Below are 109,096 nucleotides of genomic sequence, written 5' to 3'. Positions count from 1 at the left end.
CTGCTGGCCGGACTGGGGTACACGCTGCTGCCGGACGCGCGCCGGCACTGGCAACCGGTGATGAGTGGCTTCATCATCACGGCGGCCTTCTTCCTCTTCTACACACTGACACGCATTGACGCCGAGGGCGGCGAAGGGCTGCGCAGTTGGGTGGGCGTGCTCAATTTCACCTTCCTACAGTTCTACTGTTTCGTGATCCTGGGTGTGCAGTTCCGCTACGCCCTGGCCTCGGGCTTGATCATCCTCCTCGCCTTTGAGTACACGTTGTGGCAACACGCCGGCCTGACGACCCGCGAAGCGGCCTACTGGTCCTACCATGTGCTCACGCTCTTCATCCTGGCCGCTGGCATAGGCTGGTGGCGCGAGTACCTGCTGCGCAAGGAGTTCGTGGCCCGCGCCGCGCTGGACGATTCCCGCGCCGCCGCCGAGCAACGCGCCTTGCGGCTGGCGCATTACGACGAGGTCACCGGTCTGCCCAACCGCCGTTTGTTCGCCGAGTTGGCCATGCCGGTGATCGAGCGGGCGCGGCGAGGTGGCACGGGTTGCACCGTGCTGCACCTCGAGATCGATCGCCTCTCCGGCATCCACCATGTCTACGGCCGTGGCGAGGGTGACGCGGCCCTGGCCGATATCACCCAGCGCATCCGCTTGTGCATCCGCAGCGGTGATCTTCCGGCCGTTGGCCAGGCCGGGGAGAACACGAGAGTGGTGGCCCGGCTCGGCGACAACGCTTTCTCGATCATGTTGACCGATCTGGACAGCCAGGAGCGTGCCTCCCTGGTGGCGCAACGCTTGCTGGTCGCAGTCGCCCAACCCGTACTGGTGGACGCCCAGCCCCTGGTGCTGTCGGCCAGCATCGGCATCGCGCTGTTTCCCGGCGATGCTCGTGACTTCACCGGCCTGATGCGCTGCGCCGAGCAGGCGGCACGCGCCGCTGCGGAGGCTGGCGGCGCGCAGCACATGTTTTTCGATGAGGCCCTCAACGCCCGCGCGCGGGACCGTGTGCTGCTCGAGACCGAGCTGCGGCAAGCCATCCGGGTCGGACAGCTCTGCCTGTACTACCAACCCAAGGTGGACGTGCGCGACGGCCGCATCGTCGGCGCCGAGGCCCTGGTGCGCTGGCAGCACCCGCGCCGCGGTTTGATCCCGCCCGGAAACTTCATTCCCATGGCGGAGGAGAGCGGCCTCATCGTGCCGTTGACCGACTGGGTGCTGCATGCCGCCTGTGGCAGCTTGCGCCGCTGGGCGGACGCGGGCCTGCCGTCGTTGCCGCTGTCGGTCAACCTGCCGGCCTCCAGCCTGTCCGATGCCCGGCTGCTCGACCAGCTGGACGCGCTGATGCAGCGTTACGAGCTGCGCCCTTCCTGCCTGATGCTGGAGCTGACCGAGACCATGCTCATGCGCGATGTCACTTCCGCCATCAGCGTGCTGGAACGCCTGCGCGCCCAGGGCTACGGCCTGGCCCTGGACGACTTTGGCACCGGTTATTCCTCGCTCAATTACCTCAAGCGCCTGCCGGTCAGCGAGTTGAAGATCGACCGCGCCTTTGTGATCGACGTGGCGCGTGGCGGCCGCGACGGCGCGCTGGCCGCAGCCGTCATCACCCTGGGCAAGGAACTGGGTCTGCAAGTCGTGGCCGAGGGCGTGGAGACGCAGGAGCAGTCGGAGTTCCTGAGCGTGCGGGGTTGCGTGTTGCAGCAGGGGTATCTGCATTCCCGGCCCGTGGCCTTGGGCGAATTCGAGGCGATGCTGCGCGCGAAAGCGGCCTGAGGACTCGGAACCCCGCCATCAACCTCTGGTGCTCGAGGCCGTTTGCGTGGCGGGTGGTGCCGGCAGCAGCCGCCCCTGAAGCAGGGCCACCCCGGTACGCAGGGCCAGGCCCAGCACCACCACGTTGGCCACGACGAACAGCAGCGGAGCCAGTGCGCTGAAGATCGGGTCACTGCCCCGCTGCGTGTAGCGCAACACGGCTGTCGCGATGGCCGTGACGCCGAAGGTGTAGGCCCAGTAGCCGGGTGTGAACGGCTGCCGCACCCATGGCAGCAGCCGCAGCGCCAGCAGGCCCTGCACCAGCGCATAACCCAGCAGCATGCGGGCCACCAGGTCCGGCGGGCCGGTGCTGATGATGGCGTAGGCCAGCAAAGCCACAGCCGGTGGCGCGAGCTGGATGCCCAGGGTGGGGCGCAGCGCGGGCGGCAGTTCTTCGGCGGTCAGCAGGCGGCCGATGATGATGGATTCCAGCGCCAGCCAGGCCAGCACGCCGGCGCCGAAAAAGAGTTGTCCAAGTTCCGGCCAGCCCAGGGCGCTGACGGCCATCGCCGAAACCAGGTTCGCAGCCACCGTCGGCAGGTAGAGCACGGGCGTGGTCGCGCTCACGCTGCGGCCGCCGCGCCAGAGGCCGCCATGGCGCCAGACGCCAAAGGCCAGCGCGCCGATGCCACCGGCCGTGCAGAGCACCAGTGCCGCGGCATGCGAGTAAGGCAGCGCGGCGAGGCCGACCAGCATGGTCGTGACCGGGATCAGCGCGACAAAGCAGCACTGGATGGGGTGCGCAATCTCGGCGCGCGCGGCCTCGCGCTGGCGCCACCACTTCAACACGTACAGCACGATCAGGCTCAGCCACACCAGGCTGGCCAGCAGCATCACGGCTTCGCCGATCCACATCGGCAGGCCCCAGTGTGTGGCGGCCACGCGCCAGCCATTGCCCAGGCCGGCCAGGCCCAGGACCATGCTGAAGAAGGAAGCTGGAACGGGGGGCAGGCGGGTGATCAAGTGGCACTCCTTCAAATTGCGTGTCGCGCGGGCTCTTGCGTGTCGGTGGGCAGTGTAGGCGTGTGAGGCTGCTCTTGCGCACTGCAGCACGGTCCAGCGGGACCGCATAAGCGGGCCTGGTCCTGCGCGCCCGCCGGTTTGTACACCACCTCGCCCAGGCCCGGTCGCCCTTCGACGGTGAAGCTCGAATACGCCAGCGTCAGCGCGCCGGCCTGTGGCTGATGACCACGGCAATTACTTCATCGCGATCGTGATGTCCGATCACGTGCGCTTCATGTGCGGGCGATGACTTCAGGCGGCGCGTAGCCAGCCTTCTTCCAGCCAGACCTGCAGCCAGCCAGCCAGGCGCTGCGGGTCGGGCAGGACGGCGGTGCCCGCCAGATCAGCGCAGGTCGCCTCGATCGAACGGCCCTGGGCCAGGGATAGCATGAAGGCGGCCTGGTCAGGCTCCAGGGTCTGGAAATGCGGCAGCAGGCCCTTGCGCCAGACCAGCAAAGTGCCCGGCTCTTCGCGGTGGGCCACCGCGGGGACTTCCAGATCCCGATCGATCGCATGCCAGATCTGGGCCACGTTGGTGCGGATGGAACGCAACTTCAGGCTCGGGTGCAGCGGCTGTGCACGGTTCAGCCACAGTGCGGCCTCCTGCGCGCCGGCGGTCTGCGTGTCCAGCGCCGGAGCATCGGCCTCGTCGAAAGTGGTGCGCAGGTCCCAGTCGAGCTGGGCCAATTCCTGTAGCTCGGGGTTGCCTGGGTAGAGCGCGGCCAGAAAGGCCGCGAAATCCGCGCCGTAGTGCGCCAGATTGCGCACCATCGGCGGATGGCTGACCGCGAATGCCCGGGCGTCCTGCTCGAACCGGTCCGACCCCATGTAGAGCACAGTCCTTGCAAAGCTCTCCGCCAGCACCTCGGCCAGGCGGGCACGGTAGGCGTTGTGGTAGATGCCCAGGCGTTGCCCGGCGTCGACACCCGGTGGCGTGCGGATCCAGTCGGAGACCGGGGCCGAATCTGTTGCGCCATCGCCCAGGATGTAGCTCGCCAGGCCGAGCTGCAACTGCTGGAGCGGCGGCGCTTCTGTGCTGTTGGCGGGCGCCTCCGCCTGGACGCTGAAGCTTGCGCCTGGGGACGTGGGGGTGCCGACCGGGACATCCTCCCGCGCCACGTCGCTGGCAATGTGCCGCGCGATGGCGAGTTCTTCCATCAGGACGCCCAGGTCCGGGATGTCGTCGTCGCGCTCGATCATGGTGGCCACCGAGCCGTACAGGTGGCAGGCTTGCGCGTACAAGTCCCAGACCGGCTGTGCCACCGGGTGGTCGTGGGTGTCAATGATGTAGCCGCCGTTGTCGGAATGACCCGCCAGGTGGATCTGCTGCACACGCTGCGCCGGCAGGGCGCGCAGATACGTCAAGGGATCAAAGCCGTGGTTGACGCTGCTCACGTAGATGTTGTTGACGTCGACCAGCAGCAGGCAATCGGCAGCCTCGGCGATGTGCGCCAGAAACTGCCATTCGCTCGACGCGTTGTGCTTGAAGTCGATGTAGCTGGAGACGTTTTCAAGCACCAGGCGGCGCTGCAGGACGTCCTGCGCACGCCGGATCTGTTCGATCACATGGCGCGCGGCCTCGTCGGTGTAGGGCAGGGGATACAGGTCATGCAGGTGTTGTGACGGTGTGCCCGTCCAGCACAGGTGGTCGGACACCCACAGGGGCTCGATGCGATCAGCCAATGCCTTCACGCGACGCAGATAGGCCAGATCCACACCTGCGGCCGCGCCGATGGACATGGCCACGCCATGCATGGCCAGGGGGTAGTCGCGCCGGATGCGCTCCAGCATCACCAGGGGCTTGCCGCCTTCCACCAGAAAATTGTCGGTGATGATCTCCAGCCAGTCGAGGGGCTGTCGGGTGTTCAGAAAGTCGTTGTAGTGCGGCGTGCGCAGACCCAGGCCAAAGCCCAGGCCAGTGTGGGCCATGGATGAGACGGAAGCTGGGTGAGGTGCTGGCATACGATGCAGATCTGAAAAGCAGAGCGGGCTGGCGGTGGCGCCAACCCGTTCTGCTTTTCAGGACGCCCGAAGGGGGCGTCCTGAAGCGGATGGCTTAGCCTTTCAGGTCGCCGATCACGCCATTGCCCTTCAGGCAGGCGGAAGCGGCCATGGCCTTGAAGCCCTGACCTTTGCAAGCGCTCTGGCCCTTGCAGGCATTGGCGCTGGTCTTGCAGTCGTTCTGACCCTTGCACTCGGTGACGTTGTAGCAATGCACCTTGTCGTTGGCGTCGATGGCCTTGCCCGTGGAGCCAGCCGGGGGCGTTGCCGCGATGGCCGATGCCGACAAGGCCATCAAGGCGGCCGTGAGGGCAAATGAAGTGCTCGTCTTGAGTTGCGTGGAAACCATGGGTGTCGCTCCAATAGAAGTGGATGGATGGGAAATGCTGAGCTGCAGGTCGTCGTGCCAGGGTGTCTATCCCGTGTGGACGACCTGTTGCTTAGTTCGTCCTGGCGGCAGGATGGGTTACAGCAGGTCGCAAAAAAATATCCGTCGCCTGGGACCTCGGGTCTCTGGTATCCCGCGGGCGCGGCAGGAGTGCCCCTAGCAGCACGCAAACCTGAGAGGCAAGACAAGCAGCTGCTTAGAACAAGCTATCTCAAATTCGTTTGAGCAGGATGGTGACGAAAGAGGCGGGAACGGTGGGTGGGCTGCTGATCATGTGGCAAACCCTCAAGGTGTGTGTTGCGTGGGCTCTTGCGCGTCGGTGGGCCATGCAGGCGTGTGAGGCTGCTCTTGCATTGCAGCACGGTCCAGCAGGGCCCGCAGGCGGGCTTGGTCCTGCGCGCCCACCGGGTTGAACACCACCATGCCCAGGTCTGGCCGCCCTTCAACGCTGAAGCTCGAGTACTCCAGCGACAACGTGCCCACTTGCGGGTGGCGCAGGCGCTTGCTGCCCTCGCCCTGGACATGCACATCGTGGGCTTGCCACAGGGCCGCGAAGTCGGCGCTGGCGCCGCACAGCTCGTCCACCAGGGCCTGCACCTCGGCGGCGGCCCAGGTGGCGCGCGCGGCGTCGGCGCGGAAGGCCGCCACCACGTAACGGGCCACGCTATCCCAGTCGAACTGCTTGGCCCGCGTCGCAGGGTCCAGGAAGATGCGGCGCAGGATGTTGCGCTGTCCGGGCGGCAGCGCGCCGTAGTCGAACACGATGTCGGCTGCGCGGTTCCAGGCCACCAGGTCCCAGGTCAGCGTCTTGATGTAGGCCGGGCTCCAGGGCAGGGCGTCCAGCAGGCGCTGCAGCCGGGGCGACACCGCGCTGGCATCCGCCGCGCCCGGCGGCACGGGCCGCGCCGGGGCACGCCCCAGCCCGAGCAGGAAGAGGTGCTCGCGTTCGCCCTCGGTCAGCATCAACGCGCGGGCGATGCGGTCCAGCACCTCGCCCGAAGGCGGGCCGCCGCGCCCCTGTTCCAGGCAGGTGTACCAGGTTTGGCTGATGTGGGCGAGCTGGGCCACTTCCTCGCGGCGCAGGCCGGGCGTGCGGCGGCGCGCGCCGGCGAAACCGAAGGCGGCCGGGTCCAGCCGCGTGCGCCGGTTGCGCAGGTAGTTGCCCAGGGCGTTGTCCTTGCGGTCCGCTCCGGTGTTCGCTTTGATGCCCGCTTGGGTGTCCGTCACGCGCTCGTCCATGGACTCATCCTGCCAGTCTTCATACTACGATAACGTTCCGACTTTACCCCCATCGCCCGAACGCGGACAGTGCGGCCTGTTTTCTTCAACAGGAGCGAAAGATGCGTGTTTTTGTGACGGGTGCGAGCGGGTTCGTTGGTTCGGCCGTGGTGCGGGATTTATTGGGCGCGGGCCACCGCGTGCTGGGCCTGGTGCGGTCCGACGAAGCGGCGGCGGCGTTGAAGGCCCAGGGCGCCGAGGCCCAGCGCGGCACGCTGGAAGACCTGGACAGCCTGCGCGCGGGCGCGGTGGCGGCCGACGGCGTGATCCATACCGCCTTCAACCATGACTTCTCCCGCTTCGCCGACAACTGCGCGCTGGATCGCCGTGCCATCGAGGCCCTGGGCGAAACCCTCAAGGGCTCGGGCCGGCCCCTGGTCGTGACCGCTGGCCTGGCGCATCTGGTTCAGGGGCGGCCGGCCTTGGAGACCGATCAACCGCCCGTGGACCCGCAGGCCTACCCCCGCGTGTCCGAAGCCACGGCCATGGGCTTCCTGAGCCAGGGCGTGCGCGCCATGGCCGTGCGCCTGGCGCCCACCACGCATGGCGTGGGCGACCATGGCTTCGTGCCCGCCCTGATCCGCTTCGCGCGCGAAGCCGGGTTTGCTGCTTATGTGGGCGATGGCCAGAACCGCTGGTCAGCGGTGCATCGCCAGGACGCCGCCGCCCTGTTCCGCCTCGCGGTCGAACGCGGCGCGGCCGGGGCGCGTTACCACGGTGCTGCGGAAGAAGGCCTGCCCTTCAAGCAGATCGCCGAAGCCATCGGCCGGGGCCTGGGGTTGCCGGTGCGCAGCCTCACGCGTGAGGAAGCCGCCGTGCACTTCAAATGGCTGGCCGGCTTCGCGGCCATGGACATGCCGGCGTCGAGTGCGTGGACGCGCGGGCAACTGGGGTGGGCGCCGACGGGGCCGGGGTTGATGGCCGATCTGGCGGGGGCGGGTTACTTCAGGGATTGATGGTTGGCTGGGGCGGCGCGGCATGTATCGCCAAGTGCCTCATGCGCAAGCCGTGCCGATTCGAAGTGGGCTTCACAAGATCGAGGTTAAGCGGTCTGTTCTGCGCTGTCGATGACTTGACCAATGCGCCACAAAACACTGCTGGGATCGTCGATGGTGAAGTCGCGGATTCCCCAGGGCCTGTTCTCTGGGGGATTTACACGAACGCCGTATTTTTTTGCCATTTGCTGAGACTCAACGCGACTCCACCAAGCTTCTACATCTTGTACCAGCATGTGCATCATGAAATTTTCTGCGTGTTCTTTCACATAAAAACGTTGAAGCAAGAAACTGCAAGCACCCGCATGAAGATAGGCCAAGTCGTCCGATAGCGATTCAATTTCGAACCCCAAATCAGCGTAGAAGCGCTTTGATAGGTCGATATCTCTTGCGGGAACGTAAGCCTTGATTTCCACCGTGGCCATGTTTGCCATTACGTTTCTCCTGTGAATCCGAACGGAATCGCCCTAGGCGATACATTATGTGAGCTGGTCACTTCCGACCCATAGCAGACGGTCAAGTATCTATGAATGCCGCCGTTTAACGTTAGGCTTCAGCGGCCGCCGGAGGCGGTCCGCTGCAAGGACGGGTTAGCTGCCTGCCCTAGTAGCACGCGGAACTCGTTTTCTAAAGCCGTCCGCGCTTGCGGAACTTGAATCTTGATTGCATCCCACCCTTCATTCCACGCTTTCTCCTTTTGAGCGCGCGTGTGGTCGTTGAGGGTGACGTCATCAAACTTCACGTACACACCAAAGTTGATCACATGACGCCGAACCTGCATTGCCAGCTCCTGCAGTGACTCGCACAACTCGATTGGAAGATAGATTCGATGTTTGTCAAAGAAGCGAAAGAATTCGGCGAGCTTGTTCATCGCATTGCGATGCTTTTCTTCTTGTGGCGGTTCACCAACCCACTGCATCGGTGAAAGGAAGCTTTCCGCTTCCCACAGCACTTCGGCTAGATGACCGTTTAGCTCAGCAATGACACTTGCTCGCTTTTCATGCAGACGTGAAAAGCGTACTTGGTGCTCAATGGTTCTGAGCTGGAGTTCATTCTTCAGGTGCTCGATCGTGGCATCGGACTTGGCCTTGAGTTCGGACTCAAAACGCTTGGTGTCACGAGTGATCAACTTCTCTAGCAGAGACTTTGCAAGGATGCCAAGCACCGCAAGCAAAGCGGCGTTGCCACCCAAGGCGAGAAGAATGGTTTGCCACGTTTCCATAGGCAGCTAACGTAATGTATAGAGCAAAACCCGCTCTATAAACTGGCGCGTGATCGATATTCTGGCCATCAGATCCTCCTGAAGTTGGCTTGCAACATGGCTTTGCAATCGATTAAATACTGCAGACTGTTGAAGCCCATTGTGCCTACCAGTTCAGCCACGACCTATCCCCAAATTGGGTAATTTGGCGTCCGCTTCTGGGCCGCCAGGCCTATGACCGCTCATGGCCGAGAACAAAAGTTCGAAGGTGGCATATCACCGCGCACGCTCCAACACCATCGCATCCCCATAACTGAAAAACCGATACCGCTGCGCGATCGCATGCCGGTACAGCCCCATGATGTGCCCGAAGCCCGCGAAGGCGCTGACCAGCATCATCAGCGTGGACTTGGGCAGATGGAAGTTGGTGACCAGCAGGTCGGCCACCTTGAATTCAAAGCCCGGGGTGATGAAGATGTCGGTGTCGCCGCTGGCCGCACCAGTTTTCGCCCAGGATTCCAGCGTGCGGATGGTGGTGGTGCCCACGGCGACGATACGACCGCCCTGGGCTTTGGTTTCCCGGATGGCCTGTTGCGTGGCAGCGGGCACCTCGTACCACTCGCGGTGCATGCGGTGTTCGGCCAGGTTCTCGGTCTTGACGGGTGAGAAGGTGCCGGCGCCGACGTGCAGGGTGACGTTGGCGCGCCGCACGCCGCGTGCGTCGAGTGCGGCCAGCACGCTTTCGTCGAAGTGCAGGGCGGCGGTGGGCGCGGCGGCAGCGCCGGGCTTGGCGGCGAAGACGGTCTGGTAACGCGCCACGTCGTCGGCACTGTCGCTGTGTTGGATGTACGGCGGCAGGGGAACGTGGCCGTGCTGTTCCATCAGGGCATGCGGTTCGTCGCTGAAGCGCAGGCGGAACAGTTTCCCGTCTTCATCAGGCCAGCGGCCCAGCAGCGTGGCGGTGTAGCCGCCGGTCATCTCCAGCACGGTGCCCACGGCGGGTTTCTTGCTGACCTTCATGTGGGCCACGACTTCGTGGTTCGTCAGCACGCGCTCAATCAGCAGTTCCAGCTTGCCGCCGATGGGGGAGCTTGCGCCTCGGGTGGGGGCTGGCTTGTTGCCAAACAAACGCGCCTTGACCACCTTGGTGTCGTTGAAGACCAGCAGGTCACCGGCTTGCAGCAGTTGCGGCAGCTCGCGAAAGATGCGGTCCACCGGCTGCGCGCCGGGCCGGCTGTCACGCCCATCGAGCAGGCGCGAGGCGCTGCGTTCGGGCGCGGGGTGCTGGGCGATGAGTTCGGGGGGCAGAGCGAAGTCGAAGTCGCTCAGGGTGTGGACGCGGGCCGACGGTGTGGAAAGGGGCTGCGACGCGCTGGAGGCGGAGGAATGCGGCATGGGCTTGAGGGCCGGACGGGCCCGTTCCAAGGGATCAAGAAAAAAGCGAGAGGCCGTGATTCTCTCATCCGGGCCTCTCGCCTGATCTGTCGCGCGGCCTCCTTGCCGCAGGCGTTCAGGCCGCGCGCGCCAGAGCGGCCGCCGTGCCGACGTTGGCCGCGTCCGCCCGGTTGGTCGTGGCCTCCGCCGCGCCTTGGGTCACGCGCGCCAGCAGGGCCGCCGGGTCCAGCAGCTGGATCAGCAGGTTGCCGCCGTTGGCGCGGATGAAGTGGCTCAGCAGCTTCTGCTCCGAACCGAAGGGCGAGGGCATCAGCTGCTCGTCACCGAATTCGGGCACGGCGTGCAGACCGTCGACCAGCAGCCCGGCCGTGTGCATGCCGTGGCGCACGATGATGATCTGGCTGTTGTCGTCCAGCGTGCCGACGCGCTCGTGCAGCAGCCAGGCCAGGTCAAACACCCAGACGAAGTGGCCGATGCGGTCATTGCCCTGTGGCGCCAGCATGCCGATGCGTCCCTGGTATTTCGGACCTGGCGTGCCCTTGCCGGACGCGCCCGCACCCGTGCCCGGGCCGCCGTTGCCCATGCGGGCCGAGAGCGCGCTGGCGGGCAGGGCTTCGAGCACATGGACGGCCGGCAGGGCCAGCAGGTCCCCCCCGCAGTGGAAGGTGGCGTAGGTCTTGCGCTGGCGGCCATCACCGCCGTAGCCGCTGTCTTCGATGGCCTGGTCGGTCCGCTGCGAACGGCCGTGGCTTTGCACCGCGCCCAGGGGCTGGAAGACCACGGAGAGCACGTCTTCCTCGTAACCGTCACTGACCTTGAACTCCCGGTAGCCCTGGCCGGCCGCGCAGCCCATCACGGCGTAGTGTCCGTCGTGCTCGACGATGCGCGAGACGCTGCTGCCCTTGGGCAGCTCGCGCAGCACGGCGAGCAGGGCTGGGTCGCGCAGTTGCTCGCCCACCGGGTGCGCCGGGTCGGTGCTGGCGATGATGCGGCCAGCGCGGTTGGTGAAATAACCCGTGCCCTGGCGCTGGGCCAGGCCGCTGCGCAGCATGGCCTCGAACTCGGTGGCGGCGTCGAAGACGATGCCGATGCCGCCGACCACGCCACCTCCGGGCGCGCGCACGGCCGCGTGGTAGATGTAGGTGGGCTTGCCGCCGTAGAAGGGCGTGGGCTCGAAGGCGCTGACGTGGTAGGCCTGGTCATCGGCCAAGCCGCGCACGCGCGCCAGCGTGGCCGCGTCCACGCTCTCGTCGCCCGCATTCGCGTGTTCGCCCGAGCGGCGCGAGCGCGCGATCACCTGGCCCTCGCGGTCGTAGACGAAAAGCTGGGTGTAGACCGTGTACAGACCATGGATGTAGGCCAGGATGTCGTGCAGCTTGCGTGCTTCCTCCGGCGCGATCACGGGCTCGGCCAGCGCGGTGCGCAGCTCGGGCGTCAACGCCCACCAGCGGCAGTCGTCCGCGCGTTCGTAAAGGTTGCGGTCCAGCAGGTCCACCAGCAGCTGCGAGAGGAACTCGCCGTCTTGCTGCTTGGTTTCCAGCACGGTTTCGTAGAGGTCGCGGATGGACTGCGAAAACAGCGCGTTGCTGCGCGAGCCGGTTTCGCTGATCTGGTCCAGGATGGTCTTGAGCTTGGCCTTCTGCTCGCCGCCATTGGCGTCGGAGCGGCGCCGCTTCGGCAGTCCGTCGTCCACGAAGATGTCCTGCTGGTCGGCGGTGATGACCTGCCCGTTCCAGACCACACGGCGGATGGTTTCGGTGGCGGTGATGATTTCGTGCAACGGCGGGCTGAAGTTGCGCGCGTGCTGCAGCAGGCCGGCGGCCTGGGTCGGGGCCAACGAGGCCAGGGTGCTGCGCGTGCCGCCCGAGAAGGCCAGATCCACCGGGATCATCAACTGCCCGCGCCAGCCCGTGGGGCCCATGTAGCCCTGGTAACCCTCGGCGTGGAAGGTGCGGATCAGGTACTCGCGGCCTTCGTGGATCTGCAGCTGCGGCGCGCCGTCGAGGTTGACCGGCACGATGGTGCCGGGGGCGATCCAGTGCTCGTCCGCGCTGGCGATCACGCGGGCCTCGCCGTCGAGCAGCAGCATGTTGGAGCGGCCTTCCGGGTCGCGGTGCGAGCGGAAGATGCCGCGCATCTCGTTCTCGAAATCAAAGCAGAGGCAGAGCAGCCCGACCACGGCGCCCGTGTCCGGGTGGTGCATGCGGCGCGAGTAGATCAGTGCCTGGGCCTTGCCGGGGCGCAGGTCGCTGGCGCGGAAGGTCTCGACGAAGCTGTCGCTCTCCAGCGTCTGGCCGATCAGCGCGTCGCTGCTGCCTTCGACGGGCGACTCCGGGTCCAGCTGCACCAGCACATTGCCCTGCAGGTCCAGCAGCATGATCTCGTCGTAGACGGTGTACTTGCTGCGGTAGGCGAAGAGGCGCGCGCGGATGGCGTCGATGGTGTCTTCGTCCGGGCCCTGCGTGGCCTGCTGGGCCGACGCGACGAAGGCGCAGAGTTCGCGATCGGTCGCGAGAAAACCCACGTCGGCGGTGCGTTCATAGAGGTTGCGCACCATGATGTCGATCACGTAATGCGCCTTGGCGCCAATGGCGGCCAGCACATTGGCCACCTTCTCGCCGGCCAGGCTGTCCACCAACTCTTGCTCGAGCCGGCCAAAGCCCGCGCGCGTCGCCGCCATGATGGGCAGGATGGTCTGCGCCTCGCGCGGGCAGTTCATCTTGGCGGAGGATTCGATCATGCGCCACATCTGGTTGAGCTCGCGCAGCGACTGCTCGCAACGCACCACGTCGCGCATGTAGGGCAGGTAAGTATCCGTTTGCAGCTTTGTCTTCTTGTTGTCCATTTTGATTTCTTCACTGGTTCGTTCCCTCCCTGGGGCAGGAAACGCTTCTAGTTGTGGAGTCTGCGCGTGGGGCCAGGCCCCACGCCGGGCACCACGCAAGAGCTGTGCCGGTTACATATCGAGATCTGTAACGATGCCATCGTGCCCCGACCACGCGGCGCCCGGTGGGTCTGCGCCACAATGCCGCCCATGCCCGCCGTACGCGAACATGTCGACAAGGCTCCAACTCGCCAGGACAAGGCCGACAAGCCGCTGAGCGCGCCGCAGAAGGCCATGCGCCGCCTGGGCCTGGACAGCGACATGGACCTGGCCCTGCACCTGCCCCTGCGCTACGAGGACGAGACACGGCTGATGGCCATCGCCGAGTTGCGCGACGGGGACCTGGCTCAGGTCGAGGGTGTGGTGCGCGACAACCGCGTTGAGGTGCGCGCGCGCCGGCAGCTGATCGTGCGCATCGAGGACGAAGCGGGGCACACGCTGTTGCTGCGTTTTCTGAACTTTTACCCTTCACAGCAGAAGCTGTTGGCCGTGGGCCAGCGTGTGCGGGTGCGTGGTGAAGTGCGTGGGGGATTTCTGGGGCGCGAAATGGTGCACCCCGAATGCAAGGCCGTGCAGGCCGGTGCGCCCCTGGCCCAGGCGCTGACGCCCGTGTACCCGACCACGGCGGGGTTGCCGCAGGCCTATTTGCGCAAGGCCGTGGGCCGCGCGCTGGACAAGCTGGTGCTGGACGAGACCCTGCCGCCGCAGGCCCTGCAGTCCTGGCCCGGCGGGCCACAAGTGCTGGCCGACTGGCCTTTGCACGCCGCGCTGGATTACCTGCACCACCCGGGTCCCGAGGTGTCGCTCGCCGCCTTGCAGGACCGCAGCCATCCGGCCTGGTTGCGCTTGAAGGCCGAGGAGTTGCTGGCGCAGCAGCTCTCTCAGCTGCAGGCCAGGCAGGCGCAGGCCCAACGGCGTGCGCCTGCCCTGCGAATTCGACCCGGCCCCGATGACCAGGGCTTGCATGAACGGCTGCTGGCCGTGCTGCCCTTCGCGCTCACGGCGGCGCAGCGCCGTGTGAGCGAGGAAATCGCGCAGGACCTGGCCCGCCCCTCGCCCATGCACCGGCTGCTGCAGGGCGACGTGGGCAGCGGCAAGACCGTGGTGGCCGCGCTGGCTGCGGCGGTGTGCATTGATGCCGGATACCAATGCGTGCTGATGGCCCCCACCGAGATATTGGCCAGTCAGCATGTCAAGAAGCTGGTGGACTGGCTGACGCCGCTGGGCGTGCGCGTGGCCTGGCTCGCGGGCGGGCAAAAGACGAAGGAGCGGCGTGAGACGCTGGAGGCGATCGCGCGCGCGCCCGAGCAGGGCGGGGCCCAGCTCATCGTCGGCACGCACGCGGTGATCCAGGACAAGGTGCACTTCCACAAACTGGGCCTGGCCATCGTGGACGAGCAGCACCGCTTCGGTGTGGCGCAGAGGCTGGCTTTGCGCGAGAAAGTCCGGTCTGACCAGGGCGCCAACAGCGATGGGAGCGGCGGGGAGGATGGCGAGGAACCGCACATGCTGATGATGAGCGCCACGCCCATCCCGCGCACCCTGGCCATGAGCTATTACGCCGACCTCGATGTGTCCACGCTGGACGAGCTACCGCCGGGGCGCAGCCCCATCGTGACCCGCGTGATCTCGGAGCAGCGCCGCCCGGAGCTGATCGAGCGCATCCGCGCCCAGCTGGCCGAGGGGCGGCAGGTCTACTGGGTCTGCCCGCTGATCGAGGAGAGCGAGGCCGTGGATCTGACGAATGCCACGGCCACGCACGCCGAGTTGACCGCTGCCTTGAATCATGGCCAGCCCGCGTCGCCGCGTGGCGGCGAGGGCGGCATCCAGGTCGGCCTGCTGCACTCGCGCCTGCCGCCCCCCGAGAAGCAGGCTGTGATGGCCGAGTTCGTCGCTGGCCGCATGGGCTTGCTGGTCAGCACCACGGTGATTGAGGTGGGTGTGGACGTGCCCAACGCCACGCTGATGGTGATTGAGCATGCGGAACGTTTCGGCCTCTCGCAGTTGCACCAATTGCGCGGGCGGGTGGGGCGCGGGGCCCAGGCTTCGGCCTGCGTGCTGCTCTATTCCACCGGAGACGCGCCGCGCCTGGGCCAGACTGCGCGCGAGCGCCTCAAGGCCATGGCCGAGACCAACGACGGTTTCGAGATCGCGCGGCGCGACCTGGAGATCCGCGGTCCGGGCGAATTCCTGGGTGCGCGCCAGTCCGGCGCAGCCCTGCTGCGTTTCGCCGACCTTGCCACCGATGGGGTCGTGCTGGACTGGGCGCGGCAGACCGCTGCGTTGATGCTGGCGCGGTACCCGGCCCTGGCCGAGCGGCATGTGGCGCGCTGGCTGGGCGGTCGGGTGGATTACCTGAAGGCCTGAGCCCCACGCGCGGGTTGGGGCCGACTTGGCCCGGTTTGCGGCGCTTGCGGCCGGGCTTGGCCATGTGCGCCCCGTTGGGACAAAAATATTCCCGAGCACGACGAGCTGAATTAGACTTGAACAGCGCCACCGTCCCGGCCTGTCTCGCGGACGGCCGCGCACGCCGCCTTGCCCCCTGCCCATGAGCGCCGACCCATTCCATCCCCTCGCCTCGAGTGACACCGCCCTGTTCTACCGTGCCGCCATCGGCGTGCGTGGACAGGACTACCACCTGCCGCGTTTTCTGCGCTTTGACGAAGCCGGGCAGACGAGCCTGAGCTGGAACTGGGCCGCCAGCCTCTTCACCTTCAACTGGCTGATCTATCGCAAGATGTGGGGCTGGGCCTTGGCCTACGTGGGGGCGCTGGCCGCCGCCGGGCTGTTGGTGTTCGGCGTGGGCAAGTTGGTGTTCGATTACTCCGGCGTGCTGACCTGGATGTTGGGCCTGTGGCTGGTGTCGGCCGCTTACATCGTGCCGGGCCTCTACGCCAACGTCTGGCTCTACGGTCACTACAACGACAGGATTTCCGAGGTGCTGCGCAAGAGCTCGGGCGTGGTCGACACCATCGCCCGCCTGACCGCCGTCGCGCCCGGTCCGGGCCGCCTGGGTCGCCAGCTGCTGGCCAATTTGCTGGCCCTGGTGGTGCTGCTCGGGCCGGTGCTGGCCCTGCAGGATTGGCAGGGTCTGGGGGGACGGGCCTGGTCCCAGCTGGCTTCGCTCCTGAACCGGGACGCGCCGAGGCAGGAAGCGGCGGCGCCTTCGTCTGTTTCGCCGCCCCTGCCCACCGCGTCCGGTCGGGTCGAGGGTCTGGGCGCACCGGCCCCTGCAGCCACCGCATCGGGCACCGCAGCCGGTGGCGTGTTGACGCAGGCCGTGGCCGCCACCCTGCCAGCGCCTGCCGCGCCAGCAGCCAGTTCGGCCAGGCCGGTGGACGACGCCGCCGGTCGGCCCGTGGTCGCCTTTGAGCCCGCGTTTGACGCCACCACCCGGTCCGGCCGAGCCGGTGCGGACGTGGTGCCCGTGACTTCCTTCGCGGCCAACCCCGTTGCCCCCACGCCCTTGAATGCGCCCCTGCCAGCGCCGCTGTCGACGTCGGGCTCGGCCTCCGCTTCGGCCCCGCCGCCTGCGGACTTGGTGCCTCTGCAGTCCGTGACCCTGCCGACGTCCCGCCCGCAGGCGCCGCAGTCCGCCAGCGCGCCGCGTGCCCGGCAACTGGCCCAGGCCGACAGCACGACCCCGCCCACGGGCAGTCGCGGCAATATGGCCAGCGGCGTCGTCACCCGCGCCCCCGTGGCGCCCACGACCAGCGCCGCGCCGCCGCCTCCGGTTCAACCCACGCCGCCCCGTGCCGCCGCGCCCGCCGCGTCGGGCGAGGGCGAGAAACCACAAGCCTCGGCGCGCTTGCGCGCGGCTTCCCAGGCGGCGCAAGCCAAGCGTGCGGCGCAGTCGCAGCCCGGGGCCATGACCGCCAGTGCCGCACCGTTGGCGGGCGCCGGTGCCCAGCCTCTGGCGGCCTCATCCCCTGCCACCCTGGCCGCGCCGCCTAAGTCCTCCGGGGCAGCGGGCTGGGTGGTGCAGGCCGGCGTGTTCCGGCAGGCTGACAACGCCCACCGCATGGTGGCGCAGCTGCAGGGCATGGGCATCGAGGCCGCGCTGGAGAACTTTCCGAACAGCCGGGGTGAACCCATGCTGCGAGTCGTGGCCGGGCCATACGCGCAACAGGCGCAGGCCCAGCAGACGGCCCAGCGCATCCAGGCGCGCAGCCTGCCAGCGATGGTGATGCGCGAAGCGCGCTGATTGAACGAGGAAAAGAGGCCAATGATGCGAATCTCCCCGCGAATGATGGCTTCGGCGCTGCTGTCGGGACTGTGCTTGTCCTTGACCTGGCTGGCCGGACCGGCGAATGCGCAGGCGCTGCCCGCGCGCAATGTGCTGTTGGAGCTGCGCCAGATCGACGCGGTGGCCGCCGGTTACAGCGTGAGCACGAAACCTGCCGTGCCCCTGCAGCCGCCGCAGCAGGTGCAGGTGCGCAATGGCGACGTGGCCCGTGTGGGCCAGACCTCGGCCCAGCCGCAGACCTGGATCAAGGAAGTGCAGGCCGAAGGTCAGAACAGCGGCGCCGGGGTCAAGCAGGAGCTGATCTGGTTCCAGAGCGGCCAGACCCTGCAGATGCGCCCGGTCTGGACGGCGGGGCGCCAAGCCGAGGTCGAGGTTCAATGGCTGGGCGAGAACGTGAACCAGCAGCCCGGCAAGGAACTGCCCGCGCAGCAGACCGGCCAGTTGCGCACCACGGTGCTGGCGCCGCTGGGCCAGTGGGTGACCCTGGCCAAGAGCGGCACGGAGCCAGAGCGTGGGGTCTACCGCAGCGACGCGGCCAGCCAGGCCCCGCGCTTGCTCCAACTGCGCGTCACCCTGTTGCCCTGATCATTCAGTGAGCTGTCCGACGTGGCGGCCAGCCGGGCAGCCATGCCGGGTGTCGAGTTTGGTCCGACCATCTTGATAGTATTGGGCTATAGGATGGATGGAATGGCTAGATCATGACCCTGACCGAACTCAAATACATCGTGGCTGTGGCCCGGGAAAAACACTTCGGTCGTGCGGCGGAGGCCTGCTTCGTCTCGCAGCCCACCTTGTCGGTGGCGGTCAAGAAGATCGAGGAAGAGCTGGACGTGAAGCTCTTTGAGCGCAGCGCCAATGAAGTCACGGTCACGCCCCTGGGCGAGGACATCGTGCGCCAGGCTCAATCGGTGCTGGAGCAGGCCGCCGCCATCAAGGAGATCGCCAAGCGCGGCAAGGACCCGTTGGCCGGCCCCCTGCGCATGGGAGTGATCTACACCATTGGCCCCTACCTGTTGCCCGACCTGGTGCGCCAGAACATCCGCCTGTCACCGCAGATGCCCTTGATGCTGCTGGAGAACTTCACGGGCAAGCTGCTGGAAATGCTGCGCACCGGCGAGATCGACTGCGCCATCCTGGCCGAACCCTTCCCGGACACGGGCCTCGCCGTGGCCCCGCTGTACGACGAGCCTTTTCTCGCGGCCGTGCCCGTGAGCCATCCCTTGGCCAAGCGCGCGCACGTGACCACGCAAGAGCTCAAGTCCGAAACCATGCTGCTGCTGGGCACGGGGCATTGTTTCCGCGACCATGTGCTGGAGGTCTGTCCGGAGTTCGCCCGTTTTTCCAGCAACACCGAAGGCATCCAGAAGAGTTTCGAGGGCTCCTCGCTGGAGACCATCAAGCACATGGTGGCCGCCGGCATGGGTGTGACCCTGGTGCCGCGCCTGTCGGTGCCCGAGGGGGCGCTGGACGAAGGCCGGGCCAAGAACCGGATCGGCGCCGACGAAAGCCTGATCCGCTACCTGCCCTTCGAAGGGGATGCGCCCCTGCGCCGCGTGGTGCTGGTCTGGCGCCGCAGCTTCACGCGCTACGAGGCCATCGCCGCCTTGCGCAACGCCATTTACGCCTGCGCGCTGCCGGGCGTCACCCGCCTGTCCGACCTGCGCCAGACCGAGGCCCAGGCGGCTTGAACCTCCACTTGAATCCGCCGCCTGGACCATCACCTGCACAGCCCCGGCTCCCCCGGACTCATTCTTCATCGACCACCAGGAGTTTTTGCATGGCCAAGACCACCGCACCCGCGATCAACATCGGTATCAGCGAACAGGACCGCGCCGCCATCGCCGAGGGCCTGTCGCGCCTGCTGGCCGACACCTACACCCTCTACCTGACCACGCACAACTTTCACTGGAACGTGACGGGGCCGATGTTCAACACCCTGCACACCATGTTCATGCAGCAGTACACCGAGCTGTGGAACGCGGTGGACCCGGTGGCCGAACGCATCCGTTCGCTGGGCCACGCGGCGCCGGGCTCCTACGCGCAGTTTGGCAAGCTGGCCTCGGTGCCCGACGTGCCGGCCACGCCGCCCAAGGCGCTGGAGATGGTGCGCATCCTCGTTCAAGGCCATGAGGCGGTGGCGCGCACGGCGCGTGGCATCTTCCCCCTGGCCGAGAAGGCCGGCGACGAGCCCACGGCCGATCTGCTGACGCAGCGCCTCACCGTGCATGAGCAGTCGGCCTGGATGCTCCGCTCCCTCTTGGAAGACTGACGAATCAGATCACCCCCGTTGCTCCCCCACTTCGTGTGGGTCGGCATCCCCCCTCAAGGGGGCGCTCCCGGTGGCCCGGCAAAGCCGGTTCCACGGGAGCCCTGGCCTTGATGCTTTGCGCATGACCATGTTTTCTTCCCGCTTGGCGCTTTACCTTGACCTCATCCGCTGGAACCGTCCGGCGGGGTGGCTGTTGCTGCTCTGGCCTTCGTTGTCGGCGCTCTGGGTGGCGGCCGGGGGTTGGCCGGGCTGGCATCTGTTGCTGGTGTTCGTGCTGGGCACCATCCTCATGCGCAGCGCGGGCTGTTGCGTGAACGACGTGGCCGACCGTGATTTCGACCGGCACGTCAAGCGCACCGCGCAACGCCCGGTGACGAGCGGTAAGGTGTCGGTGAAGGAAGCCCTGGCCTTGGGCGCGGTGCTGGCCCTGCTGGCCTTCGGCCTGGTGCTGACCACCAATACCGTCACCATCGCCTGGTCCTTCGCGGCGCTGGCCGTGACCTTGATCTATCCCTATGCCAAGCGCTACGTGGCCATGCCCCAGGCCGTGCTGGGCGTCGCTTTCAGCTTCGGCATTCCCATGGCCTTCGCCGCCGTGTCAGGAGGAGGCGATTCGTTCAGTTTTTCCGCCGTGCTGGACGCCGTTCCTTGGCTGGCCTGGGCCATGCTGATCGGCAACCTGTTCTGGGTGCTGGCCTACGACACCGAGTACGCGATGGTAGATCGCGACGACGACCTGAAGATCGGCATGAAGACCTCGGCCATCACGCTGGGGCGTTTCGACGTGGTGGCGATCACGGCCTTCTACGTGCTGCACCTGCTGATCTGGACGGTGCTGCTGATCGATCGGCTCCACCCCTGGGTCTGGGGCGCGACGTTGCTGGTCGCCGCCGTGCAGGTCGGCTGGCACTACCGCCTGATCCGTGACCGTACGCGCGAGGGTTGCTTCCGGGCCTTCCGCATGAACCATTGGCTGGGGTTCACGGTGTTCGCGGGCGTGGTGCTCGGCCACGTCGCCCGCTGAAGCGCCGGCGCGAGCCAGCTTGAGTGACGACAGCCTTGCCTGCTGTCCTCGTGCGGCAAGGCCCGTCGCCGTCAATCCTTGCCGAATTCGGCGCCCAGCTCTGCGGAGCGCCGCGCGGCGGCCTGCAGGGCTGCACTGAACAGAGCCTTGAGTCCGCCGTCTTCCATGACCGTGATGGCCGCGTGCGTGGTGCCGCCCTTGGAGGTGACCCGCTGGCGCAGCACCTCGGGTGGTTCCTCGGAGGCCTTGGCCAGTGCGCCCGCGCCCAGAAAGGTCTCGACCGCGAGTTGATGGGCCTGCTCGGTTGTGAGGCCCAGTTCCACTCCCGTGGCTGTCATGGCTTCCAGCAGGTAGAAGACATAAGCGGGGCCCGAACCTGAAAGCGCTGTCACGGCGTCGAGCAGGTGTTCACGTTCGACCCAGACAAACTCACCCATGACCGAGGCAATGTGCTCGATCTGCTTGCGGTCCTGCGCGCTCACGCCAGCGCGCGCGTACAGACCGGTGACGCCCTTGCCGATCAGGGCCGGGGTGTTGGGCATGCTGCGCACGATGCGCTCGCTGCCGAGCCAGCGCTGCAGGCTGTCGGTGGAGATGCCGGCCGCCACGCTCAGGTGCAACGCGCCGCCGACGAAGGGCGCGGCCTGCAGGGCGGCGTCCTTGAAGGTCTGGGGCTTGATGGCCCAGACCACGACGGGAACATCCTGCAGGAAGGGGCCGGCTTCGGCATGGGCGACGAGGCCGTGGCTGGCGCTCAGGCGTTGCCGGGCCTCAGGGTTGGTGTCCACGACGGTGACGCGGCTGGCCGGCAGGCCTTGCTTCACCAGGCCGCCGATGATGGCGCTGGCCATGTTGCCGCCGCCGATGAATGCGATGGCGCTGCGGGGGTCGAGCATGCGGAGCTTCCTTCTGGGCAGGGCCTCGCGCACCGAGGCCGGTTCAAAAAGAAGATTGTCGCCGCAGCGGCGGGGTGTCAGTCCGCGACCGCCTGGCGCACCGCGTGTTCCCACTGGTCCATGCGGGCGCGGGCTTGCGCGCGACCGAGCGTGGGCAGGAAGGTGCGCTCGGCACGCCAGAGTTGGCTCAGTTCGTCCGTGCCGGCATACAGGCCCGTGCTCAGGCCCGCCAGGTAGGCGGCCCCCAGGGCGGTGGTCTCGATGACCTCGGGCCGCACCACGGGGATGCCCAGCAGGTCCGCCTGGATCTGCATCAGCAGGTCGTTGGCGCAGGCACCGCCGTCCACGCGCAATTCGCTGACGGCGCTGCCGCCCGCGGCCACGGCGTCCCGGCTCATGGCCTCCAGCAGCGCCGTGCTCTGGAAGGCGATGCTTTCCAGCGCGGCGCGCGCGATGTGCGCCAGCGTCGTGCCTCGCGTCAGGCCGGTGATGAGGCCACGCGCCTCGGCCTTCCAGTAGGGTGCGCCCAGGCCGGTGAAGGCCGGGACCAGGATCACGCCGCCAGCGTCGGGCACGCTCTCCGCCAGGCCCTGCACTTCGCCGCTGGCCTTGATGGCGTTCAGCCCGTCGCGCAGCCACTGGACCACCGCGCCGCCGACGAAGACGCTGCCCTCGATGGCGTACTCGGGCAGGCGGCTGGTCTGGGCCGCGCTGGTGGTCAGCAAGCCGTTGCGGGAGGCCTGGAAGGTGTGTCCGGTGTGCATGAGCATGAAACACCCCGTGCCGTAGGTGTTCTTGGCCATGCCCGCGCGAAAGCACGCCTGGCCGAACAAGGCGCTTTGCTGGTCACCGGCCACGCCGCCGATGCGGATCGCATGACCCAGCAGCTCAGCCTGGACCTGGCCATAGTCGGCGCTGGACGGCCGGACTTCGGGCATCAACTGGGAGGGAATGTCGAGCAGGGCCAGCAGCTCGGCGTCCCAGGTGTTGGTGTGTACGTTGAACAGCATGGTGCGCGAGGCATTGCTCACGTCCGTCGCATGGACGGCGCCCCCGGTCAACTGCCACATCAGCCAGCTGTCCACGGTGCCGAACGCGAGTTCACCCGCCAGGGCCTGCTGCCGCGCGCCGGGCACGTGGTCGAGGATCCACTGCAGCTTCATGCCCGAGAAATAGGCGTCGACCAGCAGTCCCGTGCGCGCGTGGATCAGCGGCGCGTGACCCTGCTCGCGCAGCCGCGCGCAGGCCGGTTCCGCGCGTCGGTCTTGCCAGACGATGGCATGGTGGATGGGCAGTCCGGTCTTGCGGTTCCAGACCACCGTGGTCTCCCGCTGGTTGGTGATGCCGATGGCGTGCACCGCCGAGGCGCTGATGCCGGCTTTGCCCAGCACGTCGCGCGCGGTCGCGAGCTGGGTCTGCCAGATCAGCATGGGGTCGTGCTCGACCCAGCCGGGTTGCGGATAGATCTGCGGCAGTTCCTGCTGCGCGAGCGCGACGATTTGTCCCCGTTCGTTGAAGACGATGCTGCGGGAGCTGGAAGTGCCTTGGTCAAGTGCCAGCAGGTAAGTCATGGGCGGCTTGGTTCGTGTCGAGGTTGGGTCAGGTGCAGACTTCCAGGCGGATGTCTGCGTCGTTCAGCAAGGATGGAAAAGGAGCGGGCGGTTCGGCGTCGGTGAACAGCCGGTCGATCTGTGACAGGGTTGCGACCTGGACCATGGCCGGGCGGTTGAATTTGCTGGTGTCGGCGGCCAGCCAGACCTCGCGCGACTGCGCGATGATGGTTTGCGCCACCTTGACTTCCCGGTAATCGTAATCGCGCAACGAACCGTCGGCTTCGATGGCCGAAATACCGATCAGCGCGATGTCGACCTTGAACTGGCGGATGAAATCCACGGCCGCTTCGCCCACGATGCCGCGGTCGCGCGCGCGCACCATGCCGCCGGCCACGATGATTTCGCAGCTCGGGTTGCCGCACAGGATATGGGCCACGTTGAGGTTGTTGGTGATCACGCGCAAGCCCGTGTGCTGCAACAGGGCCTGGGCGATGGCCTCGGTCGTGGTGCCGATGTTCAGGATCAGCGAGCAGTCATTGGGCACCTGCCGCGCGATGGCGCGCGCAATGAGCGCCTTGCCCTGCGCATGCAGCTGCTGGCGCTGCTGGTGGGCGATGTTCTCGGTGGTTGAGCTGGGCACACGGGCGCCACCGTGGAAGCGCGTGAGCGCGCCGGTTTCGGCCAGCCGCTGGATGTCGCGCCGCACGGTCTGCAAGGTCACGCCCAGCTCTTCGGCCAGTTGTTCCACCGTGGCCGAGCCGCGCGTGCGCACGAACTCGATCAGTCGCAGCTGACGGGGGTTGTGGTTCTCCATGCGGGTCGTTCAATGTCCAGCGGGTCACTATAAACGAGCGAAAAGGAATGGCTCCAGGGAAAACCTGTACGGAAAACGAAAACAAAAGAATAACAATCGAAAAATTGCGAAAGTCTTCACGCCCAGCTTTGTTGGGCATCGCGGTGCTGGGACGAACACCATGCAAGAGAGGGGGCGGGATGCGGTTGGTATTGGATGGCGTGGGCAAGACCGTGGGCGCCGAGACCTGGCTCAAGCCGATGAGCCTGGATTTGCGCAGCGGGGCGGTGACGGTGTTGCTGGGCGCGACGCAGGCGGGCAAGACCAGCCTGATGCGCCTGATGGCCGGCCTGGACGCGCCGAGCGCGGGGCGCGTGCTGGTGGATGACCAGGACGTGACCGGCGTGCCGGTGCGCAAGCGGGACGTGTCCATGGTGTACCAGCAGTTCATCAACTACCCGTCCATGACCGTGGCGCGCAACATTGCGTCCCCCATGCTGCTGCGCAAGCAGGCAGGCGTGGACGCGCGGGTGCGTGAACTGGCCGCCAAGCTGCACATCGAACCTTTTCTGGATCGTCTGCCCGCCGAGCTGTCGGGTGGCCAGCAGCAGCGCGTGGCCCTGGCGCGTGCCCTGGCCAAGCAGGCGCCCCTGATGCTGCTGGACGAACCCCTGGTCAATCTGGACTACAAGTTGCGCGAAGAGTTGCGAGAAGAACTGAGCCAGCTCTTTGCCTCCGAGGGTTCGACCGTGGTCTATGCCACCACCGAACCGGCCGAAGCCTTGCTGCTGGGCGGCTACACGGCCGTGCTGGACCAGGGTGAATTGCTCCAGTACGGCCCCACGGTCGACGTCTTTCACCAGCCGCGCTCGCTGCGGGTGGCCCGTGCCTTCAGTGATCCGCCCATGAACCTGCTGGCGGCGGATGTGATGGCTGAAGGTTTGCGCCTGCGTGGCGGACCAGACCTCCCGTTCCCCCTGCCTGCGGACCGGCCGGCAGGAACCGTCACGCTGGGGCTGCGGGCCAGCGCCCTGCGGGTGGTGCCGCGCGAGGGCGACGTGTCCGTGCCGGGGCGGCTGGAGCTGGCCGAGATCTCGGGCTCCGACACCTATGTGCATGTGGCCACCCAGGTTGGTGAGTTGGTGATGCAACTCACCGGCGTGCACTACTTCGAGCTGGGCGCGGCGCTGACCGTGTACTTCAGTGCGGCACAGGCCTATCTTTTTGACGGGGCGGGTGATTTGTGCGTCGCGCCGCAACGGGCCGGGGGGCACTGAGATGGCACGCATCGAACTCGATCTGGCGCATGCCTACCGGCCCAACCCTCGGCAGGACAGTGACTACGCCTTGCTGCCGCTGAACATGGTGTTCGAGGATGGCGGCGCTTATGCCTTGCTTGGCCCCTCCGGTTGCGGCAAGACCACCATGCTCAACATCATGTCCGGGCTGCTCGTGCCTTCGCAGGGCAAGGTCCTCTTCGACGGCCGGGACGTGACCCGGGCCAGCCCGCAGGAACGCAACATCGCCCAGGTGTTCCAGTTCCCGGTGATCTACGACACCATGACCGTGGCCGAGAACCTGGCCTTTCCGCTGCGCAACCGCGGGGTGCCGCGTGCGCAGATCCGCCAGCGCGTCGGCGTGATCGCCGAAATGCTGGACCTGAGCGGCCAGCTCAACCGCCGTGCCGCGGGCCTGTCCGCTGACGCCAAGCAGAAGATATCGCTCGGTCGGGGGCTGGTCCGTCCCGACGTGTCGGCCGTCTTGTTCGACGAACCGCTGACGGTGATCGACCCGCACCTGAAGTGGCAGCTGCGGCGCAAGCTCAAGCAGATCCACCATGAACTCAAGCTGACCCTGATCTACGTCACCCATGACCAGGTGGAGGCCTTGACCTTCGCCGACCAGGTGGTGGTGATGACGCGTGGCAAGGCGGTGCAGGTCGGTCCGGCCGACGCCTTGTTCGAGCGCCCGCAGCACACCTTTGTCGGTCATTTCATCGGCTCCCCGGGCATGAACTTCGTGGTCGCCGAGGTGCGGGATACGGCGCTGCTGCTGGCCGGACAGGCCATGCCTTTGCCGCGCGCGCTGCCGGATGGGCCGCTCAAGGTGGGCATACGACCGGAGTACCTGACGGTGGCCGCGCCCGGCGCGGCGGGCGCCGTGCCGGCCCAGGTGCGCCAGGTGCAGGACGTGGGCACGCACCTGATGCTGACGGCCGAACTGGCCGGGGGCCAGGCGCTCAAGGTGCGGATCGCCATCGAGTCGCCACCCCCGCCCGCACCGGGTGGCACGCTCTGGTTGCAGTTGCTGGGCGAGCACACCTGCTTTTACGTACGGGAGGAACTGCTGCCATGAGCGTCGTGACCAAACCGGTGAACCAGCGGGCCTGGGTCCTCATCCTGCCGGTGATCCTGTGCGTGGCCTTCTCGGCCATCCTGCCGCTGATGACGGTGGTGAACTACTCGGTGCAGGACATCATCTCGCCCGAGCGTCGGGTCTTCGTGGGCACCGAATGGTTCGCCGCCGTGATGCGCGACCCGGAGCTGCACGAAGCGCTGCTGCGCCAACTGGTGTTTTCGCTGGCGGTGCTGGCGGTTGAGCTGCCGCTGGGCATCGCGCTGGCGCTGGCCATGCCGGCCCAGGGCTGGAAATCTTCGGCCGTGCTGGTGGTGATGGCACTGTCGCTGCTGATTCCCTGGAACGTGGTTGGCACCATCTGGCAGATCTACGCCCGCGCGGACATCGGGCTGCTGGGTGCGGCGCTGGACTACCTCGGCTTCGACTACAGCTACACCGGCAACCCCACCCATGCCTGGGTCACGGTGCTGGTCATGGACGTCTGGCACTGGACGCCGCTGGTGGCCCTGTTGTGCTTCGCCGGCCTGCGTTCCATCCCCGATGCCTACTACCAGGCCGCCCGCATCGATGGCGCGAGCAAGTTCGCCGTGTTCCGCTACATCCAGCTGCCCAAGATGCGCGGCGTGCTCATGATCGCGGTGCTGCTGCGTTTCATGGACAGTTTCATGATCTACACCGAGCCCTTTGTGCTCACGGGTGGTGGGCCGGGCAACGCCACCACCTTTCTCTCGCAGTACCTGACGCAGAAGGCCGTGGGCCAGTTCGACCTGGGGCCGGCGGCGGCGTTCTCCCTGATCTATTTCCTGATCATCCTGTTGCTGTGCTTCATCCTCTACAACTGGATGCAGCGCGTGGGAACCTCGGACAAGCAGGAGGCTGGCCATGCATGAACGACGTTTTCAGAAGCGCACGCTTTTCCTGATCGCCTATCTGGTGTTTGCGATCTTGCCCATCTACTGGATGGTCAACATGAGCTTCAAGACCAACCAGGAAATCTTGTCGAGCTTCTCGTTCTTCCCGCAGGACTTCACGCTGGCGAACTACAAGACGATCTTCACCGATCCGTCCTGGTACTCGGGCTACATCAACAGCCTGATCTACGTCCTCATCAACACGGTGATTTCGGTGACCGTGGCCCTGCCTGCGGCCTACGCCTTCTCGCGCTACCAGTTTCTGGGCGACCGGCATGTGTTCTTCTGGTTGCTGACCAACCGCATGACCCCGCCGGCGGTGTTCCTGCTGCCTTTCTTCCAGCTCTACACGACGGTGGGGCTGATGGACACGCACATCGCGGTGGCGCTGGCGCACCTGCTGTTCAACGTGCCCTTGGCGGTCTGGATCCTGGAGGGTTTCATGAGCGGGGTGCCACGCGAGATCGACGAGACGGCCTACATCGATGGCTACAGCTTCCCGCGCTTCTTCCTGACCATCTTCCTGCCCCTGATCAAGGCTGGGGTCGGTGTGGCGGCCTTCTTCTGCTTCATGTTCAGCTGGGTGGAACTGCTGCTGGCGCGCACGTTGACGAGCGTGAACGCCAAACCCATCGTGGCGACGATGACGCGCACGGTGTCCGCCTCGGGCATGGATTGGGCCACGCTGGCGGCGGCGGGCGTGCTGACCATCGTGCCGGGCGCCATCGTGATCTGGTTCGTGCGGCATTACATCGCGAAGGGGTTCGCGATGGGTCGCGTGTGAGCCTAGAGGAAAGACCATGACGCTCTGTCCGCCACTCTCGACCTGCTTTCAACAACCCGTGGGCGCTCACCACGGCCAAGCCCAGCGATCGCCGTGGAACTGGCTTTGCCAGGCCACTGGCGATGTCCCCCTGGGGGGAAGCGCCGCAGGCGCTCAGGGGGGGGCCCATGTTTGACTGGATGGCCTGGACCACGCCCGTGGCGGTTTTTTTCATCACCATCGTCCTGCTGCTGCTGGGCATGACGGCGTGGGAGATCCGATCGCCAACGACGCGACGACGTGGATTTCTTCCGCTGGAGACCACGCGGGGCGATCGCTTGTTCATCGGCCTGCTGCTGGCGGCCTACGTGAACCTGGCTTTTGTAGGGATCAGTGACAAGCTGGCCGTCTGGTTGGGGCTGTCGTCCGAACCGTCCGTCTGGTTCAGTTTCGTGCTGTCCATGCTGTTGCTGCTGCTGGTGATGCGCAAGGGTTGATTGCTGCTTTCGTCCGACGCCAAGCTTCCCCTGCGTCGGACGTGATCGTGAACCTCCAGGGGAAGTGACAACGAGGAGACAGACATGATGAAGACGGGATACACCGCAGTGGCACTGGCCATCGCCCTCCTGGCCGGCCCGGCCATGGCGGGCGAGGCCGAGGCCAGGAAATGGGTGGACACGGAATTCCAGCCCTCGACGCTCAGCAAAGAGCGACAACTGGCCGAAATGAAATGGTTCATCGAGGCGGCCAAGAAGCTGCAGGCCAAGGGGGTCAAGGAAATCTCGGTGGTGTCGGAAACCATCACCACCCACGAGTACGAGTCGAAGACCCTGGCCAAGGCCTTCGAGGAGATCACCGGCATCAAGGTCAAGCACGACCTGATCCAGGAAGGCGACGTGGTCGAGAAGCTGCAGACCTCGATGCAGTCCGGCAAGTCCATCTACGACGGCTGGATCAGCGACTCGGACCTGATCGGCACGCACTACCGCTACGGCAAGGTGATGAACCTCACCGACTACATGGCCGGCGCGGGCAAGGAATACACCAATCCCGGCTTGGACCTCAAGGATTTCATCGGCACCAAGTTCACGACCGCGCCCGATGGCAAGTTGTACCAATTGCCTGACCAGCAGTTCGCCAACTTGTACTGGTTCCGCGCCGACCTGTTCGCGCGCAAGGATCTGCAAGACAAGTTCAAGGCCAAGTACGGCTACGACCTGGGGGTGCCGCTGAACTGGAGCGCCTATGAAGACATTGCCGAGTTTTTCACCAACGACGTGAAGACCATCGACGGCAAGCCCATCTACGGTCACATGGATTACGGCAAGAAGGACCCCAGCCTGGGCTGGCGTTTCACCGACGCCTGGCTGTCCATGGCGGGCACTGCCGACATCGGCGCGCCCAACGGGGTGCCGATCGACGAGTGGGGCATTCGTGTGGCGGCGGACAAGTGCACGCCGGTGGGCGCCTCGGTGTCGCGCGGTGGTGCCACCAACTCCCCCGCCGCCGTCTACGCGCTGACCAAGTACGTGGACTGGATGAAGAAGTACGCGCCCAAGGAGGCCACCGGCATGACCTTCGGCGAGGCCGGCCCGGTGCCCGCGCAAGGCCAGATCGCGCAGCAGATCTTCTGGTACACCGCCTTCACGGCCGACATGACCAAGCCCGGCTTGCCCGTGGTGAACACCGACGGCACGCCCAAGTGGCGCATGGCGCCCGGCCCCAATGGGCCGTACTGGAAGGAAGGCATGCAGAATGGCTACCAGGACGTGGGTTCGTGGACCTTCTTCTCGGCCCATGACCCCAACCGCACCGCGGCGGCCTGGCTCTATGCCCAGTTCGTCACAGCCAAGACCGTCTCGCTCAAGAAGACCATGGTGGGGCTGACGCCGATCCGCGAGAGCGACATTCAGTCCGCGGCCATGACGCAGATGGCGCCCAAGCTCGGGGGGCTGGTCGAGTTCTACCGCAGCCCGGCGCGTGTGGCCTGGTCGCCCACCGGCACCAACGTGCCCGACTATCCGAAGCTGGCGCAGCTCTGGTGGAAGAACGTGGCGCAGGCGGTGACGGGCGAGAAGACGCCGCAGGCCGCCATGGACACGTTGGCCGAGGAAATGGACCAGGTCATGGCGCGCTTGGAGCGCGCGGGCATGGCGCGTTGCGCACCCAAGCTCAACCCGAAGGGCGACCCCGCCAAGTGGCTGAGCAGCAAGGCGGCGCCCTGGGCCAAGCTGGCCAATGAGAAACCCGTTGGCAAGACCATCAATTACGACAGGCTGCTGCAGGCGTGGAAGGATGGCAAGGTGCGTTGAGGCATGGGGTCTGGCGCTTGCACACCGCATGGGGCGCCAGTCCTGGATCAACGAGTCGGGGGACGACGGGCCGAGATTGAGGGATGATCCGGGTTCTCGTTTCCCCGCATTGCTTTAATAATATGAGTGAGTCTGTACTTCTGAATCCCAATTCGCGTCCGCAGTTATTAGGGCGCTTGGCCGAGGCCACCGACTGGGACCTGGCCGTCGTGGGCGGCGGCGCCACCGGCCTGGGGGTGGCGCTCGACGCGGCGGCGCGTGGGTATTCGGTTGTGTTGCTGGAGTCGCACGACTTCGCTGGCGGCACCTCCTCGCGTTCCACAAAGCTCTTGCACGGCGGCGTGCGCTACCTCGCCCAGGGTAATGTGGCCCTGGTGCGCGAGGCTTTGCATGAACGCAGCACAGTGCTGGCCAACGCGCCGCACCTGGCTTCCCGGCTGTCTTTCATCATGCCGTCCTACGCCTGGTGGCAGACCCCGTTTTATGGCATCGGTCTCAAGCTCTATGACCTGCTGGCCGGTCAGGCCGGCCTGGGCCCGACGCGTTTTCTGGACCGGCGCGGTACCTTGGCCGCCTTGCCTCGCCTGCAACCGCAGGGGCTAAGCGGGGGGGTGCAGTACTGGGATGGCCAATTCGACGACGCGCGCCTGGCGCTGGCGCTGGCGCGCACGGCGGTGCGCGAGGGCGCTCTGCTGCTGAACTATTGCCCAGTCACCGAATTGCGGCATGAAAACGGGCGCGTGACGGGTTTGCGCTGCCGTGACGCCATCGGGGGGCAGTCTTACGAGGTGCGCGCGCGCTGCGTGGTCAACGCCACGGGGGTCTGGGTGGATGGTGTGCGCCAGATGGATGGCGACGCCCAGGGCAAGACGGTGACGCCCATGGTGGCGCCTAGCCAAGGCGTGCATGTGGTGGTGGACCGTGATTTCCTGCCGGGCGATCACGCGTTGCTGGTGCCCAAGACGGCCGACGGCCGCGTGCTGTTCGCCGTGCCTTGGCTGGGCAAACTGGTGCTAGGGACCACCGACACGCCGCGCCGCGACCTGCCCCGGGAGCCGCAACCCCTGCGTTCCGAGCTTGACTTCATCCTCGGCGAGGCGGCGCGCTACCTCGTGCGTCCGCCCACGCCAGCCGACGTGCGCAGCATCTGGGTCGGGTTGCGGCCTCTGGTGCGGCCGGTTGGGGATGATTCAGACACCGGCAGCCTGAGCCGCGAGCACACGGTGTTGCAGGCCAGCAGCGGCCTGGTGACCGTGACCGGCGGCAAGTGGACCACCTACCGGGCCATGGCCGAGGATGTGCTGGCGCGCTGCGTGGCCTCGGGCCTGCTGCCGCGCCGTCCCGCCGGGGTGAGTGCGACCTTGCGCCTGGTGGGCGCGCCCGCGCCGCAGGCCCCGGCCGGGCCTGGCCTGGCGGCCCTGCCGGGCCAACATTTGTATGGCGTGGAGGCGGCCACATTGGCTCAGCTACCGGGTGCCGGGGAGGAGTTGGCGCCGGGCATGACCGAGGCCATGGTGCGCTTCGCAGCCAGAAATGAATATGCACTGACGGTCGAAGACGTGCTTGCGCGGCGGTCTCGTTATTTGTTCCTGGATGCGGAGCTGGCGGGCCGGGTGGCGCCACGCGTGGCGCGCATCTTGGAGGAAGAAACCGGAGTGAATCCTCAGCTGGCCGCTTTCCAAGCCTTGGCCCAGAGTTACCGCCTATGGCCGGCCTGAGGCCACAGCGGGTGGGGTGAGCGCCTGGTGGCCCCGTCCAGGCCACCAACCAGCGGCGGATGGGATGGGGTTTGACGCAGCTTCAAATCTGATGCATAATCGCCGGCTCTGCCTGAATTTTCAGGTGGATTTCCCGTCAGACCCTGACGGAGGCTCCGGGTGTGTTATCCGGGTTTCAAAGGGGTCTGGCATCTGCCCAAACAGAGGTGTTGCGCGTGGTGCGCGGCGCTGACGACGGGCCCAAGACTGTCTGGCAAGGGTGAGCGCATTTCGCGCGGCTCGGTGCCGGTGCAAGTTGGGAATATTGAAATGATCCAGACAGAATCTCGGTTGGAAGTTGCCGACAACACCGGCGCGAAGTCCGTTTTGTGCATCAAGGTGCTCGGCGGGTCCAAGCGTCGCTACGCCAGCGTCGGCGACATCATCAAGGTGAGCATCAAGGAAGCTGCTCCGCGTGGCCGCGTCAAGAAGGGCGAGGTCTACAGCGCGGTCGTGGTTCGCACCGCCAAGGGCATCCGCCGTGGTGATGGCTCGCTCGTGAAGTTCGACGGTAATGCCGCCGTGCTGCTCAACAACAAGCTGGAGCCCATCGGCACCCGCATCTTCGGCCCGGTCACGCGCGAGCTGCGCACCGAGCGCTTCATGAAGATCGTGTCCCTGGCGCCCGAAGTTCTCTGAAGGACTCGTCATGAACAAGATTCGCAAAGGCGACGAAGTCATCGTCCTGGCTGGACGTGACAAGGGCAAGCGCGGCAAGGTCGCGCTGCGCAAGGACGACGATCATGTCGTGGTCGAGGGCGTGAACCTGGTGAAGAAGCACACCAAGCCCAACCCCGCCAAGGGTACGACCGGTGGCATCGTCGAGAAGTCCATGCCCATCCATCAATCCAACGTGGCGATCTACAACGCCGCGACGGGCAAGGCTGATCGCGTGGGCGTCAAGCTGCTGGCCGATGGCAAGCGCGTGCGCGTCTACAAGTCCAGCGGCGAAGAAATCAAGGTCGCCTAAAGGTACTCATCATGGCTCGTTTCCAAGAAATCTACCGCGAGAAGGTTGTTCCCGAACTGACCAAGAAGTTCGGCTACAAGTCGCCCATGGAGGTGCCGCGCCTGACCAAGATCACCCTGAACATGGGTGTGTCCGAAGCCGTCGCCGACAAGAAGGTGATGGACAACGCCGTCGGTGATCTGACCAAGATCGCCGGCCAGAAGCCGGTCGTGACCAAGGCCAAGAAGGCCATCGCCGGTTTCAAGATTCGCGAAGGTCAGGCCATCGGCTGCATGGTCACCCTGCGCGGCGTTCAGATGTACGAATTCCTGGATCGTTTCGTCACCGTGGCCCTGCCGCGCGTGCGTGACTTCCGCGGTATCTCCGGTCGCGCTTTCGATGGCCGTGGCAACTACAACATCGGCGTCAAAGAGCAGATCATCTTCCCCGAAATCGAATACGACAAGGTGGATGCCCTGCGTGGTCTGAACATCAGCATCACGACGACGGCCAAGACCGACGAGGAGTGCAAGGCGCTGCTCGCTGGCTTCAAATTCCCCTTCAAGAACTGAGGTGACCCGTGGCTAAAACAGCTTTGATCGAGCGCGAAATCAAGCGCGAAAAACTGGTCGCCAAGTACGCCAAGAAGTACGCGGAACTCAAGGCCATCGCCAATGATGCCAAGAAGAGCGATGACGAGCGCGCCGCTGCGCGCCTGGATCTGCAGAAGCTGCCGCGCAACGCCAATCCGACGCGCCAGCGCAACCGTTGCGAGATCACCGGTCGTCCGCGTGGCACGTTCCGCCAGTTTGGCTTGGCCCGCGCCAAGATCCGTGAAATGGCCTTCGCTGGTGAAATTCCCGGCGTGACCAAGGCGAGCTGGTAAGCAGGAGATTCAAGATGAGCATGAGTGATCCCATCGCCGACCTGCTGACGCGCATCCGCAATGCGCAGATGGTCGCCAAGACCACCGTGTCGGTGCCCTCTTCCAAAGTGAAGGTGGCCATCGCCCAGGTGTTGAAGGACGAGGGCTACATCGACGGCTTCCAGGTGAAGACCGAAGGTGGCAAGTCCGAGTTGGAAATCGCGCTGAAGTACTACGCCGGTCGTCCGGTGATCGAGCGCATCGAGCGCGTGAGCCGTCCCGGCCTGCGCGTCTACAAGGGCCGTGACGCCATCCCCCAGGTTCAGAACGGTCTGGGCGTGGCCATCGTGACGACCCCCAAGGGCGTCATGACGGATCGCAAGGCGCGCGCCACCGGCGTCGGTGGCGAAGTGCTGTGCTACGTGGCCTGATGTCGAGGAGTCACTGAAATGTCGCGTATCGGAAAAATGCCCATCGCCGTCCCGAACGGCGTGGAAGTCTCCATCAAGGCCGACCAGATCAGCGTCAAGGGTTCTGGTGGCACGCTGTCGCTGGCGCCTTCCGCGCTGGTGAAGGTGAGCAACGAAGGTGGGAAGCTGAGCTTCACCCCCGTCGATGAAAGCCGCGAAGCCAATGCCATGAGCGGCACCCTGCGCCAGTTGGTGAACAACATGGTGCTCGGCGTCAGCAAGGGTTTCGAGAAGAAGTTGACCCTGATCGGCGTGGGCTACAAGGCCCAGGCCTCGGGTGCCAAGCTGAACCTGTCGGTGGGCTACTCCCACCCCGTGGACGTCCAGATGCCGCAAGGCATCACGGTGGCGACGCCTGCTCCGACCGAGATCGTCATCAAGGGTGCCGACCGTCAGCGCGTGGGCCAGATCGCTGCCGAGATCCGCGCGATCCGTCCGCCCGAGCCCTACAAGGGCAAGGGCATCCGTTATGCGGATGAGAAGGTCGTGATCAAGGAAACCAAGAAGAAGTAAGGCTCAAAAGGATACTCATCATGATGACCAAGAAAGAGCAGCGTCTTCGTCGGGCGCGTCAGACCCGCATCCGCATTGCCCAGCAAGGCGTGGCGCGTCTGACCGTGAACCGCACCAATTTGCACATCTACGCCAGCGTGGTCTCGGAAGACGGCGCCAAGGTGTTGGCGTCCGCGTCCACGGCCGAAGCCGAGGTGCGCAAGTCCCTGGGTGGCGCGGGCAAGGGTGGCAATGCCGCCGCCGCGCAACTGATCGGCAAGCGCATCGCGGAGAAGGCCAAGAAGGCCGGTGTCGAGAAGGTCGCCTTCGACCGTTCGGGCTTCGCGTACCACGGTCGCGTCAAGGCGCTGGCCGATGCCGCGCGTGAAGCGGGCTTGCAGTTCTAAGCAGATCGGAATCAAACATGGCTAAGGTTCAAGCAAAAATGCAGGGCAAAGGGGCCGAAGGTCCCGAGGACGGTCTGCGCGAGAAGATGATCGCGGTCAACCGCGTGACCAAGGTGGTCAAGGGCGGCCGTATCCTCGGTTTCGCCGCGTTGACCGTGGTGGGCGATGGCGATGGTCGCGTTGGCATGGGCAAGGGCAAGTCCAAGGAAGTGCCCGCCGCCGTGCAGAAGGCCATGGAAGAAGCCCGTCGCAACATGCTCAAGGTGTCGTTGAAGAACGGCACGCTGCACCACAAGGTGATGGGCCAACACGGCGCCGCCAGCGTCATGATGCTGCCTGCTCCCAAGGGCACGGGCATCATCGCAGGCGGTCCGATGCGCGCCATCTTCGAAGTGATGGGCATCACCGACATCGTGGCCAAGAGCCACGGCTCGACCAACCCGTACAACATGGTGCGCGCCACGCTGGATGCGCTGAACAACAGCAGCACGCCCGCCGAAGTGGCGGCCAAGCGCGGCAAGACGGTCGAAGAACTCTTCACCGCCTGATTGCCCTAGGAGTCTGACATGGCAACTCAACAAACCGTCAAGGTTCAATTGGTCCGCAGCCCCATCGGCACCAAGGAATCGCACCGCGCCACCGTGCGTGGCCTGGGCCTGCGCAAGCTGAACAGCGTCAGCGAGCTGCAGGACACGCCCGCAGTGCGCGGCATGATCAACAAGATCAGCTATCTGGTCAAGGTTCTTTAATCGAAATTTCTAGAGGCCGATGATGGAACTCAACAGCATCAAACCCGCAGCTGGCGCCAAGCACGCCAAGCGTCGCGTTGGCCGTGGCATTGGCTCCGGCCTGGGCAAGACCGCCGGTCGTGGCCACAAGGGTCAGAAGTCGCGTTCGGGCGGCTACCACAAGGTCGGCTTCGAAGGCGGTCAGATGCCCATGCATCGTCGCCTGCCCAAGCGCGGCTTCAAGTCGGCCCTGCTGAAGTACAACGCCGAGATCACCCTGTCCGCGCTGGACAAGCTGGGTGTTGACAGCGTGGACCTGCTGGCGCTCAAGCAAGCTGGCCTGGTGGGCGAACTCGCCAAGGTCGTGAAGGTCATCAAGTCCGGCGAGATCAAGAAGGCGGTCAAGCTGAACGGCATCGGCGCGACGGCTGGTGCCAAGGCGGCCATCGAGGCGGCCGGCGGCAGCGTGGCCTGAACGCGCCTGCGCATTCAACGCAACGACGGAAGAAAGTAAGCAACAGTGGCTACGAACGCGGCTCAGTTGGCAAAGACCGGCAAGTTCGGCGACCTGCGTCGCCGGCTGGTCTTCTTGCTGCTCGCTCTGGTGGTGTACCGCATTGGCGCGCACATTCCGGTGCCCGGCATCAATCCCGATCAGCTGGCTCAGCTGTTCCAGGGGCAGCAGGGCGGCATCCTGAGCCTGTTCAACATGTTCTCGGGTGGCGCGCTGTCTCGCTTCACGGTGTTCGCGCTGGGCATCATGCCCTACATCTCCGCGTCCATCATCATGCAGCTGCTGACCTACGTGCTGCCCACCTTCGAGCAGCTCAAGAAGGAAGGCGAGGCCGGTCGTCGCAAGATCACCCAGTACACGCGTTATGCGACGCTGGGCTTGGCGCTGTTCCAATCGCTGGGCATCGCGATCGCGCTGGAGAGCTCTCCTGGCCTGGTGATTGACCCTGGCATGGCTTTCCGTTTCACCGCGGTGGTGACGCTGACCGCTGGCACGATGTTCCTGATGTGGCTGGGTGAGCAGATCACCGAGCGTGGCCTGGGCAACGGCATTTCTATCCTGATCTTCGGCGGCATCGCGGCCGGTCTGCCCGGCGCCATTGGCGGCCTGCTGGAATTGGTGCGCACCGGTGCGATGAGCATCATCGCGTCGCTCTTCATCGTGGCGCTGGTGATCCTGGTGACCTGGTTCGTCGTGTTCGTCGAGCGCGGTCAACGCAAGATCCTCGTGAACTACGCACGTCGTCAGGTGGGTAACAAGGTCTACGGTGGCCAGTCCTCGCACCTGCCGCTGAAGCTGAACATGGCCGGCGTGATTCCGCCCATCTTCGCGTCCAGCATCATCCTGCTGCCCGCCACCGTGGTGAGCTGGTTCAGCAGTGGTGATTCGATGACTTGGCTCAAGGACATCGCGGCCAGCTTGGCTCCGGGCCAGCCGGTCTATGTGATGCTGTACGCCGCCGCGATCATCTTCTTCTGCTTCTTCTACACGGCGCTGGTGTTCAACAGCCGTGAGACGGCGGACAACCTGAAAAAGGGCGGTGCCTTCATTCCGGGCATCCGTCCGGGTGATCAGACCGCCAAGTACATCGACAAGATTCTGCTGCGTTTGACCCTGGCAGGTGCGATCTACATCACCTTCGTCTGTCTGCTGCCCGAATTCCTGATCCTGGAATACAACGTGCCGTTCTACTTCGGTGGCACCTCGTTGTTGATCCTGGTCGTGGTCACGATGGATTTCATGGCGCAGGTTCAGAACTATCTGATGAGCCAGCAGTACGAGTCTCTGTTGAAGAAAGCTAATTTCAAGCCCACGCTGGGTGCATGAGAATGCGACATGGCGAAGGACGATGTAATTCAGATGCAGGGCGAGGTGGTCGAGAACCTGCCGAACGCGACGTTTCGCGTCAAGCTGGAAAATGGCCACATCGTGTTGGGACATATCTCCGGAAAGATGCGGATGCACTACATCCGCATCCTTCCAGGTGACAAGGTAACGGTCGAGTTGACGCCTTACGACTTGACGCGCGCGCGGATCGTGTTCCGCGCCAAATGACGTGATTCGCAAGGCGCAGGCACAGTAGTTTTAGGAGAGCATCATGAGAGTTTCGGCTTCGGTCAAGAAAATTTGCCGCAACTGCAAAATCATCCGCCGCAATGGCGTGGTGCGCGTGATCTGCACGGATCCGCGCCACAAGCAGCGCCAAGGCTGATCGCAAGAGTTTAAGAGGACGAAAATGGCACGTATCGCTGGCATCAACATTCCGCCGCATCAGCATACCGAGATTGGCCTGACCGCCATCTTCGGCATCGGTCGCACCCGCGCCCGCAAGATTTGCGTCGCTTGCGGCATCCCCTTCTCCAAGAAGGTGAAGGACCTGACCGACGCCGATCAGGAAAAAATCCGCGACCAGATTGCCCAGTTCACGATCGAAGGTGACCTGCGCCGCGAGACCACGATGAACATCAAGCGTTTGATGGACATCGGCTGCTACCGTGGCATGCGCCATCGCCGTGGCCTGCCCATGCGCGGTCAGCGCACGCGCACCAACGCCCGTACCCGCAAGGGTCCGCGCAAGGGCGCCGCTGCACTGAAGAAATAAACCGGCACTGAAAGTACACCATGGCTAAAGCTCCCGCCAATACCGCCGCGCAGCGCGTGCGCAAGAAGGTTCGCAAGAACGTGGCTGATGGCATCGCCCACGTGCATGCCTCCTTCAACAACACCATCATCACGATCACCGATCGCCAGGGCAATGCCTTGTCCTGGGCTTCCTCCGGTGGTCAGGGTTTCAAGGGTTCCCGCAAGTCCACGCCGTTCGCCGCGCAGGTGGCGTCCGAAGTGGCTGGTCGCGCGGCCATCGAACAAGGCATCAAGAACCTGGACGTTGAGATCAAGGGCCCCGGCCCCGGTCGTGAGTCCTCGGTGCGCGCGCTTGCCGCCTTGGGCATCCGAATCAACACGATCGCCGACGTGACGCCCATGCCGCACAACGGCTGCCGCCCGCAGAAGCGTCGTCGCATCTGATTCAGGTTTCGCCGATCCCGTTCATCGTTTCTTAACCAAGCCCACCGCCACCCGCACCGCGTGCCTGAGCGCGCGCGGGTGGCTCCCGTAGCTCAAGGCTGCGGCAGTTGAAGAAAAGGACACTCAAGTGGCACGTTACCTCGGCCCCAAGGCCAAACTCTCCCGCCGCGAAGGCACCGACCTGTTCCTGAAGAGCGCACGCCGCTCCATCAGCGACAAGGCCAAGTTCGACTCCAAGCCTGGTCAGCATGGCCGCATTTCTGGCGCCCGCACGTCCGATTACGGCCTGCAACTGCGCGAGAAGCAGAAGGTCAAGCGCATGTACGGCGTGCTGGAGCGTCAGTTCCGCCGCTATTTCGAACAAGCTTCCCAGGGCAAGGGCAATTCCGGCTCCAACCTGCTGAGCCTGCTGGAATCGCGCCTGGACAACGTGGTCTATCGCATGGGCTTCGGCTCCACCCGCGCCGAAGCGCGTCAGTTGGTGTCGCACAAGGCCATCACCGTGAACGGACAAGCCGTGAACATCCCGTCCTACATGGTCAAGGCCGGTGACGTGATCGCCGTGCGTGAGAAGTCCAAGAAGCAGAACCGCGTGGTCGAAGCCCTGCAGCTCGCGCAGCAAGTGGGTTTCCCCGCCTGGGTCGAAGTGAACGTCGACAAGGCCGAGGGCGCCTTCAAGAAGGCCCCCGATCGTGATGAATTTGGGTCCGACATCAACGAATCGCTGATCGTTGAGTTGTATTCGCGTTAATCAGCCGAGCATTGAGCAACGTTCCCGCCGGGCCTCGGCCTCGCGGGTGCTTCACCAGCCTTACCGGTGTAACGAGCCGGGGGTATTGACAGGAAGTTTTCATGCAAACCAGTCTGCTGAAACCCAAAACCATCAACGTCGAGCAACTTGGCCCGAACCGTGCCAAGGTCGCGCTGGAGCCTTTCGAGCGTGGCTACGGCCACACGCTGGGCAATGCCCTGCGCCGCGTTCTGCTGTCGTCGATGCCGGGTTACGCGGCCACCGAAGTCACCATCGCCGGTGTGCTGCACGAGTACTCGTCCATCGACGGCGTGCAGGAGGATGTGGTCAACATCCTGCTGAATCTCAAGGGCGTGGTCTTCAAGCTGCACAACCGTGACGAAGTGACGCTGTCCCTGCGCAAGGACGGCGAAGGCACCGTCACCGCTGGCGACATCCAGACCCCGCACGATGTGGAGATCATCAATCCCGAGCATGTCATCGCCACGCTGTCGGCCGGCGGCAAGCTCGACATGCAGATCAAGGTCGAGAAGGGCCGTGGTTATGTGCCCGGCACCATGCGTCGCCACGCCGACGAGCAGAGCAAGTCCATCGGCCGTATCGTGCTGGATGCTTCCTACTCGCCGGTCAAGCGCGTGAGCTACGCCGTCGAAAGCGCCCGCGTCGAGCAGCGCACCGACCTGGACAAGCTGGTCATCGAGATCGAGACCAACGGCACGATCACGGCGGAAGACGCCGTGCGCGCCTCGGCCAAGATCCTGGTCGAGCAACTGGCCGTGTTTGCCCAGCTCGATGGCAGCGAGAAGATCTTCGACGCCCCCTCGCAGCGCAGCGCGGGTCAGTTCGACCCCATCCTGCTGCGACCGGTCGACGAACTCGAGCTCACGGTGCGTTCGGCCAACTGCCTGAAGGCCGAGAACATCTACTACATCGGCGACCTGATCCAGCGTTCCGAGAACGAGTTGCTCAAGACCCCCAACCTGGGTCGCAAGTCGCTCAACGAAATCAAGGAAGTGCTGGCTTCGCGCGGTCTGACCTTGGGCATGAAGCTCGAGAACTGGCCGCCGGCCGCGCTCGAGAAGCGTTGATTTAGAATGGCGCCCCTCGTCACTTTTGGCGGGAGGCGTACCGAAACTGGCCCCACGGGGCTGGGTGCACCGGGCAGTACCTGACACGGCTGCCCGTTTTATATAAGGAAAGGAAAGCACCATGCGTCACGGACACGGACTCCGCAAACTCAACCGCACGAGCGAGCACCGCCTCGCCATGCTGCGCAACATGATGAACTCGCTCATCGAGCACGAAGTCATCAAGACCACGGTCCCCAAGGCCAAGGAACTGCGCCGCGTCGTCGAACCCATGATCACCCTGGCCAAGGAAGCCACGGTCGCCAATCGCCGTCTGGCTTTCGACCGCCTGCGCAGCCGCGACAGCGTGGTCAAGCTGTTCGACGAACTGGGCCCGCGCTTCAAGGCACGCCCGGGCGGCTATACGCGCATCCTGAAGATGGGCTTCCGCGTGGGCGACAACGCCCCCATGGCCCTGGTGGAATTGGTCGATCGCCCCGCTGATGCCGAAGAAACCAAGTCGGAATAAGCTATAATCTAAGGCTACCGCGCGATGGAGCAGTCTGGTAGCTCGTTGGGCTCATAACCCAAAGGTCGGAGGTTCAAATCCTCCTCGCGCAACCAAGTCATTCGAAAAAGGCCACGGCAAATGCCGTGGCCTTTTTTGTTTTCGGAACAAATTCACGGTTTGTGATTTGCGCGCGCCTTGATTCGATGGGCCATATTCGCTTCAATCGACACTGGGGCAATGCTGGAGGGGCGGCAGGCGCGCAAAAGAACTGACAGGCCGGAGCCTGCGCATCGATCACCCAGCATTGATTGGGAGCGGTGCGGCCAGAATCTGGCGCATGCACTCCGAACCGTCATGGGGACATTCCATGCGTGTATCGGTACTTGTCAGCTTGAGCATGGGTTTGGTGATCGCCGCCAGCGCCATACTGGTCGGGCGCGCCGTGATCCCGCAATGGCGCCAGCATGAGCAGTTGCTCAAGGCCCGCGAGGCCGCGCGCCTCATGGACCTGGCGCTGGCAACGGCCACAAGCATCGCGCAGGAGCGCGCTCCCGGCAATGGCATGCTGGGCAGCGACCGCGGCGTTGCCGCTCCTGGTATTGAGGCCTTGCAGCGCGCGCGCGCCAAGACCGACGTCGCCTTGCTGGCCGCGCAGGCTGCGCTGACCGAGGTGCGTGTCATCCACGAGGACGAGACGGCCAGGCTCACCCAGTCCCTGCGCAACACCCGCGGCATGCTGGCACAGGCGCGGGAAAACGTCGACATTCAACTTGCCCTGCCCCGCAGCGCGCGCACCGACGCCGAGGTATGGCGCGCGGTGAGCAGCGTGATCGATGTTCCGGACAATCTGGAGCCGGGCATCGCCGAGATGGAGATGCTGGTCAGCGTGTCTGACCCGATGCTGTTCCAATGGACTGCCATCGCGCGGCTGGCCCATGCCTTGCACGACTACGCAGGGCAGATGGAAGCGATGTTCACCGCTGCATTCACAGCGCGCCGCCCTCTGCGGCCCGCGGAACTGGCGCGCATTCAATACCTGGGCGGCGCGATCGAGTCCCTGCGGCGTCAATTGGGACTGCTGCGCGATCGCCTGGTGGATGAGCAGGGCGGTGACCTGGCTCCGTTCCAGGCGACCCTGCAGGCGGTGGACGAACTTTTCATGCAGGAGGGCTTGGCCCTGCTTCGCAGGCTCGAAACGATCGGTCGAAGCAGCGGCAACTACGGCACGAGCACGGCCAGTCTGGCGACAGAATATGGGCCTGGTGTGGCTGTCATCGCTGATCTGGGCAGAATCGCCAGCCGTGCCGTCCAGGCCCGCCTGGACGCGCTGGACGCCCGAAATCGAAGGGAATTGCTGCTGACCGCGGTGCTGGCGGCGACCGCCATCCTGCTGGTGCTGGGTCTGTACGTCTTGATGCGCATCCGGCTTTCCCACCCCCTCGTCCAGGTGACCCGCGCCCTGGAGCAGATCGCCCGGGGCGATGACGATGTGCGCCTGCCCCCCGCGCGCTGGCGCGACGAAATTGGGCAGGTCATCGGCGCGCTCGGATCGTTGCGTGAAGCCACGCAGGCCCGCCTGGTGGCGGAACGCGAAATGAAGAACGCCAAGGAGGAGCAGAAAGCCATCTTCGATGCGGCGGAGATCGGCATCGTGTTGCTGAGGGAACAGACCGTGGTCCAGTGCAGTGCGGGCTTTGACCGAATGTTCGGCGTGGGCCATGGCGGTATGCGGGGGCGCTCCGTCGACGAGTGGTGCGCCCAGGAGGAGGATCGCCGCAAGCTGGCGCAAGTCATTGGTGAACAATCGGTCCAGGGTTGGCACGGCCGCAACGAGCTGACCCTGTGCCGTCGCGATGGCAGCCGTTTCGAGGCGATGTTGCGCGGTCGGGCGATCGACCCGAACGACCTCTCGCGCGGCAGCGTCTGGGTGGTGGCCGACATCACCGAGCGCAAGCGCCTGGAAGCCGAGCTGCGCGTCGCGCGGGACCGCGCCCAGGAAGCGGCGCGAGCCAAGAGCGATTTCCTTGCCAATATGTCGCATGAAATCCGCACGCCCATGAACGCCATCATCGGTTTGAGTCACCTGATGCTCAAGACCGAACTCAGCCAGCGTCAGCACGACTACCTGCACAAAATTCAGCAGGCGGGGCAACACCTGCTGGCGGTGATCAACGACATCCTGGACCTGTCGAAGATCGAAGCGGGCAAGCTTGTGATCGAGCGCACGGAATTCCAGCTGGAAAAAGCACTGAGCAACGTGGCCAATCTGATCGCCGAGAAGGCCCATGCCAAAGGGCTGGAGTTGATCTTCGACATAGCGCCTGACGTGCCACAGCGCCTTGTGGGCGATTCTTTGCGCCTGGGTCAAATCCTCATCAACTACGCCAACAACGCCATCAAGTTCACCGAGCAGGGTGAAGTTACCGTGCAGATGCGCGTGCGCGAGCGCACGGACCGGGATCTGCTGCTCTATTGCGCGGTGCATGACACCGGCATCGGCCTCAGCGCGGAGCAGCAGCAACGGCTGTTCCAGAGTTTCCAGCAGGCGGACAACTCAACCACGCGCGAATACGGGGGCACCGGACTGGGGCTGTCGATTTCGCGAGAACTGGCCGAACTCATGGGAGGCTCGGTGGGTGTGAACAGTCGCTTGGGGCAGGGCAGCACGTTTTGGTTCACGGCACGGCTGGGTATCGGGCAGGGCGTGGCGCGTGAACTGCGACCGCGTGGTGACCTGCGTGGGCGTGCCGTTCTGGTGGTGGATGACAACAAGGCGGCTTGCCTGGTGCTCAAGGAAATGTTGGAGAGCATGAGTTTCTCGGTGAAGACCGTGAACAGCGGCATGGCGGCCATCGACGCCATCCGCGAACGCAGCGGGCGCTCCGATGCCTTTCTGCTGGTGCTGCTGGACTGGAAGATGCCAGGCATGGATGGCGCGGAAACCGCGCGGCGCATACGCGCCATGGAACAGGAAGACATTCCCAAGATCGCCATGGTCACTGCCTACGGACGGGAAGAGGTCCTGCACCACATCCAGGACGCGGGGGTGGTGGATGTGCTCATCAAGCCCGTCAATCCCTCGGTGCTCTTCGACACCACCGTGCGCCTGCTCGAAGGCGAGGACCCGAGGTGGCAAGCTGTGCCGGTCCCCGAAGCTCAGCCGAGCGCGCTTGAAGCCAGCTTGGCGCCCCTGCGGGGTGCGCGCCTGTTGGTCGTGGAAGACAACGAAATCAATCAGCAGGTCGCGCAGGAGTTGCTGACCGGCGTCGGCTTCGAAGTGGACATCGCTGACAACGGGCAGATCGCGCTCGAGAAAGTCGCCCAGGCGCAGCCGCCCTACGATTTGGTGCTCATGGACATGCAGATGCCGGTGATGGACGGTGTCACCGCCACTCAGGAGTTGCGCAAGACGCTGTCGCCAGCGCAGTTGCCCGTCGTCGCGATGACCGCGAATGCCATGCAACACGACCGGGAGCGCTGCCAGGCGGCGGGCATGCAGGACTTCGTCGCCAAGCCCATTGAACCCGAGCAGCTGTGGCGCGCCCTGTTGCGCTGGATCCCGGCGCGGACCTCGGCGAGCGACGCGCAGGCGCGGGACAGTGAAACCACACTCACGACGGTGGCCACCGTTGCCACGTCGGCCATGCCGGAGACGACCATCGCAGTGCCCGAGGACATCGAAGGCCTGGACGTGGCGGCTGGCTTGCGCCGGGTGATGCACAAGCCGGATCGCTACGTCGCCCTGCTGCGTAAGTTCATGGAAAGCCAGCGAGATTTGGTGGACACGCTCACGCAGGCCCTGGACACGCAGGACACCCTGGCCGCGATCCGCATCACGCACACCGCCAAGGGCGTGTCCGGCAATGTGGGCGCAGTGCGGCTGCAAGCGGCGGCGGAGGCCCTGGAAATGGCCGTGCGTGAGGGGCAGCCACCTGCCGTGCTGCGCGCGCACCTGGCCGATCTGTCAGCCGCGCTGCATCCGCTGATGGACGGCTTGCGGTCCCGTCTCCCAGAAATCCCGGTCACGCCCCGGCACCCGGGCCCGGTGGAGCCGATCCGGTGGCGCACGGTCGCGGCGCAACTGCGTCGCCTGCTGACGGAAATGGATGCCGAGGCGCTCGATCTCGCCCAACGGGAGGCCGGACTGCTCAGTGCCGCGCTCGGGGCGCATTTCCAGGCCTGGGACACCGCCCTGAAAGCTTGCGACTTCGATGCAGCCCTGCGGCATCTCGATCAGGTCACCCTGAGCCAGGGGGAAGTGACATGACACCAAGTGCACTGAAAGCCATGGAGGGTGGACCCGCGACGGGCGCTGTCTTGGTCAGGCATGCCGACCAGCCCCGGCAAAAAAGGACCATCCTCGTGGTGGACGACACGGCGGACAACCTGGCCCTGCTGGCTGGACTGCTCAAGGACAATTACCGGGTCAAGCTGGCCAACAGCGGTGAGAAAGCGCTGGCCTTGCTGGCCCAGGGGGATGATCTGCCCGATCTGATCCTGCTGGACGTGGTGATGCCCGGCCTGTCCGGCTACGAGGTCTGCCAGCGCCTCAAATCCGACGCGCGCACCCAGGCGATTCCCATCATCTTCCTCACGGGCATGCGCAGCGAGGAAGACGAGAGCAAGGGACTGGCCCTGGGCGCGGCGGACTACATCACCAAGCCCGTCAGTCCACCCATCCTGCTGGCTCGGGTCCAGACGCAACTGCTGGTGCGCGACGCCCTCGGCCTGCTCGAGGCGCAGAACATCCAGCTTGGCGATCAGGTGCGTCGCACCGGTCTGGCCCTGGGCGAGGCAAGGGCCAAGCTGGCCAAGTTGGTGGAAATCGGCATCGCGCTGGGCCGCGACACCGACCGCCAAGCCCTGATGCAGCGCGCCCTGCTGGGCGCGCGTGACATCGCCAACTGTGAGGCGGTCTCCCTGTTCATGCGCACGCCCGAGAACACGTTGCGCATCGCTTTCAGCACGCACGCGGGGTTGGAGGCCGGCAGCGCTGAGTTGCCCCTGGACACCCCACGCGTCGGCGAGGGCGCGGCGGGAGGAGATCGTGTGGCGCAGCGGGTCGCCCGCACTGGCGCAACGGTGGTTGTCAACGACGCGCGCTTGGCGACAGCGAATGGCCTTGATCTGGACCCGCTGCGACGACTGGCCGAATCGGTGGGACTCTCGCCCTTGTCGGTGCTTGGAGTCCCGCTCAAACCTCGTGATGGCAAGGTGATTGGCGTCATCCTGATGATCAATGCCCAGGATTCGCGCAGCGGCGCGATTTGCCCCTTTGACCCGGAGATCATCGGTTTCACCGAGGCCCTGGCCGCCCAGACCGCGGTGGCGCTGGAGAACCACGAGCTGGTGGACGCCCAGAAGAACCTGACGGATTCGATGATCCAAATGCTCGCCGGCGCCATCGACACCAAGAGTCCTTACACCGGCGGACATTGCGCCCGCGTGCCGGAACTGGCCTTCATGCTGGCCGAGGAGGCCGAGCGGGTGCAAGAAGGTCCCTTGGCCGATTTCAGCTTCAAGGGCGAGCAGGAATGGCGGGAGTTCCGCATCGGTGCCTGGTTGCACGACTGCGGCAAGGTCACAACGCCGGAGTACGTGGTGGACAAGGCCACCAAGCTGGAGACCATCGTCAACCGCATCCATGAGATCCGCACGCGTTTCGAAGTTCTGTTGCGCGACGCCAAGGTGCAAGAGCTGGAGACCGTGCTCGCCGGTGGCTCCGCGGCGCAGGCGCGCGGCGAGTTCGAGCGCCGCAAGGCGCAGCTGCTGGACGACTTCGCCTTCGTCGCCGAATGCAATCTGGGGGGCGAGAGCATGGACGAGGCCCATGTGGTCCGCCTGCGCGAGATCGCCCAGGAGACCTGGCTGCGCCACTTCGATGACCGGCTCGGGCTCTCGCACGAGGAGTTGCGACTGCACGAGAAAACACCACGCGCCGACCTGCCAACGCGTGAACCGCTGCTGGCCGATCAGCCTTACCACCTGATCGAACGCCAGCGCATCGAGGAGGGCGGGGATTTCAAGCTGAAGCCGCCGCCTTACCTCTACAACCGGGGCGAGCTCTACAACCTCTGCATCAGGCACGGAACGTTGAACGCCGAGGAGCGTTTCAAGATCAACGAGCACATCATCCAGACCATCCGCATGCTGGAGAGCATGCCCCTGCCGGACGACCTCAAGCGTGTGCCCGAATACGCAGGCACGCACCACGAAACCTTGAGGGGCACGGGCTACCCGCGCGGCCTGGAGGCGGCGCAGCTGTCGATCCCGGCGCGCATCATGGCCATCGCCGACATCTTCGAGGCCTTGACCGCGCGGGACCGCCCTTACCAAAAGGCCAAGTCCTTGTCCAAGGCGGTGGAAATCCTGCACCAATTCAAGCGCAAGGGCCACATCGACCCCGTGCTGTTCGACCTGTTCCTGACCTCCGGCGTCTACATGGCTTACGCGCGTCGCTACATGGACCCGGCGCAGATCGACGCGGTCGACATTCAACCCTACCTGGGTGAGCAGGGGCCGTCGGGCCCGGGCTGAGCCTGGGCTGGTGGGCGTTCAAGCCGCCCGTTCGATGCGCCAGCGCTGCCAGCGCAGTCCCAGCAAGGTGCCCGCGATGATGCCGCCGACGGCGAGGAAGCTGCCCAAGGACAGGGTGGACACGCCGCTGATGCCCTGTCCCACGGTGCAGCCCAGCGCGACCACGCCGCCGACGCCCATCAGCGCGCCGCCGACCAAATGTTGGCCCAGGTCCTCGACGTTGGCAAAACCTTCCCATCTAAATTCGCGCGTGGCCAGCGCGTGGACCAGTGCGCCGGCCGCCACGCCGAACATCGCCACGATGCCCAAGGTGAGCACGCGGGACTTGTCGCTGAAGAACTGCAGCCATTCAAAGGCATAGGCCACGGGCGCCACCATCGAGAGCGACTCCATGCGACGGGAGCTGGTCGCCAGAAATGCAGGTTCCAGCGTGTTCGGATCTTCGGGCACATAACCCAACCGCCCAGACACCCACCACACCGCGACGATCACTGCCCCTATGCCCAGGCCGCCGAGCCAGGTCTCACCCCGGCGTCCCTCCGGCTGGCGCAGCACCCAGACCAGCAGGGCAAAGGCCAGCAGACCACCAATCAGCGCCGCCAGCGTCGTCACCGGCAGGCCGGTCGTCGCGGCCAGCAGTGTAGGCAGGTCCTGGCCGGCCGGCAAGTCGATGCCCACGCGTTCCACCGTCTCCACGCGCAGCACCCCCGTCAGTCCGCGCAGGGTGGCCGATGCGCTGACGGCCAACACCAGCAGCACGATCAGGGACTTCAGGTTGCCGCCGCCCAGACGCACCAGGTTGCGACTGCCGCAACCCGAGGCCAGGCTCATGCCGAAGCCAAACAACGCGCCGCCCACCAGGGCCGACAGCCAGAGTAAGCGGGGGCCGGCGTAAAGGGAATTGCGCGCCTCGACCCAGCCCAGCGCCACCATGATGTTGAAGCCCAGCATCGCGGTCGCGACGGCCAGCGCCCACATCCGGGCGCGTTGCCAATCGTCCATGGCCACAACGTCTGAAATGGCACCCAAGGTGCAGAAACGGGTGCGGCGCGCGATGACGCCGAAGACCAAACCCAGGGCCAGCACCGTCCAGAGCACGCGGGTGGTGAGCGCGGTGATATCCGTGTCGTTCATGGGCGTGATTTTCACGGATACGCCCGCTCAGCACCGCCATTCGACCTCGGGCAATCCCCGAGCGTGCGCGAGGGCGTGGTGACAGCCTTCCGGGGCTGAACTAGACTCGGACTCAGAGGCCCAGATCACCATCACCATGAAACTCATCGACTCCATCGCCGTCCAGGCGGCCGGCATCGCCGGCATCCGGCGTGACATCCATGCCCATCCCGAGCTGAGCTACGAGGAGTTCCGCACCTCGGACCTGGTGGCGGCCAAGCTCACCGAATGGGGCATTCCCGTGCACCGCGGCCTGGGCGGAACGGGCGTTGTGGGTACCGTGCGCAATGGCAATTCAACCAAGGCCATCGGCCTGCGCGCCGACATGGACGCCCTGCCCGTGCAGGAGATCAACACCTTCGCGCACGCCAGCCGGCACGTGGGCAAGATGCACGCCTGCGGCCATGATGGCCACACGGCCATGTTGCTCGCGGCGGCCCAGCACCTGGCCCGGAACCGCAACTTTGATGGCACGGTCCACCTGATCTTCCAGCCCGCGGAAGAGGGAGGCGGTGGCGCCGACCGCATGATCCGCGACGGCCTGTTCGAGCAGTTCCCGGTGGACGCTGTGTACGGCATGCACAACTGGCCGGGCCTGCCCGTGGGCAGCTTCGCGCTCAGTCCAGGCCCGGTCATGGCCTCCACCAATGAATTCAAGATCGTGGTCAAGGGCAAGGGCGGCCATGCGGCCATGGCCTACAACACGGTGGATCCGGTGGTCGTGGCCGCGCAGCTGGTGCAGGCCTTCCAGACCATCATCAGTCGCAACGTCAAGCCCATCGAGGCGGGCGTGATTTCCGTGACCATGATCCACGCCGGTCACGCCAGCAACGTGATCGCCGACAGCTGCGAGCTGCAAGGCACGGTGCGCACTTTCCAGCCCGAGGTGCTGGACTTGATCGAGGCGCGCATGAAGATCTGCGCGGACCATACCTGCGCAGCCTATGGCGCCAGCTGTGATTTCGAGTTCGTGCGCAATTACCCCGCCACCATCAACAGCGAGGCGGAGGTGGCCTTCGCCCGGCGCGTGATGGCCAGCGTCGTGGGCGAAACCCAGGTGCTGCGGCAGGAGCCGACCATGGGCGCGGAAGACTTCGCCTACATGCTGCAGGCCAAGCCCGGGGCCTACGCCTTCATCGGCAACGGCGAGGGCGCGCACCGCGGGCACGGGCATGGCGAAGGGCCTTGCACCCTGCACAACCCGAGCTACGACTTCAACGACGAGCTGATCCCGCTGGGCGCGACCTTTTGGGTGCGCCTGGTCGAGGAATTTCTGAAGAAGACCTGAAAAACTTCTGGAGACGGGAGCCGTCCGCCCCGATCACGCGGCGCGGGCACCGAAGATCAACCTGCCAGCGCCTCAGAGCGCGAAGCGCTGCTGGATCAGCGGCGCGTCGGCCGCCGTCTTCTGGCCCAGGCCGCGGTAGGTCGCGATTTGCAGCAGGCCGTCGAAGATCAGGCTGTCGATCAGCTCGAAGCGCGAGGCCAGGCTGGGTGCCATCTTCCAGCCCGCACCACCCGTCATCACGCACCAGGGGTCCACGCCGCAGTGGGCGCGCACATGCTGCACCATGCGGTCCATCGCGCCTGCAATGGCGAAGGTGCCCCCGCTGGTCAGCGCGTCGCTGGTGTTGGTGGGGAAGGGGCGCACCTCGCCGGTGGGAACATGCAGGCCGGCTGTACCGGACTCCAAGGCGCGCAGCATGATGCCGTGGCCGGGCAGGATGTAACCCCCCAGGAACTTGCCGCTGGCGTCGATGGCTTCCACCGTCACGGCCGTGCCCACCATGGACAGCACGATCGGTCGCGGCTGTTCCGAGGCACCGGGCAGGGCCCGCATGCGGTGCCAGGCGCCGATCAGCGCCACCCAACGGTCTGGGCCGAGGCGCGCCGGGTGGTCGTAACCGTTGACCAAGCCAGCTTCCTGCGCGCTGGCGATCACCCACTGCGGGGACACGTCCCACAGCTCTTCCATCTGGGCCTCGACACGGTGCTTGACGGCGTCGCTGGCGACCACGCAGCCCAGCATGGCCTGGGGTGCGGGCAGTCGGCTCCAGGCGGTTTCGGCCAGCTTGTCGATGTGGTCCAGGAATTCAGCACCCTGGGCCAGGGCGCGCGCGCCGGGTCGTGAGGACTCGAACAAGGCCCATTTGAGCCGGGTGTTGCCTACGTCAATGGCGAGAAAGGACATGGCGGTGCCGGTATGCCAGGGCTCAGTACTGCTTCCAGGGCAGTCCCCGGTAGCGCCAGCCGCCCAGGCGGCCCCGGTGGCCCTGGGCGTCGGCGTCGCCCTCGAAGCCTTCCAGGATGTTGTAGGCGCTCAGGCCCAGCTCGGTGGCGCGTCGCGCTGCGGCGATGGAGCGCACACCGCTACGGCACAGCAACACCAGTTTCTTGTCCGGCGCGGCGGAAGCAGCAGCCTGCAGTCCAGTGTCGAAAGCGGGGTTCAGGGTCATGCCGGGCCATTGTTTCCAGGCCAGGCCAATCGCGCCTGGCACATACCCCACCCACTCGCGCTCGGCGTCGCTGCGCACGTCGATCAGCACGGCTTCGCCGGCCTGCACCCAGGCCCAGGCCTGCTCGGGCGAAACATCACCGGCATAACCTTCGGCGGGGGGACGGGCGGGAGTGTGCGACATGGCGGGCAAGACAAGTCAGTGCGACAAGGCCCGCCAAGGATAAACGCAAATGCCGACTTCCCGTGTCGGTCCGACCAGAAACAGAAACGGTCGGAAGTCCGCGCCTGGCTGCGGTCCGACACGCCACGCGGCGCGCGGTGTTCCGCAGAGGTGCGGTGTATTGGTCAGTGGCCCAGGCCCATCGCGTCGGGGCGGACTTGGCGCACGACGGGTTGTTCGTCATCGAGCACTTCGCGCATCGGGTTGATGCGGGTGCTGGAATAGGGGATCAGCGGCTTGTCCAGGGGACGAAGCTGGTGCCGACGCAGCGAGCGCAGCGCGGTGGAGCGTTCCATGGCCTGGATCACGGCCTCGGGCTCCATCATCAGACTGAAGGGGTTGAGGGCGGTCGGGTTGCTTTGCATGGCGGTTCCTTGTGACGCAAAAAAATGAGGAATCTCGGTTTTCTGATTGCGTGCGCGGACTTTAGGGGCCGCCCTCGGGAACTTGAATCGGCGTAGATCGGTTTCTCGTGTCAGAAAAAGCCTGACAAACCCGGCTTGGTGCCGTCAGGCGCAGGTTGTTTCACCCCGTTTTCCGGCCTTTGGGTTGCCGCACAGGCTTGCGGGACTGCCAGCGATGCCCTGATTCGGTCGGCACCGGTGCGTGGGCTGGGCTCTGACCCCGGTTCGAGACCTGAGCCCGAGGTCGTCCCGCGCGGGGGGATGAAGCACAATCGTCGCCTCATGTCCGATGCCGCCCGCGCCCCCGAGTCCTCCACGCATCCCTACGATGCCCTGACCCCCGACGTGGTCCTGGACGCCCTGCTGGGCGTGGGCCTGCCCTGCGATGGCCGCCTGCAGGCCCTCAGCTCCTACGAAAACCGCGTCTACCTGGCAGGCCTGGACGATGGCGGCGGCCTGGTCGCCAAGTTCTACCGGCCCGGGCGCTGGAGCGAGGCGCAGATCCTGGAGGAGCATGCGTTTGCCGCCGAGTTGGCGGAGGCGGAAGTGCCGGTGGTCGCGCCCCTGCTGCTGCAAGGTCGCAGCCTGCACGCCTGCCTCGGAGCACCCTTGCCCGATGGCGCTGCGTCCGGCGCGGCGGCGGGCGAGCCCCTGCGATTTTTCTTTTCCGTCAGCCCGCGTCGCGGCGGGCGTGCCCCCGAGCTGGACGACGCCGAGGTGCTGGAGTGGATCGGCCGTTTCATAGCCCGCCTGCACGCGGTGGGCGCGCGCCGGCCTTTCGCGCAGCGGCCCGCTCTGGACGCGCAGCGTTTTGGTTTTGAGCCCCTGCGCTGGTTGCTGGCCAGCGGCATGGTGCCGTTGGACGCGCAATCCGCCTGGCAGGGCGCCTGCGAGGAAGCCCTGGCCTGCGTGGAGACCCGCTACACCCAGGTCATCCACGGCCTCAACCTGATCCGCCTCCACGGCGACTGCCATGCGGGCAATGTGCTGTGGACCCCCCTGGACGCTGGTTCGGCGCCGGGCAAGACCGCCGAAGCCCAGTCCGCGCGGGCCTCCTTGGCAACCGGCACAGCCGTCGTGCCGACCGCGCCTGGCCCGCACTTCGTGGACCTCGACGACGCTTGCATGGGGCCCGCCGTGCAAGACCTTTGGATGCTGCTTTCGGGCGATCGTGCGCAGCGCAGCGGGCAGCTGTCCTGCTTGCTCGATGGCTACGAGCAGATGCGCGAATTCGATCGGCGCGAATTGGCCCTGATCGAACCCTTGCGCACCCTGCGCCTCATCCACTACAGCGCCTGGCTCGCGCGCCGCTGGGCCGACCCGACCTTCCCGCGCAACTTTCCATGGTTTGGTAGTACGGACTATTGGCAGGGCCAGGCCCGCCAACTGCGTGAACAGATCGAGGCCATGGAGGAAGAACCGCTCTGCGTCTAACCCGGGGAAACGCTGGCCCGCGCTTTCCCTAGGCGGACTTTCAGGGATAGTCCCCGGGGAGGCGTGCGCGCACCGGGGCTAGCATGGTTGTAACCGACAACAAACAAGCCCAGAAGGAGGCCCGCAATGGGCGCACTCCATGTCCTGAGCGGCGGCGCGGCCAGGGGGTTGATTGCGAAGCTGCGCGAGGACTTTCATAAGCAGACCGGCCGTGTGATCGAGGCGCGCTTCGGCGCCGTGGGCCTGATGCGTGACCGCCTGCTCGCGGGCGAAGCCTGCGATGTGCTCATACTGAGCCAGGCCCTGATCGAGGAACTGGTCGTCGCCGGCCGGGTCATGCCGGGCAGCGCGCGCTCGCTCGGGCTGGTGCGCACCGGCGTCGCGGTGAAGGCCGGCGAACCGGTGCCTTGCCTGGAAACCACCGAGGCCTTCAAGGACGCGCTGCTGGCCGCGCGCGCCATCTACTTCGCCGATCCGGCCAAGACCCGCGCCGGCACCCACCTGATGCAGGTCTTTCAGCGCCTGGGGCTGATGCCCGAGCTGGCCCCCAAGCTGCATTTCTTCAACAACGGCAGTACCGCGCTGCAGACCCTGAGCGAGGCGCAAGACGCCGAGGCCCGCGGCGTGCTGGTCTGCACCCACATGACCGAAATCCTCACCACGCCCGGCGTGCTGTGCGCGGGGGTACTGCCCAAGGGCTTTGAGCTGGCGACCATCTATACCGCCGCCATCACCGCGCGGTCCGAGCAGCCCCAGGCCGCGCGCCTGCTCATCGACATGCTGGCCGCGCCCGAAGCGGCGGCGGGTCGACGCGCGGGTGGTTTTGAATGAAGGCGTTCGTGTGAGGCCGCTCATCCGCGTGGATGATGCTTGCCTGGTTAAGATGCGGTGTGATCTCTCTCACCGAACTCGAATCCCTGGCTGAATCAGCCCTGCGCGCCGCCGGCGCCAACGCCCACCAAGCCCGCTCCACCGCCCGCGCCCTCGTCGCCGCCGACGCCCTGGGCCTGGCCACGCACGGGGTCTCGCGTGTTCCCTTTTATGCGTCCCACCTGCGCAGCGGCCGGGTTGACGGCCAGGCCGAACCCCGGGTGCTGGCCTCCAAGCCGGCCACGGTGCTGGTGGATGCGGCCGACGGTCTGTCCTTCCCCGCCTGCGAACTGGCTGTGCAGCAGGCCATGGACCGCGCCCGCAGCCAGGGGCTGGCCTTGGCTGGCATTTGCAACAGCTACCACTTCGGCGCGGCGGCCTGGCACCTGGAGCCGGTGGCGCGCGCTGGCCTGATCGGCATCGCGATGAGCAATTCACCTGCGGCCATGCCCGTGGTTGGCGGCAAACGCCCGCTGATGGGCACCAACCCGCTGGCCGCCGTGTTCCCGCGCCTGGACCGGCAGGGGCGCGCCCAGCCGCCACTGGTCCTGGACTTCGCGATGTCCGAAGTGGCGCGCGGCAAGCTGATGGTGGCCGCGCAGAAGGGCGAGCCCATCCCCCTGGGCTGGGCGCTGGACGAGCACGGCCAGCCCACCACCGACGCCCAGGCCGGACTGCGTGGCTCCATGCTGCCTTTTGGCTCGGCCAACGGCGGCATCAAGGGCGCCCTGATTGCGCTGATGATCGAACTGCTGGTGGTCACGCTCACCGGCTCGCGCTTCGGCGCCGAGATGGACACTTTTTTCGAGCCCGAGGGCAACCGTCTGCGCATGGGTCAGCTCTTCCTGGTCTTCGACCCCGGTGGCATGGCCGGCACGGTGGCTTACGCGGAGCGCATCGAGGCCCTCGTCGCCGCCATGTGCGCGGAAGAGGGCGTGCGCGTGCCGGGTGACCAGCGCGAACGCAAGGCTGAGCGCGCGCGCGAGCTGGGCGTGAAGATCCCCGACGCCTTGCTGACCACGCTCAAGAAGCTGGCCGCCGCCTGAGCATTCAAGACTTGGCCGGCGCCGTCGCTTCAATGGCCGCCGGGTCCGATGCGAGGTCCCGCCAGCAAAAGCGCCCCTTGCCCTCGCGTTTGGCGGCGTACATGCCGGTGTCGGCGCGTGCCAGCAGGCTGTCCATGTCCTCACCGTGCGCGGGAAACAGAGCGCCGCCCACGCTGGCCGAGATCTGCACCTCATGCGTCGCCAGCGCGAAGGGTTGGGTCAGGGCCTCCAGGATCTTGGCCGCCACCTGTTCGCAGTCTCCCGACTGCGCCACGGTGGCCAGCACCACGCCGAACTCATCGCCGCCGATGCGCGCCACTGTGTCCTCGGCGCGCACGCAGGCTTCCAGCCGACGCGCGACCTGGCGCAGCAACTCATCGCCCGCGGCATGTCCGAGCGTGTCGTTCACCTCCTTGAAGCCGTCCAGATCCAGGAACAACACGGCCGCCAGGCCCTGGCGCCGCCGCGCCGATTCCAGCACCTGGCTCAGGCGGTCGTGGAACATCAGGCGGTTGGGCAGGCCGGTCAACACATCGTGCATGGCGTCGTGCGAGAGGCGCGCTTCCAGCGCCTTGCGCGCCGTGATGTCTTGCACCACGGCCACCACCCGTTCCGGCTCGCCTTGCCTGTCCTGCACCACGCCCAGGGCCTCGCAAACCCAGAGCAGCGAACCGTCCTTGCGCAGATAGGTCTTCTCGACCTCGGGCAGGGCAGCAACGCTGTCCGATGATAGGCGCTTGCGCAGCAAAAAACGCGCCTCCTGTTGATGGTCCGGGTCGCCTAGCTCGAAGATCGTGCGCTCGCGCAGTTCCGCCATGTCGTAGCCCAGCATGCCGCAAAACTTGTCGTTGGCCAGCAAGATGTGCCCTTCGGGGGAGAGATGCACGATCCCCATGGCCGCCTGATGGAAGGTGGCGCGAAACAGGGCTTCGCTGGCTTCCAGCGCCCGTGCCGCGACGCGCTGGCGCGACAGGGCCAGCAGCAGCAGCGCGGTCAACAGCAGCAAGCCAGCGCTGACGCTACCAGCCAGCCACAGGTAAGCGCCGCGGCGCTGCTGCGTGGATGCAAGCTCGCTGGTGGAGGGCGTGCCCACGGTCACCATCAGCGGGTAGTCAGCCATTGTTCGATAGCTGATGATGCGTGACACACCGTCTGGGCCGTCTTCGTTGACGAAGCTACCGGCAGGTGCCTTGGCCCGACGCTGGAACCAGGGCAGATCACTGGCGTCCATGCCGAAGCCGCGGTCCTCGTCAATCTTGCGCCCACGCACCGTGCCATCCAGACCGGTCAGCTCCAGCAGGCCGCCCGGGCCCAGATTGACCTGGCGGTGAAAATCCGTGAACGTGGCAGGATCGACCGACAGCACCACCACGCCCGCGAAGCGCCCGTCTTTGCGCCATATGCCCAGCGACAACGGGACTTGCCAGCGGCCCGTCACCCGACCCAGCACCGGCTGGCTGACGTGCAGGGCATCCTGTGCGAGGTCAGGCACGACGTCGCGTTGAGTGGTGAAGAACTCCCGGTCCGCATAGTTCACGCGCAGTGGCAATCGGCTGCTGCGAACGATGTCGCCTCGCTCGTCCACCACGCTGACGACATTGAACATCGCATCTCTGATCACACCCTGTGTTTCCCAGCGACGCAGATCCAGCGTGTCCGCATGGTTCAGGTATTGCTCCCGCACGAAACTGGCCACTTGCTCGGCGGCCTTGAGCGTGCGGTGTACCTGTTGCTCGAAGGCGATGGCCAGATTGGCATTGGCTTCCATCGCCGACGCGATGGCCTGAGCGCGCTCGTGGGCGATGCGCTGCAAGGTCATGAGCCAGATGACGGACAGACCGATCACGCAGGCCATCGCGATGGTCAGATCCAGCGGTAGCGGTTCGCTGTGGCGTGGCGCACTGGGCGCCGCGTCAGTCGGCCTAGGCAATGGCATTCCCGGGATCCCCCTGTGATGACTCAGCATCGAAGACTGAGTTTATCGGGGCTGGTATACCGAAACCAGCCCCTTCCCAGTCTGGCTTTCGATGCCTGCGCCTCGGGCGCGCGCGATCATTCAGGGGTTGGGCTTGCTGGCGTCGATGCGTCCTTCCGAGCGAGCCGACAGGTAGGCGTACAGATCAAGCACATGCGCGTTCATGCGCGGCTCGTCCTGCCACGCCGGCATGGCCAGGGGTTGATTCTGGCGTTGCATGAGGCTGTCCACCTGCGCCTCGCGCGCGTCGCGCACCGCCGCAGGCTGCCCCTGCAGCGTGCTGTCGTAGCGGTAGAGGACCAGGCTGACGAACTGGCGCGGCCCCAGGGTCTGCAGACGGGCCAACAAGCTGGGCGCGTTCGCAGAACCTCGCGCATCGGTGCCATGGCAACTGGCGCAGCGATCCTGGTAAACCCGCCAGCCGAGGTAGGTCGAGCCTGTGGGTTGCTGTTCCCGCGCCAGCTGGCGCGCCGCCTGTGGGTTTTGCCATTCGACGGCGCAGCCGGTGAGGGTGGTGGCCAGCAGGGCGAAGAAGAGTGCGGCCAGACTGGCCGCGTTGACCCGAGCGGAAGCATTCTTTGTCTTGCGCATGGCAATCCTTTCCGGTGCGTGCGTGAGTGAGTCAGCGCACGGCCAGCCTGATTGTGCGTGCCATCGCTGTCCGCATGTTGATCTGGCGCAAAGGCCAATCAACATGCTGAATAATCCCGCGCTGCTCTGAAAAGGTATTCATTGTTCATTCATGTTTCGTCGCAATTTCATCCTCTCTTCTCTTGCCCTCGGCACCCTGCCTCTGGCGCAATCCCAAAGTTCCACACTCGACATGCCCGCTTGGGCCACCCTGTTTCGGGAGGCCGGGGTTTCGGGCTGCATCGCGGTGCTCGATGCCCGTGGCGGCGCGCAGACCTTGCGGGTGGCCGATGGGCCACGCACGCAGCGGCGTTATTCGCCTGCGTCCACCTTCAAGATTGCGCACAGTCTGTTCGCCTTGGACGCCGGGCTGCTGCGCGATGAGTTTCAGCTCATCCCTTGGGATGGTGTGCAGCGCAGCGTGCCCGCCTGGAACCAAGACCAGACCTTGCGCTCGGCCATGCGCAGCTCCACCGTCTGGGTCTACGAGCGTTTCGCCCGTGAACTCGGCGCCGCGAAGGAGACCGAGTACCTGCGCCGCCTGGACTATGGCAATGCAGCGGTCAGCGGCGCGCAGCCCTTTTGGGTGGAGGGTGACCTGGCGATTTCGGCCGTCGAACAAATCGCTTTCTTGAAGCGGCTGTACCTGAACGAACTGCCCTTTCAGGTTGCCCACCAGCGCCTGGTGAAGGACGTGATGGTGGGTGGGGCTGGGCCCGATTGGCTTTTGCGCGCCAAGACCGGCTGGACCGGACGGATAGGCTGGTGGGTGGGCTGGGTTGAATGGCCCGAGGGGCCGGTGTTTTTCGCGATGAACATGGACACGCCGAACCGCATGCGCGATTTGCCCCAGCGTCAGACCCTGGTGCGTGGGGCGCTGCAGTCCCTGGGGGCCTGGCCATCGTCCCTGTGACGCATGGGGATTCAACAGGGTGGGTTATTTGACCGATCGGTCTATGTTGGTCTATCATCCACCCCATGTCGCGTGAACGCCGTTTTTCAGAACCCGAGGTGCTGGACCGCCTGGCCGATGCCTTTGCCCTGCATGGTTACGGCGGTACCAGCCTGGCGCAGCTGCAGGAAGCCACGGGCCTGGGCAAGCAGAGCCTGTACAACTCCTTTGGAGACAAGCAGTCCATGTACCTGCAGGCCATCGATTGCGTGGTGCAGCGCGGCGCGCATGTCGTCGCGGTCATGCAGGCGGCGCCCAGCGGGCGCGTGGCCCTCGACCTCTACTTCAACGCCATGCTGGATGACTGCGCCAGCGATGACCCGGTGCGGCGCAATTGCATCGTCACCAGTGGTCTGCTCGAAGGCGTGGACGAGGCGCCTCTGGCCCGTGTCCTGACGAATCGCTGGCATGCCACCCACGAGCTGCTGCGCGCGGCCATCGAGCGCGGCCAGCGCGACGGTTCCATCGCCAACCCCACGCCCTCGGCCGAACTGGCCGAAATGCTGACCTCCCTGGTCAGTGGCCTGCGCGTCGCCGCGCGTGTCGGGCGCGACCGCGCGCAGATGTCCCGCCTGGTCGCGCTCACCCTGGGGGTGCTCGACATGGCCTGACCCTGCCCCACGCCCGCTCCGCTTTCCCTTGTTTCACCGGCCGCACTTGCGGCTTTTCTTCACCCTTGTATTGACCGATCGGTCTAAATGAAAGACGCCATGAACCAACCCCTGAACGGAAAAATCGCGCTGGTCACCGGCGCTTCGCGTGGCATCGGCGCCGCCATCGCGCAACGCCTGGCCGCCGACGGCGCCGAGCTGGTGCTGCACTACGGCAGCGGCCAGGCCGAAGCCGAGGCCCTGGCGGCCGGTCTGCGCGAGGCTGGCCACCGCGTTCACTTGCTGCAGGCGGACTTGGCCGCGATCGATGGTGGCCAGCAACTCGCGCAGCGCCTGAACGCCCTGCAACTGCCGCGCGTCGACATCCTGGTCAACAACGCCGGCATCACGGTGTTCGCCGGGATTGCCGACACCCAGGTTGAAGACTTCGAGCGCCTGGTCAACGTCAACATGCGCAGCCTCTTCTTCGCCACGCAGGGCGTGCTGCCGGTGATTCCCGAGGGCGGGCGCATCGTCAACATCGGCACGGCGGCGACGCGCATCGCCTTCCCGGGCATCACGGCTTATTCCGCCAGCAAGGGCTTCGTGGACGCGCTCACCCTGCAACTGGCCGCCGAACTGGGCCCCAAGGGCATCACCGTCAACGTCGTCGCTCCTGGTGCCATCGACACCCGCATGAGCGCCTGGATCCATGCCCCCGGTGGCAAGGAGACGCTGGCGCAGGTGCAGGCTTTGCCGGGCGTTGGTCAACCGGCCTACATCGCCGGTGTGGTGGCCTTCCTCGCCGGGCCGGACGGCGCCTGGACCACGGGGCAGATCGTGGATGCGAGCGGCGGGACGAAGCTGTAAATCGAGCGCGGTTGTTTCAGATGGTGGCCCCGGGTGGCGGGGGCCACGCCGTGCAAAATGTGGCTTATGACTCACACCGTCCAACACCAAGAAGCCGACTCGAAAGGCGCCTTCTTCATCGCCCGCCCCGAGGGTGGTCACCTCGCCGAGATGACCTACAGCCGGGCCAACCCCACGCTGATCATCATTGACCACACCGAGGTCGATCCTTCCCTGGCCGGCCAGGGCGTCGGCCGCCAGTTGCTGGATGCGCTGGTGGCCTGGGCGCGCGAGACCCAGACCAAGATCGTGCCGCTGTGTCCTTATGCCAAGTCGCAGTTTGACAAGGATGCTTCGATACGGGATGTGCTGCGGTAAGCGCTCCCACGGAAACAATACAAGAACCGCCTTGGGGCGGTTTTTGTATTTTGGGCTTTGGGTTTCAAGCTATCCACCTGGCGCGGCTCGGAATCCAGGCCTTCAGGCTAATCGGGAGCAGGACGATTCAATGGTCGTGTGGGTGCGCGCCACGCATCCACGCCATCAGATCCACATGACCTGTGGATGGCTGCGGCTTGACAGGGCGATTGGTGTAGTCGCCCGAGCCGTGACGGCGTTTGGGTTTCACGAACCGGGCTTCATGCCGCGGGGCTTCCGGGCTTTGGGAAGCCAGAGTCTCAATAATGGCGCAGTGGGAGTGATCATTTCCAGCACATGCATCGATCAACTGCTCCAGACCGGCTTTCATCTCTGCGATCTCCTGCAGCTTTTCCTCTAGATAGGACAAGTGACGCAGGGCGATGGTTTTGACCTGTAGGCTGGTGCGGTGGGAATCGCCCCACTGTCCGATCAGCTCGGCGATCTGCGGCATAGAAAAGCCCAGGCGACGCGATTGCCGGATGAAACGAAGCACGGAAACCTCACGCTTGCCGTAAAGACGGTATCCCGATTCGCTGCGCTCGGCCTCGGGGAGTAGACCGGTCTGCTCATAGTGACGAATCATCTTCGGTGATACACCTGCTGCCTTGGCAGCGTCGCCGATGTTCATGAGTTGGGACATGTGAAAACTCCCGGGGACAAAAAGTTTGCAGAAGCAAAGTAATGTCGACCTTGTCACTGTGTCAAGGTCAAGAAACCATGGTCTGCCCATGGCCTCTTGTCTTTAGACGGGCGGGTAACCGGCTTCGGTCAACGTCTCGGCCAGGACGTCGCGTTCCTCGGCACTTTGCACGGTGATCTTGCGGCCGGGCAGATCCACTTGGAAGGTGCATTGCGCGTCGGCCAGTTTCAGCGCCTGTCCGACCATACCGGCGCAATGGCCGCAGGTCATGTCTGGCAAGTGAAATTCATGCATGTCGCACTCCTGAAAAAGTTAAGGGGAAGCCAGTCTGCGGATTGACACAGCAGCAAGGTCAAGTCCCGCGGCGGTTTGACTTTGTCACTGCGTCAATGCCGAGACTGCCGATGCAGGGTCCGCAGGTCACAACGCTGAACAGACCTGCGTCCTCATCTACAGGAGCTTTGCTATGAAATCAGCTAACAAGTCCACGCGAGAGATCTATCTGCACGTGCTCCGGCGTTGGGTACGGGGCCGCCTGACCCTGATCGCTTGACCTTGACATCGTGTCAAGGCCGACAGTCCCCATCACCGTATCAACCCCTATGAAGGAGCGCACCGTGAACACCACTGTTGCTCAACCATTGACGCCCACGAGTCTGTCCATTGCCCATCTGAACCTTCCCATCCTCGGCATGACGTGTGCGTCCTGTGTCGGGCGGGTCGAAAAGGCCCTGAAAGCCGTTCCCGGGGTCACCGAAGTCACTGTGATTCTCGCCACCGAAAGTGCCGTGGTCGCGGCGACGCCGGAGGTGTCCGTGCGGGCGTTGACGACTGCCATCGAGCGTGCTGGCTACGCCGTGGCCGAGGACACACTGGAGCTGTCCATCGAGGGCATGACCTGCGCCTCCTGTGTGAATCGGGTTGAGAAAGCCCTGCGCAAGGTCCCTGGCGTGACGGCGGCCGAGGTCAACCTGGCGACTGAACAGGCGACAGTTAAGTTCCACGGTGTAACCGCCGAGCAACTCATCGCCGCAGTCGAGCTTGCGGGCTACAAGGCGGTGTTGCACCAAGGCCATACGGTCTCGGGGCCTGTCAAGCAGGCCGAGTCATGGTGGCCGGTGGTGGTGTCTGCGGCTTTCACCTTGCCCCTGGTGTTGCCCATGATCGGTATGTTGATCGGCAAGGACTGGTCCATCGATGGCTGGGTCCAGCTGTTGCTGGCGACCCCTGTGCAGTTTTGGCTGGGCGCGCGCTTCTATCGCGCTGGTTGGAAAGCCCTGCGTGCCGGGTCAGGCAACATGGACCTGCTTGTTGCGCTGGGCACCTCCGCTGGTTACGGTTTGAGTGTCTACCTGTTGATGAAGCACTCGGCACATGGAGGGCCGCATCTCTATTTCGAGGCCTCGGCTGTGATCATCACGCTCGTGCTGTTGGGCAAGTGGCTGGAGGCGCGCGCCAAGCGCCAGACCACGGCCGCCATCCAGGCCCTGAACGCCCTGCGTCCGGAAGTGGCACGCCTTCGGACCACCGACGGGGACGTTGATGTCTCGCTGGCCAAGGTGAAGGTAGGCGATATGGTGGTGATCCGGCCCGGTGAGCGTGTTCCCGTGGACGGGGCCGTGATCGAAGGCGCCAGTGAGGTAGACGAGTCCCTGATCACAGGGGAAAGCCTGCCCGTGCCCAAGCATCCGGGTGATGTCGTGACGGGCGGCGCGGTGAACGCCGAAGGACTTTTGCTGGTGAAGACCACCGCAATTGGTGCCGAGTCCACTCTCTCGCGTATCGTGCGCATGGTGGAGTCAGCCCAGGCCAAAAAGGCGCCTATCCAGCGCATGGTGGACAAGGTCAGCGCCGTGTTCGTGCCCGTGGTTCTGGGGCTGGCTGGGTTGACGCTGCTGGGCTGGGGCCTGGCAACGGGTGAATGGGAGCAGGCCATCCTGAACGCGGTGGCGGTGCTTGTGATCGCCTGTCCCTGTGCGCTGGGCCTGGCGACGCCGACGGCGATCATGGCCGGTACCGGTGTGGCGGCTCGCCAGGGCATCCTGATCAAGGACGCGGAAGCGCTGGAGATTGCACACAAGATCAACATGGTCGCTTTCGACAAGACGGGCACACTCACCCAGGGCAAGCCGACCCTGGTGGCCCTGGACGCTGCCCCAGGCTTCGAGAAGCTGCTGCTTCCGGTGGCTGCTGCCATTCAAAACGGGAGTGAACACCCTTTGGCCAAGGCGGTGGTGCAGGCCGCAGCAGACCAGTCAATGCCCCTGCCTACGGCGCAGGCGATCTCCGCTGTCGCCGGCAGAGGCATGAGTGCGCAGGTCGATGGCCGCGAGATGCGGCTGGGCAGCACCCGCTACATGACGGAACTGCGTGTCGACCTGTCATCGATGGACGCACAGTCGAAGAGCCTGCAGGCGCAGGGGCGCACGGTGTCGTGGCTGGCGGACGTGACGGACACACCACGACTGGTCGGTCTGCTGGCCTTCGGCGATGAACTCAAGCCAAGTGCGTTCCCGGCGGTATCGCATCTGCGCGCGCTCAATATCCAGACGGTCTTGGTTACCGGAGACAACCAGGGCAGCGCCCAGGTAGTGGCCCACGCGCTGGGACTGGATCGTGTGCGCGCAGAAGTGTTGCCGGCAGACAAGGCCGACATCGTGGCCGAGATGAAGCGCAGTGGTGCCCGTGTGGCCATGGTGGGTGACGGCATCAACGATGCCCCCGCGCTTGCCGCGGCCGATGTCGGCATGGCCATGTCGACCGGCACGGACGTGGCCATGCATGCTGCTGGCATCACGCTCATGCGAGGCGACCCGGCGCTCATCGCCGATGCGATAGACATTTCGCGCCGTACCTACAGGAAGATCCGTCAGAACCTGTTCTGGGCTTTCGCCTACAACGTGATCGGCATTCCTCTGGCCGCCCTGGGTTTGCTCAACCCGATGGTCGCCGGTGGGGCGATGGCCTTGAGCAGCGTGAGCGTCATCTCGAACGCGCTGCTGCTGCGGCGGTGGCGACCGGCGCGTGACTGATCGACTGTCAGGAAAAAGCCGCCCACAGGCGGCTTTTTTGTTGCAGCGCGGAAGTGACTTAGACCAACAACGCATTCACCCGCTTCACATACGCCGCCGGGTCTTCCGGCAGTCCGCCTTCGGCCAGCAGGGCCTGGTCGTAGAGGATGTGGGCCAGGTCGTGGAAGTGCACGCTGCCGTCCAGCTTTTTCACCAAGGCGTGTTCGGGGTTCACTTCGAGGATGGGCTTGCTGTCCGGGGCTTTCTGGCCGGCTTGCTTGAGCAGGCGTGCCAGCTGGTTGCTCACCTCGCCGTCCTTCACGACCAGGCAGGCCGGTGAGTCGACCAGGCGGGTGGTGACGCGCACGTCCTCGGCCTTGTCCTTGAGGGCTTCTTTGAGCTTGGCGAGCACGGGCTTGAAGGCCTCGGCGGCTTCTTCCGCCGCCTTCTTTTCGGCTTCGTCCTGCAGCTTGCCCAGGTCCACGGCGCCCTTGGCCACGCTTTGCAGCGGGGTGCCGTCGAACTCGTTGAGGTAGCTCAGCGCCCATTCGTCCACGCGCTCGGTCATCAGCAGCACCTCGATGCCCTTCTTCTTGAACACTTCAAGTTGCGGGCTGTTCTTGGCGGCGGCCAGTGTGTCGGCGGTGATGTAGTAGATGGCCTCCTGGCCTTCTTTCATGCGGGCCTTGTAGTCGGCCAGGGAGACGCTGGCCGTGTCGCTCGTGGTGCTGGCAAAACGCAGCAGCTTGGCCAGGCGATCGCGGTTGGCGAAGTCTTCGCCCAGGCCTTCCTTGAGCACGGTGCCAAATTCCGCGTAGAACTTGCTGTATTTGCCCGCGTCGGCCTTGTCTTCCTCGCTGGCGTCTGCCGCGGGCACGTCGTGCTTGGCCAGGTTTTCCAGCAGGGTGAGCACGCGCTTGGTGTTGCCGTCGCGGATGGCGCGCACGTCGCGGCTTTCCTGCAGCAGTTCACGGCTGACGTTCAAGGGCAGGTCGGCGCTGTCCACCACGCCCTTGACGAAGCGCAGGTAGCTGGGCAGCAGGGCCTCGGCCTCGTCCATGATGAAGACGCGCTTCACGTAGAGCTTGAGGCCGCCCTTCTTGTCTCGGTTCCAGAGGTCGTAGGGCGCCTTGGCTGGCACATACAGTAGCTGCGTGTATTCGGTGCTGCCTTCCACGCGGTTGTGGCTCCAGGCCAGCGGGGCTTCGTAGTCGTGGCTGATGCCCTGGTAGAAGCTTTCGTACTCTTCCTTGCTGATGTCCTTCTTGGCGCGGGTCCAGAGGGCGCTGGCCTTGTTGACGGTTTCCCACTCGTCGGTGGTCACCATTTCACCGGGCTTGCCTTCTTCCTCGCTGTCCTTCCATTCTTCCTTGCGCATCTGGATGGGCAGGGCGATGTGGTCGGAGTACTTGCCGATGATCTGCTTGATCTTCCAGGCGCTCAGGTATTCGTCGGCGCTGTTGGCCTCGTCCTCGCGCAGGTGCAGGATGACGCTGGTGCCGCGCTCGGCGCGGGTGATGGCCTCCACCTCGAAGTCGCCGGTGCCGCCGCTGGTCCAGCGCACGCCTTCCTCGGGTTTGAGCCCGGCGCGGCGCGACTCCACGGTGATCTTGTCGGCCACGATGAAGCCCGAGTAAAAGCCGACGCCGAACTGACCGATCAGCTGGCCCTGCTCCTTGGCGTCGGCTTGCTTGTCGGCGCCGAGCTTGCTCATGAAGTCCTTGGTGCCGCTCTTGGCGATGGTGCCAAGGTGGTCAATCGCTTCCTGCGCGCTCATGCCGATGCCGTTGTCGGTGATGGTCAGCGTGCGGGCCTTCTTGTCCAGCTCGATGCGCACGCGCAGCTCGGGGGCGTCTTCGTAGAGCGCGCTGTTGTTCAGGGCTTCGTAGCGCAGCTTGTCGCAGGCGTCGGACGCGTTGGAGACCAGCTCGCGGACGAAGATTTCCTTGTTGGAGTACAGCGAGTGGGTGACGAGGTGCAGCAACTGGGCCACTTCGGCCTGGAAGGAATGTTTCTGGCTCATGATGGTCTGGAGGTCCCTTGGAGAAAGCGAATGCTCAAAGCCCCCGGCCGGGGCGGCTGCAGGAAACACAGGGAACCGCGGGCCGAGGCGTGCAAAGCCTCGAATTATGGGCGGAGCCGACGGCTTTCAAGCCGTGGCGGGCTGGGGCGCGAGCGGCTTGAGCGGTTTCGCGGTGGCCTGCGCCATGCAGGCCCCGACCCAATCGCCCACCAGCGCCAGGGTGGCCGGCGCGGGGCCGAACAGCAGGCGGTAGACGATGGGGGCGACCACGCCGTCCATCACCGCCTCGACCTCGGGCACGGCCTCGCCCCGGGCGATGCCGCGCTCGACGATCACGGCGATCTGCGAGGCGGTGATTCCGGCGCAGGCGCAGCCTGGCGCGTCCTCACTGCCCGTGCGGGCCGAGAGCACGTCTTGCATCATGGCGATGCCCACCGAGGACATTTCCTCGAAAAACTGCTCGGCCCAGGCCCGCAGGTCCCCTTCGACGCTGCCGGTGTCGACAGGCGGCGTCTCGGGCCGCAGCTGTTCCAGCGCGACGTCGGCCAGTAGCTCGTTCAGATCACCCCAGCGGCGGTAAATGGTCGAGGGCGTGACGCCGGCCCGCGCGGCGATCAGAGGCACGGTCAGCGCCGCGCGGCCGCGCTGGTCCAGCAGCTCGCGCGTGGCCTGGTGCACCGCAGCCTGCACGCGGGCGCTGCGGCCTCCGGGACGAGGCAGGGATCGGGCATTCATGGGAAGCGATGCTAACGCAAAGAACTTGCGTTAGTGGTCCGAAAGGATCACAATTCAGGCTAACGCAAAAAATTTGCTTTAAAAGCGGGTCCTCTGCCATGCCTTCCACACCCCTTGTGCCTTCCGCCCCTGTTGAACTTCCCTTGGCTGCCGCACCCGGCGCGCAGTCGGGCCGGGCGCGCTTGAGCCCCACGCAGTCGCTCTGGCTCGTCGCTTCCCTGGTGGCCAGTTTTCTGGCGGCGTCCAGCGCACCTTCGCCGCTCTATGCGCTGTACCGCGAAGCCTGGGGTTTCTCGGCCCTGATGCTCACCGTGGCCTTCGCCAGTTATGCCTTCGCACTGCTGTTCTCCCTGCTGATGTTCGGCGCGCTGTCCGACCACCGGGGGCGGCGCGAGGTGATCCTGTTGGCGCTGGGCATCGAGTTCGTCTCGACCCTGATGTTCTGGCAGGCGGATTCCATCGCCTGGCTGGTCGGCGCGCGCGTGATGCAGGGGCTGGCCACCGGCATTGCCACCAGTGTGCTGAGCGCCAGCCTGCTGGACCTGGACCGCGTGCGCGGCCCGCTGATCAACAGCGTGGCGCCCATGTTCGGCATGGCGATCGGGGCACTGGGCACCAGCGTGCTGGTGCAGTTCGCGCCGGCGCCCACGCGCCTGGTGTTTGACGTGCTGCTGGTGCTGTTTGCCGTGCAGGCCCTGCTGGCTTTCTTTTTGCCCGAGACGGTGGAACGTCGGCCCGGCGCCTGGGCCTCCATGCGCCCCAAGCTGGCCGTGCCCGCTGCAGCCCGCACGACGATGTGGAAAGTGCTGCCGGTCAACACCGCGCAATGGGCGTTGGGTGGTTTCTACCTCTCGCTGGGCCCGACGCTGGCGCGGTACGTCACCGGCATTGATGCGCCCATGGTCGGTGGCGGCCTGATCGCCACCCTGGTGCTCAGCGGCGCGGTCGGCATTCTGTTCGTGCGCTATCGTCCGCCCATGGCGGTGCTGGCCGGTGGCGCTGTCGTGCTGGCCATCGGTCTGGTTCTGACGCTGGCGGGCATGCACTGGCATTCGACCGCGCTGTTCTTCGTCGGCACCCTGGTCGCGGGCCTGGGTTTCGGCGCCGGTTTCAACGGCTCGGTGCGCAGCCTGGTGCCGCTGGTCGCGCCGCATGACCGCGCCGCGCTGATGTCCAGCTTCTTCGTGCTGAGCTACCTGGCCTTCAGCCTGCCGGCCATCGCCGCGGGCCTGTCGGTGGGCCTGTTCGGGCTGGAGGCCACCAGCATCGGCTACGGCATTGTCCTGGTCGCCACGGTCCTGGGGGCGCTGCTGTTGATGGCGCGCGCGCGGCGGCCGTCGTCGGTGGAGGCCTGAGCCGGTGGCTCCGTCCACGGGGCATTCGTGGCGCCGCCGCAGGGTCGAGCGCTAACGGCCCCGGGGTCAGTTGTCCAGACAAGCGCGTGTCAACGCCGCCTGGGCCAGCAACCAGTCGGCGAAGGCCTGCACCTCGGGCCGGGGCTCCTTGCCGTGGCCCTGCCAGCGCACCAGCCAGTAGGCATAGGGGGAGGTGAGTCGTTTCCCGGTGCCGAAGGGCTCGACCAGTTCACCGCGCGCCAGGGCCTCGGTGATCATGGCCATGCGCGCCAGCGCCACGCCCTGGCCTGCCAGAGCCGCCTGGATTTGCTGGCTCGTGTAGTTGAGGTAGATCCAGCCGCGCGGCTCGGTGCCCGGCGGCGCGTATTCGCGCAGCCAGCGCCGCCAGCTCAGGTACTCCGAGCTGGGTTGGTGGTCGTCCTGCTCGATCAGGGTCTGCCGGGCCAGGTCTTGGGGTTGGTGCAAGGGCATGGACGGGTTGGCCACGGGTGTCAGCACCTCGCCGAACAGCAGGTCGGAGCCGGCCGGCGCGTCGTCCGGGTGGCAGTAGCGCAGTCCCAGGTCCAGCTCGGGGTCGTCCTGACCGACCAGCGTGTCGGTGGCCGAGATGCGGATGTCGATGTCCGGGTACTGGCTCTGGAAGTCGGCCAGGCGCGGCAGCAGCCACAGCGAGGTGAAGGAGGCGAAGGTGGTCAGGCTCACATGCCGGCGCCCTTGTGACGTGCGGATGTGTCGCACGCTGGCGTCCAGCCGGTCCAGCAGCGGGGCGGTGGCGCGCAGCAGGGTGGCGCCCGCGCCGGTCAGCTCGACATGGCGCGTGCCGCGCAGAAACAGTGGCGCGCCCAGCTCTTCTTCCAGGCTGCGGATCTGGCGGCTGATGGCGGGCTGGGTAAGGTGCAATTCCTCGGCTGCCGCGCTGAAGCTGGCGCGTCGCGCCACTGCTTCAAAAGCGCGCAAGGGGCCGACGGAGAGCGGACGTTGGCGGATGGGATTCATGCAGGAATGTTATCAGTGGCGCACGCATTCCTCATTGGACGGATGCATCTTCGACACTCAGAATTGCTCCCACACCGAGCCAATGAAAGGGGTCTTTATGAACGTCGTATCGATGACAAATCTGCATCAAACCGCGCAACCGTGGCAATGGGCTCTGCCGCCCCGCACGGCCACCCGCATCGCGGCCGGGCGGCAGGCCCGCTGGCTGAGGGTGGTGGAAGGCCGGGTCTGGCTGACCCAGAGCGGCGCGGGCGATAACAACGCCCAAACCCTGGGTGGCGACCTGTGGCTGGCCCCCGGTCAACGGCATTGCCTGCCCCCCGGCGCGGAGTGGGTGGCTGAGGGTTGGCCGCAAGCGCGCATCGAGCTGTTGGAGGCGCCGCTGGCTTGAACTGGGCGAGTGCGGGCGCCGCGCAGGCAGCGCGCGCGGGCCGGGCCGTGGTGTTTCAGCGTCCTGTTGGGGAATGGGAAGCGTGGTCCCGGCGTCGGTTTGTCCAGAGCCGGCGTCGGGCGCTGCGCCGGAGCGCTGGAAACGGAACCGATTCAGAACCGCTCGTGCGGCGCCAGATAACGCCACTGGCCCTGCGGCAGGTTACCCAGCATCACGCGGCCGATGCGCACGCGCTTGAGGCCCACGACCTTGAGGCCGACCAGTTCGCACATGCGGCGGATCTGCCGTTTCTTGCCCTCGGTCAGCACAAAGCGCAGTTGCTCAGGGTTCTCCCAGTCCACCTTGGCGGGCCTGAGGGCCTGGCCGTCCAGGCTCAGGCCATGGCGCAGTTTGGCCAGCATGGCCGGCGGAAAGACTGCTTGCACATTGGTGGAGACTGGGTCGTTCGCGTGGATGGGCTGCAGCTCGGTCGGTGCATGCGCGGCCGCAGGTGTGCCGAGGTAGACCACGCGCACCAGGTATTCCTTCTCCATCGATGAGTCTTCGCCGATGAGTTGGCGCGCGACGCGACCGTCCTGCGTCAGCACCAGCAGGCCGGTGGAGTCGATGTCCAGGCGGCCAGCCGGTGCCAGCCCACGGAGCTGGCCGCCGTTGAAGCGGTGCGGCGCGTGGTCTTCGCGCCAGCGGTTCTGCGCTTGCACCAGCACCACGGCGGGCTCGTGTCCGTCCTCGGCCTGACCGCTGACGTAACCAATGGGTTTGTGCAGCAGGATGGTGACCTGCGTCGCCTGCTGGTTCTGGGCCTGCTTGTCGATCTCGATGCGGTCCGTGGCGCTGACCTGCTGGCCCATCTCGGCCACACGCCCGTTGACCTTGACCCAGCCGTTGTCGACCCAGACATCGGCCTCTCGGCGCGAGCACAGGCCCAGCTCGGCCATGCGTTTGTTCAGTCGGGTGGTGGGCGCGGCGCTGGCGCCCGAGGTTCCGTTGGCGGTGGAGCGCTGTGGCGGGGCGCCCTCGGGACGCGGTGCGCGGCGCAGCATGGACTTTTCAGGGGATGTCATGGGGGAATTGTCCTACCAACTTACCCTAGGTGCTTTCCGCAGTGACACCGCGCAAAGCGCAGGCATTAGACTTCGTCACTTTTTGTTCCTTCCCCCTTTTGAGGAGTGCTGACATGAAACGCTTGTTTGCGCACGTTCTGGGCGCGGCTTCCGCGGTGGCCCTGCTTGCCCCCCTGGCCGCCTCGGCCCAGTCTTTCCCTGGCGACAAGCCCATCACCATCGTGGTGCCCTTCGCGGCGGGAGGCCCGACGGACCGCGTGGCACGTGACTTGGCCGAGGCGCTGCGCAAGCCCTTGGGCAATGCCACCGTCGTGATCGACAACGCGGCCGGCGCCGGCAGTTCCATCGGCACCGCCAAGGTGGCCAACGCCAAGCCCGATGGCTACACCCTGCTGCTCAACCACATCGGCATGTCCACCATGCCCGCGCTCTACCGCAAGCTGTCGTTCAATGTCGAGAACGACTTCACCTACCTGGGCATGATCAACGACGTGCCCATGACGCTGATCGCCCGCCCGAGCATGGAGGCGAAGAACTTCAAGGAACTGCAGACCTGGATCAAGGCCAACGCAGGCAAGATCAACCTGGGCAACGCTGGCTTGGGCGCCGCCTCGCACCTGTGCGGTCTGATGCTGCAGGACGCCTTCAAGGTCCAGATGACCACGGTGCCCTACAAGGGCACAGCGCCGGCCATCACCGACCTGATCGGCGGCCAGATCGACCTGCTGTGCGACCAGACCACCAACACCACGCCGCAGATCGAAGGCGGCAAGGTCAAGGCCTACGCCGTGACCACGACCAAGCGTCTGACCACGCCCGCGCTGAAGGACCTGCCCACCCTGCAGGAATCGGGATTCAATGGCTTCCAGGTCACCATCTGGCACGGTCTGTACGCGCCCAAGGGGACGCCGGACGCCGTGGTTCAGCGCATCAACACCGCCCTCAAGGCCGCGTTGAAGGACCCCGAGTTCATCGCCAAGCAGGCCGGCCTGGGCGCCGTGGTCGTGACTGACAAGCGCATGGAACCCGCCGAGCACAAGAAGTTCGTCGCGGCCGAGATCGCCAAGTGGGGCGCCGTCATCAAGGCCGCTGGCGAATACGCCGACTGACACTGCCCACGGGCACGGCCCGGTTGCACCGGGCCAGACCAGCCGCCGCACGCAAGTCCGGCGGCTTTTTCATGGCTGCACGCCACGCATGGCCTGTCGGACACGGGTGCGCGCCGATAATGCGGCCTGTTTTTCACGCAGGGGTGCAAGGGTTTGAACATGGCAAGCGTTTTCGCAGTGGATGTGGTCGTGATGGCAGCGGGCAAGGGCACCCGCATGAAGAGCCGCTTGCCCAAGGTGCTGCACCGAATCGGTGGCCGGGCATTGCTGCAGCATGTGCTGGACACGGCGGCGGCGCTGCAGGCGCGGCGCGTGGTGGTGGTGACGGGCCATGGCGCCGAGCAGGTGGAGGCTGGCGTCAAAGTGCGCGAGCCCGATGCGGCCCTGCAATTCGTGCGGCAAGAGCCGCAATTGGGCACTGGTCATGCCGTGCAGCAGGCCGTGCCGCGTTTGTCGGACGACGGCGTGGTGGTGGTGCTCTCGGGTGATGTGCCCTTGATTCAGGCCGACACCTTGCGCGCCCTCATCGCGGCCAGCGGTGGCGACAAGCTGGCCTTGCTGACCATCGCCTTCGACGACCCGACGGGTTATGGCCGCATCGTCCGCGACGCGGGCGGCATGGTGCGCGCCATCGTGGAGCAGAAGGACGCCAGCGAGGAGCAGCGCCGCATCCGCGAGGTCTACAGCGGCATCCTGGCTGCGCCCGCCAAGCTGCTCAAGACTTGGTTGACCCGGCTCGACAACCGCAACGCGCAGGGCGAGTACTACCTGACCGACGTGGTCAAGCTGGCCGTGGCCGATGGTGTGTCCGTGGTGGCGCTGCCCACCGACGACGCGGCTCAGGTGGCGGGCGTCAACAGCCCCTTGCAATTGGCTGAGCTGGAGCGCGCCTACCAGTTGCGCATCGCGCGTGGCCTGCTGGAGCAGGGGGTGCGCCTGGCCGACCCGGCGCGGCTGGACGTGCGCGGTGAACTGCGTTGCGCGCAAGACGTGGAGATCGACGTGGGCTGTGTCTTCACCGGCCAGGTGGAGCTGGGCGAGGGCGTGCGCATCGGGCCGCATTGCGTGATCGGCAACGCGCGCATCGCGGCTGGTGCGGTCATCCACGCCTACACCCACATCGAAGGCGGGGCCTCCGACGGAGAGCGGGTGGAGGTGGGCGCGGGTGCGCTGATCGGCCCTTACGCCCGTCTGCGGCCTGGCGCCAAGCTGGGTGACGAGGTGCACATCGGCAATTTCGTCGAGGTCAAGAACAGCACGCTGGCGGTGGGCGCCAAGGCCAACCACCTGGCTTACCTGGGCGACGCGCAGGTGGGCGCGCGCGTGAACTACGGCGCGGGCAGCATCACTGCCAACTACGACGGCGCGAACAAGCACCGCACGGTGATCGAGGACGATGTGCACATTGGCAGCAATTGCGTGTTGATCGCGCCCGTCACCATCGGCGCGGGTGGCACGGTGGGCGGCGGCTCCACCATCAGCAAGAACACGGCGCCTGGTGCCTTGACGGTGGGGCGGGCGCGCCAGATGTCGGTCCCAGACTGGACGCGGCCGAGCAAGAACGTGGCGAAGAAGCCGTGACCGACGGGCGGCCAGCGTGAAGGCGGATCGCGAAATCGAGCGTCTGCGCGCCGAGCTGGCGGCGGTGCGCGCGTCCCTGGCTGACTTCACCCAGGTGGTGTCGCATGACCTGCGCGCGCCGCTGCGGCACATCATTTCCTACGCCGGCCTGCTGCGTGAGGAGGCCGGTGGTGAGCTGAACGGGGAGGCCATGCGCTTCCTCGACACCATCACCGAGGCGGCGCAGCAGATGGGCCGGCAGATCGACGGTCTGCGCGAATGGGCGATGCTGGACCGGGCCGACCTGCAGCCTGTCACGCTGGACGCGAACGCGCTGCTGACCGAGTTGCAGGCGGCGGCCATGGCGCAGGAGCAGCGGGCCTGGGAGCTTGCGGCCGCCGCGCAACCCTCTGGTGCCGCGCTGTCGCCGCCGCGCGCCGTGCAATGGCGGGTGGACCCGGCCTTGCCGCCCTTGCGGGGCGATCCGGCGTTGCTGCGCCTCCTGTTCACGCAACTGCTCTCGAACGCGCTCAAGTTCACCCGGCAGCGCAAGACGGCGCTGATCGTGGTGGAGGGCGAGATGGGCGGCGCTGGACCTGGGGGTGAGGAGTGGGCCACCATCCATGTGCGTGACAACGGTGCGGGTTTTGATCCCGCTCTGGGCGACAAGCTGTTCAATGTGTTCCAGCGTCTGCATGGCAGCAAGCAGTTCGAGGGCCTGGGCTTGGGCCTGGCGCTGGCGCGCAAGATCGCGCAGCGGCACGGCGGCTCGATCCGCATCGACGCCATGCCTGACGCGGGTTGCCATGTCAGCGTGACTTTGCCCATGCCGGCGCGGCAGGGGGAGTTGCTCTAGGGGCTGCTCGGCAAGGGAATCCGCGCCCCGAACTTACCGCGTTTGGTGCTGAAGTAGCTCTTCACGTTGCGCACGTTCGCGTCGCTGGTGAAGAGGCGCTGCGTCAGCGCCAGGTAGTCCGGCATGTCGCGGGTCTGGACGATGAGCACGAAGTCCGGCCCTGGTGAGACGCGGTAGCACTGCTGCACGGCGCTGTCTTGCACCACGCGCTGCTCGAAGGCGGCCTGAGCTTCCTCGCCCTGGCGCTCCAGCGTGATTTCCACTATGGCCTGCAGGCCATGGCCGATCAAGGGCGCGAGCCTGTCGGCGCTGAGGATGGCGATCTGTCTTTCGATCAGACCGTCTTCCACCAGGCGCTTGACGCGGCGCAGACAGGTGGGCGGTGAGATGTGGGCGCGCTCGGCCAGGGCCTGGTTGCTCAGGCTGCTGTCCTGCTGCAGGGCGTCGAGCAGGAGGATATCGATGGCGTCGAGCTTGGTGGATGCTGATAATTCCATTTTTATTTATGAAATGAAATAAAAGACAAATCAATTAATTTGTTGAAATTTTCGTTGATTTAGATCTGAATATCAACGAGATATTTCTCGCCAGGGCTTCTAACATCGCGCCATTCGAACTCAGGAGTGGCATTTCCATGTGTGGCATCGTCGGCGCCGTTTCCCAACGCAACATCGTTCCCGTGCTGGTGCAGGGTCTGCAGCGGCTTGAATACCGGGGTTATGACTCCTGCGGCGTGGCCGTGCACACCGCCACCGGACCGCAGCGCGCGCGCAGCACGGCGCGGGTGGCGGAGCTGATGGAGCAGGTGCAGCGCGACGCGGTCCAGGGCTACACCGGCATTGCCCACACGCGCTGGGCCACGCACGGAGCGCCCGTCGTGCACAACGCGCACCCGCATTTCAGCCATGGCACCGGTGCCGACGCCTCGGCCCGGCCGGCGCGTGTAGCCCTGGTGCACAACGGCATCATCGAGAACTACGAGGAACTGCGCGCCGCGCTGCAAAAGCGCGGCTATGTGTTCGCCAGTCAGACGGACACCGAGGTCATCACGCACCTGATCGACTCGCTTTATGAAGGTGATCTGTTCGAGGCCGTGAAGGCCGCGACGAAGCAGATGCATGGGGCGTACGCGATTGCCGTGTTCCACAAGGACGAGCCGCACCGCGTGGTGGGCGCGCGCGCGGGCTCGCCGCTGATCCTGGGCGTTGGCAAGAAGGAGAACGGGGACGGCGATGCCAACTACCTGGCCAGCGACGCGATGGCTCTGGCCGGCGTGACCGACCAGATCGTCTACCTGGAAGAGGGCGACGTGGTGGACATCCAGCTCGGCAAGCACTGGATCGTGGGCAAGGACAAGCAGGGTGAACACCGGCCTGTGCAACGCGCTGTGCGCACGGTGCAGGCCCACAGTGGCGCGGCCGAATTGGGCCCCTACCGCCACTACATGCAAAAGGAAATCTTCGAGCAGCCGCGCGCCATCGCCGACACGCTGGAGGGCGTCGAAGGCATCGTGCCCGAGCTGTTCGGCGACGGCGCCTACCGGGTCTTCAAGGAGATCGACAAGGTGCTCATCCTGGCCTGCGGCACCAGTTATTACAGCGGCTGCGCGGCCAAGTACTGGCTGGAAAGCATCGCGAGGATTCCGACCCAGGTCGAGGTGGCCAGCGAATACCGTTACCGCGATTCCGTGCCCGACCCCCGCACCCTGGTCGTGACCATCAGCCAGAGCGGCGAAACGGCCGACACCCTGGCCGCCTTGCGCCATGCGCAGGGCCTGGGCATGACGCAGACCCTGACCATCTGCAACGTCGCGACCAGCGCCATGGTGCGTGAATGCAAGCTGTCTTACGTGACCCGCGCGGGTGTGGAGATCGGCGTGGCCAGCACCAAGGCCTTCACCACGCAGCTGGCCGCGCTGTTCCTGCTGACCCTGGTGCTGGCGCAGATGCGGGGCCACCTGAGCGAGGTGGAGGAAGCCCAGCATCTCAAGGCCATGCGCCACCTGCCCGTGGCTCTGCAGGCCGTGCTGGCGCTGGAGCCGCAGGTGATGAGCTGGGCGGAGGATTTCGCGCGTATGCAGAACGCGCTCTTCCTGGGGCGGGGCCTGCATTACCCCATCGCGCTCGAAGGCGCGCTCAAACTCAAGGAAATCAGCTACATCCACGCCGAGGCCTACCCTGCCGGGGAACTGAAACACGGCCCGCTGGCGCTGGTGACCTCGGACATGCCGGTGGTCACCGTCGCGCCCCACGACGCGCTGCTGGAAAAGCTCAAGAGCAATATGCAGGAAGTGCGCGCGCGCGGCGGCATGCTCTACGTTCTGGCCGACGCCGACACGCGCATTGAAAGCGCAGAAGGTCTGCATGTCATCCGCATGCCCGAGCATTACGGCGCGCTCTCGCCATTGCTGCACGTCGTGCCGCTGCAATTGCTGGCCTACCACACCGCCCTGGCGCGCGGCACGGATGTGGACAAGCCGCGCAATCTCGCCAAAAGCGTGACGGTCGAATGACCGGCAGACCATCGCGTAGTTTGTCTTGCCAGTGCGAGTGCCAGCGGGAAAAAAACCAACAATGTCACGTTTGGCTCGTGTGAACTCGGCATCAAGGCCTGTTTTTTGCTTATTGCTCGAAAAATCCACTGACCGAAAACCGGGAAACCATAAAAAAGACAAGAAAGTTACAAAATTGGCCCTCAAGCTTTTGCGGCTGGTGCCGTAATCCGAATTACGCCAAAAGAAAATCTGTTGCTCTCGAGTGGCGGGACGGGGGTGAGGGAATCATGCATGGAACTGCCAAATATTGATCGCACAGCCTTGGATAGGGCGCCTTTGTGGCCTGCGGGCGTCGAGGTCATGGTCGCGCCGCAAGCCCGGGTGGCGCCTGTTGCGCCCGTTAATCCGCCCGCCCCCGAAGGGGTCGCGCCGAGCCCGGGTGTGATCAACGCCATCAACCCCGCGCTGCAGGCGCAAGCCAGCGCAGGCGCGCAGGCGCAGTCCGATCCGTCCCAGGGCAGCGGCGCGGACAATTCCGCGCGGGACTGGACCTTGCGCAAGGAAGAGGCGGACAAGGTGCCCGAGAAGGAAGAGCCGCCCAAGGAGCCGCTGTCCGAGATGCTGTCACGACACATTGCCTCGGTCTGGAGTGCGAGCGCGCGCGTGGTGGAAATCTTCATGCAGAACCACCCTGCGCAAAGCCCGGCCGCGCAGCAGCAGGCGCAAACGCCTGTGCAGGCGACCAACCGCCAGGTGGACCCGCTGAACGCTCCCGGCGACGTGGCCAAGGAAATCCTGACCTACTCGCCCACCCAGATCAAGGAGCCCGGAAAGACGGAGTGAGTCTGACGCCCCGGCATGCATGACCTAATATCCATGCATGCACACGTCAGCACTTGTTCTGTTTTCCGGCGGGCAGGATTCCACCACCTGCCTGGCCCACGCGCTCAGCCGCTACGAGCGCGTTGAAACCATCGCCTTCGACTATCGCCAACGCCATGTGGTGGAGCTGGATGCCCGCCTGCGCGTGCTGGAAGAGCTGCGCCGTACCTACCCGCACTGGGCGAGCAAGCTGGGCCAGGACCATCTGCTCGATGTGGCCGTGCTCGGCGCCGTGAGCGAAACCTCGCTGACCCGCGAAACCGAATTCCAGATGCAGGCCAACGGCCTGCCCAACACTTTCGTGCCAGGGCGCAATCTGCTGTTCCTGACGCTGGCAGCGGCCGTGGCCTACCGGCGCGATCTCCAGGTGCTGGTGACCGGTGTCTGCGAGACCGATTTTTCCGGTTATCCGGATTGCCGGGACGACACCATGAAGGCCATGCAGCTCGCGCTGTCCCTGGGCATGGACAAGCGGCTGCTGATCGAGACGCCGCTGATGTGGATCGACAAGGCCGACACCTGGCGTCTGGCGGAATCACTGGGCGGCAAGGCCCTGGTGGACCTCATCGTGGAACACACCCACACCTGCTACCTGGGGGAGCGAGACCAGCGTCATGCCTGGGGCTATGGGTGTGGCCGTTGCCCCGCATGTGAGCTGCGGGCCGGGGGCTGGGAACGGTACCGGTCAGCGGCCTAGGCGTTGGAAATGCCGCTGGCCACGTGGCCGGCGGGCACATGGGCGGCTGCGGAGTTCACATGACCGACCTGATCGTCGAAGAAGAAGTCGGGTTCGAACTCACGCAGGAATTCGCCCTTGGCCAGGCCCCCGAGGAACATGGCCTCATCGACCTCGATGTGCCAGTCCATCAAGGTGCGGATGGCCCGCTCATGCGCGGGCGCGCTGCGTGCCGTCACCAGCGCCGTGCGGATGCGCATGCCGCTGGCGCCGGGCTCCTGTTGCAGCCGGTGCAGCGCCTCCAGCAAGGGCTTGAACGGGCCCGCCGGCAAGGGCTTGGCGGCGCGGCGTTTCTCGTGCGACTGGAAGGCGTCCAGCCCTGACTTTTGGTAGACCCGCTCGGCCTGATCCGAAAACAGCACGGCGTCGCCGTCGAAGGCGATGCGCACTTCGTTCGGGTAGGTGCCGCGCGCATGCGCAGCGCCTGTGTGCACGGTGGCCGCGGCGAAACCTTCATCCAGCGCGGCGCGCACATCCAGCGGGTTGGCGGAGAGGAAGAGGTTGGCCTGCAGCGGGCGTAGGTAGTGGTAGGGCTCTCGGCCCTTGGTGAACACGCCGCGCTCCAGCTTGAGCTTGTGCGTTTCCGCGGAGCGAAACACCCGCAGGCCCGACACGGGGTCATTGCGCGACAGGATGACGACTTCCACGCGCTTGGAACTTTCGCCGTCTCTGCCGTCGCCGTTGAACGCCAGCAGCTTCTTCACCAGCGAATGCGCCACGCCCGGTTTGGCTGGCACGTCCAGCTTTTCCAGCTGCAGCGTCATGTAGGCGCGGTCATCGTTCTCCTCGAAGATGCGGTTCTCTTCCTCGAAATCGAAGAGCGCGCGCGATGAAATCGCCACGACGAGCTTGCCGTTCAGGGTATTGGCCATGCGCCGATTCTATGTAGATGGCGCGCGCCAAGCAGCAGCGATGCGGCGCGTGACCCAGGCCATGCACCCCGCGAGGCAGGAGGCGGGGCGGGATCAGCCGAATTTCTCGAGCAGGCGCGTGACGCGCTCGATTTCCTTCTTCACGCGCGGGTCGTTCTGCTTGGCGCCGATGGCCTCCTGCACATGGCAGGCGATCATGCGGTAGAAGGCCTTGTCCATGGCCTTGCGCACGGCGGACATCTGCAGCGCCAGATCCTCGTTGCTGCGTTCGGACTGGATCATCTCGATCACGCCGCGGACCTGGCCTTCGATCCGGCGCAGGCGATTGATCACATCCTTCTGATGCTCGGCGCGAATGTCGGCGACGGCGCTACGAGCAGAGGCAGTTTTCCGGGGAGTGGTGGCGGTTCTGGACATGGTGAGAAAAGGAACTGGCTGCGCCCAATGACAAGACACCACTCGGGTCCAGAAGGTCGCGCGGATAACCTGATCCAGGTTTGAACCGTGCGTATGCGGACGTATGGCGAGCGGCAGTGCTTGCAGTGTGCCGGATGCAGCTGTGATGCAACATGTTTGGCTGCACGCCATTTGTATGGGTTTGTTGCTTTGTATCGGCGAGCAGAGGCTGTTGGGTGGCCTCGGGTCGACAATGTGAACGACCGATACGGGTCGATACAAAAAGCGCGAGGGGAGGCGCCGCGCGCGTGCTGTGCAGGCCAGGGCCTGCAGGGCTCATGCCGTGAGGGGCACCGGTTTGAGCTTGAGCTTCTGGGCCTGACGGGCCAAGGCTTCGTTGAGCGTGGCCACGCCCTTGGCACCCGCGCGTTCGGCGCAGGCCAGGTGCAAGGCCTCGGCTGCGCCGAACTGGCTCGCTGGGTCTTGGGCCATCTGGGCGGCACGGTGATGATCCAGCGCGTCCACCGGCAACAGGCGCAAGTCGCTGCCGATCAGGCGTTGAAAACGCTCCCAGACAGCGCGTGCCTGGTCGGCGTTCAGTTGCTGGCTGCGTTGCTTCCAGCCTAGCACCTGGCTGAACTCGGTCATGGTCCAGACGCTGGAGACCAGTTCATCCTTGCTCGCGGCGTACCAGGTGGCGGTGGCGGCGCTGTTGGGCTCCTGCATCAGCAAGGCGGCTATGACGGTGGTGTCGACGTAGATCATCGGGCCGGTCGGAAGTCGGGTGAGAGGGTCTTGCAGCGCGACTCAGGCCGCGCCGCGCAAGGATTCCAGCGAGGCGCGGCTGGGTGGCAAGCTCGCGCGCGCCGCATCGAGTTCGGCGGCAAAGGCGGCACGGTCCCAACCGGCTGGCTTGAGCGTCAATGAGCCATCCTTGCCGATCTCGGCCTGGAGCATGGCACCGTCCTGCAGGCCATGGCGGCGCACGAACTCCTCAGGCAGGCGCAGGGTCAGGCCGTGGTCCGATTTCGAAGCTTGAAGGTTCATGGGCGTTCAGCGTGGCGAGGGTCGGCATGGCGCCCCCGACAGGAATCGAACCTGTATCTAGCGCTTAGGAGGCGCTCGTTCTATCCATTGAACTACGGCGGCGGAGGCAGGCCATTTTATGGCCTTTGCCTCCGCCGCCGATGGCCGCATCAGTTCACCCCCATCCCAACCCTTCCCCCTCAAGGGGGAAGGGCGGGTGGCGCTCCATCATTTCGTGAGCAGGCGCATCGCTTCTTCCAGCCCGCGCAGGGTCAGCGGGTACATGCGCTGGTTCATCAACTGCTGGACGATGGAAATACTCTGGCGGTATTGCCAGGCGCCTTGCGGTTCGGGGTTGATCCACGCGAACTTTGGGTAGGCCTGGGTCAAGCGCTGCAGCCACTCCGCGCCGGCTTCTTCGTTGTAGTACTCGACGCTGCCACCGGGCTGGACGATTTCATAGGGGCTCATGGTCGCGTCGCCGACGAAGATGAGCTTGTAGTCCTTGTTGTACTTGCGGATGATGTCCCAGGTCGGGAACTTCTCGCTGAAGCGGCGGCGGTTGTTCTTCCACATGTAGTCGTAGACGCAGTTGTGGAAGTAATAGAACTCCAGGTGCTTGAACTCGGCCTTGGCCGCGCTGAAGAGTTCTTCCACGCGCTGGATGTGCTCGTCCATCGTGCCGCCCACGTCCATGAGCAGCAGCACCTTCACGTTGTTGTGGCGCTCGGGCACCAGCTTGATGTCGAGGTAGCCCGCGTTGGCGGCGGTGGCGCGAATGGTGTCGTCCAGCGCCAGCTCCAGCTCATTGCCCTCGCGCGCGAAGCGCCGCAAGCGCCGCAAGGCCACCTTGATGTTGCGCGTGCCGAGTTCTTGGGTGTCGTCGTAGTCCTGGTAGGCGCGCTGGTCCCAGACCTTGACCGCACTCTTGTTTCGGCCTTTCTCCTGGCCGATGCGTATGCCTTGCGGGTTGTAGCCGTTGGCGCCGAACGGAGACGTACCGCCGGTGCCGATCCACTTGCTGCCGCCCTCGTGGCGCTCCTTCTGCTCCTCGAAACGCTTCTTGAGCGTTTCCATCAACTCGTCCCAGCCCAACTTTTCGATGGCGGCTTTTTCTTCGGGGCTGAGGTGGAGTTCCAGGTTCTTGCGCAGCCATTCCAGCGGAATTTGCTGGGTGAAGTCGGCGCGCAGCTCCACGCCCTTGAAGTAGGCCGAGAAGGCCCGGTCGAACTTGTCGTAGTGCTTCTCGTCCTTCACCAGCGTGGCTCGGCTCAGGTAATAGAAGTCATCGACCTTGTAACCACCGACCTCACCGCCCTGGGACGCCGGGCCGATCACGCCAACCTTGAGCGCTTCCAGCAGCGTCAGGTACTCCTTGACCGACACCGGCAGCTTGGCCGCGCGCAGGGTGTAGAAGAAGTCGATGAGCATGGTTCGCCCTCCTGGCGTGTCTCGCCTGTGTGCGGCTTCAGCCGCGCGGCTTGCTCAACTGATAGTCCAGATGCGCGCGCGCGGCGGGCCACTCGCTGGCGATGATGCTGTAAACGCAGGTGTCGCGCAACGTGCCCTTCGCGTCCGGGTGCGGATTGATCTGGTGGCTGCGCAGCACGCCGTCCAGCTTGGCGCCCAGGCGTTCGATGGCGTTGCGGCTGGCCTGGTTGAACCAGTGGGTGCGGAATTCCACGGCGATGCAGTCCAGCGTCTCGAAGGCATGTGCCAGCAGCAGGCGCTTGCATTCGGTGTTGATGGGGCTGCGCTGCACGGCGCGGCGGTACCAGGTGCTGCCGATCTCGACGCGCCGGTTTGTGGCGTCGATGTGCATGTAACTGGTCATGCCGACGGCACGGTTGGCCAGGTCACCGGCCCAGGCCGCGTCGGGCAGAACGACGGCGAAGGGCATCATGCTGCCCTGGGCCTGCAGGCCGAGCCGGCGGTCGATCTCCGCCTTCATGCCTTCGGGTGTGGGCACGCTGGTGTACCAGAGCTTCCAGAGTTCACCGTCCTGCACGGCTTCCACCAGGTCGTCGTGGTGGCGCTGGGCCAGCGGCTCCAGCCGGACATGCAGGCCGTGGAAGGTCACGGGGTCGACAAAAGCCATGGTGCTCGTTGCTCCTGAAGATGAAAGATATATGGACTGATTTCAGCGCCTGGCGATGTAGCGGCGGGCCACGGTTTTGCCCAGGCCGCAGCCCAGGGCGATCAGGACCAGACCCGCGATCTCGCGCCAGCCCCAGGCGTTGGGCGTGGCGAAGAAGTCCAGCCCGAGCAGCAGGCCCAGACCCCAGCCGGCCAGGGCACCGATGACGAACCCGGCGGCATCGGCCAGCCCTTCCTTGAATGCCTGGCGAAATTGGGGGCTCATGGGTTTCCTTCTTTTGATCGTGGAGGGGGCGTGGTCGCGCATCTGGATGCCGTCGCGCAGATGGGGTCCGGGCCGCAGTGCAGAGCGGCCGGACCGGAGGCATGCTCAGCGGTTGTGGCGCTGCATGAAGACGAGCTTTTCGAACAGGTTCACGTCCTGCTCGTTCTTGAGCAGCGCGCCGGCCAGCGGCGGCACGACCACCTTGTCGTCCCTGCTGTGCAGGGCGTCCAGGGGGATGTCCTCGGCCAGCAGCAGCTTGAGCCAGTCCAGCAGCTCCGACGTGGAGGGTTTCTTCTTCAGGCCGGGCAGATTGCGCAGGTCGAAAAAGGTCTTGAGCGCGGCGCTCAGCAGATCCTGCTTGAGGTTCGGGAAGTGCACGGCCACGATCTGCTTCATCGTTTCCGCGTCGGGGAACTTGATGTAGTGGAAGAAGCAACGGCGCAGGAAGGCGTCGGGCAGCTCCTTCTCGTTATTGCTGGTGATGAAGACCAAGGGGCGGTGCTTGGCCTTGATCAGCTCGCGCGTCTCATAGCAGTAGAACTCCATGCGGTCGAGTTCACGCAGCAGGTCGTTGGGGAACTCGATGTCGGCCTTGTCGATCTCGTCGATCAGCAGGGCCACGGGCTGCTCGGCGGTGAACGCCTGCCAGAGCACGCCCTTGACGATGTAATTGTGGATGTCCTTGACCTTCTCATCGCCAAGCTGGCTGTCACGCAGGCGGCTGACGGCGTCGTATTCGTACAGGCCCTGCTGGGCCTTGGTCGTGCTCTTGATGTGCCATTCCAGCAGGGGCAGTCCCAGCGCCTGGGCGGCTTCCTCGGCCAGCAGGGTCTTGCCGGTGCCGGGTTCGCCCTTGACCAGCAGGGGGCGTTTCAGGGTGATGGCGGCATTGACGGCGAGCATCAAGTCCGGCGTGGCGACGTAGTTCTTGGAGCCTTGGAATTTCATGGGTGCGTCATGGGTGCAAGGGGCAAGCCGGGAAATCGTGACGGAGCGCGCGGCGCCGGAGCCGCAATTGGCATGCGGGCGCGGAGCCCGCAGATATAATCGCCGCCGATCGATTCAACCACAGGCTGATTGTCCTCGCAAAATGAAGAACCTCAAGAATTTGGCGCTGGCGCTCTCTTCCCTGCTTGTCGCGGGCGTGACGGCATTCTCCGCTGCCTCCGCTTCCGCACAAGGGATCAAGGGTGACGCCAAGGCGGGCGAGCAGAAGAACGCCATGTGCATCGGTTGCCACGGCATTCCGGGCTACAAGGCCACGTTCCCCGAGGTTTATCAGGTGCCGATGATTTCGGGTCAGAACGCCGCCTACATCGCGGCTGCGCTGAACGCCTACCAAAAGGGTGATCGCCGCCATCCCTCCATGCGTGGCATCGCCGAGAGCCTGAGCGAGCAGGACATCGCCGATCTGGCGGCCTATTACGCCGAGCACGGTAAGAACCTCCCTGTGGCCACCAAGGCCGCGCCCGCTCCCTCGGCCAAGGTGGCCGAATTGCTGACCAAGGGTGCCTGCATTTCCTGCCATGGCGAGGGTTTCGCCAAGCCGATCGATGGCAGCTACCCCAAGGTGGCGGGCCAGCCGGCGGACTACCTTTTTGTCGCGCTCAAGTCTTACAAGATCGAGCCGCGCGCGACCTGGGGCCGTTCCAATGGCGTGATGGGTGGCATCGCCAAGCAGTTCAGCAACGCTGAGCTGAAGGAATTGGCCAACTACATCAGCAGCCTGCCGGGTGAGATGAAAACTGTGCCGGAAAGCCGCTTCCGTTGAGTCGTTTGTGGCCCCGTAAAAAAAGCCGCTCACCGAGCGGCTTTTTGTTTTCCCGTTGACGCTGAGCTAGGCCGACGCCGGCAGGTGGCTTCAGTCCCGGGTCGCCTTGCGCTGCACGCAGGCGATGTAGGCGTCCCCATCGGGCGCGCGGCCCGCGCGCTGGCTTTCCCACAGCATGGTGCCCAGGCAGTCCATGGTCTCATGGTGCGCGGCGTGCAGATCGCGTCGGCGCGCGGTCAGCAGCTCCACGGCCTGGCGGATCCCGCGCGGCTGGTCGATGCTGCTCTGCTCGCTGATGGACAGGTGCATGGACAGGTGCAGGAAGGGATTCATGGACGCCCCGTGCGTGCCATCGGGCTGCGCGGCATAACCGCCCTCGTACACCCTGGCGACAGCGGCGTCCGCATCGGCCAGGTCGGCGTGGTACTCGGGATGCTCGTTGATCCACTGGCTGGCGAGTTGCTCGATGGCTTCCATCGGCTGGCCCGCGCGGGACTTGGCGTAGACGGCGCAGAAGAAGCGGCGCACGTCGGCATGGGAGGGCTGGAACATGGGGGGATTATCCCGTCTGTCCCAGCCGCAGCCGCTCGCTCAGGGTCTGTGCGGCGCGCAGCAGCGGGGGCAGCAACTGCTCCTGGGCGACCTTGGCGCTGGTGCGGTTCACCTGCCCGCTCAGATTGAGCGCGGCGATGGTGCGGCCCGCACGGTCACGGATGGGCGCGGCCAGGGACAGCAAGCCTTCCTCCAATTCCTGGTTCACCAGGCTCCAACCCTGCTTGCGCACCTGCTGGATCTTGGCCAGCAGGGCGTCCGGGTCCGTCGTCGTGTGGCGGGTCAGGGCGAGAGGCGGGCTGGCTTCGAGGCACTGTCGCACCGCCTCGTCGTCCAGCCCGGCCAGCAGCACGCGGCCTAAGGACGTGCAGTAGGCCGGCAGGCGCGAGCCTATGCCCAGGGTGTTGCGCATGATTTTGTGGGTGGGCACGCGCAGCACGTAGACGATGTCCGTGCCGTCCAGCACGGCGGCGGAGCAGGACTCCTTGGCTTCCTCCACCAGGGCCTCCATGATCGGTTCGGCCAGGCTCCAGATGGGCATGGACGACAGATAGGCAAAACCCAGGTCGAGGATGCGCGCCGTCAGGCGGAACAGCTTGCCGTCACTGTCCACATAACCCAGGGCCTGCAGCGTCAACAGGATGCGGCGGGCGCCCGCGCGGGTCAGTCCGGCACGCGCGGCCACTTCGCTCAGCGTCTGTTCAGGGGCCTGCGCGCTGAAGGAGCGGATGACTTCCAGTCCGCGCGCGAAGGATTGCACATAACTGTCCCCGGGACGCAGGGCCTCGGGAGGTGTCGCGGGCTGGACAGGCGGCATGACGGGGTAGGGCGGGTGGGTGGTCTAGAATTCATTATACGAACAAATGTTCTACATACGAACATATTTGAACTGGCGTGCGCTGGCAAACCTGGACGAACAAAGCAAACAAGGAGCAGTTTCATGATCGACAAGATCGTCGCCACGGTGGCGGACGCGCTGGCTGGCGTGAAGGACGGTGCCACCGTGCTGATCGGCGGCTTCGGGACCTCGGGCATCCCCGCCGAGCTGATCGAGGGCCTGATCGCGCAGGGCGCGAAAGAGCTGACCGTGGTCAACAACAACGCGGGCAATGGCGACACGGGCCTGGCCGCGCTGCTCAAGACGGGGCGCGTGCGCAAGATCATCTGCAGCTTTCCGCGCCAGGTCGACAGCCATGTGTTCGACGCGCTGTACCGCAGCGGCAAGCTGGAGCTGGAACTGGTGCCGCAGGGCAATCTGGCCGAGCGCATGCGCGCCGCGGGTGCGGGCATCGGCGCCTTCTTCTGCCCGACGAGCTATGGCACCGAGATTGCCAAGGGTAAGGAAACGCGCGAGATCAACGGCAAGCACTATGTGCTGGAGTACCCCATCCACGGGGACGTGGCGCTGATCAAAGCCGAGGCCGGCGACCGCTGGGGCAATCTGACCTACCGCATGGCGGCGCGCAACTTCGGGCCCGTGATGGCCATGGCGGCGAAGCAGACCATCGCCACCGTGCATGAGATCAAGGAACTGGGCCAGCTTGACCCGGAGGCGATCGTGACGCCCGGCATCTTCGTCAGCAAGGTGCTGCAAGTGCCGCGCGTGGCGACTCAGGCCGGAGGATTCAAGCCGCCCGCCGGTGAACTCAAGAAGGCAGCATGAACACGTCGATGCCGGAGCTTCCCATGATCAGCTATCAAAAACGCAGCAAAGACGAACTGGCCCAGCGCATTGCCCAAGACATTCCCGACGGCGCGGTGGTCAACCTGGGCATCGGCCAGCCCACGCTGGTGGCCAACCACATTCCCGCCGGGCTGGAAATCATCCTGCAGAGCGAGAACGGCATCCTGGGCATGGGGCCCGCACCGACCCCGGGGCTGGAAGACTACGACCTCATCAACGCGGGCAAGCAGCCGGTCACGCTGTTGCCGGGCGGCGCTTTCTTCCACCATGCCGACAGCTTCGCGATGATGCGCGGCGGGCACCTGGACATCTGCGTGCTCGGGGCCTTCCAGGTCAGCGCCACGGGCGATCTCGCCAACTGGAGCACGGGCGAGCCGGGCGCCATCCCCGCCGTGGGCGGCGCCATGGACCTGGCCATCGGCGCCAAGCAGACCTGGGTGATGATGGACCTGTTGACCAAGAAGGGCGAAAGCAAGATCGTGCGGCAATGCACGTACCCGCTGACCGGCCTGGCCTGCGTCAAGCGCATCTACACCGAGGTGGCGACTTTCGAATGCACACCGCAAGGGCTCAAGCTCATCGACAAGGTCGAAGGTCTGAGCCACGCGGAACTCGAAACACTGGTGGGCCTGCCCATCGCACCGGCCTGATGCATCCGATGCACAGGCGCACCCCGCACAAAACAGAAAACCAGGAGATTTCATGAGCCAGCAAGCCTTCATTTGCGACGCGATCCGCACACCTTTCGGTCGCTACGGCGGCGCCTTGTCCTCCGTGCGCACCGACGACCTGGGCGCGGTGCCGATCAAGGCCTTGATGGTGCGCAATCCCAAGGTCGATTGGGGCGCGGTGAGCGACGTGCTCTATGGCTGCGCTAACCAGGCCGGCGAGGACAACCGCAACGTGGCGCGCATGGCTCTGTTGCTGGCGGGCCTGCCCATCGAGGTGCCGGGCGCGACCATCAACCGCCTCTGCGGCTCGGGCCTGGATGCCGTGGGCAGTGCGGCGCGCGCGATCAAGTCGGGTGAAGCAGGCTTGATGATCGCGGGTGGCGTGGAGAGCATGAGCCGCGCGCCCTTTGTGATGCCGAAGGCGGAGTCCGCCTTCAGCCGCAGCAACGCCGTCTACGACACGACCATCGGCTGGCGTTTCATCAACAAGCTGATGAAGGAGCGGTACGGCGTCGATTCCATGCCCGAGACGGCCGAGAACGTGGCGACCGATTTCAGGATCGAGCGCGAGGCGCAGGACCGCATGGCCCTGGCCTCGCAACTCAAGGCCGTGGCCGCGCAGAAGGCGGGCCACCTCGCCGCCGAAATCACGCCCGTGACCATCCCGCAGAAGAAAGGCGAGGCCATCGTGGTGGACCGGGACGAACACCCGCGCGAAACCAGCCTGGAGGCACTCGCCAAGCTCAAGGGCGTGGTCAGGCCTGAGGGCACGGTGACGGCAGGCAACGCCAGCGGCGTGAACGATGGCGCCTGCGCTTTGCTACTGGCTGACGAAAAGACCGCTGCCCGGCATGGCCTGACGCCACGCGCGCGCGTGGTCGGCATGGCGACCGCCGGCGTGGCGCCGCGCATCATGGGCATCGGCCCCGCCCCGGCCACGTTGAAGGTGCTGGCGCAGACCGGGCTGGCGCTGGACCAGATCGACGTGATCGAGCTCAATGAAGCCTTTGCCGCGCAGGGTCTGGCCGTGCTGCGCCAACTGGGCTTGAAGGACGATGACGCGCGCGTCAACGCCTGGGGCGGCGCAATCGCGCTGGGGCATCCGCTGGGCGCGAGCGGCGCGCGCCTGGTGACCACCGCCGTCAGCCAGTTGCACCAGCGCGGCGGACGGTATGCCCTGTGCACCATGTGCATTGGCGTGGGCCAAGGGATCGCCTTGCTGCTCGAAAAGGTCTGAACCTCCATACGAGGCGCCCAGGCGCTGACTGCGGTCGCATCCTTGATGCAAGAAGGGGTAATGCTAAATATATTGTGTCAAATTTAATTTGAAGCGATAATACAGCCCATGCCGAACAAAACCATGCCCTCCGACGCAGTGCTGCAGCTGGACCACCAGCTCTGCTTCGCGTTGTACTCGGCCTCCCATGCGATGTCCAAGGCCTACAAGCCGCACCTGGATGGATTGGGTTTGACGTATCCGCAGTACGTGGCCATGCTCGTGCTGTGGGAGCGCGATGGCCTGACGGTTTCGGAGATCGGCGAGCGTTTGTACCTGGATTCAGGCACGCTCACGCCCCTGCTCAAGCGGCTGGAGGCCACTGGCTACATCAGCCGCTTGCGCGACACCGCCGACGAGCGACGCGTGCTGATCCAGTTGACCGCCACGGGGCGCCGACTCAAGGCCAAGGCCGAACCCATCCCCGCTTGCATGCTGGAAGCCATGCAATGTTCCCTGGGCGAAATCGCAGCCCTCACCCATCAGGTACAGCAGCTGCGCGATCGCCTGCAGGCCAGTCAAGCCTGACGCATTTTTCCTTTTCGTTTTTTCACCACCACCAGGAGCTCACCATGCCCACCGTTCTCGACAAAGTTGTTTACACCGCCAAGGCCCACACCACCGGCGGCCGTGAAGGTCGTTCCACCAGCGACGATGGCTTGCTCGATGTGAAGCTGTCCCCGCCCAAGGCCATGGGAGGCGCCGGTGGTGCCACCAACCCCGAGCAGCTCTTCGCCGCTGGTTACTCGGCCTGCTTCATGGGCGCGCTCAAGCATGTGGCCGGCATGAAGAAGATTGCCGTCCCGGCTGATGCGTTCATCGACGCTGAAGTGGACATCGGCCCCATCCCCCAGGGATTCGGCATCGCCGCGCGTCTGGCCATCAGCCTGCCGGGCATGGACCGTGCCGTGGCGCAGGATCTGGTGGACACGGCGCACAAGGTCTGCCCCTATTCCAACGCCACCCGCGGCAACATCGTGGTTGATCTGCGTCTGGTCTGAGCCTCTCGCTGAAGAGCACCGGATCGACTGGTGCTCAGGAAAAGACGAAAGGGCCCTTGTGGCCCTTTCGTCTTTTGGGGGTGTCCAGGCCCAGGCCAACGGCGCATCCCACAAACCGGTCAGACCAGCACCAGGATGAGGACGACCAGCAACAGAGCTACAACCATGATGTTCTCCTTAGTTCTTGTCGAAGACGATCCAGGCAGCCCGATTGCGCCTTGATCTGTTTCCTGTTGCCTTTAATGCGATCCAGTACATGTTGATTCCTTGGATGGGTGTGAAAAAAAATTCGCAACCGGAGCCGATCACTCAAGGGTGAACAGCGAACTCGTTCTTGACGGACTTCACAGCCATTAAGGTTTTAGGTGCGCGTCGCGCGGCGTCGGCTTCTACAGTGCATCGACGATAAAGCCGGACTGCGCGGCAGTCGGTGCGCTGACGCACATAAAAGTAGAGTGACTGGGGTATGCAGGCGCTGTTGTGAGGGGCGCTGCTGGACAGCGCGGTGGTGCGGGCCACCGGAGACTTCCACGGTCTTCGGCTCACGCTTTCATCCTCAGACTGGGCTACGCCGACCACAGCAAGGATCTCGCGCGCAACGGTCGCCTGAGCGTCGAACTGGCTTGCACCCTGCTCTGGGCGCGGCGCGCCACGCGCGCGCTCTGAGTCGTCCCCCTTCCAAGCCGTTATGTCAAGCAGCAGGCGCAAGCGCGGGCCTTGTGATGCAGAATCTCTTCCGCATGCTCACGCTCATCTACGCCCATCCTTATCCCCTGCATTCACGCGTCAACCGGGCCTTGCGACAGGCGGTCGACGGTCTGTCAGGCATACGCACACGCGACCTGTACGCGCTCTACCCCGATTTCCACATCGACGTGGCGGCTGAGCAGTCGGCTCTGGCCGAGAGCGAGACCATCGTGCTGCAGCACCCGATGCGTTGGTACCACACGCCCGCCTTGCTGAGCTTGTGGTTCGAGAAGGTGCTGGCTTATGGCTGGGCCTATGGGCATGACGGCGCGGGGCAACACGCGCGGGCTTTGCAGGGCAAACGCCTGCTCTGGGCCGTGACGGCGGGCGGCTCACAGACCGCCTACAGTGCCTCGGGCTACAACCAGCACACGGTGCATGAAATGGCGGCACCGATACGCCAGACGGCCCTCTACTGTGGCATGGAGTGGCTGGAGCCGCATGTGCTGTATGGCACGGGCCAGTTGGACGCCGTGGCACTGGCGCGGGCGGCTCAAGACTACCGGGGGCGCCTGGTGCAACTTTTGGGAGAAAAGGCATGAGCGCCGACGCCATCACACAGGTGGCTGCGGCGGGCGGCGCGGCCCACGGCCCCAATCTCGTGCCCATGGTCACGCTGCTGGCGGCGGCCGTCATTGCCGTGCCATTGTTCAAACGCCTGGGCCTGGGGGCAGTGCTGGGCTATCTGGCCGCAGGCCTGCTGATTGGCCCTTCGGTGTTGGGCTTGATCGATGACCCGGCCACCATCCTGCAGACGGCTGAACTGGGCGTGGTGATGTTCCTGTTCATCGTCGGGCTGGAAATGCGGCCTGCCCATCTGTGGCAGATGCGGCGGCAGATCTTCGGCCTGGGCGTGCTGCAGGTTGGCCTGGCGATGGCGCTGCTGACGCCCGTGGGCGTGGTGATTGGGGCCTTGCTGGGGCAGGACCTGGGTTGGGCCCAAGCCTGGGTGGCTGGCACGGGTTTTGTGCTGACCTCGACGGCCATCGTCATGCAGATGCTGGTCGAACGCAAGCAACTGACCAGCCCGGCGGGCCAGAAGGTGGTGTCCATCCTGTTGCTGGAAGACTTGCTGATCGTGCCTTTGCTGGCCATCGTGACCTTCATGGCACCGGGCGGCCACGAAGCCACGGGCTGGCTCTCGCGCCTGCTGGACATCGGTCTGGCACTGGGTGCCTTGCTGGTGCTGCTGGCCGTGGGCCGGTGGTTGCTGAACCCGCTGTTCGTGCTGCTGAGCGCCGCGCGTTCGCGCGAGGTCATGACGGCCACGGCCTTGCTCGTGGTGCTGGGCGCGGCCCTGTGGATGGACCTGGGCGGCCTGTCGACGGCCATGGGTGCGTTCATTGCGGGCGTGATGCTGGCCGAGTCGTCCTTCCGCCACCAGCTCGAGGCTGACGTGGAGCCATTCAAAGGCCTGTTGCTGGGCTTGTTCTTCCTCGCGGTCGGCATGTCGATGGACCTGACCGTCATCGCCGCGCAATGGCCGTTGGTGCTGGGCAGCGTGATGGCCTACATGCTGCTCAAGTCGGCGGCCATCTATGGCATAGCGCGGCTGGTGAAGAGCAGCCACGAAGTCGCACTGGAACGCATGGTGCTGATGGCTCAGGGTGGCGAATTCGCCTTTGTGCTCTACGCGGCCGCGACCTCGGTGGGTCTGATGCAGGCCGAGGTCAATTCCATTTATTCGGCGGTGATCATCCTGTCCATGGTGCTCACGCCGCTGATGCTGATCGCGCATGGCCGCTGGGTCTCGCGCTGCGCGCGCCGACGCATCAACGAGTCCGAGCGGGCCTATGACACCGAGATGGACCAGAGCCCGGTCATCATCGCGGGCTTCGGGCGTTTCGGTCAGATGGTGGGTCGCTTGCTGCTGGCCAATGGTGTGGTCAGCACCATCATGGACAACGACGCCGAGCACATCGAAAGCATGCGGCAGTTCGGTTTCCACGTTTACTACGGCGACGCCACCCGGCTGGACCTGTTGCAGGCCGCGGGTGCGGCCCAGGCCAGGGTGCTGGTGGTGGCCGTGGACGACAAGGAGGCCGCCCAGACCATCGTGGAGCGAGCCCGCCAGGCCTATCCGCATCTGCAGGTGTACGCCCGTGCCTACGACGTCGCGCACTACTACGAACTGCGCAAGATCGGCGCGCATGTGGTGCAGCGCGAGGTGTACGAAAGTTCGCTGCGCCTGGGGCGGCATGTACTGGAGGCCTTGGGCGTCGGGGCCTACGAGGCCAAGGAAATGGCGGACGCCTTCCGGCGCACCAATGAAAGGCAGGTCGAAGCCTTCGCCCGCCTGCGTGAACAGGCCGAATTCAAGGACTACATCCAGGCCGTGCGCACCAGCCGCGAGGAGTTGGAGCGCCAGTTGCGCGAGGAAACCGCGCACCGGGGCAAGGAAGGCCACGACTGGGAGGCCAGCGAACGGCGCGCCCGCGACGAACGTCCCTGAGCGCCGGGCGGATCGCGAGGTCCGCGCGCTGCGCTAACATCGTCGCAGCCCGTCAGGCACCTTGGTGCCGGCGGCCATCAACAGCAGGGAGCGTCCGATGCCGATTGTTGTGATTGCCAATCCCAAGGGCGGCGTGGGTAAGTCCACGCTGTCCACCCAGGTGGCGGGGTATTACGCCAGCCGCGGCCATGCCGTGATGCTGGGCGACGCGGACCGTCAGCAGTCCTCGCGACTGTGGCTGAGTCTGCGCCCGCCGACGGCGGCGCCCATCGTCGGCTGGGACATGGTGGACGGCGCTCCAGGCGCGGGCAAGGTGGCCAAGCTGCCCAAGGGCGTCACCCATGTGGTGCTGGACACGCCAGCCGGTTTCACCGGCGCGCGACTGAAGGATGCGTTGGCCCATGCCAGCAAACTCATCGTGCCCCTGCAAGCCAGCGTGTTCGACATCTTCGCGACCCGGGCCTTCCTGGACGAGATCAAGGCGCTGGCGCCCCGTAACCTGCAGATGGGCGTGGTCGGCATGCGCGTGCACGCGCGCACTCTGGCGGCCGAGCATTTGCGCGAGTTTGTTGAAAGCCTGGGCCTGCCCTTGCTGGCCTGCCTGCGCGAGACGCAGAACTACGTGCACCTCGCGGCCCAGGGCTTGACGCTGTTCGATGTCACGCCCGGTCGCGTGGAAAAAGACCTGGCCCAGTGGACCGAGCTGTGTCGCTGGCTTGACGCCTGAAGACGGTTTTCCTCGCTACAGTGGCCCCTCCCGAAGAAGCACAGAAAGACAAGGAGACCCGGGCCCATGAGCACCCCCGTCAGAACATTCCGTACCCTCGCCGAGTTGGCCGCCTGCGTGGGGCAGGAGGTCGCCGTCAGCGACTGGATCACCGTCACGCAGGAGCAAATCAATTTGTTCGCCCAGGCCACGGGTGATCACCAATGGATCCACGTGGACGAACAGCGCGCCAAGGCCGGGCCTTTCGGCGGGCCGATCGCGCACGGTTTTCTCACCCTGTCGCTGCTGCCTCGCTTTTTTGAGATGGCGTTCGAGATCGCCGAATCCGGCATGGGCGTGAACTACGGGTTGAACAAGGTTCGTTTCACCGCGCCCGTGCCCGTGAACAGCCGCCTGCGTGCGCGCATGAAGCTGATGCGCGCCGAGTCCATCGAACGCGGCGGTCTCCAACTGGCCTGGGAGGTCACTGTGGAGCGTGAAGGCGCGGACAAGCCGGTGTGCGTGGCGGAGGCCCTGGTGCGACGCTATCCGTGAGGGCGGCGCAGGACGGGTCTATGACGCGAAACCGTTCTGCCGCCAGGCTTCGAACACCGTCACTGCCACGGCATTGCTGAGGTTCAGGCTGCGCTGGCCGGCGCGCATGGGCAGCCGGAGTTGCTGCGCGGGCGCAAAGCTTTCTCGCACCGTCGCAGGTAGTCCGGCGGTTTCGGAGCCGAACACCAGCCAGTCCCCGGCCAGGAACGCCATGTCGTGCACGACGCGTGTGCCCCGTGTGGTCAGCGCGACCATGCGCTCGGGGTTGGGCCGCTCCGTGGCCAGAAAGGCGTTCCAGTCCGTGTGGCGCCGTACTTCAGCGTACTCGTGGTAGTCCAGCCCGGCGCGCTTGAGCAGGCGGTCTTCCATCGCGAAACCCAGCGGTTCGATCAAGTGCAGGGCGCAACCGGTGTTGGCGGCGAGGCGGATGACATTGCCCGTGTTGGGCGGGATTTCAGGATGGACCAGGACGATGCGGAACATGGGCCGGATTGTCGCTGGCCCCGGATCGTTCCCGCTCCGTCAGTGCGCCCATCACAGCCCTTCGACGGGCGTGCGCGCCAGCACCAGGGCAGAGACTTCCACGGCACCCGCCTCGCGCAGCACCGCTGCGGCGGCGTTCAGGGTTGCACCCGTGGTCATCACGTCATCGATCAGCAGCAGGCGTTGCCCTTCAATCAGGTGCCGTTTGCCGGGTGCGATGCCAAAGGCACCTTGCACATTGTGCAGGCGCTCGGCGCGGGGAAGGTGGTGCTGGTCCGGCGCGTGGCGCAGGCGCAGCAGACAATTCGCGCGGATCTTGCGCGGCGCGAGTTCGCGTGCCAGCAGCAGAGCCTGGTTGAAGCCGCGTTCGCGCAGGCGGGCCTGCGTCAGCGGCAGGGGTAGTAGGGCGTCGGCCTCGTCCAGGGCTTCGGCGGCCCCGGGCGTGGCGCGCATCAGTGCGGCCAGGGCCGGAGCGCAGCCTGGCTCGGGACCGAATTTGTAACGGCTGATCAGATCATTCCAGGGCCAGACGTAATCCACCGCAGCATGGCAGCGGTCCAGTGCTCCCTGGCCGCCAGCGTCCCCGCCGCTCCGGGGCGACAGCAGGCAAATCGCGCAGATGTCCATGCCCTCGGCCACTGGCAGGGCGCAGGCGCGGCAGCGCGGTCGAGGCGCGGCGAATCGGCGCTTACAGGCCGTGCACAGGGGCGTGGCGGGCCAAGCGCGGCAGACCGCGCATTGGCTGGGCAGCAGGCGGTCAGGGGCGAGTCGGGACAGCAAAGCGCGGAACATGGACGGAGTTTGGCAGAGCGCCCGGCGGTTTTGCGCCGATCTTCCTATACTCGCGCGCTGCTTATGAACGATTCCCGTCCCCCAACGATCGATCCGGTCGCTGCCAGGCGCTGGTTACAGGGTCCTCACACCATTGATGGTCGTCTCGCCTCGGCCTGGCTGCATGAAGAGGTGGCGCGACGCATGGAAGAGCGTTTGGGCTGGATCGTGCGCCAGCCGCGCAGTTGGTTGCACTGGGAACCGGTGCGCGGGGGGCTGTCCGTGCACGAAGCCCTGGTCCGGCGCTACCCCGGTGTTCCTGTCGCCTTGCACGCCGCCGTGCCAGAGGAAGCCGATGTGGCCTGGCGTCTGGCGCGTGGTCCTTGGTGGAGGCGGCGCAAGGCCTGGCTACAACCGTCCTCGTCCTCGGCGGCGCCCGTTGACTTGCTCTGGGCGAATATGAGCCTGCACCAGGCCGCCGACCCCCTGGCGTTGATGCGTGCCTGGCACGAAGCCCTGGCGGTGGATGGCTTGTTGATGTTTTCCTGTTTCGGGCCGGACACCCTGCGCGAGCTGCGCACGCTCTATGCCGCGCTGGGCTGGCCCCCGCCCGCGCACGAATACACCGACATGCACGACTGGGGCGACATGCTGGTGGCCAGCGGCTTCGCCGAGCCGGTGATGGACATGGAGCGCGTCGAGCTGACTTTCGACTCGCCCGAGCGTTTGCTGCGGGAACTGCGTGAGCTGGGACGCAATCTGCACCCTGCGCGTTTCCCCGGCTTGCGGGGCAAGGACTGGCGCAAGCGCCTGCTGACCGAGCTTGGCCGCCTGGCCGACCCCGCTCAGGAGGGCAGACTGAAGCTGACTTTCGAAATCATCTATGGCCACGCCCTGCGGCCCGAGCGCAGGTTGTCCGTCACGCCCGAAATGCGGCTTTCCGTGGATGAGTTGCGCACTCAACTACAGCGGCACCGTGATTGAGCCCCAAAAGGGCTCGGCTACAATCCGCCGCTGCAGATTGCCACAGGCCGGACTGCGGGCATTTTTTGTCCGCCTGTCTGTGCGGTTGCCGCTAAAGTGCAGGCAGTCCGAGAATATTCAAGACCTTCAAGAAGTGAACATGATGAAGAGCATTGCAGACAAACTGGCTTCACTGTTGCTCGCGGCTGGCGCATCCGTGGGAGTCTGGGCCGCGACGGCCGGTTTCGCCGCCGTTCACGCGGCCGTCAACGATCTGCCTGGCGGTCCGGCCGTCAATCAGCTCAACCTGGGCCCCGCGGTGACGCGGATCGCCGCCGAGCAGCAATGGCTGCACTGGATGATGCTGATCATCTGCACGGTGATCTTCATCGGCGTGTTCGGCGTCATGTTCTATTCGATCTTCAAGCACCGCAAGAGCAAGGGTGCGAAGTCGGCCGATTTCCATGAGTCCGTCGGCGTCGAAATCGCATGGACGGTCGTGCCCTTCATCATCGTGATCCTGATGGCCTTGCCCGCGACCAAGGTCGTCGTGGCCCAGAAGGACACCAGCAACGCGGACCTCACCATCAAGGTCACGGGTTACCAGTGGAAATGGGGTTATGACTACCTCAAGGGTGAAGGCGAGGGCATCGCCTTCGTGTCCACGCTGGACAACAGCCATCGCGTGATGTCCGCGTCCGGCAACCCGCCGCCCACGGATGACTACCTGCTCAAGGTGGACAAGCCGCTGGTCGTTCCGGTCGACCAGAAGGTGCGCATCATCACCACCGCCAACGACGTGATCCACTCCTTCATGGTGCCGGCCTTCGGCATCAAGCAGGACGCCATTCCCGGTTTCGTGCGCGACACCTGGTTCCGCGCCGAGAAGACGGGTGATTTCTACGGTCAGTGCGCCGAGCTCTGCGGCAAGGAGCACGCCTACATGCCCATCCATGTGAAGGTCGTCTCCGCCGATGACTACAAGGTGTGGGTGGAAGCAGAAAAGAAGGCCATGGCCGCCAAGCAGGACGATCCGAACAAGGTCTGGGTGCTGAACGACCTGGTGATCCGTGGCGAGAAGGTTTATGCCGCGAATTGCGCGTTCTGTCACTTGGCGAATGGTAAGGGGACGGGTTCCAACAAGCCACTGGACGGTTCACTTGTGGTGCGGGATGCTGACAAAAGCAAGCAGCTTGCTATCGTGCTGAATGGCAAAGGTCAAATGCCTGCTTGGAAGCAGCAATTGAGTGATACCGAAATCGCCGCCGTCATGACCTACACCAAGAACGCCTGGTCGAACAAGACAGGTTTCCTGGTCCAGCCCTCCGAAGTGAAGGCCGCCCGCTGAGGGCGACGGCGGACCGCGAGAGAACATCGAAAGAGTTGTAGAAGGAAGTCATCATGAGCGCCGTTCTTGACCACCCCCACCACGCCGGTCATGCCCATGACCACGACGATCACCACCATGCCCCGACGGGTTGGCGGCGCTGGGTCTTCGCGACCAACCACAAGGACATCGGCACGCTGTACCTGCTGTTCGCCTTCACCATGCTGATGATCGGCGGCGTGTTGGCCCTGTTGATCCGCGCCGAGCTGTTCCAGCCTGGCCTGCAGGTCGTCAACCCCGAGCTGTTCAACCAGCTCACCACCATGCACGGACTGATCATGGTGTTCGGCGCCATCATGCCGGCCTTCGTGGGTTTCGCGAACTGGATGATCCCGCTGCAGATCGGCGCCGGAGACATGGCCTTCGCCCGGATGAACAACTTCAGCTTCTGGCTGATGATCCCGGCGGCCGCCATGCTCGTGGGCTCTTTCTTCATGCCCGGTGGCGCACCCGCTGCGGGCTGGACGCTGTACGCGCCGCTGACCCTGCAGATGGGCCCCTCCATGGACGCGGGCATCTTCGCCATGCACATCCTGGGTGCCTCGTCCATCATGGGCTCGATCAACATCATCGTGACCATCCTGAACATGCGCGCGCCCGGCATGACGCTGATGAAGATGCCGCTGTTCTGCTGGACCTGGCTGATCACCGCCTACCTGCTGATCGCCGTGATGCCCGTGCTGGCTGGCGCCATCACCATGACGCTGACGGACCGCCACTTCGGTACCACTTTCTTCAACCCCGCCGGCGGCGGTGACCCGGTGATGTACCAGCACATCTTCTGGTTCTTCGGCCACCCCGAGGTCTACATCATGATCTTGCCGGCTTTCGGCATCGTCAGCGCCATCGTGCCGGCCTTCGCGCGCAAGAAGCTCTTCGGTTACGCCTCCATGGTGTACGCGACGGCCTCGATCGCCATCCTGTCCTTCATCGTCTGGGCGCACCACATGTACGCCACGGGCATGCCGGTCACGGGCCAGCTCTTCTTCATGTACGCCACCATGCTGATCTCCGTGCCCACGGGCGTGAAGATCTTCAACTGGCTGGCGACGATGTGGCGCGGCTCCATGACCTTCGAGGCGCCCATGCTGTGGGCCGTGGGTTTCATCTTCGTGTTCACGATGGGTGGTTTCACCGGCCTGATCCTCTCGATGGCGCCCATCGACATCCAGCTGCAGGACACGTACTACGTGGTGGCCCACTTCCACTACGTGCTGGTGGCGGGCTCCTTGTTTGCGATGTTCGCTGGCGTCTACTACTGGCTGCCGAAGTGGACGGGCGTGATGTACAGCGAGTTCCGCGGCAAGCTGCACTTCTGGTGGTCCATGATCGCCTTCAACATCACCTTCTTCCCCATGCACTTCCTGGGGCTGGCCGGCATGCCGCGCCGTTACGCCGACTACCCGATGCAGTTCGCCGATTTCAACGCGATCGCCTCGGTCGGCGCCCTGGGCTTCGGTCTGGCGCAGGTCTATTTCTTCCTCTACATCGTGCTGCCGGCCATGCGTGGCAAGGGCGAAAAGGCACCGCAAAAGCCGTGGGAAGCCGCGGAAGGTCTGGAGTGGGAAGTGCCCTCGCCCGCGCCTTTCCACACCTTTGAAACTCCGCCCAAGCTCGACGCCACGGCGACGAAGATCGTGGGCTGAGCCCCACCCGGAACGAAGGACGCATGCGTCATGGCAAGCACACCTGAACAGAAAAAAGCCAACCTTCGCCTGGGCCTGATCCTGGCGTCGGTGGCCTTGGTGTTCTTCTGCGGCTTTGTCGCGAAGTTCGTGGTTTTTGGGCGTTGAACGGGCAAGGACGGCGTGGCCATGAACCTGCGGCGTGAAAATCTGCGCATGACGGGCAAGCTCGTGGTGATCGTGGCGGGCATGTTCGCCTTCGGCTACGCGCTGGTTCCGCTCTACCAAGCCATCTGCGAGTTCACGGGCATCAATGTGTTGGCCATCGGTGAGCGTGGCCTGAGCCGTCCGCAGCAGGTCGCCGCCAACACCCAGGTCGACGCCACTCGCACCATCACGGTGGAGTTCGACGCCAACGCGCGCGGGCCTTGGCAGTTCAAGCCAGCCCAAAGCTCCATGCAGGTGCACCCGGGCGAGTTGGTCACCGTGATGTACGAATTCCAGAACGTCCAGGATCGGCCCATGTCGGCGCAGGCGATCCCCAGCTATGCGCCCCGCCAGGCGGCGGCACATTTCAACAAGCTGGAATGTTTCTGCTTCAACGAGTACACCCTGGCGCCCGGTGAAAAGAAGGAATGGCCCGTGGTCTTCGTGATCGATCCCAAGTTGTCCCGGGACGTGACGACGATCACCTTGTCGTACACCTTCTTCGAGGTCGGCAGCAAGACGCCGCCCGCGCCCACGGCGGCGCACACGACGCCAGGGCAGGGGGCTTCATGAGCGAGCCCAAGACGGTTCAGGAGCAGGCGCAAGGTTCGTCCTTCTGGGCGACAGCCAAGGCCGTGGCTTGGTCCTTCCTTGGCATACGCAGGGGCAAGGACTTTCAGGACGATATCGGACGCTTGAAGCCGTACCACCTGATCGCCGCCGGCATCATCGGTGTCTTCATCTTCATCGGCCTGCTGATGCTCGCGGTCAAGATCGCCGTGTCGGCCTAGGCAACGGTTCAGACCAGTTTTTTTGATTCAAGAAGAAAACCCAAGCGAAGGATTGGAGTAAACATGAGTTCAACCACCGCACACGGCAGCGCCCCGTACTACTATGTGCCGGGCCCGTCCCGCCATCCCGTGATGGCGTCCATCGGTCTGTTCTTCGTCATCCTGGGCGCCGGCCAATGGATCAACGGGCACGATTGGGGCAAATGGTCCCTCGCGCTGGGTCTGGTCTGGTGGCTCTTCGTTCTGTACCAGTGGTTCCGCGATGCCATCGCCGAGAGCGAAGGCGGCCAGTACGGCCACAAGATCGACATTTCCTACCGCTGGAGCATGACCTGGTTCATCTTCTCGGAGGTGATGTTCTTCGGCGCCTTCTTCACCGCCCTGTGGTGGGCGCGCGCGCATTCCGTGCCTGCGTTGGGCAGCCTGGACAACGCCTTGCTCTGGCCTGATTTCAAGGCCGTCTGGCCCAGCATGGCACCGGGCGCCACTGCTTCGCCGGCCGGCATCATCGAGCCTTTCCAGACCATGGGTCCTTTCTGGCTGCCCACGATCAACACGGCTCTGCTGTTGACCTCGGGTGTGACGTTGACGATCGCCCACCATGCCCTGCAAGCAGGCAACCGTGCCAAAACCATCAGCTTCATGTGGCTGACCGTGTTGCTGGGCTTGGTTTTCCTGTTCGTGCAAGGTTATGAGTACTACCACTCCTACACCGACCTGAACCTCAAGCTCTCATCCGGCGTCTACGGCTCCACGTTCTTCATGCTGACTGGTTTTCACGGGCTGCATGTGTTCGTCGGCATGCTGATGCTGCTTTTCATCACGCTGCGTCTGATGAAGGGCCACTTCACGCCCCAACGCCATTTCGGCTTCGAAGGCGCGGCTTGGTACTGGCACTTTGTGGACGTGGTCTGGCTGGGCCTCTACATCTTGGTGTACTGGCTCTAATTTAGGCTGCTCACGACCAAAGCCGCTGAATGTCCATCAGCGGCTTTTGTCTTTCCGGTGGCGCCCTTGCGCAGCCTTATTGCCCGGCGCCGATGCCGGTGGGCTGGATGTAACCCAATTTCCAGGCCAGCAGGATGCAGAGGAAGATCAGGATGGAAAACCCCACGCGAAACCCCAGGGCCCGGGCCATGCGGCCGGTCTTGGGTTGCCCGTTGCGGCCGTCCTTCATCATGAAGAACAGGGCCGAACCCAGGCTGGCGAGGATGGCCAGAAAGGCCAGCGCGACGATGTATTTCATGACAGGGATTATCGCGTGAGGCCGCCCCGTGCAATGCTGGGCGCCCGCTTCTGGTGGGTGACGGCCGCGACCGTGTTGGGTGTGGCGGTGACGGCGTCCCTCGGGCGCTGGCAACTCAGTCGCGCCGCTCAGAAAGAGACCCTGCAGGCTGCCATAGACGCACGGGCCCTCGAACCCTGGCTCGACGCGGCAGGCGCCGACAAGGCCATCGTCACCGCGCTCGAGGCCTCTCCGGCCTTGTTGCATCGCCGGGTGCTGGCTCGTGGTGTCTGGCTCAGCGAGCACACGGTCTGGCTGGACAACCGCCAGATGCAAGGCCGTCCGGGCTTCTACGTGGTGACGCCCTTGCACCTGGAGGGGGGCGGGGTGCTGCTGGTGCAGCGCGGCTGGGCACCGCGCAGTTTCGAAGATCGAACCCGTCTGCCCGCGCTCCAGACGCCCACCGGCCCGGTGGAGGTGCGCGGCATCTTGTCGCCCCCGCCCGCACGGCTTTATGAGCTGGGTGCGACCGAGCGCGGCGCAATCCGGCAGAATTTGGATTTGGACGCTTTCCGCGCGGAAACCGGTCTGCCGCTGGCGGGGCTGTCCGTGCAGCAAAGCAATACGACGCCCGACATGCGTGTGCAGGAAGACGGCCTGCAGCGTGATTGGCCACAGCCCGACAGCGGCGTGGACCGGCACTACGGCTATGCGTTTCAGTGGTACGGCCTTTGCGCCTTGATGGTTTTTCTTTATGCCTGGTTCCAAATCCTCCCCCACTTCTTCCCCCGCCTCCGACCCGGTGGCCGAGGCTAAGCCGATGTCGGGCGCTGACCCTGGCGACCTGGACCGTGACCAGGTGCTGGGCCTGACCGTGCATGGCTTGCCTGAACCCGGCCCGGCTCTGGCCGAGACCGAGCAGGCTGCGCGCCGTACGCGGGTGGGCCGCTGGAAGATGCTGATGGTGCTGCTGGTGTGTGCCGCCCCCGTGGTGGCCTCCTATTTCACTTATTACGTGATCCGGCCCGAGGGGCGCCGCAATTTCGGTGAGTTGATCGATCCGCAGCGCACGCTGCCCGCGGTGCAAGCCTTGGATTTGGTGGGACGACCGGTGCCGCTGGACAGCCTCAAGGGGCAATGGCTGCTGCTGAGCGTGGGGGGGGGTGCCTGTGACGAGGCTTGCCAGCAGAGGCTGTACTTCCAGCGCCAGTTGCGCGAGGGCATGGGGCGCGAGAAGGACCGCATCGACTGGGTGTGGCTGGTCAACGATGTCCAGCCCGTGTCCGAGACCTTGATGGGTGTGAAGCAGGCCACGGTGCTGCGTGTGGCACCGGAGGTGCTGTCCGCGTGGTTGTCGCCCTCAGCGGGCCAGCCCCTGGAAGCGCATCTTTACGTGGTCGACCCGATGGGCAACTGGATGATGCGTTTCCCCGCGCCGATGACGATCGACACCGCGCCCAAGGCCAAGCGTGACCTGGAGCGACTGTTGCGTGCATCCTCGTCCTGGGACAAGGAAGGGCGAGAGCCCCTGGGGCACTGAGGGTCTGTCCGCGATGAACCAAGACGTTTTTGCCCACAGCGCCCTCTACGACTGGGGTCCGGTCCTGGAGCTCATGGGCCTGGGCCTGCTGATTGCCGCCCTGCCACTGGTCTGGATCTGGCTGCGCAAGCCGCGCGTCGGGCAGGACGGCGCCTTGCACCGGCTGCAGGCGCTGACACTGTTGACCTTGTTCCTGACCTTCGATCTCACCTTGTTTGGCGCTTTCACCCGTCTTTCCGATTCGGGTCTGGGCTGCCCGGACTGGCCGGGCTGTTACGGCGAGGCCAGCCCCATCGGCGCGCGTGCCCAGATCAGTGCGGCCCAGGAGGTGTTGCCCACCGGACCGGTCACGCACGGCAAGGCCTGGGTCGAGATGATCCACCGCTACCTTGCCACCGGCGTGGGCGTGCTCATCTTGGTGCTGGCCGTGGCCACCTGGTGGGTGTACCTGCGCGGGCGTCGTGCCTCTGGTCATCACAATGGCCAGGCGCTGGGCGGGGCGGAGGGGCGATTGGCCGCACCGTTGCATCCTGGGTGGGCCAGCCTGACCCTGGTGTGGGTCTGCGTCCAAGGCGCGTTTGGCGCGCTCACAGTGACGATGAAGTTGTTTCCCGCCATCGTGACCATGCATCTGCTGGGCGCCCTGTTGTTGCTGGGCTTGTTGAGTTGGCAGGCGGTGCGCTACGCGCAATGGCATGACGATGGCGTGCTGCGCGCCAAGGCGGCCGCCCTGCCGCGGGGCTTGCACCGGTGGCTGGTACTGGGTCTGGTCGTGCTGGTGCTGCAGATTGCTCTCGGGGGTTGGGTTAGCACCAACTACGCGGTGTTGGCCTGCACGGAATTCCCACTGTGTCAGGGCAGCTTGTGGCCGGACATGGATTTCGCGCAAGGTTTCGAGCTGTGGCGTGCGCTGGGCCTCACGGCTACGGGTGAGCACATCACCTTCCCTGCCTTGACGGCCATCCATTACACCCACCGTCTGGCCGCCTATGGCGTGATCGCCGTGCTGGCCTGGCTGGCCTGGCGCCTGCTGGCCTTGCCCGCCTGGCGGCGCACGGGTCATGCCCTGGCGGCCTTGCTGCTGCTGCAGTTTCTGAGTGGCCTGTCCAACGTGGTGTTGGGCTGGCCCTTGCTGGCGGCCTTGCTGCACACAGGGGGCGCGGCGGCCCTGCTGGTGCTGCTGGTGTGGGGCCTGGCCTGCGCCTCCATGCCCACCCCTGTAAAGCGCACAAAGGAGTTTGCATGAGTACCTCCGTGGCGACGCCGATGTCACCTTCCGTCTTACGCCAGTTCTACGCCCTGACCAAACCCCGGGTCGTGCAGCTGATCGTCTTTTGCGCCTTGATCGGCATGGTGCTGGCCGTGCCCGGTTTGCCCGGTATCGCCGAGTTGCGTTTGATGGCCCTGGCCTGTGTCGGCATCTGGCTGGTTGCGGGGGCCGCCGCAGCCTTCAACTGCCTGGTCGAAAAAGGCATCGATGCCAAGATGAAACGCACGGCCTGGCGCCCCACGGCCAAGGGTCAGTTGGCCGATGGGCAGACCCTGTTGTTCTCTGTGCTGCTGTGCCTGATGGGGTCGGTCGTGCTGTACGTCTGGGTCAATCCGCTGACCATGTGGCTGACCTTCGCCACCTTCGTGGGTTACGCGGTGGTCTACACCGTGATCCTCAAGCCGCTGACGCCGCAGAACATCGTGATCGGCGGCGCATCCGGCGCCATGCCGCCAGTGCTCGGCTGGGCCGCGATGACCGGGCAGGTCGGCCCCGAGGCCTTGATTCTTTTCCTGATCATCTTTCTCTGGACACCGCCACATTTCTGGGCACTGGCCCTGTACCGCGTGGAAGACTATCGCCAGTCCGGTCTGCCCATGCTGCCCGTGACGCATGGCAATGAATTCACGCGCCTGCAGATCTTGCTCTACACCCTGGTCCTCTTCGCCGCCTCCCTGATGCCTTTCATCTTCGGCATGAGCTCCTGGCTGTACCTGGCCGCGGCCTTTGTGCTCAGTCTGGGCTTTTTCCTTTATGCCTTCAAGCTGTGGCGCCACTACTCGGATGCCTTGGCCCGCAGGACCTTCCGTTTTTCACTGATCCACCTGAGCACCTTGTTCGCCGCGCTGCTGCTCGACCACTACCTGTTGTGAGATAGACCATGAAAAAACTGCTGTGCGCGCTGGGCGCTGTCCTGATCCTTGGCGCTTGCTCGGAAGGCAAGCAGGCCGCGTTCAACGCCATCGATGTCACCGGCGCGGACTACGCCAAGGGCTTCACCCTGACCGACCATGACGGCCAGCCGCGCACCCTGGCCGATTTCAAGGGCAAGGTGGTCGCGATGTTCTTCGGCTACACGCAATGCCCGGACGTCTGTCCGACGACCATGAGTGAAATGGTCGCCGTCAAGCAGGCCCTGAATGCCGATGGCCGTGGAGATGGGGACAAGCTGCAGGTGCTCTTTGTCACGGTGGACCCCGAGCGCGACACGCCCGCCATCATGAAGAGCTACATGGCGGCTTTCGATCCCAGCTTTGTCGCCTTGTACGCCGGCAGCTCCGAGCAACTGACCGCCCTGGCCAAGGACTACAAGGTCTATTACAAGAAGGTCGAAGGCAAGACCCCGGGCAGCTACACCATGGACCATTCGGCGGGCCTGTACCTCTACGACCCGCAGGGGCGCCTGCGTCTGTATGCGCGCTACGGCAGCAGCGTGGAGTCGCTGACGGCGGATATTCGGCAGTTGCTTCAGTAAGAAAGTGGCAGCAGGCGCTGTGGCCTATGGACAACGCCTCATACGATGTCCCGCGCACATCCCAATCAGCGGGCTCCCCAAGCCAACGCGCTCGCCGTGACTGCAGGCCCCCCGGAAAAAGCCATGGGCATGAAAAAGGCCCGGGACGCGGGTCCAGGGCCTTTTGAGGGGAAGGGCAGGGGACGGACAGGCAGCGTGATTGAAGTCGGGGCCTGCGGGCCTTCCTCCCAGGCTCAGGCGTATTCAGCCAGCGCCGTTTTCATCTTCTTCATGGCCGCGACCTCGATCTGGCGGATGCGTTCGGCGCTCACGCCGTACTCGGCTGCCAGTTCGTGCAAGGTCATGCCGCCCGAGCTGTCGTCGTTGACCTTGAGCCAGCGCTCTTCCACGATGCGGCGGCTGCGCGCGTCCAGCGTTGCCAGGGCCGTGGCGATACCATCGGTGGCCAGGCGGTCACGCTGACGTGCCTCGATCATGGCCGTCGGCTCATGGCCGGCATCGGCCAGGTAGGCGATCGGGCCGAAGCTGTCTTCGCCGTCTTCGCCCGGACCCGGGTCCAGCATCACGTCGCCACCGGACAGACGGGTCTCCATCTCGATGACTTCCTCGCGCTTGACGTTAAGTTCGCGCGCCATCTGGTCGATCTCGTGCTCGCTCAGCGTTTCGCGGTGGGTGGCCGACTCGAAACCCTCCGTCAGGGCGGCGTCGGCTGCGCTGGCAGCTTTGTAGCCCTGCTTCTTGGAGCGCAGGTTGAAGAAAAGCTTGCGCTGGGCCTTGGTGGTCGCCACCTTGACCATGCGCCAATTCTTCAGGATGTATTCGTGGATCTCGGCCTTGATCCAGTGCAGCGCGTAGCTGACCAGGCGCACGCCCTGGTCGGGGTCGAAGCGCTTGACAGCCTTCATCAGGCCCACATTGCCTTCCTGGATCAGGTCGCCGTGCGGCAGGCCGTAACCGAGGTACTGACGTGCCGTGGCGACCACCAGCCGCAGGTGGGACAGCACCAGCTTGCCCGCCGCGTCGAGGTCGTTGTGGTCGCGGAACTTGCGGGCGAATTCCTGCTCTTCCTCGGCGGTCAGCATGGGCATGCGGTTGACCGCCGTGATGTAGGCGTCCAGATTGCCCAGCGGCGGCACCAACGCCCAGGGATTGGCGACGGCCAGTGCCGCAGAGGGGGCCGAGGATGTGGATACAGCGGTCATGGCGGTCATTCCAGCACTCCTTTCAAGAGCAGTTCTGCAAGATATTAGCACTCTCTTTGATTGAGTGCTAAGCCTGAAGTTCCGGCCCTGTTCCCAGCAGGGTGCCTGGTTTTGACCCGGGCCATGGGCTGGGCTGATCTACTTGACACAGGGTTTGTGGTGCTATTACAAACCATTATCATTTGTGTAGGGTATGATCCCCGCGTCTACAGCCCGTGCCGTTCCCTAGGACCTGGATGCCATGATTGTCTGTGTTTGCCACCGCGTCTCCGACCACACGATCGCCCATGCGGCGCGATCCGGGGCCGAGTTCGACGACATCCAGTTGGAGCTGGGCGTGGCCACGCAATGCGGCAAATGCGAGGATTGCGCCCGCGCGCTGTGGTCCGAATGCCGTCCCAGCCACAAGCTGGCGCATCTGAGCCAGACCTTGCAGATGCCGGGTTCGCAATCGGTGACCTGGATGGCCACCGCCTGAACTCGTCGCATTACCAGCGCAAAAAAGGGCCGCGTCAGCGGCCCTTGTTTTTTGGTGGTGAACTTGGCAAGTCCGACCCCATGGCCATGCACGGTCGAAAGCGCTTCTTGGAATTGGAATGGCCTTGATTAAGACCCCGTGTCCATCTGCGCCTGCAGATAGTTGGGCAGGGTGACATCGCTGATCAGGCGTTGCTGCGTTTCCAGCCAGTCGATGGCCTCCTCGCAGTGCTCCAGCAATTCCTCGAGCAAGTCGCGGCTCACATAATCCTCGCACTGCTCGGCCAGCGCGATGGCCGCCACCAGTTGCGGGCGCTGGACTTCCGTTTCGCACTTCAGATCGCTCTGCAGGCATTCCACGGGGTTTTCGCCGATCTGCAGCTTGCCCAGGTCCTGCAGATTGGGCAGCCCTTCCAGGAACAGGATGCGTTCGATCAATTCGTCGGCTTCCTTCATCACGCGGATGGACTGCTTGTACTGGTAGTCGTTGAGTTTCTCCAGTCCCCAGTTGCGGAACATGCGTGCGTGCAGGAAATACTGGTTGATCGCGGTCAGCTCGTTCTTGAGCACCTTGTTCAGAACGTCGATGATTTTCTTGTTGCCTTGCATGTCGGGCTCCTTCAGGTCGCGGCGGTGCCGCTGTTCGCTTCACCCATCTGGCTTTGCTGGTAGTTGGCCAGACCGACCAGGTCGATGAGGCGAATCTGCTTTTCGAGCCAGTAGGCGTGGTCCATCTCGGTGTCGTCGAGCTGGACGACGAGCATTTCACGGGTGACGTAATCCTGCGCCTGCTCGGCGATGGCGATCGCCTTCTTCAATTCGGCGGTCACGCTGTATTCGACGGCCAGGTCGGCCTTGAGCATTTCCGGCACGGTGCTGCCGATCTTCAGTGCGTGACGCTTGGAAAGATCGGCTTTGCCTTCGAGGAACAGAATGCGCTGAATCAGCGCCCGGGCATGTTGGCGCTCGTGCTGGGATTCATGCAGCGCCTGGGTGGCCAGACGATGGAATCCCATGTCGGCGTACATCTCGCCATGCTGAAGATACTGATCCACGGCCGTTAATTCGCCTGTGAGCAGCTCGTT

The 109,096-nt window shown here is 65.2% G+C and carries 115 protein-coding genes and 2 tRNA genes (2 of these 117 only partly in view); 76 read left to right on the top strand and 41 right to left on the bottom strand.

Features of this window, described 5'->3' with window-relative positions; translation table 11 throughout:
• Nucleotides 1–1,770 carry the 3' portion of a putative bifunctional diguanylate cyclase/phosphodiesterase gene (locus AZ34_RS17125; protein ID WP_035610346.1) on the top strand. Its footprint begins 261 nt before the window's first position, so the window shows 1,770 of its 2,031 coding nt (coding positions 262–2,031); its start codon lies beyond the left edge, outside the window; the stop codon is at nt 1,768–1,770.
• 18 nt (nt 1,771–1,788) lie between these two features.
• On the opposite strand, the gene tehA is transcribed toward AZ34_RS17125, so the two are convergent.
• From tehA to AZ34_RS17105, 4 genes are all read right to left on the bottom strand, one after another.
• The gene (gene tehA / locus AZ34_RS17120; protein WP_197026584.1) at nt 1,789–2,772 is read right to left on the bottom strand and encodes a dicarboxylate transporter/tellurite-resistance protein TehA; all 984 of its coding nucleotides are present in this window, start codon (nt 2,770–2,772) and stop codon (nt 1,789–1,791) included.
• Between the two features lie 291 nt (nt 2,773–3,063).
• Nucleotides 3,064–4,740 carry a DUF692 family multinuclear iron-containing protein gene (locus AZ34_RS18980; protein ID WP_331280910.1) on the bottom strand — a complete coding sequence of 559 codons (1,677 nt, stop codon included), beginning with the start codon at nt 4,738–4,740 and terminating at the stop codon, nt 3,064–3,066.
• Nucleotides 4,741–4,867: 127 nt separating this feature from the next.
• Complete coding sequence (locus AZ34_RS17110) at nt 4,868–5,161, bottom strand: hypothetical protein (protein ID WP_035610340.1); 294 nt, start codon at nt 5,159–5,161, stop codon at nt 4,868–4,870.
• Nucleotides 5,162–5,485: 324 nt separating this feature from the next.
• Entirely contained in the window at nt 5,486–6,439 is a 954-nt protein-coding gene (locus tag AZ34_RS17105; RefSeq protein ID WP_081767270.1) for a helix-turn-helix transcriptional regulator, read from the bottom strand.
• 101 nt (nt 6,440–6,540) lie between these two features.
• Here AZ34_RS17105 and AZ34_RS17100 point away from each other — a divergent pair, with 101 nt between their 5' ends.
• Nucleotides 6,541–7,434, top strand: coding sequence for an SDR family oxidoreductase (locus tag AZ34_RS17100; RefSeq protein ID WP_035610337.1), 894 nt, complete (start codon nt 6,541–6,543; stop codon nt 7,432–7,434).
• Between the two features lie 86 nt (nt 7,435–7,520).
• On the opposite strand, the gene AZ34_RS17095 is transcribed toward AZ34_RS17100, so the two are convergent.
• The 4 genes from AZ34_RS17095 to AZ34_RS17080 form a co-directional block, all read right to left on the bottom strand.
• Nucleotides 7,521–7,907, bottom strand: a complete 387-nt coding sequence (locus tag AZ34_RS17095) for a VOC family protein (RefSeq protein WP_035610334.1) — start codon at nt 7,905–7,907, stop codon at nt 7,521–7,523.
• Nucleotides 7,908–8,026: 119 nt separating this feature from the next.
• Complete coding sequence (locus tag AZ34_RS17090; RefSeq protein WP_035610330.1) at nt 8,027–8,695, bottom strand: hypothetical protein; 669 nt, start codon at nt 8,693–8,695, stop codon at nt 8,027–8,029.
• Nucleotides 8,696–8,950: 255 nt separating this feature from the next.
• A complete protein-coding gene (queA, locus tag AZ34_RS17085; protein ID WP_081767359.1) occupies nt 8,951–10,069 on the bottom strand; it encodes a tRNA preQ1(34) S-adenosylmethionine ribosyltransferase-isomerase QueA in 1,119 nt (372 codons plus the stop codon).
• Nucleotides 10,070–10,184: 115 nt separating this feature from the next.
• Entirely contained in the window at nt 10,185–12,914 is a 2,730-nt protein-coding gene (locus tag AZ34_RS17080; protein WP_035610328.1) for a chemotaxis protein CheW, read from the bottom strand.
• 189 nt (nt 12,915–13,103) lie between these two features.
• On the opposite strand from AZ34_RS17080, the gene recG reads away from it, so the two are divergent.
• The 6 genes from recG to ubiA all read left to right on the top strand — a co-directional run bounded on the left by recG (nt 13,104) and on the right by ubiA (nt 20,492).
• Nucleotides 13,104–15,320, top strand: coding sequence for an ATP-dependent DNA helicase RecG (recG, locus tag AZ34_RS17075; protein ID WP_051510223.1), 2,217 nt, complete (start codon nt 13,104–13,106; stop codon nt 15,318–15,320).
• Nucleotides 15,321–15,501: 181 nt separating this feature from the next.
• Nucleotides 15,502–17,157: an SPOR domain-containing protein gene (locus tag AZ34_RS17070; protein ID WP_035610324.1), complete on the top strand. Its 1,656-nt coding sequence runs from the start codon at nt 15,502–15,504 to the stop codon at nt 17,155–17,157.
• 21 nt (nt 17,158–17,178) lie between these two features.
• Complete coding sequence (locus AZ34_RS17065) at nt 17,179–17,784, top strand: hypothetical protein (RefSeq protein WP_155831852.1); 606 nt, start codon at nt 17,179–17,181, stop codon at nt 17,782–17,784.
• Between the two features lie 113 nt (nt 17,785–17,897).
• Nucleotides 17,898–18,887, top strand: a complete 990-nt coding sequence (locus tag AZ34_RS17060) for a LysR substrate-binding domain-containing protein (RefSeq protein ID WP_035610319.1) — start codon at nt 17,898–17,900, stop codon at nt 18,885–18,887.
• Nucleotides 18,888–18,976: 89 nt separating this feature from the next.
• Entirely contained in the window at nt 18,977–19,468 is a 492-nt protein-coding gene (locus tag AZ34_RS17055; RefSeq protein ID WP_035610316.1) for a Dps family protein, read from the top strand.
• 127 nt (nt 19,469–19,595) lie between these two features.
• Nucleotides 19,596–20,492, top strand: a complete 897-nt coding sequence (gene ubiA, locus AZ34_RS17050; RefSeq protein WP_035612075.1) for a 4-hydroxybenzoate octaprenyltransferase — start codon at nt 19,596–19,598, stop codon at nt 20,490–20,492.
• A 71-nt stretch (nt 20,493–20,563) separates the two neighbouring features.
• Here ubiA and proC read toward each other — a convergent pair whose 3' ends face one another.
• The 3 genes from proC to AZ34_RS17035 form a co-directional block, all read right to left on the bottom strand.
• Complete coding sequence (gene proC / locus AZ34_RS17045) at nt 20,564–21,388, bottom strand: pyrroline-5-carboxylate reductase (protein ID WP_035610312.1); 825 nt, start codon at nt 21,386–21,388, stop codon at nt 20,564–20,566.
• A gap of 77 nt (nt 21,389–21,465) precedes the next feature.
• Complete coding sequence (gene glpK, locus AZ34_RS17040; RefSeq protein WP_035610310.1) at nt 21,466–22,959, bottom strand: glycerol kinase GlpK; 1,494 nt, start codon at nt 22,957–22,959, stop codon at nt 21,466–21,468.
• 28 nt (nt 22,960–22,987) lie between these two features.
• The gene (locus tag AZ34_RS17035; protein WP_035610307.1) at nt 22,988–23,755 is read right to left on the bottom strand and encodes a DeoR/GlpR family DNA-binding transcription regulator; all 768 of its coding nucleotides are present in this window, start codon (nt 23,753–23,755) and stop codon (nt 22,988–22,990) included.
• A gap of 179 nt (nt 23,756–23,934) precedes the next feature.
• Between AZ34_RS17035 and AZ34_RS17030 the strand changes: the two genes are divergently transcribed.
• The 28 genes from AZ34_RS17030 to AZ34_RS16895 all read left to right on the top strand — a co-directional run bounded on the left by AZ34_RS17030 (nt 23,935) and on the right by AZ34_RS16895 (nt 47,652).
• The gene (locus AZ34_RS17030) at nt 23,935–25,011 is read left to right on the top strand and encodes an ABC transporter ATP-binding protein (protein WP_035610304.1); all 1,077 of its coding nucleotides are present in this window, start codon (nt 23,935–23,937) and stop codon (nt 25,009–25,011) included.
• Nucleotide 25,012: 1 nt separating this feature from the next.
• Entirely contained in the window at nt 25,013–26,089 is a 1,077-nt protein-coding gene (locus tag AZ34_RS17025; protein WP_035610302.1) for an ABC transporter ATP-binding protein, read from the top strand.
• Nucleotides 26,086–26,982 carry a carbohydrate ABC transporter permease gene (locus AZ34_RS17020; RefSeq protein ID WP_035610299.1) on the top strand — a complete coding sequence of 299 codons (897 nt, stop codon included), beginning with the start codon at nt 26,086–26,088 and terminating at the stop codon, nt 26,980–26,982. Before AZ34_RS17025 ends, AZ34_RS17020 begins: the two co-directional genes overlap by 4 nt.
• Nucleotides 26,975–27,787: a carbohydrate ABC transporter permease gene (locus AZ34_RS17015; RefSeq protein ID WP_035610296.1), complete on the top strand. Its 813-nt coding sequence runs from the start codon at nt 26,975–26,977 to the stop codon at nt 27,785–27,787. Before AZ34_RS17020 ends, AZ34_RS17015 begins: the two co-directional genes overlap by 8 nt.
• Before the next feature lie 167 nt (nt 27,788–27,954).
• Nucleotides 27,955–28,263, top strand: a complete 309-nt coding sequence (locus tag AZ34_RS17010; RefSeq protein ID WP_035610295.1) for a DUF2160 domain-containing protein — start codon at nt 27,955–27,957, stop codon at nt 28,261–28,263.
• 87 nt (nt 28,264–28,350) lie between these two features.
• Nucleotides 28,351–30,078 (top strand): ABC transporter substrate-binding protein, encoded by a 1,728-nt coding sequence (locus AZ34_RS17005; RefSeq protein ID WP_035612073.1) that lies wholly within the window; start codon nt 28,351–28,353, stop codon nt 30,076–30,078.
• Between the two features lie 122 nt (nt 30,079–30,200).
• Nucleotides 30,201–31,796 carry a glycerol-3-phosphate dehydrogenase/oxidase gene (locus AZ34_RS17000; RefSeq protein WP_035610293.1) on the top strand — a complete coding sequence of 532 codons (1,596 nt, stop codon included), beginning with the start codon at nt 30,201–30,203 and terminating at the stop codon, nt 31,794–31,796.
• A gap of 309 nt (nt 31,797–32,105) precedes the next feature.
• Entirely contained in the window at nt 32,106–32,474 is a 369-nt protein-coding gene (gene rplN / locus AZ34_RS16995) for a 50S ribosomal protein L14 (RefSeq protein ID WP_006297881.1), read from the top strand.
• A 10-nt stretch (nt 32,475–32,484) separates the two neighbouring features.
• On the top strand, nt 32,485–32,805 hold the full coding sequence (rplX, locus tag AZ34_RS16990; protein ID WP_035610290.1) for a 50S ribosomal protein L24: 321 nt from the start codon (nt 32,485–32,487) through the stop codon (nt 32,803–32,805).
• An 11-nt stretch (nt 32,806–32,816) separates the two neighbouring features.
• Nucleotides 32,817–33,356, top strand: a complete 540-nt coding sequence (rplE, locus tag AZ34_RS16985) for a 50S ribosomal protein L5 (RefSeq protein ID WP_006297879.1) — start codon at nt 32,817–32,819, stop codon at nt 33,354–33,356.
• 8 nt (nt 33,357–33,364) lie between these two features.
• Nucleotides 33,365–33,670, top strand: coding sequence for a 30S ribosomal protein S14 (gene rpsN / locus AZ34_RS16980; protein ID WP_035610287.1), 306 nt, complete (start codon nt 33,365–33,367; stop codon nt 33,668–33,670).
• Between the two features lie 14 nt (nt 33,671–33,684).
• A complete protein-coding gene (gene rpsH, locus AZ34_RS16975; RefSeq protein WP_035610284.1) occupies nt 33,685–34,080 on the top strand; it encodes a 30S ribosomal protein S8 in 396 nt (131 codons plus the stop codon).
• 18 nt (nt 34,081–34,098) lie between these two features.
• Nucleotides 34,099–34,632 carry a 50S ribosomal protein L6 gene (gene rplF / locus AZ34_RS16970; protein WP_035610282.1) on the top strand — a complete coding sequence of 178 codons (534 nt, stop codon included), beginning with the start codon at nt 34,099–34,101 and terminating at the stop codon, nt 34,630–34,632.
• 20 nt (nt 34,633–34,652) lie between these two features.
• Entirely contained in the window at nt 34,653–35,018 is a 366-nt protein-coding gene (gene rplR / locus AZ34_RS16965) for a 50S ribosomal protein L18 (protein ID WP_035610279.1), read from the top strand.
• 17 nt (nt 35,019–35,035) lie between these two features.
• Nucleotides 35,036–35,566 (top strand): 30S ribosomal protein S5, encoded by a 531-nt coding sequence (gene rpsE, locus AZ34_RS16960; protein WP_035610276.1) that lies wholly within the window; start codon nt 35,036–35,038, stop codon nt 35,564–35,566.
• A gap of 18 nt (nt 35,567–35,584) precedes the next feature.
• Nucleotides 35,585–35,767: a 50S ribosomal protein L30 gene (rpmD, locus tag AZ34_RS16955; protein ID WP_006297873.1), complete on the top strand. Its 183-nt coding sequence runs from the start codon at nt 35,585–35,587 to the stop codon at nt 35,765–35,767.
• Nucleotides 35,768–35,789: 22 nt separating this feature from the next.
• Nucleotides 35,790–36,221 (top strand): 50S ribosomal protein L15, encoded by a 432-nt coding sequence (gene rplO, locus AZ34_RS16950; RefSeq protein WP_035612071.1) that lies wholly within the window; start codon nt 35,790–35,792, stop codon nt 36,219–36,221.
• A gap of 45 nt (nt 36,222–36,266) precedes the next feature.
• The gene (secY, locus tag AZ34_RS16945) at nt 36,267–37,586 is read left to right on the top strand and encodes a preprotein translocase subunit SecY (RefSeq protein ID WP_035610274.1); all 1,320 of its coding nucleotides are present in this window, start codon (nt 36,267–36,269) and stop codon (nt 37,584–37,586) included.
• Nucleotides 37,587–37,595: 9 nt separating this feature from the next.
• On the top strand, nt 37,596–37,814 hold the full coding sequence (gene infA, locus AZ34_RS16940) for a translation initiation factor IF-1 (protein ID WP_006297869.1): 219 nt from the start codon (nt 37,596–37,598) through the stop codon (nt 37,812–37,814).
• A gap of 43 nt (nt 37,815–37,857) precedes the next feature.
• Complete coding sequence (rpmJ, locus tag AZ34_RS16935; RefSeq protein ID WP_006297867.1) at nt 37,858–37,971, top strand: 50S ribosomal protein L36; 114 nt, start codon at nt 37,858–37,860, stop codon at nt 37,969–37,971.
• Nucleotides 37,972–37,995: 24 nt separating this feature from the next.
• Nucleotides 37,996–38,361, top strand: coding sequence for a 30S ribosomal protein S13 (rpsM, locus tag AZ34_RS16930; RefSeq protein WP_006297865.1), 366 nt, complete (start codon nt 37,996–37,998; stop codon nt 38,359–38,361).
• Between the two features lie 20 nt (nt 38,362–38,381).
• Nucleotides 38,382–38,786, top strand: a complete 405-nt coding sequence (rpsK, locus tag AZ34_RS16925; RefSeq protein WP_035610272.1) for a 30S ribosomal protein S11 — start codon at nt 38,382–38,384, stop codon at nt 38,784–38,786.
• A 127-nt stretch (nt 38,787–38,913) separates the two neighbouring features.
• Complete coding sequence (gene rpsD, locus AZ34_RS16920) at nt 38,914–39,537, top strand: 30S ribosomal protein S4 (RefSeq protein WP_035610271.1); 624 nt, start codon at nt 38,914–38,916, stop codon at nt 39,535–39,537.
• Between the two features lie 101 nt (nt 39,538–39,638).
• Nucleotides 39,639–40,625 carry a DNA-directed RNA polymerase subunit alpha gene (locus AZ34_RS16915; RefSeq protein WP_035610270.1) on the top strand — a complete coding sequence of 329 codons (987 nt, stop codon included), beginning with the start codon at nt 39,639–39,641 and terminating at the stop codon, nt 40,623–40,625.
• 121 nt (nt 40,626–40,746) lie between these two features.
• Nucleotides 40,747–41,133 (top strand): 50S ribosomal protein L17, encoded by a 387-nt coding sequence (gene rplQ, locus AZ34_RS16910; RefSeq protein WP_035610268.1) that lies wholly within the window; start codon nt 40,747–40,749, stop codon nt 41,131–41,133.
• Between the two features lie 18 nt (nt 41,134–41,151).
• A tRNA-Met gene (locus AZ34_RS16905) sits at nt 41,152–41,228 on the top strand.
• A gap of 284 nt (nt 41,229–41,512) precedes the next feature.
• Nucleotides 41,513–45,382: a hybrid sensor histidine kinase/response regulator gene (locus tag AZ34_RS16900; protein ID WP_051509986.1), complete on the top strand. Its 3,870-nt coding sequence runs from the start codon at nt 41,513–41,515 to the stop codon at nt 45,380–45,382.
• On the top strand, nt 45,379–47,652 hold the full coding sequence (locus AZ34_RS16895; RefSeq protein WP_331280909.1) for an HD domain-containing phosphohydrolase: 2,274 nt from the start codon (nt 45,379–45,381) through the stop codon (nt 47,650–47,652). The genes AZ34_RS16900 and AZ34_RS16895 overlap by 4 nt, the downstream gene beginning before the upstream one ends.
• Before the next feature lie 18 nt (nt 47,653–47,670).
• Here the strand turns inward: AZ34_RS16895 and AZ34_RS16890 are convergent, their stop codons facing one another.
• Nucleotides 47,671–48,786, bottom strand: a complete 1,116-nt coding sequence (locus AZ34_RS16890) for a YeeE/YedE family protein (protein ID WP_035610266.1) — start codon at nt 48,784–48,786, stop codon at nt 47,671–47,673.
• 136 nt (nt 48,787–48,922) lie between these two features.
• On the opposite strand from AZ34_RS16890, the gene AZ34_RS16885 reads away from it, so the two are divergent.
• A complete protein-coding gene (locus AZ34_RS16885; RefSeq protein WP_035610264.1) occupies nt 48,923–50,113 on the top strand; it encodes a M20 aminoacylase family protein in 1,191 nt (396 codons plus the stop codon).
• A gap of 72 nt (nt 50,114–50,185) precedes the next feature.
• Here AZ34_RS16885 and AZ34_RS16880 read toward each other — a convergent pair whose 3' ends face one another.
• From AZ34_RS16880 to AZ34_RS16870, 3 genes are all read right to left on the bottom strand, one after another.
• Entirely contained in the window at nt 50,186–51,016 is an 831-nt protein-coding gene (locus tag AZ34_RS16880) for a type III pantothenate kinase (RefSeq protein WP_035610261.1), read from the bottom strand.
• Nucleotides 51,017–51,038: 22 nt separating this feature from the next.
• Nucleotides 51,039–51,464: a rhodanese-like domain-containing protein gene (locus tag AZ34_RS16875; protein WP_035610260.1), complete on the bottom strand. Its 426-nt coding sequence runs from the start codon at nt 51,462–51,464 to the stop codon at nt 51,039–51,041.
• Between the two features lie 164 nt (nt 51,465–51,628).
• Nucleotides 51,629–51,868: a hypothetical protein gene (locus AZ34_RS16870; RefSeq protein ID WP_035610258.1), complete on the bottom strand. Its 240-nt coding sequence runs from the start codon at nt 51,866–51,868 to the stop codon at nt 51,629–51,631.
• A 321-nt stretch (nt 51,869–52,189) separates the two neighbouring features.
• On the opposite strand from AZ34_RS16870, the gene AZ34_RS16865 reads away from it, so the two are divergent.
• From AZ34_RS16865 to AZ34_RS16855, 3 genes are all read left to right on the top strand, one after another.
• Complete coding sequence (locus AZ34_RS16865; RefSeq protein WP_035610255.1) at nt 52,190–53,341, top strand: serine/threonine protein kinase; 1,152 nt, start codon at nt 52,190–52,192, stop codon at nt 53,339–53,341.
• A 126-nt stretch (nt 53,342–53,467) separates the two neighbouring features.
• Nucleotides 53,468–54,172, top strand: a complete 705-nt coding sequence (locus tag AZ34_RS16860; protein WP_035610251.1) for a molybdate ABC transporter substrate-binding protein — start codon at nt 53,468–53,470, stop codon at nt 54,170–54,172.
• Nucleotides 54,173–54,231: 59 nt separating this feature from the next.
• The gene (locus AZ34_RS16855) at nt 54,232–55,257 is read left to right on the top strand and encodes an Ldh family oxidoreductase (RefSeq protein WP_081767267.1); all 1,026 of its coding nucleotides are present in this window, start codon (nt 54,232–54,234) and stop codon (nt 55,255–55,257) included.
• Nucleotides 55,258–55,261: 4 nt separating this feature from the next.
• On the opposite strand, the gene AZ34_RS16850 is transcribed toward AZ34_RS16855, so the two are convergent.
• Both AZ34_RS16850 and AZ34_RS16845 read right to left on the bottom strand, forming a co-directional pair.
• Nucleotides 55,262–57,193: a diguanylate cyclase domain-containing protein gene (locus AZ34_RS16850; RefSeq protein ID WP_051509982.1), complete on the bottom strand. Its 1,932-nt coding sequence runs from the start codon at nt 57,191–57,193 to the stop codon at nt 55,262–55,264.
• Nucleotides 57,194–57,313: 120 nt separating this feature from the next.
• Nucleotides 57,314–57,823 (bottom strand): c-type cytochrome, encoded by a 510-nt coding sequence (locus tag AZ34_RS16845; RefSeq protein ID WP_035610245.1) that lies wholly within the window; start codon nt 57,821–57,823, stop codon nt 57,314–57,316.
• A gap of 151 nt (nt 57,824–57,974) precedes the next feature.
• Here AZ34_RS16845 and AZ34_RS16840 point away from each other — a divergent pair, with 151 nt between their 5' ends.
• From AZ34_RS16840 to AZ34_RS16825, 4 genes are all read left to right on the top strand, one after another.
• Nucleotides 57,975–58,775 (top strand): penicillin-binding transpeptidase domain-containing protein, encoded by an 801-nt coding sequence (locus AZ34_RS16840; RefSeq protein ID WP_155831850.1) that lies wholly within the window; start codon nt 57,975–57,977, stop codon nt 58,773–58,775.
• Nucleotides 58,776–58,840: 65 nt separating this feature from the next.
• Complete coding sequence (locus AZ34_RS16835; protein WP_035610243.1) at nt 58,841–59,425, top strand: TetR/AcrR family transcriptional regulator; 585 nt, start codon at nt 58,841–58,843, stop codon at nt 59,423–59,425.
• A 99-nt stretch (nt 59,426–59,524) separates the two neighbouring features.
• Complete coding sequence (locus AZ34_RS16830) at nt 59,525–60,274, top strand: SDR family NAD(P)-dependent oxidoreductase (protein WP_035610241.1); 750 nt, start codon at nt 59,525–59,527, stop codon at nt 60,272–60,274.
• Nucleotides 60,275–60,340: 66 nt separating this feature from the next.
• Nucleotides 60,341–60,631, top strand: coding sequence for a GNAT family N-acetyltransferase (locus tag AZ34_RS16825; RefSeq protein WP_035610239.1), 291 nt, complete (start codon nt 60,341–60,343; stop codon nt 60,629–60,631).
• Between the two features lie 127 nt (nt 60,632–60,758).
• On the opposite strand, the gene AZ34_RS16820 is transcribed toward AZ34_RS16825, so the two are convergent.
• Entirely contained in the window at nt 60,759–61,313 is a 555-nt protein-coding gene (locus AZ34_RS16820; protein WP_331280908.1) for a MerR family transcriptional regulator, read from the bottom strand.
• Between the two features lie 102 nt (nt 61,314–61,415).
• A complete protein-coding gene (locus AZ34_RS16815; RefSeq protein ID WP_035610236.1) occupies nt 61,416–61,607 on the bottom strand; it encodes a heavy-metal-associated domain-containing protein in 192 nt (63 codons plus the stop codon).
• Between the two features lie 308 nt (nt 61,608–61,915).
• Here AZ34_RS16815 and AZ34_RS16810 point away from each other — a divergent pair, with 308 nt between their 5' ends.
• On the top strand, nt 61,916–64,345 hold the full coding sequence (locus tag AZ34_RS16810; protein ID WP_081767266.1) for a heavy metal translocating P-type ATPase: 2,430 nt from the start codon (nt 61,916–61,918) through the stop codon (nt 64,343–64,345).
• A gap of 58 nt (nt 64,346–64,403) precedes the next feature.
• On the opposite strand, the gene htpG is transcribed toward AZ34_RS16810, so the two are convergent.
• Entirely contained in the window at nt 64,404–66,347 is a 1,944-nt protein-coding gene (gene htpG, locus AZ34_RS16805) for a molecular chaperone HtpG (protein WP_035610232.1), read from the bottom strand.
• Between the two features lie 126 nt (nt 66,348–66,473).
• A complete protein-coding gene (locus AZ34_RS16800; protein ID WP_035610229.1) occupies nt 66,474–67,082 on the bottom strand; it encodes a TetR/AcrR family transcriptional regulator in 609 nt (202 codons plus the stop codon).
• A 98-nt stretch (nt 67,083–67,180) separates the two neighbouring features.
• Here AZ34_RS16800 and AZ34_RS16795 point away from each other — a divergent pair, with 98 nt between their 5' ends.
• Nucleotides 67,181–68,437, top strand: coding sequence for an MFS transporter (locus AZ34_RS16795; RefSeq protein ID WP_081767265.1), 1,257 nt, complete (start codon nt 67,181–67,183; stop codon nt 68,435–68,437).
• Nucleotides 68,438–68,503: 66 nt separating this feature from the next.
• On the opposite strand, the gene AZ34_RS16790 is transcribed toward AZ34_RS16795, so the two are convergent.
• Nucleotides 68,504–69,433 carry a LysR substrate-binding domain-containing protein gene (locus AZ34_RS16790; RefSeq protein ID WP_035610225.1) on the bottom strand — a complete coding sequence of 310 codons (930 nt, stop codon included), beginning with the start codon at nt 69,431–69,433 and terminating at the stop codon, nt 68,504–68,506.
• Nucleotides 69,434–69,545: 112 nt separating this feature from the next.
• Between AZ34_RS16790 and AZ34_RS16785 the strand changes: the two genes are divergently transcribed.
• Nucleotides 69,546–69,824 carry a DUF2917 domain-containing protein gene (locus AZ34_RS16785; RefSeq protein WP_231495558.1) on the top strand — a complete coding sequence of 93 codons (279 nt, stop codon included), beginning with the start codon at nt 69,546–69,548 and terminating at the stop codon, nt 69,822–69,824.
• Nucleotides 69,825–69,976: 152 nt separating this feature from the next.
• On the opposite strand, the gene AZ34_RS16780 is transcribed toward AZ34_RS16785, so the two are convergent.
• Nucleotides 69,977–70,888 carry a pseudouridine synthase gene (locus AZ34_RS16780; RefSeq protein WP_269320449.1) on the bottom strand — a complete coding sequence of 304 codons (912 nt, stop codon included), beginning with the start codon at nt 70,886–70,888 and terminating at the stop codon, nt 69,977–69,979.
• A gap of 113 nt (nt 70,889–71,001) precedes the next feature.
• On the opposite strand from AZ34_RS16780, the gene AZ34_RS16775 reads away from it, so the two are divergent.
• The 3 genes from AZ34_RS16775 (at nt 71,002) to AZ34_RS16765 (ending at nt 74,413) form a co-directional block, all read left to right on the top strand.
• On the top strand, nt 71,002–71,997 hold the full coding sequence (locus tag AZ34_RS16775; protein ID WP_035610218.1) for a tripartite tricarboxylate transporter substrate-binding protein: 996 nt from the start codon (nt 71,002–71,004) through the stop codon (nt 71,995–71,997).
• 159 nt (nt 71,998–72,156) lie between these two features.
• Nucleotides 72,157–73,578, top strand: coding sequence for a bifunctional UDP-N-acetylglucosamine diphosphorylase/glucosamine-1-phosphate N-acetyltransferase GlmU (gene glmU, locus AZ34_RS16770; RefSeq protein WP_035610216.1), 1,422 nt, complete (start codon nt 72,157–72,159; stop codon nt 73,576–73,578).
• A 16-nt stretch (nt 73,579–73,594) separates the two neighbouring features.
• Nucleotides 73,595–74,413, top strand: coding sequence for a sensor histidine kinase (locus AZ34_RS16765; RefSeq protein ID WP_051509979.1), 819 nt, complete (start codon nt 73,595–73,597; stop codon nt 74,411–74,413).
• On the opposite strand, the gene AZ34_RS16760 is transcribed toward AZ34_RS16765, so the two are convergent.
• Nucleotides 74,410–74,910, bottom strand: coding sequence for an Lrp/AsnC family transcriptional regulator (locus AZ34_RS16760; RefSeq protein ID WP_035610215.1), 501 nt, complete (start codon nt 74,908–74,910; stop codon nt 74,410–74,412). The two genes, AZ34_RS16765 and AZ34_RS16760, sit on opposite strands and share 4 nt — an antisense overlap.
• Before the next feature lie 137 nt (nt 74,911–75,047).
• Between AZ34_RS16760 and glmS the strand changes: the two genes are divergently transcribed.
• From glmS to queC, 3 genes are all read left to right on the top strand, one after another.
• Nucleotides 75,048–76,925, top strand: coding sequence for a glutamine--fructose-6-phosphate transaminase (isomerizing) (glmS, locus tag AZ34_RS16755; RefSeq protein WP_035610213.1), 1,878 nt, complete (start codon nt 75,048–75,050; stop codon nt 76,923–76,925).
• A 273-nt stretch (nt 76,926–77,198) separates the two neighbouring features.
• Entirely contained in the window at nt 77,199–77,750 is a 552-nt protein-coding gene (locus tag AZ34_RS17760; protein ID WP_155831849.1) for a hypothetical protein, read from the top strand.
• 37 nt (nt 77,751–77,787) lie between these two features.
• Complete coding sequence (queC, locus tag AZ34_RS16745) at nt 77,788–78,486, top strand: 7-cyano-7-deazaguanine synthase QueC (RefSeq protein WP_035610211.1); 699 nt, start codon at nt 77,788–77,790, stop codon at nt 78,484–78,486.
• Here the strand turns inward: queC and AZ34_RS16740 are convergent.
• The 9 genes from AZ34_RS16740 to AZ34_RS16700 all read right to left on the bottom strand — a co-directional run bounded on the left by AZ34_RS16740 (nt 78,483) and on the right by AZ34_RS16700 (nt 84,129).
• Nucleotides 78,483–79,397: a 5'-nucleotidase gene (locus tag AZ34_RS16740; RefSeq protein WP_035610208.1), complete on the bottom strand. Its 915-nt coding sequence runs from the start codon at nt 79,395–79,397 to the stop codon at nt 78,483–78,485. The two genes, queC and AZ34_RS16740, sit on opposite strands and share 4 nt — an antisense overlap.
• Before the next feature lie 93 nt (nt 79,398–79,490).
• Nucleotides 79,491–79,814, bottom strand: coding sequence for a metal-sensitive transcriptional regulator (locus AZ34_RS16735; protein WP_035610205.1), 324 nt, complete (start codon nt 79,812–79,814; stop codon nt 79,491–79,493).
• 315 nt (nt 79,815–80,129) lie between these two features.
• A complete protein-coding gene (locus AZ34_RS16730; protein ID WP_035610202.1) occupies nt 80,130–80,558 on the bottom strand; it encodes a type II toxin-antitoxin system VapC family toxin in 429 nt (142 codons plus the stop codon).
• Nucleotides 80,559–80,600: 42 nt separating this feature from the next.
• On the bottom strand, nt 80,601–80,840 hold the full coding sequence (locus AZ34_RS16725) for a hypothetical protein (protein WP_035610198.1): 240 nt from the start codon (nt 80,838–80,840) through the stop codon (nt 80,601–80,603).
• Nucleotides 80,841–80,867: 27 nt separating this feature from the next.
• A tRNA-Arg gene (locus tag AZ34_RS16720) sits at nt 80,868–80,942 on the bottom strand.
• A gap of 105 nt (nt 80,943–81,047) precedes the next feature.
• A complete protein-coding gene (locus AZ34_RS16715; RefSeq protein ID WP_035610195.1) occupies nt 81,048–82,250 on the bottom strand; it encodes a vWA domain-containing protein in 1,203 nt (400 codons plus the stop codon).
• 37 nt (nt 82,251–82,287) lie between these two features.
• Nucleotides 82,288–82,917 carry a GNAT family N-acetyltransferase gene (locus AZ34_RS16710; RefSeq protein ID WP_035610192.1) on the bottom strand — a complete coding sequence of 210 codons (630 nt, stop codon included), beginning with the start codon at nt 82,915–82,917 and terminating at the stop codon, nt 82,288–82,290.
• A 42-nt stretch (nt 82,918–82,959) separates the two neighbouring features.
• A complete protein-coding gene (locus AZ34_RS16705) occupies nt 82,960–83,181 on the bottom strand; it encodes a hypothetical protein (protein WP_035610191.1) in 222 nt (73 codons plus the stop codon).
• Between the two features lie 105 nt (nt 83,182–83,286).
• The gene (locus tag AZ34_RS16700; protein WP_035610189.1) at nt 83,287–84,129 is read right to left on the bottom strand and encodes an AAA family ATPase; all 843 of its coding nucleotides are present in this window, start codon (nt 84,127–84,129) and stop codon (nt 83,287–83,289) included.
• Nucleotides 84,130–84,271: 142 nt separating this feature from the next.
• Between AZ34_RS16700 and AZ34_RS16695 the strand changes: the two genes are divergently transcribed.
• Nucleotides 84,272–84,952, top strand: a complete 681-nt coding sequence (locus AZ34_RS16695) for a c-type cytochrome (RefSeq protein ID WP_155831848.1) — start codon at nt 84,272–84,274, stop codon at nt 84,950–84,952.
• A 90-nt stretch (nt 84,953–85,042) separates the two neighbouring features.
• Here AZ34_RS16695 and AZ34_RS16690 read toward each other — a convergent pair whose 3' ends face one another.
• Both AZ34_RS16690 and AZ34_RS16685 read right to left on the bottom strand, forming a co-directional pair.
• Nucleotides 85,043–85,504: a DUF1841 family protein gene (locus tag AZ34_RS16690; RefSeq protein WP_035610187.1), complete on the bottom strand. Its 462-nt coding sequence runs from the start codon at nt 85,502–85,504 to the stop codon at nt 85,043–85,045.
• A 7-nt stretch (nt 85,505–85,511) separates the two neighbouring features.
• Nucleotides 85,512–86,321: an IclR family transcriptional regulator domain-containing protein gene (locus AZ34_RS16685; protein ID WP_035610186.1), complete on the bottom strand. Its 810-nt coding sequence runs from the start codon at nt 86,319–86,321 to the stop codon at nt 85,512–85,514.
• Nucleotides 86,322–86,444: 123 nt separating this feature from the next.
• Here AZ34_RS16685 and AZ34_RS16680 point away from each other — a divergent pair, with 123 nt between their 5' ends.
• The 9 genes from AZ34_RS16680 to AZ34_RS16640 all read left to right on the top strand — a co-directional run bounded on the left by AZ34_RS16680 (nt 86,445) and on the right by AZ34_RS16640 (nt 94,596).
• Complete coding sequence (locus tag AZ34_RS16680; protein ID WP_035610184.1) at nt 86,445–87,167, top strand: 3-oxoacid CoA-transferase subunit A; 723 nt, start codon at nt 86,445–86,447, stop codon at nt 87,165–87,167.
• A 23-nt stretch (nt 87,168–87,190) separates the two neighbouring features.
• Entirely contained in the window at nt 87,191–87,838 is a 648-nt protein-coding gene (locus AZ34_RS16675) for a 3-oxoacid CoA-transferase subunit B (RefSeq protein ID WP_035612038.1), read from the top strand.
• A gap of 52 nt (nt 87,839–87,890) precedes the next feature.
• Entirely contained in the window at nt 87,891–89,096 is a 1,206-nt protein-coding gene (gene pcaF / locus AZ34_RS16670) for a 3-oxoadipyl-CoA thiolase (RefSeq protein WP_035610182.1), read from the top strand.
• A gap of 108 nt (nt 89,097–89,204) precedes the next feature.
• Entirely contained in the window at nt 89,205–89,663 is a 459-nt protein-coding gene (locus tag AZ34_RS16665; protein WP_035610179.1) for a MarR family winged helix-turn-helix transcriptional regulator, read from the top strand.
• Between the two features lie 44 nt (nt 89,664–89,707).
• A complete protein-coding gene (locus AZ34_RS16660) occupies nt 89,708–90,136 on the top strand; it encodes an organic hydroperoxide resistance protein (protein ID WP_035610178.1) in 429 nt (142 codons plus the stop codon).
• Nucleotides 90,137–90,876: 740 nt separating this feature from the next.
• Nucleotides 90,877–91,425, top strand: coding sequence for an NAD(P)H-dependent oxidoreductase (locus AZ34_RS16655; RefSeq protein ID WP_035612037.1), 549 nt, complete (start codon nt 90,877–90,879; stop codon nt 91,423–91,425).
• The gene (locus AZ34_RS16650) at nt 91,422–93,335 is read left to right on the top strand and encodes a monovalent cation:proton antiporter-2 (CPA2) family protein (RefSeq protein WP_035610175.1); all 1,914 of its coding nucleotides are present in this window, start codon (nt 91,422–91,424) and stop codon (nt 93,333–93,335) included. The genes AZ34_RS16655 and AZ34_RS16650 overlap by 4 nt, the downstream gene beginning before the upstream one ends.
• 97 nt (nt 93,336–93,432) lie before the next feature.
• Nucleotides 93,433–94,062, top strand: coding sequence for a ParA family protein (locus tag AZ34_RS16645; protein ID WP_035610172.1), 630 nt, complete (start codon nt 93,433–93,435; stop codon nt 94,060–94,062).
• A 66-nt stretch (nt 94,063–94,128) separates the two neighbouring features.
• The gene (locus AZ34_RS16640; RefSeq protein WP_035610169.1) at nt 94,129–94,596 is read left to right on the top strand and encodes a MaoC family dehydratase; all 468 of its coding nucleotides are present in this window, start codon (nt 94,129–94,131) and stop codon (nt 94,594–94,596) included.
• A gap of 18 nt (nt 94,597–94,614) precedes the next feature.
• Here AZ34_RS16640 and trmL read toward each other — a convergent pair whose 3' ends face one another.
• Nucleotides 94,615–95,079 carry a tRNA (uridine(34)/cytosine(34)/5-carboxymethylaminomethyluridine(34)-2'-O)-methyltransferase TrmL gene (trmL, locus tag AZ34_RS16635; RefSeq protein WP_035610167.1) on the bottom strand — a complete coding sequence of 155 codons (465 nt, stop codon included), beginning with the start codon at nt 95,077–95,079 and terminating at the stop codon, nt 94,615–94,617.
• 51 nt (nt 95,080–95,130) lie between these two features.
• Nucleotides 95,131–95,871 (bottom strand): ComF family protein, encoded by a 741-nt coding sequence (locus AZ34_RS16630; protein ID WP_035610164.1) that lies wholly within the window; start codon nt 95,869–95,871, stop codon nt 95,131–95,133.
• Nucleotides 95,872–95,934: 63 nt separating this feature from the next.
• Here AZ34_RS16630 and AZ34_RS16625 point away from each other — a divergent pair, with 63 nt between their 5' ends.
• The 7 genes from AZ34_RS16625 to AZ34_RS16600 all read left to right on the top strand — a co-directional run bounded on the left by AZ34_RS16625 (nt 95,935) and on the right by AZ34_RS16600 (nt 101,771).
• The gene (locus AZ34_RS16625; protein WP_035610162.1) at nt 95,935–96,834 is read left to right on the top strand and encodes a hypothetical protein; all 900 of its coding nucleotides are present in this window, start codon (nt 95,935–95,937) and stop codon (nt 96,832–96,834) included.
• Nucleotides 96,835–96,976: 142 nt separating this feature from the next.
• Nucleotides 96,977–98,161, top strand: coding sequence for a cytochrome c oxidase subunit II (coxB, locus tag AZ34_RS16620; RefSeq protein WP_035612034.1), 1,185 nt, complete (start codon nt 96,977–96,979; stop codon nt 98,159–98,161).
• Between the two features lie 53 nt (nt 98,162–98,214).
• A complete protein-coding gene (gene ctaD / locus AZ34_RS16615) occupies nt 98,215–99,846 on the top strand; it encodes a cytochrome c oxidase subunit I (RefSeq protein WP_035610160.1) in 1,632 nt (543 codons plus the stop codon).
• Between the two features lie 30 nt (nt 99,847–99,876).
• The gene (locus AZ34_RS18810) at nt 99,877–99,993 is read left to right on the top strand and encodes a cytochrome oxidase small assembly protein (RefSeq protein ID WP_231495557.1); all 117 of its coding nucleotides are present in this window, start codon (nt 99,877–99,879) and stop codon (nt 99,991–99,993) included.
• Nucleotides 99,994–100,014: 21 nt separating this feature from the next.
• Nucleotides 100,015–100,605: a cytochrome c oxidase assembly protein gene (locus tag AZ34_RS16610; RefSeq protein ID WP_035610155.1), complete on the top strand. Its 591-nt coding sequence runs from the start codon at nt 100,015–100,017 to the stop codon at nt 100,603–100,605.
• A complete protein-coding gene (locus tag AZ34_RS16605; RefSeq protein ID WP_035610153.1) occupies nt 100,602–100,823 on the top strand; it encodes a DUF2970 domain-containing protein in 222 nt (73 codons plus the stop codon). The genes AZ34_RS16610 and AZ34_RS16605 overlap by 4 nt, the downstream gene beginning before the upstream one ends.
• Before the next feature lie 63 nt (nt 100,824–100,886).
• On the top strand, nt 100,887–101,771 hold the full coding sequence (locus tag AZ34_RS16600) for a cytochrome c oxidase subunit 3 (protein ID WP_035610151.1): 885 nt from the start codon (nt 100,887–100,889) through the stop codon (nt 101,769–101,771).
• A 76-nt stretch (nt 101,772–101,847) separates the two neighbouring features.
• Here the strand turns inward: AZ34_RS16600 and AZ34_RS16595 are convergent, their stop codons facing one another.
• Nucleotides 101,848–102,069, bottom strand: a complete 222-nt coding sequence (locus tag AZ34_RS16595; RefSeq protein ID WP_035610149.1) for a twin transmembrane helix small protein — start codon at nt 102,067–102,069, stop codon at nt 101,848–101,850.
• Nucleotides 102,070–102,084: 15 nt separating this feature from the next.
• Between AZ34_RS16595 and AZ34_RS16590 the strand changes: the two genes are divergently transcribed.
• Genes AZ34_RS16590 through AZ34_RS16570 form a run of 5 tightly spaced genes read left to right on the top strand, consistent with a single transcriptional unit; the run spans nt 102,085 to nt 106,332 of the window.
• Entirely contained in the window at nt 102,085–102,864 is a 780-nt protein-coding gene (locus AZ34_RS16590; protein WP_419670224.1) for an SURF1 family protein, read from the top strand.
• Nucleotides 102,803–103,588, top strand: a complete 786-nt coding sequence (locus tag AZ34_RS16585) for a hypothetical protein (protein ID WP_419670223.1) — start codon at nt 102,803–102,805, stop codon at nt 103,586–103,588. Before AZ34_RS16590 ends, AZ34_RS16585 begins: the two co-directional genes overlap by 62 nt.
• A gap of 13 nt (nt 103,589–103,601) precedes the next feature.
• Nucleotides 103,602–104,834, top strand: a complete 1,233-nt coding sequence (locus AZ34_RS16580; protein ID WP_035610138.1) for a COX15/CtaA family protein — start codon at nt 103,602–103,604, stop codon at nt 104,832–104,834.
• Nucleotides 104,831–105,730: a heme o synthase gene (cyoE, locus tag AZ34_RS16575; protein ID WP_035610136.1), complete on the top strand. Its 900-nt coding sequence runs from the start codon at nt 104,831–104,833 to the stop codon at nt 105,728–105,730. The genes AZ34_RS16580 and cyoE overlap by 4 nt, the downstream gene beginning before the upstream one ends.
• Nucleotides 105,731–105,738: 8 nt before the next feature.
• Nucleotides 105,739–106,332 (top strand): SCO family protein, encoded by a 594-nt coding sequence (locus AZ34_RS16570; protein ID WP_035610131.1) that lies wholly within the window; start codon nt 105,739–105,741, stop codon nt 106,330–106,332.
• A 233-nt stretch (nt 106,333–106,565) separates the two neighbouring features.
• On the opposite strand, the gene rpoH is transcribed toward AZ34_RS16570, so the two are convergent.
• Nucleotides 106,566–107,543, bottom strand: coding sequence for an RNA polymerase sigma factor RpoH (gene rpoH / locus AZ34_RS16565; RefSeq protein WP_035610130.1), 978 nt, complete (start codon nt 107,541–107,543; stop codon nt 106,566–106,568).
• A 232-nt stretch (nt 107,544–107,775) separates the two neighbouring features.
• Here rpoH and AZ34_RS16560 point away from each other — a divergent pair, with 232 nt between their 5' ends.
• Nucleotides 107,776–108,012 carry a (2Fe-2S)-binding protein gene (locus AZ34_RS16560; RefSeq protein ID WP_035610128.1) on the top strand — a complete coding sequence of 79 codons (237 nt, stop codon included), beginning with the start codon at nt 107,776–107,778 and terminating at the stop codon, nt 108,010–108,012.
• 128 nt (nt 108,013–108,140) lie between these two features.
• Here the strand turns inward: AZ34_RS16560 and bfr (AZ34_RS16555) are convergent, their stop codons facing one another.
• Nucleotides 108,141–108,620 (bottom strand): bacterioferritin, encoded by a 480-nt coding sequence (bfr, locus tag AZ34_RS16555; protein ID WP_035610126.1) that lies wholly within the window; start codon nt 108,618–108,620, stop codon nt 108,141–108,143.
• A gap of 11 nt (nt 108,621–108,631) precedes the next feature.
• Nucleotides 108,632–109,096, bottom strand: the 3' portion of a protein-coding gene (bfr, locus tag AZ34_RS16550; RefSeq protein WP_035610125.1) for a bacterioferritin. The gene runs 33 nt beyond the window's last position; only the last 465 of its 498 coding nucleotides appear in the window; the start codon falls outside the window, past its right edge; the stop codon is at nt 108,632–108,634.

Origin of the sequence: Hylemonella gracilis str. Niagara R, assembly GCF_000600295.1 — a bacterium.
Taxonomy (GTDB): Bacteria; Pseudomonadota; Gammaproteobacteria; order Burkholderiales; family Burkholderiaceae_C; genus Hylemonella; species Hylemonella gracilis_A.
The sequence above is the reverse complement of the archived record's forward strand: the minus strand, read 5'-3'. Positions and strand labels throughout refer to the sequence as shown.

Bases quoted from the DNA above. Each gene is read 5' to 3' on its own strand.
- rplQ (WP_035610268.1), top strand. From the start codon at position 40,747: ATGCGTCACGGACACGGACTCCGCAAACTCAACCGCACGAGCGAGCAC.
- proC (WP_035610312.1), bottom strand. From the start codon at position 21,388: ATGCTCGACCCCCGCAGCGCCATCGCATTCATCGGCGGCGGCAACATG.
- AZ34_RS16860 (WP_035610251.1), top strand. From the start codon at position 53,468: ATGGGCGCACTCCATGTCCTGAGCGGCGGCGCGGCCAGGGGGTTGATT.
- AZ34_RS16685 (WP_035610186.1), bottom strand. From the start codon at position 86,321: ATGCCGCCTGTCCAGCCCGCGACACCTCCCGAGGCCCTGCGTCCCGGG.
- AZ34_RS16850 (WP_051509982.1), bottom strand. From the start codon at position 57,193: ATGCCATTGCCTAGGCCGACTGACGCGGCGCCCAGTGCGCCACGCCAC.
- AZ34_RS16790 (WP_035610225.1), bottom strand. From the start codon at position 69,433: ATGAATCCCATCCGCCAACGTCCGCTCTCCGTCGGCCCCTTGCGCGCT.
- AZ34_RS16660 (WP_035610178.1), top strand. From the start codon at position 89,708: ATGCCCACCGTTCTCGACAAAGTTGTTTACACCGCCAAGGCCCACACC.
- coxB (WP_035612034.1), top strand. From the start codon at position 96,977: ATGAAGAGCATTGCAGACAAACTGGCTTCACTGTTGCTCGCGGCTGGC.
- AZ34_RS16830 (WP_035610241.1), top strand. From the start codon at position 59,525: ATGAACCAACCCCTGAACGGAAAAATCGCGCTGGTCACCGGCGCTTCG.
- glmU (WP_035610216.1), top strand. From the start codon at position 72,157: ATGGCAAGCGTTTTCGCAGTGGATGTGGTCGTGATGGCAGCGGGCAAG.
- trmL (WP_035610167.1), bottom strand. From the start codon at position 95,079: ATGTTCCGCATCGTCCTGGTCCATCCTGAAATCCCGCCCAACACGGGC.
- AZ34_RS17110 (WP_035610340.1), bottom strand. From the start codon at position 5,161: ATGGTTTCCACGCAACTCAAGACGAGCACTTCATTTGCCCTCACGGCC.
- AZ34_RS16675 (WP_035612038.1), top strand. From the start codon at position 87,191: ATGATCAGCTATCAAAAACGCAGCAAAGACGAACTGGCCCAGCGCATT.
- AZ34_RS16715 (WP_035610195.1), bottom strand. From the start codon at position 82,250: ATGCTCATCGACTTCTTCTACACCCTGCGCGCGGCCAAGCTGCCGGTG.
- rpsH (WP_035610284.1), top strand. From the start codon at position 33,685: ATGAGCATGAGTGATCCCATCGCCGACCTGCTGACGCGCATCCGCAAT.
- AZ34_RS16610 (WP_035610155.1), top strand. From the start codon at position 100,015: ATGAACCTGCGGCGTGAAAATCTGCGCATGACGGGCAAGCTCGTGGTG.
- rpmJ (WP_006297867.1), top strand. From the start codon at position 37,858: ATGAGAGTTTCGGCTTCGGTCAAGAAAATTTGCCGCAACTGCAAAATC.
- AZ34_RS16825 (WP_035610239.1), top strand. From the start codon at position 60,341: ATGACTCACACCGTCCAACACCAAGAAGCCGACTCGAAAGGCGCCTTC.
- AZ34_RS16630 (WP_035610164.1), bottom strand. From the start codon at position 95,871: ATGTTCCGCGCTTTGCTGTCCCGACTCGCCCCTGACCGCCTGCTGCCC.
- AZ34_RS16700 (WP_035610189.1), bottom strand. From the start codon at position 84,129: ATGAAATTCCAAGGCTCCAAGAACTACGTCGCCACGCCGGACTTGATG.
- AZ34_RS17030 (WP_035610304.1), top strand. From the start codon at position 23,935: ATGCGGTTGGTATTGGATGGCGTGGGCAAGACCGTGGGCGCCGAGACC.
- rpsM (WP_006297865.1), top strand. From the start codon at position 37,996: ATGGCACGTATCGCTGGCATCAACATTCCGCCGCATCAGCATACCGAG.
- AZ34_RS16560 (WP_035610128.1), top strand. From the start codon at position 107,776: ATGATTGTCTGTGTTTGCCACCGCGTCTCCGACCACACGATCGCCCAT.
- AZ34_RS17760 (WP_155831849.1), top strand. From the start codon at position 77,199: ATGGAACTGCCAAATATTGATCGCACAGCCTTGGATAGGGCGCCTTTG.
- ubiA (WP_035612075.1), top strand. From the start codon at position 19,596: ATGTTTTCTTCCCGCTTGGCGCTTTACCTTGACCTCATCCGCTGGAAC.
- AZ34_RS16705 (WP_035610191.1), bottom strand. From the start codon at position 83,181: ATGAGCCCCCAATTTCGCCAGGCATTCAAGGAAGGGCTGGCCGATGCC.
- AZ34_RS16895 (WP_331280909.1), top strand. From the start codon at position 45,379: ATGACACCAAGTGCACTGAAAGCCATGGAGGGTGGACCCGCGACGGGC.
- AZ34_RS16780 (WP_269320449.1), bottom strand. From the start codon at position 70,888: ATGACATCCCCTGAAAAGTCCATGCTGCGCCGCGCACCGCGTCCCGAG.
- AZ34_RS16775 (WP_035610218.1), top strand. From the start codon at position 71,002: ATGAAACGCTTGTTTGCGCACGTTCTGGGCGCGGCTTCCGCGGTGGCC.
- recG (WP_051510223.1), top strand. From the start codon at position 13,104: ATGCCCGCCGTACGCGAACATGTCGACAAGGCTCCAACTCGCCAGGAC.
- AZ34_RS16835 (WP_035610243.1), top strand. From the start codon at position 58,841: ATGTCGCGTGAACGCCGTTTTTCAGAACCCGAGGTGCTGGACCGCCTG.
- rplO (WP_035612071.1), top strand. From the start codon at position 35,790: ATGGAACTCAACAGCATCAAACCCGCAGCTGGCGCCAAGCACGCCAAG.
- AZ34_RS16645 (WP_035610172.1), top strand. From the start codon at position 93,433: ATGCCGATTGTTGTGATTGCCAATCCCAAGGGCGGCGTGGGTAAGTCC.
- AZ34_RS16810 (WP_081767266.1), top strand. From the start codon at position 61,916: ATGAAGGAGCGCACCGTGAACACCACTGTTGCTCAACCATTGACGCCC.
- AZ34_RS17005 (WP_035612073.1), top strand. From the start codon at position 28,351: ATGAAGACGGGATACACCGCAGTGGCACTGGCCATCGCCCTCCTGGCC.
- AZ34_RS17035 (WP_035610307.1), bottom strand. From the start codon at position 23,755: ATGGAGAACCACAACCCCCGTCAGCTGCGACTGATCGAGTTCGTGCGC.
- AZ34_RS17025 (WP_035610302.1), top strand. From the start codon at position 25,013: ATGGCACGCATCGAACTCGATCTGGCGCATGCCTACCGGCCCAACCCT.
- AZ34_RS17055 (WP_035610316.1), top strand. From the start codon at position 18,977: ATGGCCAAGACCACCGCACCCGCGATCAACATCGGTATCAGCGAACAG.
- rpoH (WP_035610130.1), bottom strand. From the start codon at position 107,543: ATGACCGCCATGACCGCTGTATCCACATCCTCGGCCCCCTCTGCGGCA.
- AZ34_RS18980 (WP_331280910.1), bottom strand. From the start codon at position 4,740: ATGGCCCACACTGGCCTGGGCTTTGGCCTGGGTCTGCGCACGCCGCAC.
- AZ34_RS17065 (WP_155831852.1), top strand. From the start codon at position 17,179: ATGATGCGAATCTCCCCGCGAATGATGGCTTCGGCGCTGCTGTCGGGA.
- AZ34_RS16845 (WP_035610245.1), bottom strand. From the start codon at position 57,823: ATGCGCAAGACAAAGAATGCTTCCGCTCGGGTCAACGCGGCCAGTCTG.
- ctaD (WP_035610160.1), top strand. From the start codon at position 98,215: ATGAGCGCCGTTCTTGACCACCCCCACCACGCCGGTCATGCCCATGAC.
- AZ34_RS16725 (WP_035610198.1), bottom strand. From the start codon at position 80,840: ATGAACCTTCAAGCTTCGAAATCGGACCACGGCCTGACCCTGCGCCTG.
- rpsK (WP_035610272.1), top strand. From the start codon at position 38,382: ATGGCTAAAGCTCCCGCCAATACCGCCGCGCAGCGCGTGCGCAAGAAG.
- AZ34_RS16605 (WP_035610153.1), top strand. From the start codon at position 100,602: ATGAGCGAGCCCAAGACGGTTCAGGAGCAGGCGCAAGGTTCGTCCTTC.
- AZ34_RS17105 (WP_081767270.1), bottom strand. From the start codon at position 6,439: ATGGACGAGCGCGTGACGGACACCCAAGCGGGCATCAAAGCGAACACC.
- AZ34_RS16680 (WP_035610184.1), top strand. From the start codon at position 86,445: ATGATCGACAAGATCGTCGCCACGGTGGCGGACGCGCTGGCTGGCGTG.
- AZ34_RS16640 (WP_035610169.1), top strand. From the start codon at position 94,129: ATGAGCACCCCCGTCAGAACATTCCGTACCCTCGCCGAGTTGGCCGCC.
- AZ34_RS16820 (WP_331280908.1), bottom strand. From the start codon at position 61,313: ATGTCCCAACTCATGAACATCGGCGACGCTGCCAAGGCAGCAGGTGTA.
- rplF (WP_035610282.1), top strand. From the start codon at position 34,099: ATGTCGCGTATCGGAAAAATGCCCATCGCCGTCCCGAACGGCGTGGAA.
- rplE (WP_006297879.1), top strand. From the start codon at position 32,817: ATGGCTCGTTTCCAAGAAATCTACCGCGAGAAGGTTGTTCCCGAACTG.
- AZ34_RS17000 (WP_035610293.1), top strand. From the start codon at position 30,201: ATGAGTGAGTCTGTACTTCTGAATCCCAATTCGCGTCCGCAGTTATTA.
- AZ34_RS17070 (WP_035610324.1), top strand. From the start codon at position 15,502: ATGAGCGCCGACCCATTCCATCCCCTCGCCTCGAGTGACACCGCCCTG.
- pcaF (WP_035610182.1), top strand. From the start codon at position 87,891: ATGAGCCAGCAAGCCTTCATTTGCGACGCGATCCGCACACCTTTCGGT.
- rplN (WP_006297881.1), top strand. From the start codon at position 32,106: ATGATCCAGACAGAATCTCGGTTGGAAGTTGCCGACAACACCGGCGCG.
- AZ34_RS16740 (WP_035610208.1), bottom strand. From the start codon at position 79,397: ATGGCCAATACCCTGAACGGCAAGCTCGTCGTGGCGATTTCATCGCGC.
- queA (WP_081767359.1), bottom strand. From the start codon at position 10,069: ATGCCGCATTCCTCCGCCTCCAGCGCGTCGCAGCCCCTTTCCACACCG.
- AZ34_RS16875 (WP_035610260.1), bottom strand. From the start codon at position 51,464: ATGTCGCACACTCCCGCCCGTCCCCCCGCCGAAGGTTATGCCGGTGAT.
- AZ34_RS16815 (WP_035610236.1), bottom strand. From the start codon at position 61,607: ATGCATGAATTTCACTTGCCAGACATGACCTGCGGCCATTGCGCCGGT.
- rpmD (WP_006297873.1), top strand. From the start codon at position 35,585: ATGGCAACTCAACAAACCGTCAAGGTTCAATTGGTCCGCAGCCCCATC.
- AZ34_RS16890 (WP_035610266.1), bottom strand. From the start codon at position 48,786: ATGAACGACACGGATATCACCGCGCTCACCACCCGCGTGCTCTGGACG.
- AZ34_RS16760 (WP_035610215.1), bottom strand. From the start codon at position 74,910: ATGGAATTATCAGCATCCACCAAGCTCGACGCCATCGATATCCTCCTG.
- AZ34_RS16900 (WP_051509986.1), top strand. From the start codon at position 41,513: ATGGGTTTGGTGATCGCCGCCAGCGCCATACTGGTCGGGCGCGCCGTG.
- queC (WP_035610211.1), top strand. From the start codon at position 77,788: ATGCACACGTCAGCACTTGTTCTGTTTTCCGGCGGGCAGGATTCCACC.
- AZ34_RS16595 (WP_035610149.1), bottom strand. From the start codon at position 102,069: ATGAAATACATCGTCGCGCTGGCCTTTCTGGCCATCCTCGCCAGCCTG.
- AZ34_RS17010 (WP_035610295.1), top strand. From the start codon at position 27,955: ATGTTTGACTGGATGGCCTGGACCACGCCCGTGGCGGTTTTTTTCATC.
- AZ34_RS16840 (WP_155831850.1), top strand. From the start codon at position 57,975: ATGTTTCGTCGCAATTTCATCCTCTCTTCTCTTGCCCTCGGCACCCTG.
- AZ34_RS17095 (WP_035610334.1), bottom strand. From the start codon at position 7,907: ATGGCAAACATGGCCACGGTGGAAATCAAGGCTTACGTTCCCGCAAGA.
- AZ34_RS16885 (WP_035610264.1), top strand. From the start codon at position 48,923: ATGAAACTCATCGACTCCATCGCCGTCCAGGCGGCCGGCATCGCCGGC.
- glmS (WP_035610213.1), top strand. From the start codon at position 75,048: ATGTGTGGCATCGTCGGCGCCGTTTCCCAACGCAACATCGTTCCCGTG.
- cyoE (WP_035610136.1), top strand. From the start codon at position 104,831: ATGAGTACCTCCGTGGCGACGCCGATGTCACCTTCCGTCTTACGCCAG.
- AZ34_RS16695 (WP_155831848.1), top strand. From the start codon at position 84,272: ATGAAGAACCTCAAGAATTTGGCGCTGGCGCTCTCTTCCCTGCTTGTC.
- AZ34_RS16655 (WP_035612037.1), top strand. From the start codon at position 90,877: ATGCTCACGCTCATCTACGCCCATCCTTATCCCCTGCATTCACGCGTC.
- AZ34_RS16880 (WP_035610261.1), bottom strand. From the start codon at position 51,016: ATGTCCTTTCTCGCCATTGACGTAGGCAACACCCGGCTCAAATGGGCC.
- AZ34_RS16600 (WP_035610151.1), top strand. From the start codon at position 100,887: ATGAGTTCAACCACCGCACACGGCAGCGCCCCGTACTACTATGTGCCG.
- AZ34_RS16730 (WP_035610202.1), bottom strand. From the start codon at position 80,558: ATGATCTACGTCGACACCACCGTCATAGCCGCCTTGCTGATGCAGGAG.
- AZ34_RS16870 (WP_035610258.1), bottom strand. From the start codon at position 51,868: ATGCAAAGCAACCCGACCGCCCTCAACCCCTTCAGTCTGATGATGGAG.
- AZ34_RS16795 (WP_081767265.1), top strand. From the start codon at position 67,181: ATGCCTTCCACACCCCTTGTGCCTTCCGCCCCTGTTGAACTTCCCTTG.
- bfr (WP_035610126.1), bottom strand. From the start codon at position 108,620: ATGCAAGGCAACAAGAAAATCATCGACGTTCTGAACAAGGTGCTCAAG.
- AZ34_RS17100 (WP_035610337.1), top strand. From the start codon at position 6,541: ATGCGTGTTTTTGTGACGGGTGCGAGCGGGTTCGTTGGTTCGGCCGTG.
- AZ34_RS17090 (WP_035610330.1), bottom strand. From the start codon at position 8,695: ATGGAAACGTGGCAAACCATTCTTCTCGCCTTGGGTGGCAACGCCGCT.
- AZ34_RS17080 (WP_035610328.1), bottom strand. From the start codon at position 12,914: ATGGACAACAAGAAGACAAAGCTGCAAACGGATACTTACCTGCCCTAC.
- AZ34_RS16735 (WP_035610205.1), bottom strand. From the start codon at position 79,814: ATGTCCAGAACCGCCACCACTCCCCGGAAAACTGCCTCTGCTCGTAGC.
- rplX (WP_035610290.1), top strand. From the start codon at position 32,485: ATGAACAAGATTCGCAAAGGCGACGAAGTCATCGTCCTGGCTGGACGT.
- AZ34_RS16785 (WP_231495558.1), top strand. From the start codon at position 69,546: ATGACAAATCTGCATCAAACCGCGCAACCGTGGCAATGGGCTCTGCCG.
- AZ34_RS16665 (WP_035610179.1), top strand. From the start codon at position 89,205: ATGCCGAACAAAACCATGCCCTCCGACGCAGTGCTGCAGCTGGACCAC.
- AZ34_RS16585 (WP_419670223.1), top strand. From the start codon at position 102,803: ATGCCTGGTTCCAAATCCTCCCCCACTTCTTCCCCCGCCTCCGACCCG.
- rpsE (WP_035610276.1), top strand. From the start codon at position 35,036: ATGGCTAAGGTTCAAGCAAAAATGCAGGGCAAAGGGGCCGAAGGTCCC.
- AZ34_RS16650 (WP_035610175.1), top strand. From the start codon at position 91,422: ATGAGCGCCGACGCCATCACACAGGTGGCTGCGGCGGGCGGCGCGGCC.
- AZ34_RS17015 (WP_035610296.1), top strand. From the start codon at position 26,975: ATGCATGAACGACGTTTTCAGAAGCGCACGCTTTTCCTGATCGCCTAT.
- AZ34_RS16865 (WP_035610255.1), top strand. From the start codon at position 52,190: ATGTCCGATGCCGCCCGCGCCCCCGAGTCCTCCACGCATCCCTACGAT.
- AZ34_RS17020 (WP_035610299.1), top strand. From the start codon at position 26,086: ATGAGCGTCGTGACCAAACCGGTGAACCAGCGGGCCTGGGTCCTCATC.
- AZ34_RS17060 (WP_035610319.1), top strand. From the start codon at position 17,898: ATGACCCTGACCGAACTCAAATACATCGTGGCTGTGGCCCGGGAAAAA.
- AZ34_RS16690 (WP_035610187.1), bottom strand. From the start codon at position 85,504: ATGTTCCAGCCCTCCCATGCCGACGTGCGCCGCTTCTTCTGCGCCGTC.
- AZ34_RS16625 (WP_035610162.1), top strand. From the start codon at position 95,935: ATGAACGATTCCCGTCCCCCAACGATCGATCCGGTCGCTGCCAGGCGC.
- AZ34_RS16915 (WP_035610270.1), top strand. From the start codon at position 39,639: ATGCAAACCAGTCTGCTGAAACCCAAAACCATCAACGTCGAGCAACTT.
- infA (WP_006297869.1), top strand. From the start codon at position 37,596: ATGGCGAAGGACGATGTAATTCAGATGCAGGGCGAGGTGGTCGAGAAC.
- AZ34_RS16570 (WP_035610131.1), top strand. From the start codon at position 105,739: ATGAAAAAACTGCTGTGCGCGCTGGGCGCTGTCCTGATCCTTGGCGCT.
- AZ34_RS16580 (WP_035610138.1), top strand. From the start codon at position 103,602: ATGAACCAAGACGTTTTTGCCCACAGCGCCCTCTACGACTGGGGTCCG.
- AZ34_RS18810 (WP_231495557.1), top strand. From the start codon at position 99,877: ATGGCAAGCACACCTGAACAGAAAAAAGCCAACCTTCGCCTGGGCCTG.
- htpG (WP_035610232.1), bottom strand. From the start codon at position 66,347: ATGAGCCAGAAACATTCCTTCCAGGCCGAAGTGGCCCAGTTGCTGCAC.
- AZ34_RS16710 (WP_035610192.1), bottom strand. From the start codon at position 82,917: ATGGCTTTTGTCGACCCCGTGACCTTCCACGGCCTGCATGTCCGGCTG.
- AZ34_RS16800 (WP_035610229.1), bottom strand. From the start codon at position 67,082: ATGAATGCCCGATCCCTGCCTCGTCCCGGAGGCCGCAGCGCCCGCGTG.
- glpK (WP_035610310.1), bottom strand. From the start codon at position 22,959: ATGACTTACCTGCTGGCACTTGACCAAGGCACTTCCAGCTCCCGCAGC.
- rplR (WP_035610279.1), top strand. From the start codon at position 34,653: ATGATGACCAAGAAAGAGCAGCGTCTTCGTCGGGCGCGTCAGACCCGC.